Genomic DNA, 115,343 nt, shown 5'->3' with positions numbered 1-115,343 from the left:
CAGTCGCCAGGGCCACACCGTGCCGGGCAGGACGCGCCGCGCCGGCCTTGACAGCGGGCAGTTCGGTGATGAAGCTGTCTACTAGTCCTACTGTCGTAGGACAACAGGAAGGATCATCACGAGTGATCGAGTTCGTGTTGGACAGCCGGTCGAAGGTGAACACCTACATGCAGCTCGTGCAGCAGGTGAAGCAGGCGCTGCGGGTCGGTCTGCTGACGCCGGGCGACCAGTTGCCGAAGGTCCGGGACGTCGCGCAGTCACTGGCGATCAACCCGAACACGGTGCTGAAGGCGTACCGGGAGTTGGAGATCGAGGGTCTGGTCGGGGGCCGACCCGGGGTGGGCACGTTCGTCCAGCGCACCCTGGCCGGCGCGTCCCTGCCCAACCAGGCCGAGCTACGCGAGGACCTGGTCGCCTGGTTGCACCGCGCGCAGACCGCGGGCCTCTCGGCCGAGGACGTCATCGCCCTGGTGGAGACCACGCTGCGCGCCACGCTGGCCGACGACGCCCCGCAGAAGGAGCCCGCCTGAGCATGCGCAGCGAGCGAACCAGCAGGCACCGAAGCAAGGGCTGCGCCGCCACGAAGCCGTGGGCGCAGCCGGATCGAGAGGACAGAGAATGGACATGGTCTTAGCGACCGACCGGCTGGGCAAGCGGTACGGCAGCACCTGGGCGTTGCGGGACTGCTCGCTGCAGTTGCCGGCCGGCCGGATCGCCGCGTTGGTCGGGCCGAACGGCGCGGGCAAGAGCACGCTGCTGCACCTGGCCGTCGGCCTGCTCAAGCCGGACGAGGGCTCGGTGGGCGTTTTCGGCAGATCCCCGTACGGCGACACCGAGGGCCTGGCCGACATCGGCTTCGTCGCCCAGGACACCCCGCTGTACCGGGACTTCACCGCCGCCGAGCTGGTGGTCGCCGGCGGCAAGCTGAACAAGCGGTGGGACGCGGCGTTGGCCCGCCAACGGCTGGCGCAGCTCGGCATCCCCCCGGACAAGCCGGTCGGCAAGCTCTCCGGCGGCCAACGGGCCCAGGTGGCACTCGCCCTCGCGCTGGCCAAGCAGCCCCGGCTGCTGCTGCTCGACGAGCCGGTGGCCAGCCTCGACCCGCTGGCCCGGCGGGAGTTCCTCCAGTCGCTGATGGGCAGCGTCGCGGAATCCGGCACCACGGTCCTGCTCTCCTCACACCTGCTTGCCGACCTGGAACGGGTCTGCGACTACCTGATCGTGCTCAACTCCGCCCGGGTGCAGCTCACCGGCGCCGTCGACGATCTGGTCAGCGAGCATCGCCAACTGGTCGGCCCCCGCCACGACGGCGGCGTCATCGGGGGCGTCGCCGCCGTGGTCCGGGCCAGCCACACCGACCGGCAGTCCACGCTGCTGGTCCGCACCGACGGCCCGGTCACCGACCCGGCCTGGACGGTCCGCGACGTGAGCCTGGAGGACGTCGTGCTCGCCTACCTGGCCGACGGCACCACGCAGACCAGTCACAGCGAGTGGGGAGTGGCGGCATGATCTGGTTGACCTGGCGGCAACACCGCAAGCAGGCGTTCTACACCCTGCTCGGGCTCGCGGCGCTCGCCGCTCTACTGGTGCCGATCGGCATCACGATGCGGCACACCTTCGCCGACCTCGGGTTGGTCGACTGCGCCAAGCAGCTCGCCCGCGCCGACGTGGCAGAGGCGACCCGGGAGACCTGCGACGCGGGCTTCCAGCGCTTCGGCGACAGGTACGACAGCCTCAACCTGGTGGCCGTACTGCTGATCGCCCTGCCGGTGCTCGTCGGCGTCTTCTGGGGCGCGCCACTGGTCTCCCGCGAGGTGGAACAGGGCACCCACCGGTTCGTCTGGACCCAGGGTGTCGGGCGCAACCGCTGGGCGCTGGTGAAGTTCGGGCTCATCGGAGCGGGCGTCCTGGCCCTCGCGGCGGTCTACGGGCTGGGCGTCTCCTGGTGGGTCGACCCGCTCAACGCGGCCGCGCACGAGGGCCGGTTCGGCATGATCGTCTTCGACCTGCAGGGCATCGCCCCGATCGGTTACACGCTGTTCGCGGTGGCGCTGGGCATCTTCGCCGGCACCGTCTGGAAGCGGATGCTGCCCGCCATGGGCATCACCCTCGCCGGCTACATCGGCGTCCGGACGGCGGTGGAGCTGCTGGCCCGACCGCACTACCAGCCGGCGCGCACCCAGACCTTCTCGATCGAGGGGGACGGGCCACCTGTGGTCAGCCGGGGTGACTGGATCCTCGCCCAGGGCATCCGTAACCCCGACGGCACGATGATGGCTGAGGGAGCCCGGATCCAGTGTCCGGTGGGCGGCAAGGGACCGGGCGGTCGGGCCTGCGGGGCCGAGCTGGGGCTCGAGCCGGGCGCGTACAACTGGCAGCTCTACCAGCCGGGGGACCGGTTCTGGCTGTTCCAGGGGATCGAGACGGGCATCTTCGTCGCCCTGGCCCTGCTCCTGCTCTACCTCGCCGTGCGTCGGGTCCGTCGGATCGCGTAGTCGGGACGACGGGTGCTCGTCGGGGCGCGGGGGCCTCGGCGAGCACCCGACCCGCTCCCCCGGCCGGCCGAGTCGGATTCCGGCCCGTCGCCAACGCGACTCAACGTGCCTCTTCAGTCACCCCCAGTGCTCCGATGTGGGCTCCGGGCCCGGGTTGGCCGGGCCACAGGGATGGGAGCGCGCGTGAAGTCCAGAATCCTCCGTCGGATCGCCGCGTCGGCCGTGGCGCTCGGCTGCGCCGTGCTGGGCGCTGTGGCGTTGCCGGCCGCCCCGGCGACGGCCAGCCCGATCCGCAACGCGACAGCCTGGTCGGTGCTGCTGTGCAAGTTCAGCGACAAGCCGGCGGAGCCACAACCGCCGTCGCACTTCGCCAACTTCCTCACCGCGGCCGGGGTCGGCACCGGTGGCGTGGCGGACTATCTCGCCGACCAGTCCGGCGGTCGGGTCTCGCTTGCCGGCTCGGTGGTCCGGGGCTGGTACCCGATGCCGTACACCCTGGCGCAGTTCCAGTCGATCGACAGGTGGACCCGGACCCAGCGCTGCGTGGACACGGCGGCGGCGGCCGGCTACGCGGTGCCCGCCGGCAACCGGATCGCGGTCATGCTCAACGACTGGGTGGATTCCGGCGCGGCCGGCGGCCGGGTGCTGCTCGACCCGGGTGCGTGGAACGTCGGCTTCGCCGCGCACGAGATGCTGCACGGCTACAACCTGGGCCACTCGTTCTCCAACGACACCACCTACCAGAACGCGTCGTGGTCCCAACCGGGCGAGTACGACGACCCGTGGGACGAGATGAGCGCCATGCACATCTACGCGTTCAACACCGCCAACTACGGCACCAGTGCCGTCGGGCTCAACGGGCCGCACCGCGACGAGCTGGGCTGGCTGCCGAAGAACCGGATCTTCACCATGGCCGCCGACGGCGTCGGCTCGCGCGCCCTCACCCTGGCCCCGCTTGAGGTGCCCGCCGCGAGCGGCCCGCAACTGATCCGCATCCCGTTCGACCCGGCAGACCTGTTCCACTACTACACAGTCGAGTTCCGCCGGAAGACCGGCTGGAGCGCCGCCATCCCCGCCGACACGGTGCTGCTGCACGAGGTCCGCAACGGCACTCCCACCCTGCTGCGCACCGGACCCGGCGGTGGGCCGGCCCAGTCACTCAACGCCAACGGCGTGCAGATCGGCGTGAACTGGCTCTCCGGCAACGCCGCGTCGGTGACAGTGACAACCGACGTGGTCAACCGCTGCCTCCAGGGGTACGTCTGGCGCGAGGCCCGAGCCGGCGACCTCGTCTGTGTCACGGGCGCGACCCGCAGCCAGGTGTGGGCGGACAACGCCGCCGCGGCGAGCCGCTGGGTGAACGGCCCGTACGGCCCGCACACCTGCGTCGCCGGCTACGTGTGGCGCGAGGCGTACGCCGGGGACGACGTCTGCGTCACCGGGACGCAGCGCAGCCAGGCCGCCGCCGACAACGCCGCCGCCGCGTCCCGGCGCAACCCGGCCCGACTGGTGTCCGGCCCGAACACCTGCGTCAGCGGGTACGTCTGGCGCGACGCCGACCAGTCCGACTACGTCTGCGTCAGCGGCACGACCCGCTCCCAGGTGCTTGCGGACAACGCGGTCGCCGCGAGCCGCTGGGTCAGCGGACCGTACGGGCCGCACACCTGCGTCGCCGGCTACGTGTGGCGCGAGGCGTTCATCGGCGACGACGTCTGCGTCACCGGGACGCAGCGCAGCCAGGCCGCCGCCGACAACGCCGCCGGCCCCGGCCGGGTGCTCCGGCCGGCCGGCTGACGGACCCGCGCCCCCGGTGGCTCGACCACCGGGGGCGCGGTCGTCGAGCGGGTCAGCGGGCCAGCCGCCGGTAGTGGACGACCGAGAGTGGCAGGAAGACCGCGACCAGGACGACCGGCCAGAGCACCGCCAGCCACGGGTAGTGCTGCGCCGCCCAGGAGTCACCACCCCAACCGGGGTTGCCGAACAGTTCGCGGGCCGTGCCGACGGTCGCCGACAGCGGGTTCCAGGCGGCCACCGCACCGAGCCACGCGGGCATTGTGGACGGTGCGACGAACGCGTTGGAGAGGAATCCGAGCGGAAACTCCAGGGTCTGCACGGCCACCACGGCCGTCTGCCCGCGGGTGACCAGCCCGAGGAAGATGCCGACCCAGACCAGGGCGAAGCGCAGCAGCAGGATCAGTCCCACCGCCGCGAGCGTGGCACCGACCCCACCATGCGCCCGCCAGCCGATCGCGAGACCGGTCAACAACAGGACCGCGAGGGTGACCACTGCGAACAGCATGTCGGCGACGGCCCGGGCCACCAGCGGGGCCAGCGGTGAGACGGGCATCGACCGGAGCCGGTCGGTCACCCCGCGCTCCAGGTCCTCGGCGACGGCGATCGTGGTGAGGCTGATGCCGAACACCATGGTCATCACGTACATGCCGGGCATCAGGAACTCCCGGTAGCTGCCGCCGCCGGGCACCTGCAACGCGCCACCGAACAGGTAGGCGAACATCAGCACGATCAGGATGTTGAAGCCGAGCGAGGCGATCAGCGGGCCAGGATCACGTTGCCACCGGACCAGGCCGCGCCAGATCAGGGTGCCGCTGTCGGTCAGGAGGGTGGGCCGGCCGGGCGTCAGGTCCACCGCCGGGGCCGGCATGCTCGTCGCGCTCATGCCGCCACCTCCTCGGCCGTCCGGGTCCGGTGCCCGGTGAGGTGCAGGAACACGTCGTCCAGGGTGGGACGGCGCAGCGCGACGTCCGCCACCGGGACGTTCCCGGCGTCGAGCGCCCGCAACACGTCAACGAGCGCACCGGCCTGGTGACCGACCCGGACGCTCACCATCCGCCGGTCCACGTCGACCGTCGGCTCGCGGTCGGTCACCCGGCGCACCTGGGCGACAGCGGTGGCGAGATCGGCCTGGTCCGCGACGACCACCTCGATCCGATCGCCGCCGAGCTGGGTCTTGAGGTCCTCCGGAGTCCCCTCGGCGATCACCCGGCCGGCCTCGACCACCGAGATCCGGTCGGCGAGCTGGTCGGCCTCGTCCAGCTGCTGCGTGGTGAGCAGCACTGTGGTGCCGGCGCGCACCAACTCCCGGACCGACTCCCACACCTCGTTGCGGCCACGCGGGTCCAGCCCGGTGGTGGGTTCGTCGAGGAAGAGGACCGCGGGAGCCAGGATCATGCCGGCGGCCAGGTCGAGCCGACGGCGCATGCCCCCCGAGTACGTGCTGACCGGCCGGTCCGCTGCGTCGGCGAGACCGAAGCGTTCCAGCAGCTCGCCCGCCCGCTGCCGGGCCCGGCGGCGACCGAGGTGGAACAGCCGGCCGAAGAGCACGAGGTTCTGCCGGCCGCTCAGTGCCTCGTCGAGCGCGGGATTCTGCCCCACCAGCCCGATGCGGTACCGAACCTGGTCGGGGTGGCGGGTCACGTCGTACCCGGCGACCTCGGCGCGGCCCTCGTCCAGTCGTAGCAGGGTGGACAGGATCCGTACCGAGGTGGTCTTGCCGGCCCCGTTCGGGCCGAGCAGGCCGCACACCGTGCCCTGCCGCACCCGCAGGTCGAAGCCGTCCAGCGCATAGCGATCCCGATATCGCTTCCGCAGCCCTTCGACCACTATCGCGTCGTCTCTCGTCGTCACAGTGCTTCCCTCCCGCAGGCACCAAACCGCCGCTACCGTACAACATACGGTAGGCGATACGGGAACGCTGTCTCGTCTAGGTTCGGCAGATGACGATCTCCTTGGACGGTCGGCGTTTCCGGTCCGTGACGGACGTGGTGGCCGGCGAGGTGGGCACGCTGACCGTGTTCGCGTACCACGAACGGGCCGGCGAGGTGTGGGCCGAGTACGCCGGCGGGTCCATCCGACGCGGCCACCTGGTCGGCACCCGTACGGGCGACCGACTGGACTTCCGGTACGTCCAGCTCAACACCGACGGTCAGACGTCGTCGGGGCACTGCGTCTCGGAGGTTTCGGTGCTGCCCGACGGCCGGGTCCGGCTGCACGAGACCTGGTCGTGGGAGTCCCGGGCGGGCAGTGGGAGCAGCGTGGTGGAGGAGGTGTTGGCTCCCTGACGTGGCGTCGCGGCTACGCGGGCTCGGTGCTCGCGGCCTGGCCGACGACGCCGACGTTGAGCGGGTCGACAAGGAGTTTGTCGAACGCCAGCTCGGCGGCACCGATCAGGACGGCGTCGCCGCCGAGGGCCGCCGCGCGCAGCCGTAGGTGCTCACGGGAGGCCGGCAGCGGCATGGTGGCCAGCCGCTCGCGGACCACGTCGGCCCCGGCGGTGAAGATGTCGCGAAGCGACCCCCCGAACACCACGGCGTCCGGGTTGACCACGTTCACCAGGTTGGCCACGCCGAAGCCGAGCCACCCGGCGACCTGCTCGACGGCGGCACGGGCGGTGCGGTCGCCGTCCGCCGCCGCGCGCAGCACCTCGGCCACCGCCGCGCGGTCGCTCGGATCGCGGCCCGCGTGCCGCAACAACGCCGCTTCGGAGATCTCGGTCTCCCAACAGCCGCGGGAGCCGCAGCCGCAGGGCAGGCCGTTCGGGTTGACGACCATGTGGCCGACCTTGCCGCTGTGCCCGCGGTGGCCGATCATCATTCGGCCGCCGACGATGATGCCGGCGCTGATGCCGAGGTCGCCGTGCAAATAGATGACGTCGTCGGTGCCCACCGCCACGCCGCGGACGTGCTCGGCCAGGCCGGCGATGTCGGCCAGGTCACCGGCCACGAACCCGGGGCCGCCGCGGAACTCCGCCTCGAGTGCGACCCCGAGCGTCTCGTCGAGGCTGGCGATCCGGATCCGGCCGTCCGGGTCACGGGTGGTGTCGGTGACCGCGGCGGCGCCGCCGACAAGCAGCGCGTCGGTGGTCACCGACCGTTCCATGTCCCGGACCAGGTCGGCGAGGGGTCCGACGGCGTCGACCGCCGACAGGCCGCGGGGTCGCGGGATCTCCCGCCGGTCGAGGATCTGCCCGCCGAGGCCGACCCGAGCGGCGCGTAGCCGGTCCGCGTCGATGCTCAACGCGTGCGCGTACACCCGGTCGAAGCGGGGACTGACCACCAGGGAGGGTCGGCCGGCGCGGCGGACGGTGGTCGGTGCCTCCTCGGTGACCAGGCCGCTGGCGACCAGGTCGGCCGCGAGGGCGCCGATGGTGCTCCGGTTGAGGCCGAGCCGGCTGGTCAGTTCGGCCCGGGACGTCGGCCCGTGCACATGGACGTAGCGCAGTACCGCGCCGAGGTTCTGCCGCCGGATCTCCTCCTGGCTGGCACCGGGGACCGACGGCAGCGGGGGTTCGGTGTGGCGGCCGACGCCGGCAGGCCTGGACCGGACGGGTGTTGCCACGGTCAGACCTCCTTCCGGATCGGCGCCGGGTGGTACGGAACTGTCAGGACGACGATGGGTCCCGGAAGAGGAGACCCGGGACCCATCGGCGTTGCTACCTACCTGCGGTGATTACTTGGTGAGCGGCGCGAGCTTCGGGTCGGAGGCGTACGCCTCGACCACGTTCGCCTTGGTGACGGCGACCGGCGGGAGCAGGAACGTGTCGACGACCTTGCTGCCGTTGTTGTACGACTCGGTGTCGTTCACCTGCGGCTTGTCACCGGCCTGGAGAGCCTTGACCATGTTGATGGTCTCCTTCACCAGGTTGCGGGTGTCCTTGTTGATCGTCATGTACTGCTCACCCTTGACGATCGACTTGACCGACTCGACCTCGGAGTCCTGACCGGTGACGACCGGGATCGGCTTGCCGGCACCCTTGACCGAGGTCAGGATGGCGCGGGCCAGCGTGTCGTTCGGGGAGAGGACGCCGTCCAGCTCCTTGTTGCCGTAGGTCGAGGTCAGCAGCTGGTCCATGCGGGCCTGCGCACCCTCGGCCTTCCAGCCCTGGATGGCGGTCTGCTTGACGTCCTTCTGACCCGAGGCGACGACGACGTTGCCCTTGTCGATCTCCGGCTTGAGCACGTCCATCGCGCCGTTGAAGAAGACGCCCGCGTTGTTGTCGTCCGGCGAGCCGGAGAACAGCTCGATGTTGTACGGGCCGTTCGGCTTCTTGGCCTTCATGCCGTCCAGCAGGGCCTGGCCCTGGAGCTGGCCGACCTTGAAGTTGTCGAACGCGACGTAGTAGTCGAGGTCCGGCGTGTTGGTGATCAGCCGGTCGTACGCGATCACCTTGGCGCCGGCGGCGTGCGCCGCGGCGACCTGGGTCGCCAGCTGCGCGGCGTCGGTCGCGCCGATGACGATGACCTTGGCGCCCTTGGTGGTCATGGCGGTGATCTGCGCCTGCTGGTCGGCGACGGTGGTCGACGCGCCGGCGTACTGCACGTCAGCCTGGAAACCGGCCTCCTTGAGGCCGTTGGTGAACAGGTCACCGGCGAGGACCCAGTTCTCCGAGGTCTTGGCCGGGAGGGCCACACCGATCAGGGAGTTGGCCGCGAAGCCCTTGGCGGCGTCGCCGCTGGAGCCGGAGTCGCCGTCACGGCCGGAACCGCAGCCGGCGAGGGCCAGCATGGCGGCGGCGCTGATGGCGACCACCGACGTGCCGAAGAATTTACGCATGGTGAGGACTTGCCTTTCTGGATGTGTAGCGGGGTGGTGGGGTCGGTGACCGTCAGCCGGACACCGCTGCCTTGGCGGGCTTGCGCTCCGCGTCCGGCGGTGAGGCGGGCGTGGCGGAGTCGTCGCGGCGGAATGGCCGCATCAGGCTCCCGATAATGGAGAACCGCCCCTGGCTCTTGTTGTAGACATCGATCGCGACGGCCAGCAGCAGGACCAGACCCTTGATGATCTGGACCTTGTCGGTGCCCACGCCTTGCAGCTGGAGGCCGTTGTTGAGCACGGCCATGACGAGACCGCCGACGATCGAGCCGCTGATGGTGCCGATGCCGCCGGCGACCGCCGCGCCGCCGATGAAGACCGCGGCGATGGCGTCCAGTTCCCAGCCGTTGCCGTCCTGCGGGCCGGACGCCTGCGAGCGGGCCACGAAGATCATGCCGGCCAGCGCGGCCAGGACGGACATGTTCATCATGACGAAGAAGTTGACCCGCTTGAGCTTCACGCCGGACAACTCGGCCGCCCGGGAGTTGCCGCCCACCGCGTAGATGTGCCGGCCGCCGGCCGTGTTGCGGGTGTAGAAGGAGTACGCGATGACCAGCGCCACCAGGATGATGCCGGAGATCGGGAAGCTGGTGCCGACGCGACCGCTGGCGAAGCGCAGCGCCGCGAAGGCGATCACGCCGACCATGACGGCCATCCGCAGGATCGAGATCCACATGGGCGCCGGGTCGGCGTCCATGGCCCGCCGGGTGTTGCGGGCCTGGATCTCGCGCCACACCACGGCCACCGCCGCGGCCAGGCCGAGCAGCAGCGTGGCGTTGTTGTAGCCGGTGTTCGGGCCGAACTCGGGCAGGAAGCCCGAGCCGATCTCGCGGAAGCCCTCCGGCACCGGAATGCTCTGCGCGTTGCCGATGAACTGGTTGCCACCGCGGAACAGCAGCATGCCGGCCAGGGTCACGATGAACGCCGGTACCCCGATGTACGCCACCCAGAAGCCCTGCCAGGCGCCGATCACCGCGCCGATGGCGAGACCGAACACGATGGCGGCGGGCCAGGGCAGATCCCACTCGGTCATCGACTTGGCGACCAGGATGCCGGTGAATGCCGCGACCGAGCCGACCGAGAGGTCGATGTGCCCGGCGACGATCACCATGAGCATGCCGATGGCCAGGATCAGGATGTAGGAGTTCTGCTGGAACAGCGCGATCAGGTTGTCCGACCGCAGCGTCAGCCCGTTGGTCCAGACCTGGAAGATCAGGACGATCGCCACCAGGGTGAAGATCATCCCGAACTGGCGGGCGTTGGAGGTCGTACCTCCAAACAGGTTCTTCTGAAGATCCTTGATACGACTCATCGGGTGGCCAACTTCTTCGTCGAGGTCATCTGCTTCATGAGGTTTTCCGGAGTGGCGTCCGCCCGAGCGATCTCGCCCGTGATGGCGCCCTCGAACACGGTGTAGATGCGGTCGCAGAGCCCGATCAGCTCAGGCAGCTCCGAGGAGATGACGACGACGCCCTTCCCCTGGTCGGCGAGCCGCTGGATGATGCCGTAGATCTCGTACTTGGCGCCCACGTCGATGCCGCGTGTCGGCTCGTCGAGGATCAGCAGGTCCGGGTCGGTGAACATCCACTTGGCCAGGACGACCTTCTGCTGGTTGCCGCCGGAGAGCTTGGAGACACCCTCGTCGACCGTCGGGGCCTTGGTCCGCAACTCCTTGCGGTACGCCTCGGCCGCCTGGTACTCCTCGACCTCGTTCAGCACGCCGTGGTGCGTGATCTTGGACAGCTTGGCGGCCACCGTCGACGTCTTGATGTCGTCGAGCAGGTTGAGGCCGAGCGCCTTGCGGTCCTCGCTGACGTACGCGAGCCCGTTGTCGATCGCGTCCGCGACCGACTTCAGGACGATCTCCTTGCCGTCCTTGATGATGGTGCCCGACTCGTACACCCCGTAGGAGCGGCCGAAGACACTCATCGCGAGTTCGGTGCGGCCCGCGCCCATCAGGCCGGCGAAGCCGACGATCTCGCCGCGGCGCACCACGAAGCTCTCGTTCTTGCAGACCTGACGGTCGGCGGAGATCGGGTGCCGGACGTTCCAGTCGCGGACCTCGAAGAAGACCTCACCGATCTTCGGGGTGTGGTCCGGGAAGCGACTGCTCAGCTCACGGCCGACCATGCCCCGCACGATCCGGTCCTCGTCGACCCCGTCCGCCTTGACGTCGAGGGTCTCCACGGTCCGGCCGTCGCGCAGGATGGTGATCTGGTCGGCGATCGCCTCGATCTCGTTCAGCTTGTGCGAGATCATGATCGAGGTGATGCCGCGGGAGCGGAAGCCGCGCAGCAGGTCCAGCAGGTGCCGGGAGTCCGCCTCGTTCAGCGCGGCCGTCGGCTCGTCCAGGATGAGCAGCTTCACGTCCTTGGCGAACGCCTTGGCGATCTCCACGAGCTGCTGCTTGCCGACACCGATGTCCTTGATCAGGGTGTCCGGGTCTTCCTCCAGGCCGACCCGGGCCATCAGGTCCAGCGCCATCCGGTTCGCGGCCTTCCAGTCGATCGCGCCCCGCTTACGCGGTTCGTTGCCGAGGAAGATGTTCTCCGCGATCGACATGCCGGGGATGAGCGCGAGCTCCTGGTGGATGATCACGATTCCGGCGTTCTCGCTGGCCCGGATGTCGGAGAACTTGCTCTCCGAACCCTGGTAGACGATCTGGCCGTCGTAGCTGCCGTACGGGTAGACCCCGCTGAGGACCTTCATCAGCGTGGACTTGCCCGCACCGTTCTCGCCGCAGATGGCATGGATCTCACCGGCGCGCACCACCAGGTTGACGTCGGAGAGGGCCTTGACTCCGGGGAACTCCTTGGTGATAGAGCGCATCTCAAGGAGGGTCGGCACGTTGCTCATCGCTCGTACCACCTCGCCAACGTCATCGGTTGCCTCCGGAAGGTTGAACCTTCACTTGGTTTTGTTGTTGACGGCAACGTATTGCGGCCAGAGGGCCATCCGCAAGGCGGGAGGCTGTTGAAAAAGTAACAATCCGGCAATATAGACGAAACACAGTATTCGCCCGTCACGGCCGCCTCCGCAGCCACTCAGGGCACCTTCGCCTGTCGGTGGCAACGTTGTCAAATGGAAGACAACACCGCGATCGGCGGCAATCATCCCCGCCGGGCCCGCCACCAGGAGGTGGACCCGGGGCTCAACGACCCTTGAGGGAGGATCGGGGCCGGCGGTGCGTCCGGTCACGCCGGGCGCAGCACCACCTTGATCACCCCGTCGTCCCGGCGGTCGAAGCGACGGTAGAACTCCGGGGCGTCGGCCAGGGTGCCGTGGTGGGTCACCACGACGCTGGGCCGCGCACGACCGGCGACGACCAGGTCGCGCAGCAGCACCGTGTAGCGGCGGTCGTGGGTGCGGCCAAACCGGACGGCGACGCCCTTGGCGAACAGCGTCCCCCAGGGCACGACGAGATCCTCGTGGGCGTCCGCGCCCGGTCCGGGACGCGGGTCCCGCTCCGGATAGACGCCCGCGACCGCCATCGCACCGGTGGGATTGACAAGCCGGGCGGCGTCGGCGATGACCTGGTCGGGGCGTTCCCGCTCCGGGTGTTCCCGGTCGCGGGCCTGGAACCCCACCGCGTCGATCACCTTGTCGACGCCACCCAACTTCTCCTCGCCGAGCGGCAGCCCCACCCGGGCCCGGTCCGCGCGGATCTGCTCGACCGGGTCCCCCCGGCGGAAATCGACAGGTACGGCGCCGATCTCCCCGGCCTTGTCGAGCCGAGCCTCGACGCCGTCGACGCAGTAGACGACCCGGGCACCCCGCAGCAGCGCCGAGTAGGCGCCGAGCAGGCCGATGGTGCCGGCGCCGAAGACGGCCACCGTGTCCCCGGGCCCGACTTCGGCGAGGGTGGCGGCGGCGTGCCACCCCGTGACGAACGCGTCGGCAAGCAGTACGAAGTCGTCCTCGTACCCGTCCCCCGGCTCACCCGGCAGGGGCACGCAGTTGGCGTCGGCCCACGGCACGCGCAGCAGGTCGGCCTGGGCACCCCGATAGGGGCCCATCCCGGCGTAGCCGTACGCGGCGCCCGGCCCTTCCGCCCGCGCCCGCAGACAGGCCGCCGAGAGCCCTCGGGCGCACATCACACACGTCCCGCAGAAGAGGTGCGTGGGGATCACCACCCGGCTGCCCGGCCGCACGGTCTGCACCGCCCGGCCCACCTCCTGCACCACGCCCAGTGGTTCGTGGCCGAGCACGAGCCCGGGGTTGGCGCCGGTCCGCCCGTCGTACATGTGCAGGTCGGTGCCGCACAGCGCGGTGGAGGTGATCCGTACGAGGGCGTCGGTCTCCGCCTCCAGCGTCGCGTCGGGCACCTCCCGCACGGCGACGGTCCGGACGTCGGCGTAAACGACGGCTCGCATCCCGGGCCTCCTGTTCGGCGGGGAAAGGGCCGGCCTTCCCCAGATCGGGCCGTTCACGCCCGGTGCTGCGGACCAGCCGGATCGGAGTGCTATCTTAGGGATCCTAAGTTTCTTCCTAGTGGAACAAAGGTGTGGTGTGCCACGACAGGGACTGACCAGCACGCGCGTTTCGGCCGCCGCTGCCGAGTTGGCGGACTCGGTCGGCCTGTCCCGGTTGACCGTCGCTGCCGTCGCCCGGCACTTCGGTGTCTCGGACGCCGCGCTGTACGTGCACGTCCGCAGTCGCGACGCGTTGATCGAGCACGTCGCGGTCCGGGCGGCGACCGCGTTCGCCGACCGCCTCGCCATCGCCGTGGCCGGGCGAGCGGGCCAGCAGGCTCTCGTCGGGTTCGCCGACGCCTGGCGCGCGTTCGCCGCGGCACACCCGGGGCAGTACGCGGCGACACAGCTCCAACTCCCGCCGGAGGTCGGCACGCGGTCGGCCGGGCACCTGCGCCTGATCGAGCTGAGCTACGCGATGCTGCGCGGCTACGGGCTCGACGAGCCGGCGCTCACCGACGCGATGCGGTTCGTCCGCAGCACCCTGCACGGCTTCGCGAGCCTCGAAGCCGTCGACGGTTTCGGGCATCCCCGCGCCGTCGACGCGTCGTGGCACTCGATCCTCGACGCGGTCCACACGACGCTCGGCAACTGGCCGGCCGGAAAACAGGAGCAGCAGTGAACAGCCACGATCAGTACGTCGAGTCCCCCGACGGGACGCGCCTGGTGCTCCGCCGCCTGGGCGCCGGCGACCCCGTCGTCCTCGTGCACGGCTCGGGTGGTGGGCTGCACTCCTGGGCCGCAGTCGCCGACCAGCTCGCCCGCGACTATGAGGTGTGGCTGCCGGCCCGCCGCGGATACGGCCCCAGCGACGTCCCGCCCGGTGTCAAATCCTTCACCGTCGAGGCCGCCGACCTGCTCGCCATTATCGAGGCGGCCCGCCGGCCCACCGGTCGGACTGTCCACCTGGTCGGCGCCTCCTACGGAGCGACCCTGGCGTTGCACGCCGCCTCGACCGATCCGCGCGGCATCCGTTCGCTCGCCGTCTTCGAGCCGCCGCTCTTCGCCGCCGGAGCGGAGATCGCACCCCTGCTGCTGCGCTACCGTTCCGCGGTCGAGCGCGACGACGCCGCGGCGATGGCAGCGGCGTTGAACGAGGTGACCCGGGTCCCGGCGGAGACCGTCGCCGCTCTCGCGGCGGCGGCGGGCGGCCGGACGCCCGACCCGGTCGAGGCGCGGCGGGCGGCGCTCGGCTGGCTGCACGATCTCGAAGCCCTCGCCGGGGACAGCACGGACATCACCAGGTGGTCCTCGATCACCGTGCCGACCCTGCTGCTCGCCGGCGCGGACACCTGGGAGCCGATGCCCACCACGATGAACGCCCTCGCGCGAACGATCCCGGCGGCCCGATACGTCGTCTGGGCCGGTCAGTCCCACTTCGTGACGATGACCGCGCCCACCCTGGTCGCCGACGCGCTGCGGCGGTTCTTCGTCGAGACGTCGACGGCTCAGCAGAGTTCCGACGGCCCGGCGAGGCGGTGAGCGCCGTCAGGCCATGCGACGCACGCGGTCCGGCTCGCTGGTGCGAATGACCCGGACCTGGTCACGGCCGCCAATCGGCAGGATCCGCACCACCGGTGCGGATCCTGTCCGGCCGATCGGCGGGCAACCGCTGCCTACTCGGGGGCCTGCTGTTTGCGGAACTGGTCGACCGGGAGGCCGCCGCGCCCCCAGTTCTCGGTCTCGACCTCGTCGATCACCACGAAAGTCGAGGTCAACGGCTTGTTCAGGATGTCGCGCAGCAGCTCGCTCACGCCCTTGATGAGGGCGGCCTTCTCCTCGGCGGTCGCCGCGGACGCGCCAGCGGTGCTGCCCTCGCGGGTGATCTGGATGGTCACGATCGGCATGGTCTGCTCCCTTCTCGGTGTCGGGTGGCGTCAGTGACCGGCGTTCTGGCCACCGTCGACGTGCAGGATCTCGCCGGTGACGAACGGGGCGGACTCGAGGTAGAGGACGGCGTCGACCACATCGCTGGTGTCGCCCATCCGGCCGACCGGGTGCAGGCCCGCGAGCGTCTGGTGCGTCTCGACCGGGTGCATCGGGGTCTTGATGACGCCGGGCGCGACGGCGTTTACCCGTACGCCGCGAGTCGCGTACTCGATGGCCAGCGACTTGGTGGCGGAGCTGAGGCCACCCTTGGTCAGGGACGCGAGCACCGACGGAACGTTCGAGTTGGGCTGGTCGACGAAGCTTGTCGTGATGCTGACGATGTGGCCGTTGCCGCTGGTCAGTAGGTGGGGCATGACGCGCTGGGTGAGGTGGAAGAACCCGGCGAGGTTGATCCCGGTGACCTGGTTGAAGTCCTCGTCGGTGTAGTCGGTGAACGGCTTGGCCACGAAGACGCCAGCGTTGTTCACGAGGGTGTCGATCCGCCCGAACCGGTCCAGGGCGGCACGTACCACCCGCTCTGCGGTGTCGGCCTCGGCGATGTCACCCCGGACCGTGACGACCTCCGGGTCGGGCGACGCGTCGATCGAGCGTGACGTCGCCACCACGCCGTAGCCGAGCTTGCGGTAGGCGGCCACGAGGTCGGCGCCGATGCCCTGGGAGGCGCCGGTGATCACCACGACCCGCTGTGCCGAACTGTTGTTCATGAGGAAATCCTTTACTAGACGACTGGTCTACTAAAAGCTAGCCGACCGGTCGTGTATCGTCAAAGCATGGGACGGACCAGTGACGCGAGGAACAAGATCCTCGGCGCGGCCGCCGCGCTCATCGAGCAGCGGGGCTACACGGCGCTCGGGGTGGCCGAGATCTGCGCTGCGGCGGGCGTGCCGAAGGGCAGCTTCTACTACTTCTTCGAGTCCAAGCAGGCGCTCGCCCGCACCGTCATCGACGAGCACTGGGTCACCCAGCGCCGCCAGTGGGAGCAGTTGCTCGGCAGCGAGCGCGACCCGCTACAGCGGCTCCGGGACCTGTTCGAGGCCACCGAGGAGGTCCAGCGCGTCGGCCAGCAGAAAGCCGGCGTGGTCGCCGGCTGCCTGTTCGGCAACCTCGCCCTCGAACTCAGCAACCAGGCCGAGGAGATCCGCGACCGGCTCCAGGAGATCTTCGAGGAGCAGATCAGCCTGATCGAACAGGTAGTGGTCGAGGCCAAGGAACGCGGCCTGGCGGGCTCCGGGGTGGACAGCCGGGAGGCCGCCCGATCGATCGTCGCTCAGATCGAGGGGCGGGTCCTGCTCGCGAAGCTGCTCAACGATCCGAGCCAGCTGGAGACGCTGTGGCGCAACTGCCTTGATCTCCTCCAGGTGCCGGCGCAGGCGCGCACCACCAACGGCTGAACGGACGACTGTCGTTCACCGTCCACTCCGTAGCTTGCCGCGCTGCGCGCGGACCGTGGGGTCGGCACCGAGGCACCGTCGCCACCGCGGTCAGCGCTGTCGCCCTGGGTGGCGGAGCCGACTCAGCCGACCTGGGCCACCGGCGCCGGGCGGTGCTTGATCTCCTCCATGAACGGGAACCGGGCGGTCAGCTCGGTGACGGTCAGCCCGCCCTGCCAGGCCGCCGCCACCGTGGCGACCTGCAAGAGGTCCATCACGTCGCCGCGCGCCAGCACCTCGCCGGCCACCCGCAGGTCGATCATGAAGTAGCGGGCCTGCGATCCCAGCTTCACGCAGACCTCGCCCTGCCCGGACTGCAGCTCGGCACAGGTGAATCGGCTCCGCCCCTGCTCGGGAGCGGTGACCCGGCCGAGATCGAGCCCGTGTCGGGCGGCGGTTTCGATAAGCGCGGGGGCCAGACCACCTTGCTCGACCAGGTCCGGGTAGAGGCGCACACCCAGCGCCGTCGACGCGTCGCTCATGACTGACTCCCACTTCCTTGTGACAGAGACCAGCAGCGTGCAGGTTACGAGGAGGTTTCCCGCACGCCTCGTCATCCTGTCCCGGGTGGACGCCCCACGGCAATAGGAAAGGTCGATTCGACAGCTATCGAGTAACCCGCGCCGGCACGACGGGGCGGGCCGGACAGGCCGGTGCCGGAGGTCGTCGGGTCCAGCTCGGAGTCCGCTGCCGAACGCCGAGCCGCGCCCTTCGTCGACGGCGCGAAGGGCGTTGCGGGGGTATTGGAAAGACTCTTGACAGAAAGACACCATATCGACATACTTCTCTACAGAGAGCGCTCTCTGCCTCCGCCGCGCACCCTCCACCACTCCCCCGCCGAGGAGCCTCCCGTGTTCACAGCCCGCACCCGGTCTCGCCCCCTCGCACTCCTGGCGGTCGCCCTCGTCGCGACCACCGCGGCGCTCGTCCCGGCGCATCCCGACCGAGCCGAGGCCGCCATCGGCGCCATCAGCTGGCAGGACGAGTTCAACTCCCCGGCCGGCACCCCGGTCGACCAGAACAAGTGGCGTTTCGACATCGGCGGCGGCGGTTGGGGCAACAACGAGCGGCAGTACTACACGAGCAGCACCAGCAACGCCGTGCACGACGGCCAGGGCAACCTGGTCATCACGGCCCGCCGGGACAATCCCGGCAACTACCAGTGCCACTACGGGCGGTGCGAATACACGTCGGCACGCCTGCTGTCGGCGGCCACCTTCACCCAGACGTACGGCCGATTCGAGGCCCGGATCAAGATCCCCCGCGGCCAGGGCATCTGGCCGGCGTTCTGGATGCTCGGCACGGGCGGCGGATGGCCCGACGCCGGCGAGATCGACATCATGGAGAACATCGGCCGGGAGCCCAACACCGTGTACGGCACCGTGCACGGACCCGGCTACTCCGGCAGCGGAGGCATCACCGGCAGTCGCACCATCGGGGCGCCGCTCGCCGACGGATTCCACACCTACCGGGTGGACTGGGAGCCGAACGTGATCACCTGGTACCTGGACGGGGTCCAGTACCACCGGGTGGATCCCGCCCGGCTCGGCGGCAGCCGCTGGGTGTTCGACCACCCCTTCTTCATGATTCTCAACGTGGCGGTGGGCGGAAACTGGCCCGGCTACCCGGACGGCTCCACGCAGTTCCCGCAGCAGATGCTCGTCGACTACGTCCGGGTGTCCAGCTACACCTCCGGCGGAGGCGACCCCGGCACCGGCACCAGCCGGATCCGGGGCGCGCAGAGCGGGCGGTGCATCGACATCCCCAGCGCCAACCCGGTCGAGGGCGCCAAGTTGCAGATCTGGGACTGCAACACCACAGCGGCCCAGGCCTGGACCTTCGCCTCCGACGGGACGGTCCGCGCGATGGGCAAGTGCATGGACCCGGCCTGGGCCGGCACGGCCAACGGCACCGAGGTCAACCTGGTGAGCTGCAACGGCAACACGGCCCAACGCTTCACCCTCAACGCCGCCGGCGACCTGGTCAACCTCAACGCCAACAGGTGCGTGGACGTGCGGGACGCCAACCCGAACAACGGCGGCAAGCTGCACCTCTGGGACTGCCTTGGCGCCGCCAACCAGAAGTGGTCCCGCAACTGACAACTTGGACGCCACACACTGGGCCGGCCGAGCACACCTCGGCCGGCCCAGTGCCGTGGATGCCTCAGCCAGCCCGATTGGCTCGATGCGCACGGCGACCGACTCACGACCACTATGTTCGGATTAGTCCAAAATCCGGCAGTTCCGGGAGTGAGCTCATGTCGCACCACCTCGATACCCCCCTCGCCGCCCAGGGCGGCCAGCTCTACATCGATGACCTCTACGTCTTCGACGGCGACCGCGCCACGGTCTTCGTCATGGACGTCAACAGTTCGGTGACCAAGGCGGACATCAAGCGCGGCTTCCACGCCGAGGCACGCTACGAGATCAAGATCCATATCAACGGCGCCGAGGTGGAGGACCTGGCCTACCGGTTCGCCTTCGGCGAGCTGGACGGCGAGGCCCGGCAGGCCTTCCAGGTGTACGAACTCACCGGCGCGGACGCCCGCGACGACGCCGCGATGGGCACCCCGATCGCCCAGGGGCGAACCGGCGAGGTGACGGCCGGCAACAATGTCCGGATCTGGGCCGGGCGGATCACCGACCCCTTCTTCATCGACCTCGACGAACTCGCCACCATCAACGGCGCGGTAAAGAACGCTGCCCGGGTGGACCACTCGGCATGGCGGGCCGACCAGGCCAAGAACAGCTTCGCCGGCACCACCGTCGAGTCGATAGTCCTCGCGGTCTCCCACGACGAGCCACTGCTGCGCGACGGCACCGAGATCGGCGTGTGGTGTCGCACCATGCTGGCCACCGACGCCGGCGGATGGCGACAGATCAACCGCGCCGGCCACCCGATGATGTGGCCGATCTTCTGGCCCCACGACACCGACTTCTCCCACCCCGCCAACTTCCGGCACCCCGGCAGCGACCTCGCCGAAGGCGGCGAGGAGATCGCGAACGCGGTCGCCGGGGTCGTCAAGGCGAACGGCACCGCACCGGACCCGCAGGCGTACGGCTGGAGCGTCGCCCGGCAGCTCTACCCGGACCTGCTGTCGTACCAGGTCGGTACGGCCGCGAACTTCGGTTTCGCGGTCCGCAACGGCCGCGCCCTGGCCGACAACGCACCCGAGGTGATGTTCTCCCTGGTCCTCAACACCGGCACCACGTCCGGCCTCACCGCGGAGGTCACCCGGGCCGCCCGGTCCGCCACCTTCCCGTACGTAGTTCCAGCCTGAATCCGATCGCGGGGCTCGGCGGCCAGCACGGCGCCGAGCCCTTGTCGTGCGCGCCCTCCGACGGCCGCGAACCCGGTCCCCGGACCAGCCGGGTGCGCGATCCCGGGCAGCGCCCCCGCGGTGCCGACGATCACGGACACACGCGCAGGAGCACTGGCCGCCCCCGGGTGACGTTCGTGCCGTTCAGCTCCATATAGGCGTTTTGCGTAGTTAACCTCTGACTGCTTCCTATGGGTTCTTTCGGACAGAAGGAGAGTCGATGCGTAGAAAGATTCTCGCGGGCGTGGCCGGCGTTGCCGCCGTCTTCGCGCTCGCCGGGCCGGCCGCCGCGGACACCACTGGCGACACGATCGTGACCCTCACCGTCGACGCCGCTGGTGGCCTCTCGATCACCGTACCGGCGACGGCGAACATCGGGCACGGCGTGGAGGGCTCCACCGTCACCGGTCAGCTCGGCCCGGTGACCGTGCTGGACCAGCGCGGTTCGCTCACCCCCAACTGGACCGCCACCGTCATCTCCACCGACTTCACCACCGGCGGTGGCACCTCCGGCGAGACGATCCCGAACATCAACGTCCTGTACTGGTCCGGCCCCGCGACGGCGACCGCCGGTGGCGGCACCTTCACGCCGGGCCAGCCCACCTCGGCCCAGCAGGTGATCATCAATGTGCCCCGGACCGCGATGACCCACACCGGCGGCACCGGCAACAACTTCGCCACCTGGAACCCCACGCTGGTGGTGAATGTGCCCGTCGGCACCGTCCAGGGTGTCTACACGGGGACGGTGACACATTCGGTGGTCTGACCCGCTCGGCCGGCTGGCGCTGCTGGCCCCTGTCGCCCTCGTGGCGCTCGGGGTGCCTGCGGCGCCAGCCGCTGCCGTGCGGGAGCAGCAACGCGAGCCGGCCGACGACGCCGCGATCAGTATCCGGATGTTGGACATCCCGGCCAGTCGGGTGCGGGATCCCCGGGCCCAGGTCTACATCGTGGACCACCTCAACCCCGGGACGACGATCCACCGCCGGGTCGAGGTGCAGAACTCCTCCGGCGAGACGCAGAAGATCGAGTTCTACTCCGGTGCGGCGGCGGTCGAGCACAACACCTTCGCCGTCCCGGAGGGACGGACGGGCAACGAACTGAGCGGTTGGATCGGGCTGGAAGCCGCCGAGATGGAGCTGGACCCGGGCGAGCGGCGGCCGGTCGAGGTCGAGATCGCCGTACCGAAGAAGGCATCGAAGGGCGAGCGGTACGCGGCGATCTGGGCCCAGGTCACCAGCACGAACAGGCAAGCCGGAAACGTCACCCAGATTCACCGGGTGGGCATCCGCGTCTACCTCGACATCGGCCCGGGCGGTGAGCCGCCTACCGACTTCCGCATCGACGCGCTGGCGGCAGAACCGGGCCCCCGCGAGTTTCCGGTGGTCACCGCGAAGGTCACCAACACCGGTCAACGCGCTGTGGACATGACCGGCACGCTGTCGCTGAAGAAGGCGGCGGTCCAGGCCGGCCCGTTCACAGTGACAAACGGCGTGACGATTCTGCCCGGCCAGAGCGGCCAGGTGCGGGTCGAGGTCGACCAGGCGCTCCCGGCGGGGGTCTGGGACGTGCACGCGAAGCTCGCCAGCGGCGTCGTGGAACGCACCGCGACCGGAAAGATCGTCCTGCCGGTCGTGGCGCCGATGACGGCCTCGGCCTCCGGCGGGCCGACGTGGCTCGTCTACCCGGTCGCCGGGGTCGCCCTGCTGGTGCTGATCATCCTCGCCGGCTGGCACCTCGTCCGCCGGCGGCGCACTCGGCTGGCCTGACCGACTCAGGCGGCACAGACTGCCCGGCCGTCCCCTGAAGGGGTACGGCCGGGCAGCGACGTGTCAGCAGTCCGGACGGAACAGCCGGGCCGCCGGGCGGCGGCCGGCAGCGCCGAGGCTCCCGCTAGATGACCGAGTGCGTCACGACGGCCACGTAGTCGCCGACCACCACGGAGGGCGGGAGCGTCAACCAAACTGTGGGGTTCCAGGTCGCGGAGTTCGGGACACCGGCCCGACCGGACCATCCGGCGGCCCGCTGCGGCATGTCCAGCACCACGCCTGCCTGCGGAAGGAAGGCGCCGGCGCCGGTGGTGGCAAGCGCCGGCCCGGAGGCGTACGTGATGTTGCTGTTGGGGATGGTCTCGGCACCCGAGCCGGAACCCGTTGTGAAGTTGGTCGCCGAGACGACGCTCACCCAGTTTCCGGAGAACGGTCCCCGGTCGTCGGTCACGGTCACCGGGCCGAGCTGGCCTGCGACGCCGGTGGTGGCAGTGGTGACGGTGCCCAGTGCGGAAAGCGCCGGAACGCTGATGGACAGCCCGCCGAGCGGGGCGATGACCAGCTCGACCGGTCGGGTCGCGGCCTGGTTGAACGAGTCGGTAACCCGGACGGTGAACGGGAATGTCCCGGAGACGGTGGGTGTGCCGGAGAGCAGGCCGGTCGCCGGGTCGAGGGTCAACCCGGCCGGCAGGGTCCCGGCGCTGATCGACCAGGCGAAGGGACCCGTACCACCGGCGACCGTCAGCTGGTACCGGTACGGGTCGTACGCCCTGCCGGGCGGGGGCGGCGCGAATGTCAGCGTCGGGGACGGATTGACCGTCACCGACGCGGAGGGCACCGACTGTGGGCCGGTCCCCGCGGCGTTGGTCGCGGCCACCTGGAAGGTGTAGGTGGCGCCGCCGGTCAGCCCGGTGACGACCTGGGTGGTGCCGGTCCCGGTGAAGCTCTGCGGGGTCTGGGCCACCCCGTTGAGGTACGGCGTCACGGTGTAGCCGGTGATCGCCGAGCCGCCGTTGGCCGGGGCCGTCCAGGTCAGCGTGGCGGCGTTCGTCCCCGCGATGGCGGCGGTGATCGTCGGCGCTCCCGGCAGTGTGTACGGCACCACCGCGGCCGAGGCCGGGCTGGCCACGCCGGTGCCGAACGCGTTCACCGCCGCCACCCGGAAGGCGTAGGACGCGCCGGCGGTGAGCCCGGTCAACGTGCGGCTGGTGGTGGAGGCGTCGAACGTGAGGGTGGGCTGGGTGACGCCGTCCCGGATCGGGGTGATCAGGTAGCTGGTGATCGGGCTGCCGTTGCTCGCGGGTGCGGTCCAACTCACTGTGGCGCTGGTGATGCCCGCGACCGCCGTGGGCGTGGCCGGCGGGCCCGGCGCGGACGCGTAGACGTAGGTCGCCGAGCCGGAGGCGCCCCGGGTGACGACGCTGACGGTGACCGTCGCCGGGCTGGACCGGGCGGGCATCGAGGAGATGCCGAGTGTGCCGTCGGGATTCACCGTGAAGCAGCCGGCGCCCGGGCCGGACGTGCACGGTAGCAGCAGCACCGAGGTACCGGCCTGCTGCTCGGCGGCCGTCCCGATGGTGATCGCTGTCGCGCCGGTGAGGTTGCTGCCGCCGACGGTGACCGCGATGCCTCCGGAGATCGAGCTCAGTGCCGGGGTGACCGTGACACCGCTCGGCGCGGTGGCGGGTGCCACGGGTGTGGTGGCGGTGGAGTAACCGGGGTTCGCGTCGATTGAGGACGAGGTCGCCACGGTGGCCGTCTGGATCAGTGCCGGCGTCACTCCGGTCCCGGTCACGCTCGCGACGACGGTGATCGGTGGCAGCGAGCTTCCGCCGGCGAACGGGCCGTTGCTGTTGGTGCAGGTGATGCTCTGGCCGGACGGTGCGGCGCAGACCCAGCCGGACCCGAAGGCGGCCCGCGGCACGACTCCGGCCGGCGTGGTCTGGGTGACCGAGATCGGCGCTGTCTCGGCCGCACCGGGATCGACCCCGGCGGTGATCGAGTACGTGACCGGGTCGCCGGGCTGTGGGGTGGCTCCCACCGCGCTGGTCTGCGCCACGTTCAGGTCCGGCACCGGGTTGAAGCTGACCGCCCGGGCGTTGTCGACCTCGTGGAAGTCGGTGACCGAGCCGGTCGAGCCGACCCAGCCGAAGGCGAGTTGCCGAGGGTATCCGTTGGCGTTCAGCCAGGTCGGCGACGGATACAGGCTCGGCGACACGACCGGGAGACTGCCGGACAGGGTCCGCGCCGGTCCACCGACCGGGGTGAACCTGACCCGGTACTCGCCGGCCGGAACGGTGATGCCGGTGTCGGTGGTGAACGGCGACGCGGTGGTGTTGGCGACCACCTCGACCGGCACCACCGAGGCCGCCCGGGTGCTGGCGCGCAGCGCCAGGGCCGCCGACGAGGTGCTGGTGGCGGTGCTGTTGATCGCGCAGTAGCCGACCCCGTTGCGGCCCGGCCCGCGGATCACGACCTGGCCGGGGACCCGCCCGCCGGTGGTCGAGATGTACGGCGGGTTCGTGCAGCCGGTCCCCTGGTACGTGCTGCTGCTGAAGTTGCCGAAGACGTCAAGCCCCACGCCCAGGTAGCCGTTGGAGAGGCCAACCGACACACCGTTGAACGCTGCCGAGTAGCCCAGCGAGCCACCCGGCTGGCCGAGGGTGGACGGGGACCGCGGGTTGGCCGGGTCGACGGCGGCCAGCACGAAGGCGAGGCCGTCCGCCCCCGGGTTCGTACCGCCGTACTGGTAGGTGTTGAAGCTGACGTGCAGGCCCTGCGAGGTGGGCACGCTCACCGCGCCGAACACCCCACCCTCCCGGGTGACGGCGGCGGGGGTGAGGCGCAGTTTGCCCGCGCCGTCGGGGTCGGTGGACGTGGTGCAACTGAGCAACGGACCGGTGGTCGAGTTGCCCGCCGCGCTCAGGCAGGCCGCGTTGCTGGCTCCCGCGGCCGGTACGCCCGGCACCGCCAAAGCGCCCACGCCGTTCGCTGTGTTGTTGCGGAACGGCTGGTCGAACAGGACCGACCCGACCGCCGACGCCGAGGAGGGCGCGACCACCACGGCAGCTGCGGTCAGTGCGACCAGCAGCGCGAGCGCGGCCGGCCCGCGTCGGCCCCGTACCACCATGCCCACCCCAATCCAGCACCCACTCCAGCCCCAATTCGGACTTTATCGGACAATAGGTGTGGGTGATCCGGTATCGCGGTGAAGCGTGGGCCGACGTTCCCCTCCCGGGGTGACAGCTGACGCGGGCCCGCACCGGCCTCGTCGAGTCGACTCGATGAGGCCGGTGCGGGCCGGCGGCTGGCGGTGGTCAGCCCTCGATGTCGCGGGGGTCGCGGCTGCGGGGGTAGGTGTTCTTCTCCCCGATCGTGCCGTCCTGCTTCTTGACCACGTGTTCGACGCCGCGGTCGGCCGCCATCTCGCGGCCCTGGGCCTGCGCGTCGGTCTTCACGTCATGCGTGCTGCTGGCCCGCTCGTTGCCCTCCGCCTTGTTCTTCCACTGACCGTCCTCGTGGTACGTGTCGACGTCACCCTTGACCATGGCCGGCTCCTCCCTGCGTCCGAACTGTCTGCCCAATCAGTGCCCCGAGTCGGGCCGGACAAACCGCGCTCCTCAGGAGACGGCCGGGCAGTTGTTGCTCACCCGCCGCAGGATCTGTTCGCGCTCGTCGGTGGTGATGCCCGACGGCGTACCGTCGAAGTGGGTCTCCACCTTGGTCCGGCCGCGCCGCTGCTCGTAGTGCAGGTGCGGGGCGCCGGAGTTGCCGGTGCTGCCGAGCCGTCCGATCTGGTCGCCCTGAGCGACCCGCTGCCCCTTCTTGACAAGCGGCGGTTCGAGCAGGTGCAGGTACTGCGTCTCCCAGGTGCCGCCGTGGTCGATCTTCACCCAGTAACCGCCGCCACGACCGCGGGAGCCCTCCGGGTTGTCCGGGGTTCGGCCGCCGAGCGTCCCGTTGATGCCCGCCACGGTGACCGTGCCGGCGTACGACGCGAGCACCGGCCGCCCCCACGCCTCGCCTTCGGTGGGGAACAGGTCGACGTCGTAGTCGTCGTGACCGGGGTAGGTGCTCAGTTGCCACGTCTCGCCGCAGGCGACCGGCAACTGGAAGAGCGGGCGCGGCCCAGCCGGTCGCAGCATCGGCACGACGATCAGTGCGATGCCGATCAGGGCCACCACCGCGACGAGCGCGATGAGGATGCGGATGGTGCGGCTGCGGGCGCGGCGGTGGGAGCGGGGCGTGGTCGGGTGGCCGGTCGTCACCGCCCCGAGGATGGCAGACGTCGACAACGCCACGGCGCCGGGTCACGCCCCACCGCAAAGTTACATTGCAGTTGCATCGTAAAAACGCTACGGTGGATTCAATGCGATCGCATTGCGATGAGAGAAGGCTCTCCGACGCGGGTCATCGCGTTGGCCGAGGCGACCGCCGACATCCACGCCCCAGCGAGAAGGACGACGATGACCGACACGACGGCACCGAACCGGGCGCGGGTCGGCCGACTGCTGCGCCGGGCCGCAGCGGCCGAGGCCGCGACGTGGCGCAGCCTGTACGTCTGGGCCCGGCGCCGCCCCCTGCCGCTGCGGCCCGGCGACGAACCATTCGGCTACCTCGGCGTGGTCAAGCCGATCCTGGGCATCTTCATCGGCCTGTCGGTAGTGGAGATCCCCATCTTCGATGTCGTCGTCACCCACGTGGTGCCCTGGCGACCGGCGCGCTGGATCGTGCTCGGCCTGGGCATCTGGGGGCTGCTCTGGATGATCGGGCTGTTCGCCAGCATGACCATCCACCCCCACGTCGTCGGTGACCACGGCCTGCGGGTGCGGCTCAGCTCGGGCATCGACATCTGGATCCCGTGGACCGACATCGAGGCCCTGCGCAAGCGTTACCGCTCGCTGCCGTCGAGCAGGTCGGTGCAGGTCGAGCAGGAGGGTGCGCGCCGGGTGGTGTCGATCTCGGTCGGCAGCCAGACCAGCATCGACGTCCTGCTGCGCCGGCCGTTGACCTTCGAGCTGGCGAAGACCGGGTCGCTGCCGATGAACGAGCTGCGACTGTACGCCGACGACCCCGACGGCCTCCTGCGCAGCGCGCGGGGCAGCCCCACGAGCAGCACCGTCAGCCGGTAGCCGTTGCCGCTGGCGGGCGGTCCGGGTCACCCCTGTGAAACGATCGAGGCCATGCCCAAGAAGGTCGATCACCAGGAGCGACGCACCCTCATCGCGGACGCGCTGATGCGGGTCGCCGCGGATCAGGGCCTGGAGGCCGTCAGCCTCCGCCACGTGGCCGCCGCGGCCGGCGTCTCCGCCGGCATGGTCCAGCACTACTTCCGCACCAAGGACGAGATGATGACGTTCGCGCTGAGCGTGGTACGCGAACGCAGCCAGCTGCGGGTCACCGAGGCGCTGGCGCGACTGGGTGAGGATCCACCGCCTCGGCTGCTGCTGCGGACGATGATCGCCGCACTGCTGCCCCTGGACGAGGGGACCCGCGACGACGGGCGGGTGGCGCTCGCGTTCCTCGCCTACACGGCGGTGCGTCCGGCCGCCGCGACCGGACTGCGCGAGGGCACCCGGCAGCTCACCGGATTCGTCGCCGGTGTGCTGCCCGAGGGCCGGGGTGAGGCCGCCGCGGCCGGCCTGCTGGCCCTCATGGAAGGGCTCGGCGTCTACCTGCTGGGTGGGCAGTACACCGCCGCGCAGGCGCTCGACGCGCTGGACGCCCAGCTCGACCTGCTCTTCGGCCCGCACCCGGCCACGTGAGCGTCAGTGGCCGGGTGCCGCACCGCGCCGTCAGCAGCGCGGCACGTTCGGGATGTACCCGTCGTAGCCGGTGAGCACGTACGCGTCGGAGACGTAACGGTTGGTGCCGATCCGGTTCCAGACGGTCGTCGTGCCGTACGGGCCGGTGACTGTGCTGCCGACGGCCTGGCAGTAGACGGCGACTGTTGCGCCGTCGGCGACCGATCCGACGATCGGGTAACCGGCGCCGGGACCGGAGCGGACGTTCAGGGTGCTCGCGCTGGTGCTGACAGTGCCGGAGCCGACACCTGTGACACCGTTGACCAACTGCAGGTAGTAGGTCCAGTTCCAGTTCGGGCCCGGGTCGGTGTGCGTCGCGCCGGGTACCTCGTTGTGCCCGATGATGTGCGCCCGGTCTTTCGGGATGCCGTACTTCGTGGCGAGGCTGCGGGTGAGTGCGGCCGAGGCGCGGTACATGGCGTCGGTGAACCAGGTCGGGTTGTCGACGTACCCTTCGTGCTCGATGCCGATCGACTGGGTGTTGTACGTCCAGTTGCCGGCGTGCCAGGCGATGTCCTTCTCCCGCACCGACTGGGTGACGGCCCCGTCAGAGGAGCGGAAGGTGTAGTGCGCGCTGGCCTGGGCGGCCGGGTTCTGGAACCAGCTGACAGCGCCGGAGTACGCGCCCTGCGTCAGGTGGATGACGATGCGGTCGATCGGGTGGCTGCCCGGTCGACTGGCCACTGTGTAGTTGCTCGTGCTGGCCGGCGCCCACGCGGCCGGCCCGTAGTCGGTGCTGAGGGTGCCGATCCCGCCGAGCACGGCGGCCTGCTCCAGGCCACCCCGCCGAGGGGTGACCGGCCGCCCGGTTACCGCCTCGCCGCGCCCGGTGAACCCGGCACGCAGCAGGTCGTAGACGGTGTCCGCGTAGAGCCGCGCGACCGACGGTTCGCTGGCGCCGCCGTACCGGGCGACCGGTCCGTACCAACCGTTCACGTCGTCGCGTGCCGCGTCGGTGAGGCCCGCCTGATCGGCGTACGAGCGCAGCACCGCCGCCGCCCCGAGGACGTTCGCCGTGGGGTCGGTCCGCAGCGCGGTCGGACTGAGCCGGGTGAGCGCGGCAGCCTCGTCCAGGGTGCGCACCCCGGGATTGCTCGCCAGATGCATCAGCCCGTGGCCGCCCGCAGCGCTCGGTGTGCTGGCGTGCATGTCCAGCCGCGACTCGGCGTACCCGAGTGCCACCAGCAGGTCACGCGGAACGTCGTACCGCTGGGCGGCGGTGTCGAACGCGACGGCCAGCGGGGCGGCCGGCGCCGGTGTCCCGCCGGGGCCGGCGACGGCCGGTGACGCGACCGCGACGACTCCGGTCAGGGCGGTGGTCAGGGCGAGCAGGGTTCGGATGGACATGAGCACTCCTTGCGGTGACTGAGGTTGGCGGCCGGTCGGCCGCCAACCTCGGCGGAAGAACTCGTCAGCACCAGCCGTTGATCGGACCGTTCACACCTGTCGACAGGTAGGCATCGGACACCCAACTGCCGTCGCTCAACCGGTTCCAGAGCGCCGTGGTGCCGTACCGCCCGGTGTGCGAGGTGCCGTTGGCGGAGCAGGAGATGGTGACGGTGGCGCCGTCGGCCACCGAGCCGAGTGAGCCGTAGCCGGTCCCGGGCCCGGCACGTCGGGTGAGCACCCCACCGCCGTTCGCATCGACAACTCCCTGGTTGAAGCCGAGCGCGCCGTAGTTGTACAGACCGCCGCCGACACCGGCCCAGGCCGACCCGTGCCGCGCCCCGCCCTGGTAGGCGGCGGCACCGTTGGCCAGCACCCACTTGCCGATGTCGTGGCCGGCGATCGGCACGTACGCGCTGTTCTGCCGGAGCCCGAAGTGGACGTGCCGGCCGTAGGCGGCGCCGCCGCAGGTCACGTCGGTGCCGGTGTTACCCAGGACGGCACCCTGGCCGACACTGGCGCCGTTGACGGAGATGCTGTTCCACAGGTGGTAGTAGTCGGTCGAATAGCCCCGGTCGTGGATGACCCGGATCCAGCCCTGACACATCGTGTACGCCGCTCCGGCCCGGGCCGCGCGGACCACCTGGTCACCACCGGCCAGGTCGACGGAGCTGTACGGCGACTCGGTTCCGCCCCAGCCGTGTGGGCCACTGGTGAGGGTCCACGTCTGGCCCACACCGAAGGGCAGGGCCATTCCGGTCCGGTAGTCGCCGCCCGCGTACATCGGGGCCGGCGTGGTGGTGAGCACGCTCTTCTCCCGACCCGTCATCAGGGGCGACCCGGCGGCCAGGTCGCCGAAGGCGGCCTCACCGTCGAAGGCGATCCGCCACCCGGCGGGCTCGGACCGGGCGATGAAGATCGACCCGGTCGGGTGGGCATCCTCCTGGCGGGGCGCGAGCGCGACGGCGGTGCCGAACGCCCACCGGCCGCTGACGCGGCTGACGGTGACCCGCGTTTCCGGCTGCGCGGCCCTGGACACCTCGGCGGTGCCGAGCAGCTTGGCGGTTACCGCCTCGGTGAGCCCGGGGGAGACGGCCGCGGAGGCGGCGCCTGGCGCTGGGGTGACGGCTGCGGAGGCGGCGCTGGGCGCGGCTCCGATCAGGCCCGTGACCATCAGCAGGGCCGCGGCTGTGCCGCCGGCCATTCGTCGACCATGCCTCATCGTGCCCTCACTTTCGCTGGGGTTTCAGGCCGCGGCGATGGAGCACCCGCGCGCACTGAGGGGTTGGGGGGTTGGCGAGGGTGAACAGGGATTACCGGCAGACCACAGAGATGGACTTGAATGTTTGCGCTGATTGTTGTGTAACAAACCGTCTAAGTCAACGCGCTCATCGAAGGTTTTCTACGGGTCGGTCCCGCGCCTCAGCCGAGCGGTGCCGGGGACTCCGCGCCCGGGATCGTCAACGTCGGCGCACCGGACCCGTCGGCCGGGACACTCCAGACGTCGGGCTGACCGTCGCTCTGGCGCAGCGTGTAGGCGAGGGTCCGGCCGTCCAGCCAGGCGGCCTGGTCGTCGACGCTGCTGGTCTCGGCCGTCGCGGTGACCCGCATGGTCGACAGGTCGAGGACCGACAGTCGCCAACCCTTCGCCGGGTCGGCATCGACCGCCTGCTTGAAGGCGATCCGGGTGCCGTCGGGCGACAGTGACGGGCACTCGACGTTCTCCGCCACCGTCTCGACCGTCCGGGCGGCGACATCACCCCGGACCAGGTAACGCCTGCCGCCGGTGGCCATTGTCGCGTAGAAGCGGTTGTCGTCGGCGGTGAAGGTGACCCCCCAGTAGTTGACGTCCGGGCTGCGGTAGCTCCGCCCGTCCCGCCTGATCGCGAACTCTTCGAGTGAGGTCACCGTGGCGCCGGTGGTGGTGTCGAGGATTCCGGTGCGGGTCGAGAAGCCGCTGGCGGTGTAGGAGTCGCCGCCGACGAACGTCGTCCAGGAGACCATCCGGCCGGAGGCCGAGACCCGGGCCCGGTTCGGCAGGCCCGGCACGTCGACCACCCGCGTCTGGCGCAGCGCCGCGTCGAGCACTACCACCTGGTACGACCAGGCGGTCTCCGGTCGCAGGCAGACACCGGTGCCGGCCGCCGCGTACACCCGTAGGCACTCCAGGCCGGAGACGGTGCGCGGCCCGGTGGGGTCGGCCGTGCCGACTGTGGACAGGTGTCGGTCGGTGAGGACCAGCAGTCGCGGGCCGGGCGCCAGGGTGACCGCCTGGTCGTCGGTGCCGGTGGGCGGGGTCCGGGCTGGTTCGGCGGCCACCGCCACGTAGCCGACGGCCACGCCGCCCAGCAGCACGGCCGAGGCGAGCACCACGCCGAGTCTCGCTCGGGTCGACAGCACGGTCATCGGGACACCCTCCGGGTGACGAGACGGGACGGGGCGTTCAGCAGGAGCAGCGTGCCGACCAGAACGCAGGCGACGGCCACGGCCGCCGCGCGGATCGCCACCTCCGGCCCCCACGCCTGCCAGCAGAGACCGAACAGGACGGAGGAGACGAGGTACGCGAGGGCCTGCCCGGTCTGCACGAGCGCGATTCCGGTGGTCCGCAGCCGGGCCGGCAGCACCGGGCCGGCGAACGCGACAAGCACCCCGTCGGTGGCGGCGTAGAACGCGCCGTACAGCACCAGGGTCAGCGCGATGAGCGGCAAACCGTCGACCGGACCGGCCAGCAGCAGGTACGTGGCACCGAGCGCGGTGTAGCCGCCGAGCACCACCGGCAGCCGGCCGATCCGGTCGGCGAGTACGCCGAGCGGGGCGGCGAGCAGCAGGTAGGCCAGGCTGGTGCCCACCGCGAGCAGCGGGAACCAGCGCAGTCCGAGATCCTCGCGGCGTTGCAGCAGCAGGTAGACGAAGCCGTCGCCGATGGTGGCCAACCCGAGCATCGCCGCGGCCAGTACGAGTCGGCCGGCCGGTCCTTTGCGCAGCAGGCCGAACGCCTCCCGGACCGAGACCGTCGGGTCGTCCGGGTTCTCCGTCGCCGGGTCGGCGGGGCGTTCCCGAACGAAGAGCACGAGCACCACGACGGCGAGCGCGGCGATGCAGAAGCTGGTGACGAACACCGCGTCGTACGACTGCCCGACGACAAGCAGGACCGCGAACGCGACGAGCGGGCCGAGGAACGCGCCCACGCTGTCCATCGCCCGGTGCACCCCGAACGCGCGGCCCAGCGCCTCCGGTGGGGTGGAGAGCGTGATCAGCGCGTCGCGTGGGGCGCTGCGCACGCCCTTGCCGAGGCGGTCGACGGCGATGACCGCGCCGATCGCCGGTATCGACCGGCCGGCGAGCAGCAGGCCGAGTTTCGCGACCGCCGAGAGGGTGTAGCCGATGCCGGCGATCAGCTTGCGCCGCCGGAACCGGTCTGCGGCGAACCCGCCCACGACCCGCAGCAGCGCTGTGGCACCGGTGTGGACGCCGTCGAGCACACCGAAGGCCACCGGGCTGAGCTGTAGGCCCAGCACCAGATAGAGCGGTAGCACGGCGGCCACCATCTCGGCGGAGATGTCGGTGATCAGGCTGACCGTGCCGAGTGCGAGGACGTTGCCGCCGACCACTGCCAGCCGGCGACGTCGTGGGCCGGACTCGGGTGGATCGGCGACCGGCCGGGAAACGGTCGAGAGGTACACGAGCATCTCCTCGGGATCGACAACTGCCGGTCAGCCATCGTCCGTACCCGTCGCGGAGGGCACAACGGACCGCGCGTGGCAGCCCGGCGAGGTGCCGGTGAACGTGCCGCGAACATCGAGGTGTTCGCCTGCCGGGACGCGGTGTTCATCCGCCTGTTGCCCGCCGGCTCATCGACCTTCCTACATTCCTCTCGCTTCCCACCCGTAGCGAAGGAGTCCTGGATGGACATTCGATTCCCCCGTCCGACGATCACGACGGGAGCGGTGCTGGTGCTCGTCGCCGCGACCGCCGCCGTCGTGGTGACCGCCGCCGACGCGGCGTCGGCGGCGAGCGTGACGTTCACACCGGTCGCGGACACCTACGTCCAGAGCGACGCGACGTCCACCAACTACGGGACGTCCACGCAGATCGTGGCCGACAACTCTCCCGTACGCCGCTCGTTCCTGCGCTTCACAGTGAGCGGGGTCAGCGGGACGGTGACCGGCGCCAAGCTCCGACTGCGCACCATCAGCGGCAACAGCGGCAGCGATGCCGGTGGCACGTTCCGCCGGATGTCCAACACGACGTGGTCGGAGACCGGCACCACCTGGAACAACCAGCCGGCCATCGACGGGGCCACGCTCGGCACCCTCGGCGCGGTGAGTGGCAACACCTGGTACGAGGTCGACGTCACGGCCGCCGTCACCGGCAACGGGACGTACAGCTTCGGTGCCACCTCCGCCAGCGGCGACGGCGCCTACTACGACTCGCGCGAGAGCGGCGCGGACGCCCCGCAACTGGTGGTCACCACCGGAACCAGCACGCCGCCCACGTCCGGTGACCCGGTGTTCGTGGGGGCGGGCGACATCGCCGACTCCGGCTCCGGTGACAGCGCCACCGCGACGCTGCTCGACAGCATCCCCGGGACGGTCTTCACCACCGGCGACAACGTCTACGACAGCGGCACCGCGTCGCAGTTCAGCAGCTACTACGAGCCCACCTGGGGTCGGCACAAGTCGCGTACCCGCCCGTCGCCGGGCAACCACGACTACAACACGTCGGGCGCGACCGGTTACTACAACTACTTCGGTACGTCCGCCGGCCCGAGCGGACGTGGCTACTACTCGTTCGACCTCGGCAACTGGCACGTCGTGTCGCTGAACTCGAACATCAGCATGTCGGCCGGCTCCACCCAGGAGCAGTGGCTGCGGGCGGACCTGGCCGCCAGCGGCAAGCCGTGCACCATCGCCTACTGGCACCACCCGCTGTTCACGTCCAGCTCCAACCACGCGCCGTCGACATCCACGCGTCCGCTGTACCAGGCGCTCTACGACTACAACGCCGACGTCGTGGTGTGGGGACACAACCACGTGTACGAGCGCTTCGCGCCGATGAACCCGTCCGGTGGCGCCGACACCAGCCGGGGCATGCGCAGCTTCGTCGCCGGCATGGGCGGCGCGGGTCACTACAGCTTCGGCACCATCCAGCCCAACAGCGAGGCGCGCAACAGCTCCGCCTGGGGAGTCCTGAAGTTCACCCTGCACTCCGGCAGCTACGACTGGCAGTTCGTGCCGGTGGCCGGGCAGACCTACACCGACAGCGGCACCGGTACCTGCCACTGACGGACGCGTGCCCCCTGTCCGCGCGGCGGGCAGGGGGCACGTGCGTACCGTCGGACGTCAGCGGGCAGTGCCCGCCCGGCGCTTGTTGTAGACGTCGAAGGCGACAGCGACGAGCAGGACGAGGCCCTTCACCACCGACTGGGTCGACTGGTCGATGCCCATCAGCTGCATGCCGTTGCTCATCACCGCCATGATCAGACCACCGACCATCGCGCCCACCACGGTGCCCACCCCGCCGGTGACCGCCGCGCCGCCGATGAAGGCCGCGGCGATCGCGTCCAACTCGAACATGTTGCCGGCGGCAGGCTGAGCGCCGTTCGACCGCGAGGAGTAGATGACACCCGCCACCGCCGCCAGGAAGCCCATGTTCACGAACATCCAGAAGTTGACGGTGCGGACCTTCACCCCGGACAGCGCCGCCGCCGACAGGTTGCCGCCGATCGCGTACACCTGGCGACCGAAGACGGTACGCCGGGTGAGCAGGCCGTAGACCAGGACGAGAACCGCCAGGATGATCAGCACGATCGGCAGGCCGCGGGCGTGCGCCAACTGCCACGCGAAGTACATGATGACCGCGCCGACCAGCACGACCCGGGCGACGAACAGCGGGAACGACTCGACGGGCTGCTGGTAGCGGATGCGCGCCACACGGGTGCGGAAGCCACTCACCGCGTACCCGGCCACCGCGACGGCGCCGATCAGCAACGTGAAGGCGTCATAGCCCTGCCCGCCGAGCAGCCCGTTGAGGAAGCCCGCCGCGACCTTCTGGTACTCCGCCGGGAACGGCGACAGCGAGATGTTGTCGAGCACCCGGAGGGTGAGACCCCGGAACAGCAACATGCCGGCGAGCGTCACGATGAAGGCCGGAATGCCCGCGTACGCCACCCAGAAGCCGTGCCACGCGCCGACCGCGATGCCGACGGCGAGCGCGGCCAGGACGCCGATCCACCAGGGGTGACCCTGCTGGATCACCAGGACGGCGGAGACCGCTCCGGTAAGCGCGACGACCGATCCGACGGACAGGTCGATGTGCCCGCCGATGATCAGGATGACCATCCCGATCGCGAGCACCAGGATGTACGAGTACTGAAGGACGATGTTCGTGATGTTGCCGGGGCTCAGCAACACCCCGTCGGTCAGGATCGCGAAGAGCCCGACGATGACGACCAGCGCGACGTAGATCCCGCTCTGCCGCAGGTTGTTCAACACCAGCGCCCGCAGGTCGTTCGTGCCGCTGTGCAGAGCGGCGGCGGGTGTGTTGTCCGACGGTGTCGGGCTCTCCGTCGGAGGGGTCTTGATGCTGGTCACGCCACGAGCTCCTTGTCCTTGGTCATCAGCTCCATGAGGCTCTCCTGAGTTGCCTCGGCCACCGGCATCTCACCGGTGATCCGGCCGGCGGCGAGGGTGTAGATGCGGTCGCACATCCCGAGCAACTCCGGCAGCTCCGAGGAGATGACGATCACCGCCTTACCGGCGGCCACCAGCCGGTTGATGATCGTGTAGATCTCGTACTTGGCGCCGACGTCGATGCCCCGGGTGGGTTCGTCAAGGATCAGCACGTCCGGGTCGGTGAACAGCCACTTCGACAGCACGACCTTCTGCTGGTTGCCGCCGGAGAGCTTGCCGACGACCGCCATGACGCTCGTCGTCCGGATGTTCATCTCCCGCCGGCTCTCCTCGGCGACCTTGATCTCCTCATTGCCGTTCACCCAGCCGAGGCGGGACAGCCGGTCCAACGCGGCGGCGGAGACGTTGCGGCGGACGTCGTCGATGAGGTTGAGCCCGTACCGCTTGCGGTCCTCGGTGACGTAGGCGATGCCGTTGTCGATCGCCTCGGCGACGGTGCGCGCCTGCACCTCCTTGCCGCGTACGAAGATCCGGCCCCGGATGTCGCGCCCGTACGAGCGACCGAACACGCTCATCGCCAGCTCGGTGCGCCCCGCTCCCATCAGGCCCGCGATGCCGACGACCTCGCCGGCACGGACGGACAGGGCGACGTCCTCGACGACCATCCGGTCCTGCACCGGGTGCCGCACCGTCCAGTCCTCGATCCGCAGGACCTCCTCGCCGGGCGACGACTCGCGGTCGGGGTAGAAGCTGTCCAGGTCGCGCCCGACCATGCCCCGGATGATCCGCTGCTGGGTCACCTCGTCGGACTTCATGTCGAGGGTCTCCACCGCGCGCCCGTCCCGGATGACTGTGGTCGTGTCGGCGATCGCGGTGATCTCGTTGAGCTTGTGCGAGATCATGATGCAGGTGATGCCCTGGTCGCGCAGGGCCCGCAACAGGTCAAGCAGGTGCGCCGAGTCGATGTCGTTGAGCGCGGCCGTCGGCTCGTCCAGGATCAGCAGGCGCACCTTCTTCGACAGCGCCTTGGCGATCTCCACCAACTGCTGCTTGCCGACGCCGAGCTGGATGACCGGGGTGACGGGGTTCTCGTGCAGCCCGACGGACGCCAGCAGCTTGGCCGCTTCGGCGTTGGCCAGGTTCCAGTCGATCAGCCCGAGACGGCTGCGTCGCTCGCTGCCGAGGAAGATGTTCTCCGCGATCGACAGGTACGGCACCAGGGCGAGCTCCTGGTGGATGATGACGATGCCGTTGGCCTCGCTGTCCCGGATGCCCCGGAACTGCATCGGCTTGCCGTCGAAGAAGATCTCGCCATCGTAGGAACCGGAGGGGTAGACGCCGGACAGCACCTTCATCAGGGTGGACTTGCCGGCGCCGTTCTCACCACAGATGGCGTGGATCTCCCCGCGGCGCACTGCGAGGGTGACATCCTCCAGCGCGATCACGCCGGGGAAGGTCTTGGTGATGCGACGCATCTCGAGGATGGTGTCGTCCATTGTCACTGTCCTCCGTCAGGTCTGGACACGGTACGCCCAGACGTCGGGCCCGGCGGCGACCGCCGGGCCCGACGATTGGTTTACTTCTTGGCCTGACCGGCGGCGACCTCTTCCGCCGTCCAGTAGCCGGAGTCGATCAGCGCGGTCTTGATGTCGTCCTTGTAGACCGTCACGATCGGGAGCAGGTACGCCGGGACGACCTTGACACCGTTGTCGTACGTCTTGGTGTCGTTGGCCTGCGGCTCCTTCTTCTGCAGGAACGCCTCGGCCGCGTTCACGGCCTGGTCGGCCAGCAGGCGGGTGTCCTTGAAGACCGTGGAGCTCTGCACACCGTCGTTGATCAGCTTGATCGAGGCGATCTCGGCGTCCTGACCGGTCACCGGCGGGAGCTTCTTGGCGGCGGTGCCGTAGCCGGCGTTCTGCAGGGCGGTGATGATGCCCCGGGAGATGCCGTCGTACGGCGACAGCACGCCGTCGACCTTCGAGCCGTCGTTGTAGCTGGAGGTGAGCAGGTTCTCCATCCGCTTCTGCGCGGTCTCCTGCTGCCACCGCAGGGTGGCGACCTGCTCGGGGGTCGTCTGCTTCGACTTGACGACGAGCGTGCCGTTGTCGATGAACGGCTTCAGCGTGTCCATCGCGCCGTTGAAGAAGTACTGGGTGTTGTTGTCGTCGAGCGAGCCGGCGAAGAGTTCGATGTTGAACGGACCCTTGGCCGTGCCCTTCGAGCCGTCCTTGTTCAGCAGGCCGAGACCGACGAGCAGCCCGGTGCCCTGGGCGACGCCGACCTTGTAGTTGTCGAAGCTGACGTAGAAGTCGACGTTCTTGCTGCCGCGGATCAGCCGGTCGTAGGAGATGACCGGGATCTTCGCGTCGGCGGCGGCCTGCAGCTGGCTGCTGAGCGCGGTGCCGTCGATCGCGGCGATGACCAGGACGTCGGCGCCCTGAGTGATCATCTGGTCGACCTGCTGCGACTGGGTCGGGATGTCGTCGCCGGCGTACTGGAGGTCGACCTTGTAGCCCTTGGCCTCAAGCTTGGACTTCACGGCGTTGCCGTCGGCGATCCACCGCTCCGAGGTCTGGGTCGGCATCGACACACCGATGGTCAGGTCGCCAGGCTTGTCGGCGCTCTTGTCGTCGCCGCTGCCCGCGCCCCCGCCACTGCACGCTGCCATACTCAGCGTCAGCACCGCGCCGCCGAGAGCAACCAGGAATCTCCTGCGCACCGGCTTCTCCTCTCTGGATTCCCCCGTCGAGTGCCGGGGCCAAAACTGTCACCTTTCGGGGTAGTGTTAGCGCTCACATACGGCACGTCAACACCTGATCCGAAATACCGGTGTCACGGTCTCGTAACGGAGGCCTCCCGATGCATGGGGTCGTCGGCCGCAGTGGCTCCGACCTGGGATCACGGCATCGATCGGTGCCGGTGCGGAAGCCGCCGGGGAGACCGTCGCAGCCCACCACCGTCGGCCCGAGAGGCCACCACCGGGCCGCAGCCACCGTCGGCCCGAGAGGCCACCACCGGGCCGCAGCCACCGCCGGGCCGGGAGGCCACCACCGGGCCGCAGCCACCGCCGGGCCGGGAGGCCACCACCGGGCCGCAGCCACCGCCGGGCCGGGAGGCCAAGCCATCGGGCGGGCCCACCGGCCGCGCCACCAGGGCGTCACGCCACCGGGCCGAGCCACCACCGGCCGGGCAGCAGGGTCGGCTGACGCAGAGGTGCCCGCGGACGACGGGTGTCGTCCGCGGGCACCTGGCGGGCGGTCGGATCAGGCGGGCGGCCGCGACCTGGTCGGTCGACGGACCTGGTCGGTTATCGCCGCGTCCACCGTTGGTTCGCCGCCCCGGTGCAGGTCCAGAGGAGCACCGTGGTGCCGTTGGCCGTGCCGTTGTTGTTGACGTCGAGGCAGAGGCCGGACTGGTTGTTGCTGATCGTGCCGTTGGTGTTGATGGTCCACTGCTGGTTGGTTCCGCCGTTGCAGTCCCAGATCTGCGCCTTGGTGCCGGCCGTGGCGTTCAGCGGCGCGTCCAGGCACTTACCGAGCGACTGCAGGGTCTGACCGTTCGCGGTCCAGCGCTGGTTGGCGGCGCCGTTGCAGTCCCAGATCACCGGCTGGGTGCCGTTCGTGGTGTTGCTCGCCGGCACGTCGAGGCAGCGGCCTGAGGCGACACTGGCGAACGCGCCCGACGTGGTCGGCGGCGGGGTGGTCGGCGGCGGGGTCGTCGGCGGAGTCGTGCCGCCACCGCTGACCCGGTAGACCACAGTGCCGTGCGCCGGAACGCTGGCGCTGATCGTGCCGCTGCTGGAGGTGGTGGCACCGGACCACGCCTCGACCAGCGTGAACGAGCTGCCGGACTTGCCGACGGCGGCGGCCGTGGTGGAGATCGTCGTCGTCGAGCCACCCTGGTTGAACAGGGCGACTGCGACATCACCGTTTGCCAGTCGCTTGGCGAGCACCCGACGGGTGCCGTCGAAGGAGACCTGCGTCCCCTGCAGGCCGAGCGAGTCCTGGTTGATCGCGATCAGGTTGGCGTTCTTCAGGATGGTCTGCGTCGCGGAGTTCATGTTCCGGACGTCGTTGCCGGCGATCAGTGGAGACGCCATGATCGCCCACATCGCGAAGTGGCTGCGCATCTCCGTGTCGTTCATGCCGCCGCGGCCGATCTCCATCATGTCGGGATCGTTGAAGCCGCCGGGCCGCGCGTACGAGGCCAGCGGAACCGTCACGTTGATGATGTTCTGGATGCCCATCGGGTAACCGTTGGTCTGGCCGGTGTCCCACGCGTTGGTGATGTCCTCGGTGGTACGCCACATGTTCGCCACGTCGCCCCAGTTGCGCTGCGGGCCGGTCTTGGCGTGGATGCTGTTCGAGTTGATGCTGTAGACGATCGGGCGGCCGGTGGCGGCCAGCGCGTCACGCATCCGGGCGAAGGTGGTCACCTGGTCGTTGATGCTGCCCTCCGGCGAGCACCAGTCGTACTTGAGGAAGTCCACACCCCAGGCGGCGAACTGGCGGGCGTCCTGCGCCTCGTGCCCGCGGCTGCCGGTGGCACCGGGGTAAGAGTTGAAGTACTGCGCGCAGGTCTTGTCGACAGGCACCTGGTAGAGACCGAACTTCAGGCCCCGGGAGTGCAGGTAGTCGCCGAGCGCCTTCATCCCACTCGGGAACCGGCTCGGGTCGCCCTGGAGGTTGCCGGAGCTGTCCCGGTTCGGGTTGAACCAACAGTCGTCGACGACGACGTACTCGTAACCGAGGTCCCGCATCCCGCTGTTGACGATCGCATCCGCTGACTGCCGGATCAGGCCTTCGTTGATGTTGCAACCGAACGAGTTCCACGAATTCCAGCCCATGGGCGGAGTGCGTGCGACCCCGTTGTCAAGTGCCTGCGCCGCAGGGGCGCGGAGGCCGACCAGAGCGCCGGCGACCAGCACTCCGGCCGCTAGTACGCTCCCCCAGCGTCGACCTCGGGTGATGCGGTTCATCGAGCCTCCTTGTCGGTGGCGCCCGCCCGTGACTACGATCCGAGTGCTGGGCCGGAAGTGGGACGCCGATTCTTGTTAGCGTTAACAGAGACGCCCATCATGTTACGGTGAGATTTCACGAGGTTCAATAGCTCCCCGACAGTTGCATCGCTACTTGTCGATGAGGAAACGCCCAGTTCGATTGACCTACGTCTAACCGATCGTGACGGCGCGTATCGCGGCGAGGTGAGCACGGCACCGGGCACCCCCACCGGGCAGCGCCGGTCACGCTGGTGAACGCCGCGTCCGGCGGCCGTCGGCCCGACTGTCAGCGCTGCGGTGGCGCGACGCTCCCCCGGGCAACCAGGGCCGGGGCGATCGTCTGCCGCAAGGCCCCACCGGTGCCCGATTCGATCTGGGTCAGCAGCATCTGTAGGCTCGCCCGCGCCACCGCGTCGAAGTCGGGACGGACGGTGGTCAGCGGCGGGATGAAGTATGCCGCCTCCGGCACATCGTCGAAGCCGACCACGCTGATGTCGTGCGGCACCCGCCGGCCGAACTCGTGCAACGCCCGCAGCACGCCCAGCGCGAGATGGTCGTTGGCGGTGAAGACCGCGGTGACCTCCGGCATCCTCGCCAACATCTGCCCGCACCGGTAACCCGACGCGGCGGACCAGTCCCCCGGCATCAGCGGCGGCGGGTCCACCCCGGCCGTCAGCAGCGCCTCCCGCCAGCCGTCGATCCGGCCGACGCTGTCGAACCAGTCGAACGGCCCCGAGACGTGCCAGACGGTGCGGTGCCCCGCGTCGAGCAGGTGCTGGGTCGCCGCGCGGGCGCCCGCCACCTGGTCGACGGTCACCAACGGCACCGGCCGGCTCGGGTCGCCGTCGACAGTGACAAGCGGGACATCCTGCGGCAGTCGTTCCAGCGCCTCACCCGCCGACTCGACAGGTGCGATGACCACGATGCCGGCGACCCGGTGCGACAGGTGTCGCTCGACGGCGGCCGAGATGGAACGGTGGTCCAGGTTTCGCACGCTGCCGACGCTCACCGCGAAACCCTCTTCGGCGGCGGTCTGTTCCAACGCGGCCAGCATCGACGCCGGGCCGTAGAGCGTGGTGTTCTGTGCGACCACCCCAATGACCTGGGACCGGCCGGTCACCAGGGCACGAGCCGCGCCGTTGGGACGGTAGCCGAGTTCGGCGATCGCCGCCCGCACCCGAAGCCGGGTCTGCTCACGAACGTTGGGGTGCCCGTTGAGCACCCGCGACACCGTCTGATGGGAGACGCCGGCCAGACGAGCGACATCTGTCATCGCGGGACCGTGGACGGCCATTTCACTCTCCCCGCTACGTCTCCGGCCCGCGGCCCGTCGACGTCGACTGGAGCGGCCCGGCCCGATCCCCCTGGCTCAGCCACCACGCCGGTGCTGAATCCCAGGTGACCAGCGCTGAATCGCCGTCAGTCTACGCCAGCAACCGCTTCGAATACGCCACCGCGGTGGCCGGACTGTGGAACGTGCCGAAGCCGCACAACGCTTTTCCCACGCCCGGTATGCGGCCGACCGGCGTGCGGCCGCCGACTGCGCTGGCACGCAAACCTGCTCCACGCTCCTGGACAGAGCGTGGAGCAGGCCAACCGGGAGCCTGACGTGGTGGCGCCGACTGCGCGTGCCGGGCGGGCAGACGCTCGTCGACGCCACCTGTCAAACCGACAGCCGTGTGACGGGCGTCACGGCGTGGTCAGGTCGAATCGGCGGACCGTGACCGCGCCGCCGAGCGCCTGCGTTGCGTGGTTGAAGATGGCGAACCGGTAACCCATGAAGAACTGCCAGTTGTTCGCCAGGGTCAGGGCATTGCCGAACGAGGTGAAGTTGACCCCGTCCGTGCTGTACGAGAAGCGAGCCTGTCGGCCGGATCCCGGTCTGATGTCGGCGTTGGCGCGCAACCAGATCCGGCCACCGGAGACGGCGGTGCTGGCCACCTCGCTGCCGGTGCTCGTGGTGTTCCAACTGCCGTCCATCGTGAGCCCGTTCTGCATGACCAGACGGGTGGACCCGTTGTCCCGCCGGATCCCGATCCACGCTGACGAGTTGCGCAACACCGCCAGGCCGGTGCGGTCACCGTCGCGCATCGTGGAGTAGTCCAACTCGATGGTGGCCGTCGAGGTGGGGCCCTGGATCCGGTGGGTGAGCGTGTTGCGCGCCTTGTACAGGTCGCCGGTGACGGTGGCGGTCTGCAGGTTCAGCCCGTTGTTCACCGACCACTTGCTGTTGTCGGGGTTGTGGTTCCACTCCCACTGCGGTCCTAGGGTGGTGCCGGCGAACGTGTCGGTGCCGGTGAGCGGCTTGACCGCTCGCGGCGGCGCGGGCAGGTTCGGCTTCGGGTACGTGGTGCCCCACGTGCCGTTGACCGTCTGCAGCACGGGCCAGCCGTCGCCGGTCCAGGTGATCGGGGCCATCGCCGGCATCCGACCGCCGGGGTACGCGTCGACGAAGGACATGTAGTACCAGTCGCCGTTCTGGGTCTGCACCAGCCCACCCTGGTGCGGCACGCCGCCACCGGAGATCGGGCCGGGCAGGTTGAGCAGCACCTGCCGCTGCTCGTACGGGCCGAACGGGCCGTTCGTCGACTTCAGCACGTACTGGCCGTTGGCCGGGCGGGTGAGCCAGATGTAGTAGGCGCCGTTGCGCTTGTAGAAGCGCGCACCCTCAAGCGTCCCGATGCTGGACGGCGTCTGGTACACCTGCTGGGCGCGGACCTGGGACTTCCCGTCGGCGGACAGCTGCGCGACGCTGATCGTGCCGTTGCCGTACGCCACGTACATGGTGTCGTTGTCGTCGATCAGCATCCCGGCGTCGTAGTAGCAGTTGGGGATGGTGGTGTGCTTGCTCCAGGTGCCGTCGACGGCGGACGCGGTGTAGATGTGGGTCTGCGCGAAGTCGATGCAGCCGGCCCAGTAGTACGTCCTGTTGCTCGGGCGGTAGTTCAACGTCGACGCCCAGATCCCGTCGACGTACGCGTTGCCGCCGCTCATGTCGTACTTCGAACCGAAGTCGAGCCGGGGCACGGAGTGCCCGGCGTACTCCCAGTTCACCAGGTCGTACGAGCGCAGTACCGGCGCACCCGGTGAGTAGTGCATGGTGGAGGCCGACATGTAGTAGGCGTTGTCCACCCGGATGATGTCGACGTCGGCGAAGTCCTGCCAGACCACCGGGTTCGTGTACGTGCCGTTCGACGGCGGTGGCGTGGTGGTGGGGGGCGGCGTGGTGGGGTTGCTGCCACCATCGACGCGGACCAGTTGCCACTGCTGGTTGGTGCCGTTCCAGTCGTCGTACTGGACGATGTTGCCGCCGTCGGCGGTCGAGGCGCTCTGCACCTCCATCACCTTGTTGCTGTTGCGGTTGGTCAGCCGGACGTAGCCGCTGTCCGAGTCGGTCAACCGGAACTGCTGGTTGGTGCTGTTGTTGTCGGTCCACTGCACGATCGCCCCGCCGTTGGCGGTGGAGAAGCCGGAGACGTCGAGCACCTTGCCCGACAACCTCGACTTGAGCCGGTAGTAGCCGCCGCCGGAGTCGACGAACTGCCACTGCTGCTGGTTGCCGTTGTTGCGCGTCCACTGGGTGATCCGGGCGCCGTCATTCGTGGCCAGGTTGTAGACGTCCACCGCCTTGCCACTGTTGCGGTTCACCAACACGTACCAGGCGCTGGTGTCGACAGTTGCCGCTGACGCGGGCGCCGCGGCCACCGCCGCGGCCGCGCCACCGACCACAAGCACCATAGCGGCGACGGCGAGTCTCGACAGCCACCCGCGCCGTCGTGGCGCACCCCGGGGAACCCGACCGATGGAAAGCATGATCCTCCTCTGCTGACGCGAACCGTGCGGTCTGGGCCGGCGTCCGCGGCACCGGGCGGGGCACCGAGCTGGCCAGGCCCGGCCATGTGATCGCTAACACCGATCGCCCGACCGTCGCGGTGACGAGGTGCCGAAACCGCCGGGTAGGACGCGCACGCGGCCGGACCAGCCAACGACATCGACCATCTTGGCTATAGACTGTGAGCGATAACATGCTGTTAGTCAAGGCGTAACACAACCGCCTCGTGGCCCTGCTGGCGTAGACGCGAACGGGTGGCCCACCCCCGCCCGCAGGCAGGGATGGACCACCCGATGTGTCCGATCGCGGCGAGGGCGTCGCTCAGAAGCCGCGAGCCAGCCGGTAGTAGGCCTGGTTCCAGCGGAGCTCGTCGGCGAAGCGGCGGGGCTCCGTGTCGGCGTCGATGACGACCAGCTCGGTGCGACTCATCTCCGCCAGGTCGTGCAGCTCCTCCACCCCCACCGCCTGCGACAGCACTGTGTGGTGCGGGGCGCCTGCGGTGATCCACGCCTCGGCCGAGACCGGCAGGTCGGGGCGCGGACGCCAGACGGCACGGGCCACCGGCAACCGGCGCAACGGCTGCGGCGGGGCCACCACGTCGATCTCGTTGGCCACCAGCCGGAAACGCTCCCCCATGTCGGAGAGCCCGAGCACCACCGCCGGACCGGGTGCGGCGTCGAACACCAGCCGGACCGGGTCCTCCCGGCCACCGATGCTCAACGGGTGGATCTCCACGTTGGGCACGTCGGCGGCGATCGTCGGGCAGACCTCCAGCATGTGGGCGCCCAGCACCAACTCGTTGCCCGGCGTGAGGTCGTAGGTGTAGTCCTCCATGAACGACGTGCCGCCGTCCACGCCCACCGACATCGCCTTGAGCGTGTGCACCAGGACCGAGGTCTTCCAGTCGCCCTCGCCACCGAAGCCGTAGCCGTCGGCCATCAGCCGCTGCACCGCGATGCCCGGCAGCTGACGCAGGCCGCCGAGGTCCTCGAAGTTGGTGGTGAAGGCCCGGAACCCGCCCGCGTCCAGGAACGCGCGCATGCCCAACTCCAGGCGGGCCGCGTACCGCAGGGAGTCGTGCCGCTCGCCCCCGGACAGCAGGTCACCGACGATCCGGTAGGTGGCCTCGTACTCCTTGACCAGCTCGTTCACCTGCGCGTCGGTGACCTGGCCGACCACCTCGACCAGGTCGTTGACGCCGTAGGTGTTCACCGACACCCCGAACCGCAGCTCCGCCTCGACCTTGTCGCCCTCGGTCACCGCCACGTCGCGCATGTTGTCGCCGAAGCGGGCCAGCCGCAGCGACCGCATCGCCGACCAGCCGATCGCGGCGCGGGCCCACGCCCCGACCCGGGCCGACACCCGCGGGTCGCTGACGTGCCCGGCCACCGTCTTGCGGGCCACGCCGAGGCGGGTCTGGATGTACCCGAACTCACGGTCGCCGTGGGCGGCCTGGTTCAGGTTCATGAAGTCCATGTCGATGTCGTTCCACGGCAGCACGACGTTCGCCTGCGTGTGCAGGTGCAGCAGCGGCGTCTGCAACGCGTCCAGACCGGAAATCCACATCTTCGCCGGCGAGAAGGTGTGCATCCAGGCGATGACCCCGACGGCACCCTGGGCGGCGGCCTCCCGACAGACCTGCAGGATCTCACCGCTGTTGGTCAGGACGGGCTTCCAGACCACCCGGGCGGGAATCTGCGGCGAGTCGTCGAGCGCGGCCGCGATCTGGCGAGACTGCTCGGCGACCTGCCGGAGCGTCTCCTCGCCGTACATGCCTTGGCTGCCGGTGAGGAACCAGATCTCGGGTTCGGTGTGTGGTGCCATGGGGTTGCCTTCCGCGAGAGGAACTGTCACTTGTAACGGATTCCGATGAGGCGCTGGAGGAGGATGAACGCGAAGAGCAGGCCGCCGATCACGATCTTGGTCCACCAGGAGTTGAGGCTCCCATCGAAGGTGATGAGGGTCTGGATCACGCCCAGGACCAGCACGCCCAGCACCGTTCCGAAGACGTAACCCGCGCCCCCGGTGAGCACGGTGCCACCGATGACGACGGCGGCGATGACGTCGAGCTCCATGCCGACGGCGATCAGTGGCGCACCGGAGAGGGTGTAGAAGGACAGCAGGATCCCACCGATCGCGGAGCACAGGCCGCTGATCGTGTAGACGGCGATCCGGGTCCGCCCCACCGGCAGGCCCATCAGCAGGGCCGACTGGGGGTTGCCGCCGATGGCGTACACGTTGCGGCCCAGCCGGGTGTAGGCCAGCACGTACGCGGCGATGGCGAGCACGACGAACGCGATGAGCACGCTTATCGAGACGAAGTTGCCCCGGGGATCGCCGATGCGCTCCTGCGACATCCTGGTCCAGAACCCGTCGGTGATCGGAATGGACGAGCCGGAGATCAACGTGCACATGCCCCGGGCGAAGAACATCCCGGCGAGCGTGACGATGAACGGCTGGATCTCGAAGAAGTGGATGGCGCAGCCCATCAGCAGGCCGAGGGTCGGGCCGATGAGCAGGGCGATCACGAGCACCAGCGCCGCGGGCAGGCCCTCCTGCAGGAGCCAGGCCGACACCATCGCCGTCATCGCCACGACGGAACCGACCGACAGGTCGATGCCGCCGGTGAGGATCACGAAGGTCATCCCGATCGCGACCACGAGCAGGAAGCCGTTGTCGATGAAGACGTTGAAGATGACCTGCACGTTGGAGAACGCCGTGTACTGCGACACCCCGATGCCGTACATCACCAGCAGCAGGGCGAGCGTCGCCAGGACCGGGATCTGCTTCCTCGGCAGCCGGAACCGGTTACGACCGGCGGTAAGCGTTCCAGTGGTCATGCCGGCACCTGCTCCTTCGGCTTGTCGGCGATGGCGGCGGCCGGTGACGCGCTGCGCCTGCGGCGGGTGAACCGGGCCCGGAAGGCCGGTGCCTGGATGAGGCAGACGGCGATCACGACGACCGCCTTGAACAGCAGCGCGGTCTGCGGCGAGATGTCCATGGCGTACACCGTGGTGGTCAGGGTCTGGATGATCAGCGCACCGATGATGGTGCCGCTGAGGAAGAACCGACCGCCCGCGAGGGACGTGCCACCGATGACCACCGCGAGAATGGCGTCCAACTCCACCCAGAGGCCGGCGGCGTTACCGTCGGCACTGGAGACGTTCGCCGTCATCATGAACCCGGCGATCGCGGCGCACGCGGCGCTGATCACGTACACGAGGAAGATGACCCGGCCGGACCGGATGCCGGCGAGGCGACTCGCCACCGCGTTACCGCCCACCGACTCGACGATCATGCCGAGCGCGGTGCGGCGGGTGAACGCGGCCACGAGCAGGGCCGCGGCGAGGGCGATGAAGATGGCAAGCGGCAGGGTCAGCGCGTGACCCAGCCCGATCGCCCGGTACGGCTCGGAGTTGATGGTGATGATCTGGCCCTCGGTGATCAGCTGGGCGAGGCCCCGGCCGGCCACCATCAGGATCAGGGTGGCGATGATCGGCTGGATGCCGATCACGGCCACCAGCACGCCGTTCCAGGCGCCGAGCACGAGCGAGACGCCGAGCGCCAACGCGAGGGCGGTCAGCACCACGCCGAGGCTGTTCTGGTCGGGCTGCTTGCTGATGTACATGCAGGCGATCGCGCCGCTGATCGCGCAGAGTGAGCCGACCGACAGGTCGATGCCGCCGGTGGAGATGACAAGGGTCATCCCCAGCGCGACAAGGATCAACGGTGCGCTCAGCCGCAGGATGTCGATCGGCGTGCCGTACAGGTGCCCGTCCTTCAGCTCGATGGACAGGAACCCGGGCCGGTAGATCGTGTTCGCGGCGAGCATCACGATCAGCACGGCGGCGGGCCAGAACAGCCGGTGACCGGTGACCGTCCGGTAGCGGCTCATTGTGTCGTTCATCGGTCTGCCTCCTCGCGGTGGGATCCACTCGCGATGGTCTGCATGATGCGGTCGGCGTCGAGGCTGTCGTCGTTCGCGAGCTGCGCGACCATCTGCCGGTCCCGCATCACCGCCACCTTGTGACTGAGCCGCAGCACCTCCTCCAACTCGGCGGAGATGAACAGCACCGCCATGCCACCGTCGGAGAGCTGCGTCACGAGTTTCTGGATCTCGGTCTTCGCGCCGATGTCGATGCCCCGGGTCGGCTCGTCGAGGATCAACAGTCGAGGCTCGGTAATCAACCACCGGGCCAGGAGAACCTTCTGCTGGTTGCCACCGGAGAGGTTGCGGACCGGCACCTCCGGGTCCGCGGGCCGGATGTTGAGCGCCTTGACGTACTTGTCGACAAGCTCGTCCTGACGACGACGCGGAATGGGTCGCAGCCAGCCGCGGGCCGCCTGCATGGCGAGGATCATGTTCTCGCGGACCGACAGGTCGGCGACGATGCCTTCCGCCCGGCGGTTCTCCGAGCAGAAGCCGACGCCGTGGTCGATGGCCTGCGCGGGGGTCCGCAGGCTGCTGGACGTGCCGTCGATGGCCACCTGACCGCCGTCGGTTTTGTCGGCGCCGAACAACAACCGCGCGACTTCGGTACGCCCCGAGCCCAGCAGGCCGGCCAGGCCCACCACCTCGCCGGCGTGGATGGTGAGGCTGAACGGCTCGACCGCGCCCGAGCGACCGAAGTTCGACACCGCCACCAGGGGGGTGCCCTCCTCCAGCGCGGCCAGGTCCCGCCGGGAGTGCTCCTCGATGCCCTCGAGCACGTCGAGTTCCTTGCCGATCATCTTCTCGACGAGGGAGAGCTGGGGCAGCTCGGCGGTCAGGTACTCGCCGACGAGCCCACCGTTGCGCAGCACGGTGATGCGGTCCGCGATCTCGTAGACCTGGTCGAGGAAGTGCGTCACGAACAGGATCGCGATGCCCTCGTCGCGCAGTTGCCGCATGATGCGGAACAACTGCGCCACCTCGCCGGCGTCGAGGCTGGACGTCGGCTCGTCCAGGATCAGCACCCGGGCCTTGATGTCGATCGCGCGGGCGATGGCGACCATCTGCTGGATCGCCAGCGAGTACGAGCCGAGCGGCGCGCTGACGTCGAGGTCGAGGTCGAGGCGGGCCAACAGGGCCCGGGCGCGCCGGCGCACCTCACCCCAGCGGACGGCGCCCAGCAGCCGGGGCTCCCGGCCGATGAAGATGTTCTCCGCCACCGAGAGGTTGGTGCAGAGGTTGACCTCCTGGAACACGGTGCTCACGCCGGCCGCGGTCGCCTGCATCGGCCCGCTGAAGGACACCGGCTCGCCGTCCAGCGTGACGGCGCCGTCGTCGGTGTCGTAGACGCCGGTCAGCACCTTGATGAGTGTCGACTTGCCGGCGCCGTTCTCGCCCATCAGGGCGTGCACCTCGCCGGGAAAAAGCCGGAAGTTGACGTCGTGGAGTGCGCGCACCCCGGGAAAGGACTTGCTGATCCCGGTCATCGTCAGGACCGGACGGCTATCCGTCATCCCATCAGACCTCTTCTGGGGGTTGTCGACGCGGAAGGGCCGCTGCGCTCCCACCGCGCCCGCCCGGCCGCCCCTGCGGGCGGCTCGGGCGGGCGTGGCGCGGGTCATCGCGGGTCATGCCCGGTCCGTTCGGGTTTATGGGGCGACGAGGCGGGGCCGCCACGCGAGCGCGGCGGCCCCCCGACGTCGATCAGTACTTGCGGTTGGGCAGAGCCTCCTTGGCCTGCTCCTGGGTGAAGGTGGTCTCCTGGGTCTCGATCCGAGCCGGCACCGTCTCACCCGCGTGGACCTTCTTGGCCAGGTCCATCAGCTGCGGGCCGAGCAGCGGGCTGCACTCCGCGATGAAGTTGAACTTCCCGTCGGCGAGGGCCTGCATCCCATCCTTGACGGCGTCGACAGTGATGATGGTGATGTCCTTGCCCGGCGTCTTGCCGGCGGCGGTGATCGCCTCGAGCGCGCCCAGACCCATGTCGTCGTTGTGCGCGAACAGCACGTCGATCTTCGGGTTGGCCTTGAGGAACTGCTCCATCACCTGCTTGCCACCGGCGCGGGTGAAGTCACCCGGCTGGGAGGCGATGATCTTCAGGTTCGGGTTGGCGGCGATCGCCTCGCCGAAGCCCTTCTTGCGGTCGTTCGCCGGCGCCGCACCGGTGTTGCCCTGCAGCTCGACGATGTTCACCGGACCGGTGGCGGACTTCTTCTGCTCGACCAGCCACTCACCGGCGAGCCGGCCCTCCTTGACGAAGTCCGAGCCGAGGAACGTCTTGTACAGGCTCTTGTCCGCCGAGTCGACCGAGCGGTCGGTCAGGATGACCGGGATGCCGGCGTCCTTGGCCTCCTTGAGGACGGTGTCCCAACCGGATTCCACCACCGGCGAGAAGGCGATGACGTCCACCTTCTGCTGGATGTAGTTGCGGATCGCCTTGATCTGGTTTTCCTGCTTCTGCTGCGCGTCGTCGAACTTCAGCTCGATGCCGGCCTCGGCGGCCGACTCCTTGATCGAGGTGGTGTTCGCGGTACGCCAACCGCTCTCCGCGCCGACCTGCGAGAAGCCCATCGTGATCTTGCCGTCGTCCTTGGCGTCGCCGCCGCCGGTGTCGCTGTTGCCGCAGGCCGCCATGCTGCCGACGAGCAGCACACTGGCGAGAACCGTGGCAGCGCGCCACGGAGCGGAGTGCATTCGCATCTTTCGCATCGAATCTCCTTGGCTCGGTGTGGTGGGGAACCGCGCCAACCGCCGATGTGCAAGGAGCGGCGTACGCGGGTGTTGCGTGCTGCTACTTCGGGGTGGTGCAGACCGGCGGGTCGGAGGTGGCCGCAGAGGGTCAGGAACCCGCCGGTGGGACTGGTTGTTGACCGTAGACGTTCTGGTAGCGGTCATGAAGGGCGTCGATGTCGGCCGGCGCGATCGGCACCGGCTGCCCGAGTGCGCGGGCCAGGTGCGCGGTACGAGCCACGTCCTCACACATCACCGCGGCCTTGACCGCCGCGCGGGCGTCACGGCCGATGGTGAAGACACCGTGATTGCGCATCAGCACCGCTGGTGAGCGGTGGCCGGCGAGCGTGCTGACGATGCCCTTGCCGATGTCGTCGCCGCCGATCAGGGCGAACGGACCCACCGGGATCTCCCCACCGAACTCGTCGGCCTGGGCGGTGAGATAGCAGGGGATCGACTCCCCCCGCGCCGCCCAGGCGGTGGCGTACGAGCTGTGGGTGTGCACGACCCCACCGACCTCGGGCATGGACCGGTAGACGTACGCGTGGGCGGCGGTGTCGCTGGACGGGGCGAACTCGCCCTCCACGAGGACACCGTCGAGGTCACACACCACCATCGTGTCCGCCGTCAGCTCGTCGTAGCCCACGCCGCTCGGCTTGATCACCATGAGGTTCCGGCCGGGCACCCGGGCGGAGACGTTGCCGGCCGTCCAGGCGACCAGGTGGTACCGGGTGAGTTCGGCGTGCAGGCGGGCAACCGTCTCGCGCAGCTCGCTGAGTGCGGTCACGCGACCACCTCCAGCGCGGCCTCCTGCGTGGCCGCGGCGGTCTCGACAGCCGCGTTACGGATCGCCCGCAGGCGGAGCATGACGTCGTTGCCGCCGCGTCCGAAGTGGTCGTGCAGCGTCCGGTACTCCGCGTAGAGGGCGTCGTAGGCGCGCGCCCGGTCCGGGTCCGGACGGTAGACCGCCTCGTGCACCCGGCCCATCGCCTGCGACGCTTCGTGGATCGACGGGAACTCACCGGCGGCGACGGCGGCATGGATCGCCGACCCGAGCGCCGGCCCCTGCGCGGACGCGATGATGTTCAGCGGTCGCCGGGTCACGTCGGCGTAGATCTGCATCAGCAGCGCGTTGTTGGTGAGGCCACCGGCGATCACCAGGTCGTTCACTGCCACACCGGCGTCGACGAACGCCTCGATGATCATGCGCGTGCCGAAGGCGGTCGACTCCAGCAGCGCCCGGTAGATGTCCTGCGGCCGGGTGGCCAGGGTCATTCCGACGATCATCCCGCTGAGGTCGTGGTTGACGAGCAGCGAGCGGTTGCCGTTCCACCAGTCGAGCGCGATCAGCCCGTGCCCGCCGACCGGCTGGCTCGCGGCCAGCTCGGTGAGCTGTTCGTGCGAGTCGATGCCGGCCGGGGCGGCGTGCTTGACGAACCAGCCGAAGATGTCGCCGACACCGCTCTGCCCGGCCTCGTAACCCCACGCGCCGGGGCTGATGCCGCCGTCCACGACACCGCACATCCCGGCCACCTCGGCGACCTGCGCGCCGTTGACGACGTGGCAGGTCGAGGTGCCCATGATCGCGACGAGCCGACCGGGCTCCACCGCCTGCGCGGACGCCGCGGTGACGTGCGCGTCGACGTTGCCGACGGCCACCGCGATCCCCTCCGGCAGGCCGGTCCAGGCGGCGGCCTGGGCGGTGAGCGCGCCGGCCCGCGCGCCGAGCGGCAGCAACGGACCGTCGAGCTTGGTCACGAAGTCGCCGAAGTCGGGGTTGAGCGCGGTCAGGAAGCTCTCGGACGGGTACTTGCCGTCCTGGAGGATGCCCTTGTATCCGGCGGTGCAGACGTTACGGGTCTCGGTGCCGCAGAGCTGCCAGACGATCCAGTCGGCCGCCTCGACGAAGCGCTCGGCCCGGTCGTAGACCTCGGGATCCTCCTCGAGGATCTGCAGGCCCTTGGCGTACTGCCACTCGGCGGAGATCTTGCCGCCGTAGCGGCCGATCCACGGCTCGGCCCGCTCGTGGGCCAGCGCGTTGATCCGGTCGGCGTGCGGCTGCGCGGCGTGGTGCTTCCACAGCTTGACCCAGGCGTGCGGCCGGTCGCGCAACTCGGGCGTCTCACACAGTGGGGTGCCGTCGGCAAGCGTGGGCAGCACCGTGCAGGCGGTGAAGTCGATGCCGATGCCGACCACCGCGGCGGGATCCACCCCCGCGGCGGACACCGCCGCCGGGACAGCGCGACGCAGCACCTCGCGGTAGTCGTCCGGGTTCTGCAGAGCCCAGTCCGGGGGCAGCGCTCGGCCTCCCGGAAGTGCCGTGCTGATCACACCGTCGCCGTACTCGTGCACCGCGGTCCCCAGCTCGGCACCATCGCCGACACGGACCACCAGAGCTCGCCCGGACAGGGTGCCGAAGTCGACACCGACGACGTAGCGGTCGTCAGCTCCGTCCACACGGTTCATGTTCACCTCCACCGTTAACGGGGATAGTGTTAACGCTCACATCCAGCCTCGTCAAGACATCCAGGCGCAACAGCTCCGTAACGGAACGGGGAAGCCCGACCGACTCGGGCGCGTCGTCGGCGGACCCCCACAAAGCACGCGAATCCGATGTCTTCCGCCGAACGGGCACTCGGGACGGGGGGCGCCGAACGAACCCGACGCCGACCGGACGCCGCTCGGTCGGCGGGGCGACAGGTATCGCACCTCCCCCACCACGAGCCACCCGCCAGCCGGCAACGCGGGACCGAGCCGGAATGATGTTGGCGATAACATCACCGGGGCGTCGCGCCCCGTTGATCAGACCCGCAGCCCGGCCACCGGCCGGCGCGATGGCGCACCGGCGAGCGCCCCGGCGGACGACGGGCTCACCTCGCGGCCCCACACCGGGCCGGTGTTATCGATAACATTCGACAGTTGGTCGATGCCTGGGCAGCCCGCGCGACGCCGTCGGCCGCGCGACAGGGACAGCCGGCGGCTCGGCCTGGTGGGCCGAGCCGCCGGCTGTCCGTCGCGATGGCGGACGTCGAGCCGGTGCCGGGGTCAGGTGACCCGACCGCGGTTGTACCGGGCCCTGGCCCAGCAGAAGCAACCCACGCTGATGACGACGCACCAGATGACCGCGATGACTCCGTTGGCGCCGATCCCGGTGCCGAAGAGCAGGCCGCGCAGGGTCTCCATGACGGGCGTGAAGGGCTGGTAGTCGGCGAACACCCGCACCGGCGCCGGCATGGAGTCGGTGGGGACGAACCCGCTGCCGAGGAACGGCAGCAGAATCAGCGGCATGGGGAGGTTGCTGGCCGTCTCGACACTGTCACTGACCAGGCCGAGCGCAACCGACAGCCAGGTGAGCGCAAAGGTGATCATGGCGAGGACGCCGATCACCGCGAGCCACTCGACCGGGTTGGCGGTGGGACGGAATCCGACGAGCAGCGCCACACCGGTGACGGCCGCGAGGCTGATCATGGTCTGGACCAGGCTGCCCAGTACGTGACCCGTCAGCACCGACGGTCGGAAGATCGCCATTGTCCGGAACCGGGCGATGATGCCCTCGGTCATGTCCATCGCCACCGAGATGGCGGTGCCCTGGGCCGCGCTGACCACAGTGATGAGCAGGATGCCGGGGGTGACGTAGTTGGCGTACTGGGCGCGGTCGCCGGTCGGCCCGAGGCCGGCGCCGAGCGTGCCGCCGAAGACGTAGACGAAGAGCAGCAGGATGATGATCGGAATGCCGATGAGCAGGAAGGTCATCGACGGGTACCGCCGCATGTGCAGCAGGTTGCGCCGCAACATGGTGCTCGAATCGCGGACGGCGAGAGAGAGGGTGCTCATCGCGCGGTGGCCCTTTCCTGGTCGGGTCGGCCGGTCCGGGAGTCCGGTTGACCGGTGAGGGTGAGGAAGACGTCATCGAGGTCGGGGGTGTGTACGGAGAGCCCGGCCACGCTTATCGAGGCGCTGTCGAGGTGGTCGAGAAGCGAGCGCAGCGACCCGACCTCACCGTCGCTCGGCACCTGGAGGGTGAGCGCCGCGTCATCCCGCCTGCCGGAGGCGAACGTACGGGCCGCCGAGTCGAGACCGTCCTGGTCGGCGAACTGCAACAGCACATGGCCACCCGGAATGAGCCGCTTGAGTTCGCGCGGGGTGCCCTCGGCGATCAGCCGACCATGGTCGAGGAACGCGACGCGGTCGGCGAGATGATCGGCCTCCTCCAGGTACTGGGTGGTGAGCAGGATGGTGACGCCCTCGGCGGCGAGCGCGCGGATGATGTGCCACATGGCCCGACGACTGCGCGGGTCGAGGCCGGTGGTCGGCTCGTCGAGGAAGATCACGCGGGGCGCACCGACAAGGGTCATCGCGAGGTCGAGCCGCCGCCGCATGCCCCCCGAGTACGTCGACACCGGCTTGCCGGCCGCCTCGGTCAGGTCGAACTGGTCGAGCAGTTCGGTGATCCGTCGCCGACCGGCAGCCCTGTCCAGGTGGCACAGGTCGGCCATCAGGTTGAGGTTCTCCCTACCGGTGAGCAGGTTGTCGACGGCGGAGAACTGGCCGGTGACGCCGATCAGTCCGCGTACCGCGTCGGGCGCTCGGGTCAGGTCGTGGCCGAAGACGCGGGCGGCACCGCCGTCGGCGTTGATCAGTGTGGAGAGAATCTGCACTGTGGTGGTCTTGCCGGCGCCGTTGGGGCCGAGCAGGGCGAAGATCGTCCCCTCGGTGATCAGCAGGTCGATGCCGTCCAGCACTACCTTGTCACCGTAGGACTTCCGCAGGCCGGTGGCGACGATTGCGGGCTTCGTGGAGCTGGTCATGGTCTCCTCTTTTGCGGGTCGCGGTGCGAACAGGTCAGGCGCGGCGGATCATGATGTCGCCGTAGGAGGTGTTCGCCCGGACCTCGACCGTCTCGTCGGTCTCCGCGGGACCGTCGGTCGTCTCCAGGGCGTTGTGCACGCGGCCGTGTTTGGAACTGACGTCAAGCCAGGCGGCGGTCCCGCGCCGGATGCCGACCTCGATGGCGCCGTACGAGGTGTTCAGCTCGATCGCCCCCCGGACGACCTCTCCCAGCCGGACGTTGCCGTAGGCGGTGCGGGCCGTCACCGAGGCCAGCGGCGCGTCGAGGGTGATGTCGCCGTACGCGGTGTTGACCCGGACGTCGCCGCCGCTGCGGCCGATCCAGCAGTCACCGGAGGAGTTCTTGATCTCGGCGGAGCCGTCGACGGCACCGAGGCGTACCTTGCCGGACGAGGCCTTCACCCGGGCCGAGCCGACGACCCGCTCCACCGCCACCTCGCCGTGACTGCTGTCGATGTCCAGCGGCCCGGTCTCGTCGAGCCGGATCCCGCTCCCGGTCTTGATCCGGCACTCGCCCAGCCGGCCCTCGCAGCGGAACGCCGCCCAGGACGACTCGGCGTGCACCCGCGACCCGGCCGGCAGCTCGATCAGCACGTCCACCGACGGCCCCGGACCGAAGCCGTAGCGGCGCCACGTCTTCGCCACCCTGATCAGTAGTTGTCCCCCCGCGTACTGGACGGTGGTCTGGTCCGCGGTGCTCACGTCGGCCTTGCTCGACGGGTCGCGGGGCCGCACCGTCACCACCGTGTCGGTGCGGTCGGTCGCTTTGATCCAGACATCTCCCACGGGCAGCTCGACCCGCGCGGCGATGGGTTCTGGCGTTTCGAAAACAGGCATGGTGGTCTCCCGGAAGGTGGTCGGTGACTGTCGCCGCTGGTCAGCGGCGCGAGAACTGCGGGGTACGGAGAGTCAGCGGGCCCAGCCGGTGATGTGCTGGCCGGAGCGCGACTCCACCCGCCGGGGCGGCCGATGCTGCGTCTCGCCGGCGCTCACCGCACCGGCGACGGCGCGCACCAACCAGGCGTTCACCGAGAGCCCGGCGCGCCCGGCGGCCTCCTCGACGCTGGCCTTGAGGTGGTCGGGGAGTCGGAGGTTGATCCGTGAGGTGCCGCCCTCCTCCCCCTCCGGTGCGGGGGCCGGCGCGGCGAGCGTCGGCGGGCCGCTGACCTCGCGCACCTCGTCGACGGGCGGGCTGGCCGGCGTCACCACGAAGTCCGGCTCGCGCCCGCGCAACCGGACGTGCACCGAACCCGGCGCGAGATCGCGGGTGATCTCGTCGGCGGCGTCGGACAGGGCTTCGAGCAGGGTGAGACGGGTCGCCGCCTCCAACTGTGTGAAGAGTCGCTCGGCCAACAGCCGGGCCTCGGGGTCGACCCCCTCCGCGGCCACGGCGAACTCGTCTCGCAGGTTCTCTACGTACGACCTCAGCTCCATGGCACCATCATGGCACCACTTTGGCTCAGCATGCAACAGTCTTGGCTCAGGATGGTGCCGAGAATCAGTCCCGCTGCGGCAGTTCGGCCGCTTCCAGGTCGCCGAACATGCCCCGGACCAGGTGATTCGCCTCCTCCTGGGTGAGTCCGGTGGCCACCAGCAGGTCGCTGACGGTTGTTCGGATCTGCGCCACCACGACCGCCCCGGAGAAGCCAACCCCCTCCCGGTAGGCGTGACCGGCAGCCCGGACCGCCCGCAGCGCCTGCTCGCGGGCCCGGTTCGGCTCGACCGCGGCGGCGAACTGCCGCTTGAGCAGTCGGACGGCCTCGGCGAGATCGGCCACCGCCCCCGGCAGTGCGTCCGGGACCGGTTCGCCGTCCTCGATGAGCGTCACCGCCCGGCGGATCAACGTTCCGCTGTTACGCATCGCCCGGTCGATCGGCTCCGCCGCCTGGGCGTACTGGCTCACCGGACCGCGCCGTTCGTGCCAATGCAGCGGCGACAGGGCACTGGTCTCCCGGGCGCCCTGGGTCGCCTCGACGAACGCCTGCAACTGGCCCTTGTTCTGGCGCAGTTCGCCGCGGGCGGTGCGGGCCCGATCAGCGTCCCGCTCGGCCAGCGCGCCGGCGGTCGCGTCGAGTTGGGTGACGAGCAGATCCAACGCCGGCCGCGCGGCCCGGTTGAGCACCCGCAGCGGGTTCAGCGGCAGCAGCACCGTGGTGACCAGCAGCGCCATGCCGCCCCCGATCAGCGCGTCCACGAACCGAGGGATCTCCAGATCACGCACGGACGGACTGAGCGTGGCGATCAGCACGGCCGTCGCCCCGGCCTGGACGACCACCGCCGCACTGCCCACGAGGAACAACGCGACAACGATCGCGAGCACGACGATCAGGGCGAGCTGCCACCACCCGGTGCCGATCACCAGCAGCAGCAGGTCACCGATCAGCACCCCGACGGTGACCCCGATGATCAGCTCGACGGTCCGGCGGAGCCGCTGGCCGACGGACGCGGCGAGAGTCGAGACCGCGGAGATCGGAGCGAAGACCGGCTGCGACACGTGGAGCAGTTCGTGCGCCACAAACCATGCGAGCGCCGCGGCCAGGCCGGCCTGCAGGGCGAGACCGCCGATGGCCCGGACCCGACGTAACCGGTCGCGCAGCGTGCGCACCGCACGCGCCGAAAGCCGGGCCACCATCGGAGCGCGGCCGTCCGCTCCGTGCCGACCGGCTGCGACCATGGCGGCACCTACCCCGCCAGCGCCCGCCCAATCCCCCACTCCGGTGCGTCGACACCCCAGCGGAGCGTGCGGTAAGCGGCGACGCGATTGAGGCCGCCCGGTTCGGGTAGACCGCGCTCTGCCGCCGTCCGGGTGCCGACCCCGGCGCGGTGCTGGCAGGGCTGGCCCCGGGTCGAACGTGTGCCATGGGGCTGCCGAGACGCCTCGGGGGACATTCGGATGGATCAGCGCGGTTGAGCGGGCCACACAGCACCTGCGGCATCGTGGAGCTGCGGGTGCACGGAGTCTCCGGCGCGAACGCCGAAGAGGTGCTGGGCCTGCGGCAGACCGCACAGGTGGCGGGTGACCGCAGCGGAGGCTTCTACCGGCCGCGCCCCCGGTGTACGGACGCCACCGGCGCGCACGGGGTGACGCTTGAGGCGTACCGCTGGGGTGACCTGCCCTCCGGGACCGTGGCCCGCGCCCTGGGGCTGGTCTTCCTGCTGCCCTTCATGCTCGTCAACGTGGCGATCTGGATGCGTCCCGCGAACTCCGGTTCGGAGGCGACGGTCAGGTCGCTGTGCCGGGTGCTGGCGCTCACGCTCACCGTGCTCTACGTGCTCGCCATCGCCGGCGTCGCCCTGGACCTCGTCGGCTGGAAGTGTCTGAACTCGGCGAACTGCCTCGCCGGACGCAGCTGGCTGTCCTGGTTGAGCGGGCGGCCGGTCGGGCTGCGACTGGCGGTGCTCGCGCTGGTCCCGGCCGCCGCGATCGGCCTGATCTGGCGAATCAGCAGCCGCCCGGGTCGGACGTTCGAGGCGTTTCGCGCACCCGAGCGGGTAGCCGGGCACCGGCTCGGCGCTGTCGGTCAGTGGGACGCCGAGCCGCTCGTCGGGCGGCTGCGCTCGATCCACGTCGCCGCCGCGTTCGCGACGCTCGACCTCACCCTGCTGCTGGCCCGGGTCGCCACCGGTGCCACCGCCATCGGCGTCGCGTTGACGGTGGCCACCGTGCTGGTCCTGGCCGCCTGCGTGGGATCGCTCTGCACTCCCCCGCTGATCGACCAGGCCGCCACCGATCGGCGACTCGACGGCATCACCCACGCGCTGCGGTCCACCGCCATCGTCCTGACCGTGCTCGTGGTGGCCCACGTGCTGGCCAGCCCGCAGCCGTGGGACGGACGCCGCGAGCTGCCCGGCTACGACACGACCCTGGCCGGCCTGTTCGTCACGCAGACGACAGTGCTGGCCATCCTGGGTGTGGTGCTGCTGCGGCTGCGGGACCGGCGGGGTGCGACGCCACTGTTCGGGCTGGGCGGGCTCGCGATCGCGGCCGCCGGGATCAGCGTGGCGGTGGCGTACTCCGCCGAGGCGGTCTACCGGGCCGCGGACTTCCTCGACCGGGATTTGCCGACCGGTGCGGGCATCGCCGCCGGCCCACCCCGCGCGTACACCTGGGTGATCTTCGGTTTCCTCCGCGCGATCCTGATCACGGTGGTCGTCGCCGGCCTGGTCGCGGTGATCTCCCGCCGCAAGCGGCGTCGCGACGCCGCGACGATCGTCGCCAACGACTACCCGAACGCCCCGGCGGAGGCCAGGAACCGACTGCGGCAGGTCCGCGACGCGATTGCCCGCGCTCGGTTCACCGAGAAACTGGTGCCGCTCGCGGTGCTCTTCGGCTGCCTCGCCGGACTGGCCACGGCCACCACCACCATCGGCCTGCTGGGACAGTTCCCGGGCGACGTCGTGGAGCGAAACGCCGGGTTGCCGGCGGACGCGGTCACCTTCGCCATCGCGTTCGGCAGTTGGCTGATCGCCGCGATCATCCTCGGCCTGATCATCGGCAGCATCTTCGCCTACCGGACCATCCCGTTCCGCCGGCACGTCGGCGTGCTCTGGGACCTCGGCACGTTCTGGCCCCGAGCCGCCCACCCCTTCGCACCACCCTGCTACGCCGAACGCGCCGTACCCGAGCTGACCCGCCGGATCACGTACCTCGTCGAGAGCGGCAACGCCGTGCTGCTCACCGGGCACAGCCACGGTTCGGTGCTGCTCGCCGCAGCGGTGCTCCAACTGCCTCCGGAGGTCGGCAGCCGGGTCGCCCTACTCACCCACGGTTCACCGCTGCGTCGCCTCTACGCGCGGCTCTTCCCCGCCTACATCGACGACGCGGTACTGCGGGACATCGGCCACCGGGTCGGTTGGCGCTGGGTGAACCTGTGGCGCGACACCGACCCGATCGGCGGCTGGGTCTTCTCCGCCCACCGGTCACCCCGGACGGCGCCGAGCAGCGACCCGGCAGCGGCGGTGGACCGTCGACAACGCGATCCCCGCGACGTGGTGACCCCGCCCAGCGACAGCGTCCCCCCTCCCATCCACGGACACTGGCCGGACGAGGCGGACGAGGCGTTCACCGAGGTGGTGCGGGAGTTGGTGCGGCGCCTCGAGGGGCAGGCGGAACCACCCGAATAGCGGGCCGGGTCACCCGGGGCGGGTCGCCCGGGCACGCCAGTCGTCGAGGCGCGTGCCGGCGATGCGGGCGCCGTCGCCGGGGACCAACGAGCGTTCGCCGAGCGTGGCACCGAAATAGCGGGCGCCCGGGTCGGCCACCACCGAGCGGGGATCCTGCTGGGACGCGAGGATGGATCGGCCCAGTTCGTCGAGGCGGAACTGCTCCGGGCCAGCGATCTCGACCACCGCGTTCGTGGGAGCACCGACCACTACCTCGGCCACCCCGGCCGCGACGTCGTCCGCTGCCATCGGCTGGATGAGGACCGGCGCGAGGTGCACGGTGTCGCCATCCGTGGCGGCGTCGATGATCCCCTGGAGAAATTCGAAGAACTGCGTGGCGTGCACGACGGAGTACGGGATCCCGGCCGCGACGACCAGTTTCTCCTGGGCGACCTTCGCCCGCATGTACCCGCTGTCCGGGATCCGGTCGCAACCCACGATCGAGAGCACCACGTAGTGGCCGACCCCGGCCGCCGCCGCGGCGGCGAGGAGATTGCGGGTGGACGTCTCGAAGAACTCCAGCACGGCGTCGTCCTCGAACGACGGCGAATTCGACACGTCGACCACGACATCCGCACCGGCGAGCACCTCGGCCACCCCCTCGCCGGTAAGGGTGTTGACGCCGGTCTTCGGCGACGCCGGCACCGCCTCGTGCCCCTGGGCACCGAGACTGTCCACGAGCTTGGTGCCGATGAGGCCACTGCCGCCGATGACGACGATCTTCATGGTCGAACACGTCCTGTCTGCGCTGGGTTGCACCGTGCTGACAACCAGTAAGACGGAAAGCGTGCGCCGATGTAGGACAATCGCCGGAGATACGGTCCGACGAGATCTGGAGGTCGACATGACTGCGGTGTCCCATCCGGTCTTCGCCCGGGTGTACGAGAAGCTCAGCGTCGCCATGGACCGTGCCGGCACCGCGGAGTTCCGCCGGGACCTGGTCGCCGGGCTGTCCGGCCGGGTGATCGAGATCGGGGCGGGCAACGGCCTGCTGTTCGCCCACTATCCACCCGGGGTGACCGAGGTCCTCGCGGTCGAGCCGGAACGTCGACTGCGCGCCGCCGCCGAGCGGGCGGCACCGGACGCGCCGGTACCGGTCACCGTCGTCGACGGTCTGGCCGACGCCCTGCCCGCGGGCGACGGCGAGTTCGACGCTGCTGTCGTCGCGCTGGTGCTGTGCACAGTGCCGGATCAGGCGAGCGCGCTCGCGGAGGTGAGCCGGGTGCTGCGCCCCGGCGGCCAACTGCGCTTCTTCGAACACGTCGCCGCCGAGCAGCACAGCCGCCTGCACCGAGCCCAACGTCTGCTCGACGCGACACTGTGGCCCAAGCTGTTCGGCGGCTGCCACACCAACCGCGACACCGTCGCCGCCATCAGCGCCGAAGGGTTCGTGATCGAGGAGCTGCGTCGGTTCCGTTTCCCGGCCACCAGCAACAGCCCGTCCGCACCCTGCGTACACGGCCGGGCGATCCGGCCCGCTGCGGCACACCAGCCCTGAGAACTGAAGCCGGGCTGCCGTCCATAACGGCGCTCGATCGATAGCAGCTCGCCTTTCGCGAATGTCGACCGCGCTTCGCGATGTCGGCCGCCTTTCGCGATGTCGGCCGCAGGGTCCGGCCAGCCGGTTACGGGCTGCGGACAACATGAACGCGAATGGTTATTGGCTCGTCCGGCGTACCTTAATATCCCGTTTTGTAGGCATACGCGACCGTTACGTGATGTGGTGATGAGCGCACTTTGTCAGTGCCATCCAGGCCTTTCACGCAGCGTGTGGCTCACCAAGCTCTCCTGCGAGGTAATACCCACGGAGGGTGTTCTGTGACAGCAAAACCCAATCATCATCGCCTTCGCCGACGGCTGCTACCCGCGCTCGCGGCATCCGCAGCAGCCGCCGTCGTCGCGAGCTTCCTGCTGCTCGGCTCCACGCCGGCCAGCGCCGCGGATGCACCTGTGAACCTGGGGACAGCCGGCAACTTCTCCGTCCTTGCCGGAGCCGAGCCGACCAACACCGGCCCGAGCTTCCTGGGTCAAAGCCTTGGGCGATTCCCTGGAAACACCGCGGCGGGCTTCGGCACGGCAACCATCGGCGGTGAGGTCCACCTCGGCGACGCGGTCGCTCTCCAGGCCCAGAGTGACCTGACGATCGCCTTCAACGACGCCGCCGGACGGACACCGTTCACCAACCTGCCCGCGGAACTCGGCGGCAACACCCTCAATGCTGGTGTCTACCGGATCGGGGCCGCGCAGCTGACCGGGGCGTTGACGCTCAACGGCCAGGGCGATCCCGCGGCCGTGTTCATCTTCCAGGTCGACTCCGCGCTGACGACGGCGTCGAACAGCAGTGTCGTCCTGATCAACGGCGCTTCGGCCTGCAACGTGTTCTGGAAGATCGGCAGCTCAGCGACAATCGGTACGGGTACCACCTTCGTGGGCACCGTCATGGCCCAAGCGGCGATCACGATGGCTACGGGCGCGACCCTCCAGGGCCGTGCACTGGCACGTACCGCCGCCGTCACCCTCGACACCAACGTCATCACAGCGCCGCTCTGCGCCGGCCCCACCGGTCCGCCCGGGCCGTCCGGCCCGCCCGGGCCGTCCGGCCCGCCCGGGCCCACCGGTCCGCCCGGACCGTCCGGCCCGCCCGGCAGCCCTGGCGCACCCGGTGCACCCGGCAGCCCCGGCGCACCCGGCAGCCCCGGCGCACCCGGCAGCCCCGGCGCACCTGGCAGCCCTGGCGCACCCGGTGCACCTGGCAGCCCCGGCGCACCCGGCGCACCCGGCAGCCCCGGCGCACCCGGCGCACCCGGCAGCCCCGGCGCACCCGGCAGCCCCGGCGCACCCGGCGCACCCGGCGCACCCGGCGCACCCGGCGCACCCGGTAGCCCCGGCGCACCCGGCAGCCCGGGCGGCGGCGGAAGGTTCCCCGTCCTGCCGGTGACCGGCAGTGGCGCGGTCCCGGCCATGACGGGCATCGGAAGTGCACTGGTCGTGCTTGGCGCGTTCGCGTTCTTCCTCGCCAGGCGTCGCACCGGGGAGTCCTGATCGGAGGCCCGGCCGGTGACCTGCCCGCCGGGCACCCTCGGCACTGACCACGCGCGACACCGTCGGCCCACTTCCCCGCGGGGAGTGGGCCGACGGTGTGCCGGGCCAACGGGCCCGGTACCGCACGCACCGGGTCAGTCGGTCAGGCCCAGCTTCCGCATGGCTCGTCCTCTCGTTCGTGCGAGAGGTAGAGCAGAACCTGTAGCCGGCCGCACGACATAGGTCTGCGCAAACCGCGCGCTGCCCAGCTCGCCGGCGGCCGGCGCGAAGTCAAACGTCTGTTCACCGACCTCGACGGCCCGCGCGCAGCAGTGCAGGAGAGCGGTGATCGGCTTCCGTGCCGGTACATCGGCAGACTTCCTGTGCAGTCCTTTCGGGTGCCCAATGCCGTGCGCTCCGCGGCGCGCCCGAGTGGATCCGCACCCCGACCGGCGTCACCGGGTCGGCAGGCCCGCCACCCAGTCATCCAGGCCCGCCGGGCTCCTGAACAGCAGCACCGGCGGCCCGGCCGGGTCGGCCTGCCAGGTCCGCATTCGCCGCCGTTCCCGGCCGAACGCGGCGATGTGCCAGACGAGGATCGAGTCCCCGGACAGCACACTGCCAAGTGATTCGCGGTTTCCGTTGCAGATCACCTCGCCGGAGCCCAGGCGGCGCAGGGTACGACGCAGCAAACGCCAGAACGAGCGCCACCGCGGGTAGTCCAGGGCCACCACCAGGTCGGCCCGGGCCAGCGGCACGTCCCGCCATCCGTGGTACGCGCCGTCGAGGATCCAGGTGTCCCGACGGCAGATCTCCTCGATCCGGCCGCGCTGCTGGGCGACCGGCACCTCGACCCACCCCGGCAGCCACAGCAGGTCGTCCACCGGATACCACGGCAATCCGAGGCGCTCGGCCAAGCGCTCGGCGAGAGTGGACTTGCCCGAGCCGTGCACCCCGTAGACCAGGATGCGGCGCGGTGCGGTCATCGCGGCAGCGTACGCGCGACGGAAAATGGTTTGCCGTACGGGACGGGCCGCAGGAGAGTGTCGTCCATGACGTACTGACGGAACCACCCACGCCTCCGCCCCCGGTGACACCTCCCGGTGGGCGTGCCGTCGCCCGTTCCCGCGTCAGTGAGAAGTGAGTCTCCCTTGCTCCAGCACCACTCCCCTCGGGAGTCCCTGCCCCCGTCCACCCCGGCCACCGTCTCGGTGTTCGCCTCACCCGCGAGCTGGATCGAGTCCGCCGCGCTCGACCAGTGCCAGCAGGTTGCCGCCCTCGACGGCATGATCCACGTCGCGGCGATGCCGGACCTGCACCCCGGCAAGGGCGCACCCATCGGTGCGGCCATGGCGTCGACAGTGCTGTACCCGTTCCTGGTGGGCTCCGACATCGGTTGCGGCATCGCTGTGTTCCCGATCAGGCTCAAGCGGGCCGTGCCGGAGCGCCTCGCCGCCCGGTTCCCCGACCTCGACCGCGCGTTGGATCCGGAACAGGACGCCGACGACCCGGTCTGGGCGGTCCTCCAGGGTGACGTCCCGGCCGGTCACCTGGACGGTCTCGGGACGGTCGGCCGCGGCAACCACTTCGTCGAACTGGCGCGCGTCGACACCGTCCTCGACACCGGCCACGCGAGTCGTCTCGGGCTCGACGCCGGCGATCTCGTGCTCATCGTGCACAGCGGTTCCCGTGGTCTGGGCGAACGGATCCTGCGGGCACACACCGAGCTGCACGGCGCCGGTGCCGCTCCCGATCCCGGCGCCTACCTGAGCATGCACGACGCCGCCGTGCGCTGGGGTTCGCTCAACCGCCGGCTGCTGGCGGCCCGGGTCGCGGACGCGTTGGGGGCGGAGCCCACCGCACCGATCGTCGATCAGTGCCACAACCTGGTCGAGCTTCGCGACGGGGTCTACCTGCACCGCAAGGGCGCGGCGCCGGGCGATGGCCGCGACGTCCTCGTCGCCGGCACCCGGGGCACTGCCTCCTTCCTGGTGGCCGCCCACGCCGGCGCGGAGGCCAACCATTCGGTGGCGCACGGCGCCGGCCGCAAGATGTCGCGCGCCGACGCCCTGCGGCGGGGCCGGGCCAAGCACACCGTCGAGGAGCTACGGCGCACGCCGGTGGGCTCGCTTGTGGTGTGCGGCGACCGCCAACTGCTGTTCGAGGAGGCGCCCACGGCGTACAAGCGCATCGAGCAGGTGATCGCCGACCTGGTCGAGCACCGGCTGGCCACCCCGGTGGTCAGGACGACTCCGCTGGTCACCTACAAGACGCCCGATCCCGGCTCCGCGTCCCGGACGCAACGGCGGGGCCAGCACGGCGGACGGGGCCGGTGATGGGCGTGCTCCTGCTGCTGTCCGCCGGCCGTGGTCCGCGGGAGTGCGCCTGGGCACTCGCCCAGCTACTGCGTCGGCTGACCGAAGCTGGCACCCGCCGAGCTCTGACGATCGAACAGGTTCAGCTGGTGCCCGGTGATCGACCCGGCACCTACCGTTCGGCGCTCATCCGGATCACCGGCGCGGACGCCGACGCGTTCGCCGCCTCCTGGACCGGAACGCTGTGCTGGCAGGCCCCGAGTCCGTACCGGACGAGCACGGGCCGGAAGAACTGGTACGTCACCGCGCAACCGCCGCAGCCCGACGCCACGCCGACGCCGTTCGCCGAGGCCGACGTCGACATCGTCGGCTGCCGTACCGGCGGTCCGGGTGGTCAGCACCGGAACAAGGCAAGCACGGCGGTCCGCGCGACGCACCGTCCGTCCGGCCTCGTCGTCGTGGTGGACGAGGAGCGGCGGTTCAGCCTCAACCGCGCTGTCGCCCTGCAGTTGCTGCGGCAACGCGTCGAGCAGGGCGACGAGGCGGCGCGGCGTGCGGTCAGCACGGCCCGGTGGCGGGTGCACGACGACCTGGTCCGTGGCGATCCGGTGCGGGTAGAACGTCCGGAGCCCCAGCGACCGAATCGGCGCGGGCGGTGATCCGGTTCAGACGTCCATCACCGCGTCCGCGAACGCCTGCGGGGCCTCCTGCGGCAGGTTGTGCCCGACCCCGCCGCCGACGGTCCGGTGTTCGTACTGCCCGGTGAACTGCTTGCCATAGACGCCAGGCTCCAGGTGCGGTGCGCCGTTGGCGTCCCCCTCCAGGGAGATGCTGGGCACGGTGATCTCCGGTTTCGCGGCCAGCCGCTGCTCCACCTCGTCATACTGTGACTCGCCAGCGGCGAGGGCCAGCCGCCACCGGTAGTTGTGGATCACGATGTCCACGTGGTCCGGGTTGTCGAACGCGGAGGCGCTGCGGTCGAAGGTGGCATCGTCGAACGACCACTTCGGCGACGCGGTCCGCCAGATCAGTCTGGCGAAGTCGCGCCGGTTCCTGTCGTAGCCCTCCCGGCCGCGTTCGGTGGCGAAGTAGTACTGGTACCACCAGGCCAGCTCCGCCTTCGGTGGCAGCGGCACCCTGCCCGAGGCCTGGCCGTCGATCAGGTAACCGCTCACCGACACCAGCCCTCGGCAGCGCTCGGGCCACAGCGCGGCCACCACGTCGGCCGTCCGCGCACCCCAGTCGAACCCGGCCAGCTTCGCTGAGTCGATCTTCAGGGCGTCCATCAGGGCGATGAGGTCGAGCCCCATGGCTGCCGGTTCGCCGTTGCGCATGGTGTCGTCGGAGCGGAACCGGGTCGTGCCGTAGCCCCGCAGGTACGGCACGACGACCCGATGCCCGGCGTCGGTGAGCAGCGGCACGACGTCGACGAAGCTGTGGATGTCGTACGGCCAGCCGTGCAGGAGGATCACGGCGGGACCGTCGGGCGGCCCGGCGTCCACGTAGCCCACGTTCAGCACCCCGGCGTCGACCTGTCTCACCTCGCCGAACGTCCCCGCACCGGCCACCGCGATCGACCTCTCCCCCGCGTCCTGAGCTGCTCTGACCTGCCGTCCTGATCAACGTAGGGGCCGGTCACCGGCCCGACGACGCTATGCGCAAGGACCGCAGCCGAGATGCCGATCTGGGTAGGATGCCCGCCGTACACAAGCCGTTGACCTGGCATTTCGCCGGGTTCGCCGCCACCGGGCCGGGGTGCGCACCCGGACCGGACCGGGTGCTCGGGTGACCGGGACTGCCTCGTTGCCGGTGGAGGTCGTGGGACCGTCGGGGGGTGACCGTAGGGTGGTGGCATGGCTGAGCGACCCCTGACCCTGATGGCGGTGCACGCCCACCCCGACGACGAGGCGACGAGCACCGGTGGCGTGCTGGCCCGCTACGCCGCGGAGGGCGTCACGACGGTCCTGGTGACCTGCACCGACGGGCGGTGCGGCGACGGCCCTGGCGGGGTGAAACCGGGCGACCCGGGGCACGATCCGGCAGCTGTCGTGGCGATGCGCCAGGCCGAGCTGGAGGCCAGCTGCGCGGTGCTGAAGGTCAGCCACCTGGAGACCCTCGGTTACGCCGACTCGGGGATGATGGGCTGGCCGACAAACGACCAGCCCGGCGCGTTCTGGACGACGCCGGTGGCGGAGGCGGCGGGCCGCCTCGCCGAGCTGATCCGGCAGTACCAGCCAGACGTGATCGTCACGTACGACGAGAACGGCTTCTACGGCCACCCGGACCACATCCAGGCACACCGGATCACCATGGCCGCCGTCGAGATGACCGACAGCCCGGCCAAGGTCTACTGGACCACCGTGCCGCGCGCCGCGTTCGAGCAGTTCGGCCAGATCATGCGGGAGCTCGGCGTCGAGTGGGACGCGCCGGACCCGGCGGCGGAGCCGATGCCGCAGCTCGGCCTGCCCGACGACGAGATCAGCACCTGGGTGGACACGAGCAGCTACGGCGCGCAGAAGTTCGACGCGCTGGCCACCCACGCCAGTCAGACCGAGAACATCTTCTTCCTGCAACTGGGCCGGGAGCGGTTCACCGAGCTGATGGGGGTGGAGACCTTCGTGCGGGTCCGGGACCGGACCGGCGCGGCGACCCCCGAGGACGACCTCTTCGCCGGTCTGCGCTGACCAATGTGGATGAGACCCTCGCGTCGTTCCTCGCGGAGCTCATGATGGGGAATCACGCGGCCAGCTGGGTCGTCCGCGAGGCACCACACCGGGTCACCCGTCCCTACGACAGGTAGCCCGGTGGCTGGCGAGGTGGTCACGGCCGGTTGATGCGGCCGGTGATCGCCCCACCGCTCCGCGGTCAGCAGCAGCCGCCCTGCCCCCGCCGTGCGGTGACCGCTTCACGTTCACCCGTCTCGGGCCCCTCCGCACCCACGCACCGCACCGCCGTCATCCGAAACTTTCGACAGCGAGCCGGTTGAGGCTCCGCAGCTCATGTGACCAATTTCCGGAAGTATTGACGGTTGACGTCCCGACATCGACCACCTTAACGTTTCGAGCGAGTTTCCAGTTTCCGGTCGGCACGGCACCACCGCTCACCATCAGCCCCAGCTCGGGCGCGCGGCACCGGCCCCCTGCTCAACCCGTCCGCACCGCACCCTGCGCTTCAAGATCGATAAATGTCTATGAAAACGGAAGGGAACGCAGATGAAGCTGAGACAGTGGACCACCGTCGGCGTGGTCGCCGTCCTCACCGTCGCGGCGCTGAACACGGTGCCCGCCACCGCGAGTCGGCCGTACGACCCCACCGCGCAGAGCCTCGGCGCCCTCGGCCTGCGCCACGGCCTCCACGTCGGCACCGCGGTCAACATGGATGCGCTCAACGACGCCGGTGACCCGCAGTACCGCGCGCTGGCCGCCACGGAGTTCACCTCGGTGACCGCCGAGAACGTGATGAAGTGGGAGGTGCTGGAGCCCACCCGCGGCACCTACAACTGGGCCGGGGCCGACCAGCTCATCGAGTTCGCCAAGCGCAACCGGCAGAGCGTACGCGGCCACGTGCTGGTCTGGCACAACCAACTGCCCGGCTGGCTGACCAGCGGTGTCGCCGACGGCTCCATCAGCAAGGCGGAGCTGCGCGAGCTGCTGCGCAAGCACATCACCACCGTCGTCAACAGGTACAAGGGCAAGATCTGGCAGTGGGACGTGGTCAACGAGGCGGTGAGCGACCCCTGGGACACCCCGTCGACCCTGCACTACAAGGGCTTCTGGGCGGAGAACCTCGGGCCGGGCTACATCGCCGACGCGTTCCGCTGGGCGCGGGCCGCCGACCCCAAGGCCCTGCTGTTCTACAACGACTACAACATCGAGGCGTTCGGTTCCGGCAACGCGGCGGACGACAAGACCCAGTTCGTCTACGAGATGACCAAGGGCCTGCGCGCGCAGGGTGTGCCGATCGACGGCGTCGGCTCCCAGGGGCACCTGGGCACCCAGTACGGCAACTTCGACACCCTCCAGGTGACCGCCGCGTTGAAGAAGTTCGGCGGGCTCGGCGTCGCCACCGCCTTCACCGAGGTCGACGTCCGCAGCCAGATGACGGCAGGCGTCCAGGCCGGCAACGCGGAGGAGATCAACCCTCGGCTCCAGGCGTCGGCGGCCAACTTCAGCGTGCTGATGAAGGCGTGCCTGGCCGTGCGGAGCTGCCTGTCGTACACGGTCTGGGGGTTCAGCGACAAGTACTCCTGGGTGCCCGGCTGGTTCGACGACCCGCCGGAGGGCCTGGCCACCATCTACGACGAGAACTACCAGCCCAAGCGGGCGTACCAGGAGCTGAAGTCGGACCTGATCTTCGCTGGACCGCCGTACGTCCTGCCGCGCGTCGCACCCAAACCCCGCCGCTGACCCTCGGTCGCGGCTGACCCGACGGCGTGTCCGTCGACGTACGGCCGTGTGGGGCGCGGCGGAGCCCCACACGGCCGGTACGTCCCCACGGTCGTCGGCGTTCGACTCACGTTCAGCCGTCGCGGGTGGCCGTACGGACGCCATTGGAGTATTGATGCCGGTTCTACCTGCTTATTGATGGTGTTGGTGTAACCATAGTGGGCGTGGGAACTGCGAAAACTGCCATGCCTGCGATCTCGCCGCTCACCGGCGATCCAATCAAGCGGGCCGATGCCGAACGGCTCGCGGGGGTGCTGAAGGCCTTCGCCGATCCAGCACGACTGCGTCTGCTCAGTCTGATCCAGTCCGCGCCGGAAGGTGAGGCGTCCGTCAGCGACCTCACCGGGGCGCTCAACCTGTCCCAGCCGACAGTGAGTCATCACCTGCGGATCCTCACCGAGGCCGGCCTCCTCGAACGCGACAAGCGGGGGGTGTGGGCCTACTACCGCCTGGTGCCCACCGCCATCGCCCAGATCGCCGACCTGTTGACGCCGCCCCGGAAGCGGGCGACGAAGAAGGTCCGCTGACCCGGCACATCCGCTCCGGGGTTCGGATGCCGAGCAGGTGCAGCCCCTGCCGCAGCGTCCGGGCCGCCGCCCGGTAGAAGCCGTCCAGGGAACCTATGCACAACTCGTGCGCCGCACCGGCCTCACCGAGGTCGGCCAGGTGCTCGATCAGCATGCCGAACGGTGTCCCCCAGTCACCCAGGTGGTTGCCCCGCGCCACCGGTGCCCCAGCCAGTCCAGCAGCCGCACCGCCGCGTCGCCGACGACAGTGGAGCGAAGATGCCCGACGTGCATCTCCTTCGCCACGTCCGGGGCCGAATAGTCGCGGGAGACAGCTCAGCGCAGGCGCGACGGATCGCTGGCGTCGCCGCGCACCGACCTGGACGTCACACCACGCTCCGGTGCACCTGGCGATCACGCTGGTCACGCGGGCAACCTGGCGGGTCGGCGGGTGTGTCGACATCCCGATTACCACCGCTCGGGCGAGCGTCCGACGCCGCGAATCGTCGTTTGGGACGGTACGCCACCGGGAACTGCCCCGACATCGACGAAGGATGATCATGAGCCGACACACACCGCCACCGTCCACCCGTACGCGACGCGTGCTCGCGCTGATCCCGCTGGTGGGCACCATGACACTTGCCACCGCCTGCACCACCACCGCCGCGGACCCGCCCGGCTCGACCCCGTCGGGTGCGGCACCGACATCCACAGCGGCGGCAGCGGACCCGACCGGCCAGCCGTCGCCGAGCACCAGCGCGAGCGGCCCGGTGACCATCCCGACGTCGGCGTTCGTCGAGCTGCCGCCCGAGCTGCGGAAGTCTCCGCGTCGAACGGTGCCGGTCGAGCAGGCCCTGCCGAAGCTCTGCGCCAACGAGTTCGGCACCGGGGGCCGCCAGGTCACCGCCGCCGCGGCGATGACAGTCACCTACAAGGGGGCCGACGACGGTCCCTCGTACACGCCCCAGGGGATGGTCCACCAGACCATCTTCACCTTCGCCGGCACCGGGGCCACGGACTACCTGGCCCGGCTGCGCACCGACCTGAAGGCGTGTCCCTCCTACCAGCAATTCGGAAACCGGGCGACCGTCAAGACCGAGGCTCTGCCCGGCATCGGTGACGAGGCGCTGCTGCTGACCCGGACGTGGCCCAACACGAACCTGAACGGAGAACACACGGGCGGCAACGGGTCCAGCCAGATCGCGGTGGCCCGCGTCGACACGGTGGTGACGGTCTTCAACGACCAGGGGTGGGAGGGCTCCAGCGGCAATCCCGCAGTCGTGGACCGGGTCGTGCGGGACGGCGTGCGAGCCATCGACGCCTGGCACGGGTAGTGCCACCACTGCCGCCAGCGCGGCGCTCGATCCCCTGCCACCAGACCGACGGGCGGCTTCGCCGGTTGCGATGATGCGGCCGTGACTTCCTCGCCCTCCGATCCGCTCGACCTGCGCGGTGTGCGACGCGCCTACGACACCGTCGCCGCGGACTACGCCACCTGCCTGCCGGACACCCGCGCCGAAGCCGCACTCGACCTCGCCATGGTCGACGCGTTCGCTGAGGCGGTGACGGCCAGCGGCGACAGCGCGGTCCTCGACGCCGGATGCGGCACCGGCCGGATGAGCAGGTACCTCACCGATCGTGGGTGTCTGGTACACGGCGTGGACCTGTCGCCGGGCATGATCGTCCGAGCACGACGCGACCACCCCGACCTGATGTTCGCCGTCGGCTCGTTGACCGCCCTGCCCTTCCCGGACGCCCAGTTCGCCGGTGTCCTGCTGTGGTACTCCACCATCCACACACCCCCCGCCGGGCAGGCGCGCGTCTTCGCCGAGGCGGCCCGGGTGCTCCGGCCCACGGGCCATCTGCTCGTCGGCTTCCAGGCCGGCGAAGGTGCACGAGACATGTCCGGCCCCTACCGCCGCCGCTTTGGCCTAGAGGTCCACCTGACGCGGCACCGATACACGGCAGACCAGGTCGCCGCCGAGATCGAGGCCGCCGGCCTGCGGGAGGAGTGCCGCCTGGTGCGGCGGGCCGGGAGCACCGAGCGGGACGACCAGGCGTTCCTCCTGGCCACGGCCGGGCACGTCAGCGGTTGACGGCCATCTGCCGGCCGAGTCGTCCAGCGGGCCGGCCCTGGGGTGCCAGGTCTACGTCGGATGCCCGGAGAGACGACTGGGACGGTACGCCGCCCCGGTCGCGTACCTCCCCGGTTGTGGGTTGGTCGGCAACTCCGGCATGACGACTCGGCTGCGGCGCGCTACCTACGCTGCCACCGGTAGCTGTCACACCGTCGAAGGGAACCGTGATGTCCGTCCGTCACCTGCTTGTCGCCGCCGTAGCCGCCCCGCCCGCCGGGATCGAGCTGGTCGCCCGCGCCTCGGTCCAGCCGGCCGCCGCCACCGTTCTCACAATGAGCTCCGGGCGGATCGGTGCGAGCGTGGGCGCCCTGCTGGGGCTCGTGGGCGCGGTCGTCGGTGGACTGGCCCTGGCCCGTCCCACCAGTCGGGTCGGCACCAGCTCCGGGAGCGGTGGGGCCGCCTTCGCCCTGGCGGCGGGGCTGGTCGGGATGGCGCTCGGTGGGCTGGTGGTGGCCACCGCCGACGGCGGCGTCGGTACGGGTAACGGGCTCGGCGGGGCCTACGTGGCCCTGGTGGTCGGCTTGGCCGCGGTGGTCCTCGGTGGACTGGCTCTGGTCCGGGCCCGCCGCAGTGCCCGGCTGGCCGCCTGAGGTCGTGCTCAGGAGCGGGTGAGCCAACCGGGCACGGTCAGACCACACTCGTAGGCGAGGATCACCAGCTGTGCCCGGTCCCGGACCTGCGTCTTGGTCATGATCCGGCTGACATGCGTCTTGGCGGTGGCCGGGCTCAGCACCAACCGCGCGGCGATCTCGTCGTTCGACAGGCCCGCGGCGACAAGTGCGAGCACCTCGCGCTCCCGGGTGGTGAGCCCGCTCAGCCGCGGCCCGGGGTCGGGATGGGTGGCCCGAGCGCTGAACTCGGCGATCAGCCGCCGGGTGATCGACGGCGCGATCAGCGCGTCTCCACGGGCGACCACCCGCACCCCGTGGATCAGCTCCGCCGGCTCGGTGTCCTTGACCAGAAACCCACTCGCGCCGGCCCGGAGCGCCCCGTAGACATAGTCGTCCAGGTCGAAGGTGGTCAGGATGATCACCCGGGCCGTGCCGGTGGTGACGATCTGCCGGGTGGCGGCGAGGCCGTCGAGGACGGGCATCCGGATGTCCATGAGGACGACCTCCGGACTCAACTGCCCGGCCAGCCGCACCGCCTCGGCGCCGTCGGCGGCCTCGCCGACCACCTCGATGCCGTCCTCGCCGTCCAGGATGGATCGGAAGCCGGCGCGGACCAGGGTCTGGTCGTCGGCGAGCAGCAGTCGGATCACGTCGGCTCCCCCGCCGTTGTCGAAGCGGGCCGCAGCGGCAGGCGGGCGCGGACCCGGAAGCCGCCGCCCGGCTGCGCTCCGGTGGTCAGTGAACCGCCGAGCGCGCTGGCCCGCTCGCGCATCCCGATGATCCCGCTGCCCGGAGCGCCGGGCGTGCCGGTGCCGTCGTCCTCCACCTCCACCAGCACGTCGTCGCGGTCGGGTCGTACCCGGACCACGGCGGCGGAGGCACCCGCGTGCCGAGCCACGTTGGTGAGCGCTTCCTGGACGATGCGGTAGACGGCCAGGTCCACCTCCGGGGGCAGCGACCTGGTTTCGGCGAGTTCGGTGCTGATCGTCAACTCGGGTCGTCCGGCCGTCCGGATCAGGTCGCCGAGGCGATCAAGGCCGGGGCCGGGCGCGGTCGGCGCCTCCCCCTCCCGCCGCAGCACGCCGAGCGTCACCCGCAGCTCGCGCAACGTCTCCTTGCTTGTCTGTTTGATAGCGGTGAGCGCCTGCTCGGCGCGGGCCGGGTCCGGCCGGTGCAACGCGGCACTGGCCTGCACGTTGATCAGCGAGAGATGGTGGCCGAGGACGTCGTGCAACTCGCGGGCGATGCGCAGCCGCTCCTCGGTGGACCGCCGCCGGGCCTCCTCCTCCATCCGCTGTTCGGCGACTGCCGCACGGGCCTGCGCCTCGGCGAGGTAGGCCCGGCGGTTACGGGTCACGCCGACGATGACCGCGACGAGCCAACCGGCGTGCAGCAGCGTCGCCCCGTTCATGGTGTCCGGGGACCGGTCGACGCTGTCCGCGGCGGCGAAGGCGATCACCGAGGCGACACCGAGCGCGATGGCGATCCGGAGATGGCCCTCGTCGACAACTGTGTAGAGCGCCACGACGAAGACCAGCATGATCGGGCCGGGCTTGTGCAGCAGAGCCCCGTACGCGCCGACGGCGGCCAGCGCCACCACACCCACCGGCACCGGATGACGGCGGCGCACGTACAGCGCGGCGGAGGAGGTGAGCACCACAGGCAGTGCCGTCCACTCGGCGGTGCTGTCGATGCCGCGGGACTGCACCACCAGGCCGACGAGGGCGACCAGCCCGACGGCGAGCACCAGGGCGACGTCCGCCGTCCGGCCACGCCATCGCGCCCCTGACATAGGCCGAAGCCTAGCCTCCGTCGGCCAGGCGGGCGAACGCCCCGACCGGCGGGCGTACCCCTCGTCGTGGCGGTGCTTCTCAGCGCGCGGAGGTGGTGTCCTGGTGCGGAAGTGGCGGGCGCTCGGTCCGGGTGGCGTCGTAGCCGGCGGCCTGGAGCGCGAACAGTTCGGCGTACCGGCCGCCGGTGGCGACGAGATCGTCGTGGGTGCCCTCCTCGACCAGCCGGCCGTGGTGCAGGACGAAGATCCGGTCGGCGTGCCGGACGTTCGCCAGCCGGTGCGTGATGAGGATCGTGGTGGCGCGGCCACGACGGTCGCGGATGGCCTGGAACAGGGCGTCCTCGGCGCGGGGGTCGAGGGCCGAGGACGGCTCATCCATGATCAGCAGCTCGCTGTCGCGCAGGAACCCGCGGGCCGCGGTGATGCGCTGCCACTGTCCACCGGAGAGGTCCTGGCCCCTGGCGAAGGTCCGGTCGAGCAGCGTCTCGTACCCGTGTGGAAGGTCGTTGATCATGTCGTGGGCGACCGCGCGGGCGGCGGCGGCCTCGATGAGGTCCTGCCGGGGCTCGGTGTCGACGTCGCCGATGGCGATGTTCGTAGCCGCGGTGAACGGCCACTTGTGGTATTCCTGCGTCACCACCGCGATCCGGGCCCGCAGCCCGGCGACGTCCCAGTCCGCCAGCTGTCGACCGTTCCATTCGATGCTGCCCTCGGAGGGGACCCGGAGGCCGGCGATCATCGCGGCGAGGGTGGTCTTGCCCGAGCCGTTCTCACCGACGAAGGCGACGGTCTGGCCAGCGGTGATCCGCAACGTCACGTTGTCGACGGCGGGGGTGTCCCGGTCGGGATAGCGCAGGCTCACCTTGTCGACTGTCAGCTCCCGTAGCCGTTGCGGACCGGCGGCGGGTCGCGTGGCGTCCGGCAGGTAGGCGTCGGCACGGGTCATGAAGCCGGTGTAGTCGCCGAAGTGCTGACCCTCGGTGTAGACGTGGTCGACCTGGAAGGTGGCGATGGCCAGGGACCGCTGCGCGGACTGGACCGCGATGACACAGGTCGCCGCGGCGGCGAGCGGAATCTGCCCGTCCAGCAGCAGCAGGCCGAGCAGGACGTAGACGGTGCCGGTGGCGAGGCCGCCGATGATCGCCCCGACAGTGGTGGTGGTGGTGACCCGACGGGCCAGGGCGAGTTGGATGTCGGTCTCCACCCGCATCACCCGGTCGTACTGATCAAGGAGGAAGCCGCGCAGCCCGTACGAGCGCAACTCCGGGGCCGAGGCGCGTTCGGCCATCAGCTTGTGCAGCAGCCACAGTCGACGGCGGCGCACCGATCCGGCGGTGTACGTCTGGTACCGCAGGTGCCCGGCCCGCAGCGACGCCCAGGCGTTGGGCACCGTGGCCACCAGCAGGGCCAGCAGCAGCAGCGGGTGGATGATGACGACGGCCGCCGCCACGGCGAGCAGCCCGGCCAGCCCGGCGAGCAGGTTCATCGACGCCTGCACCAGCCCGATCGTCGACTCGGTCCCCCGCGAGGCGCGTTCCATGTCGTCGGCGAACGCGTCGGCGTCGAACGCCTCCAGACGCACCGCCGTGGACACCTCGAACAGACCCCGCTCCACCTCCCGGCTCACCCGCGGTGTCAATCCGTTCTGCGCGTACCCGGTGGCGATGCCCATCCCCGCGCGCAGCGCGACCGCCGCCGCCAGCACGGCCAGGGCGGGTATCGCCGCCCGCACCTTGTCGGCGGTCGGCCCGCCGGCGAACAACTCCACAAGCACCCGCTGGGTGGCGAGCAACCCGAAGGCCGCCATCACCCCCGCGCCGACCGTCGCCGCGGCCACCACGCCGGTACGGAGTCGGTCCGCGCGCCAACTGATGCCCAGGGCGGTCCGCACGAGCCTGGGCAGCTCGGCGAAGACGGCGAAGACACCGGCCTCGGCTCGCGCCCGCACCCCCGTCTCCCACCACATCTCGCGCAGCTCCGGCAACACCGACTCGGTGCTGACCGGGCCGGGACGGTCCGCCCGGGTGCGGTGGGCCGCGGCGGCGGCGGTCTCGGTCATGGGCGTACCTCCCGGGGCGCGCAGCCGTAGCCAGCTCCACCTCGACAGCGGATCGGCGGGTTCCTGGAGGATTGGACCACCCGACTGTCGCTTTCGGCAATCGTCTGAGCACTCTCGGTCATGGCATTCCTGCACCTGCCGTTCGACGACAACCCCAGGGTGCTCCGGCAGCTCGCCAGATGACGTGATCAGCCCTTGTCCGGCGCGTCGAGGCGCGCTCGCAGCGCCGCCGCGATCTCGCCGGCCGCGACGATCTGCTCCGGTGTGAGGGCGTCGACGAAGAGTTCACGGATGGCACGCAGGTGGGGAAATGTCGCGTTGCCGAACGCCTCGGCGCCGGCCGCGGTGAGCAGCACCTCGGCCCCGCGGGGGACGGTCGGGCACTCCTGGCGGCGGATCAGGCCGCGGCGCTCCATCCGCCCCAGGTGGTGGGAGAGCCGACTACGCTCCCAGCCGATGTGCGCCGCGAGCGCGGACGATCGCATCGCCCGCTCCGGCGCCTCGCTGAGCGCGAGCAGTACGGCGTAGTCCCCGGTCGAGAGGGCGGAGTCACTCTGCAGTCGGGACTCCAGGCGGGAGCTCAGCGCCGCCGTCGCCTCGATGAAGTCGCGCCAGATCCGCAACTCCTCCGCCGCGGGTAGCTGGCGCCCTCCCCGCCGCGACGGTGTGGTCTCCGTCATCTCATTCTCCCGGGAATTGACGCGTCAATTGCCAAGTTAGCATCATTGACACGTCAATCGGTAGGCCGCTCCCGCCGGTCACCGACGGGAAGCCGAGGAGGACACCATGACAGCCACAGGTTTCGAACTGGGGCTCAACTCGTTCGGGGAGGTGGCCACCGACGGCGACCGGGTGCTGAGCGACGCCGAGACCGTACGGCTGCTCATGGCCGAGGCTGAACTCGCCGAGTCGGTCGGACTCGACGTGTTCAGCCTGGGCGAGCACTACCGGGAGGGTCACAACGACTCGGCGACACCGGTGTTGCTCGCGGCAGCCGCGACGGCCACCGAGCGGATTCGCCTCGGCACCTCGGTCACGGTGCTCAGCACGAACGATCCGGTACGCCTCTACCACGAGTTCGCCACCCTCGACGCCGTGTCCAACGGCCGCGCCCAACTGGTCCTCGGCCGCGCGTCGGCGACCGAGTCGTTCCCACTGTTCGGCTACGACCTGGCCGACTACGAGCGGCTGTTCGAGGAGAAGCTCGACCTCTTCCTGCGGCTACAGCGCGACGAAACGGTCACCTGGTCCGGAACGGTGCGAAGCCCACTCACCGGGCAGCGCCTGCACCCCCGGATGCGGCCCGGCGGCATCCCGACCTGGATCGGCGTCGGGGGCAGCCCGAACTCGGTGGTCCGCGCCGCCCGACACGGTCTCCCGCTGATGCTGGCGATCATCGGTGGGCGACCCCAACGGTTCGCCGGCCACGTCGACCTCTACACCAAGGCGCTCGACCAGTTCGGGCATACCCCGCAGCCAATCGGGCAGCACTCTCTCGGCCTGGTCGCCGACACCGACGAGGAGGCGGTGCAGACGTGGTGGCGGTACTGGCAGCCGGTCGCGGCGGCGCTCGCCGCGGAACGCGGCTTCTACAAACCGGACCGCGCACGCTACGAGGCCGAAATCGCGCACGGGGCGCTCTTCGTCGGGTCACCCGAGACGGTGGCGCAGAAGATCGCCACGGTCGCCCGCGACCTGCGGCTGAACCGCTTCGATCTGAAGTACGACATCATGCACCTGCCCCGCGAGGCACGCGCGCGCACCATCCAACTGCTGGGCAGTGAGGTTGCGCCGCGGGTCCGGGAGCTGCTGGCGAAGGAGCCCACCCATGTCTGATCTCTTGTTCGGCCTCGACACGTTCGGCGACGTACCGCAGGACGACGCCGGCAAGCTCGTCTCGCACGCCGCGGCGATCCGCCAGGTCGTCGACGAAGCGGTGCTCGCCGACCAGCTCGGCGTCGACGTCATCGCGTTGGGCGAGCACCACCGCCCGGAGTACTCGGTGTCCACGCCGGAGACGGTACTGGCGGGCATCGCCACCCGTACCTCGCGGATCCGGCTGGCCTCCGGGGTGACAGTGCTGAGTTCGGACGACCCGGTCCGGGTGTTCCAGCGCTTCGCCACAGTCGACGCGCTGTCCAACGGCCGGGCCGAGGTCATCCTCGGTCGCGGCTCGTTCACCGAGTCGTTCCCCCTCTTCGGCTACGACCTGCGCGACTACGACACGCTGTTCGAGGAGAAGATCGAGCTGTTCGTGAAGCTGCTCGACGAGAAGCCGGTGACCTGGAGCGGCACCCTGCGGGCCCCGCTGGAGAACGCCGACGTCTTTCCCAAGACCGAGTCGGGTCACCTGGACACCTGGGTCGGCGTCGGTGGCTCGCCGCAGTCGGTCGTCCGCACCGCCCAGTACGGCCTCCCACTGATGCTCGCCATCATCGGTGGCGCCCCCGAGCGCTTCGCGCCCTACATCGACCTGTACCGCCGGGCGGCCGACCAGCTCGGCACCACCGCGCATCCGGTCGGGATGCACTCCCCCGGCTTCGTCGCCGACACCGACGAGGAGGCCAAGGAGATCTACTGGCCGCACTACCGGATCATGCGGGACCGGATCGGCAAGCTGCGGGGCTGGCCGCCGATCCGCCGCCAGGAGTTCGACTCCGAGGTGGAGAACGGCTCCCTCTACATCGGCTCGCCGGAGACGGTGGCCCGCCGGATGGCCCGCGCGATCCGCAGCCTCGGCGTCGGCCGGTTCGACCTCATCTACTCGGCCGGAGCGCAACCGGTGAGCGCCCGGATGCGGGCCGTGGAACTGTACGGCGCCAAGGTGATCCCCATGGTCCGCGAGCTGCTGGCCTGATCAGAACTCCCCAGCGAGAGGACGACATGAACGACAACGACCGGAGCCGGCCACAGACCCTCGGTGTCCTCGGGGCCGGCAAGGTGGGCACGGTGCTGGCCCGGCTCGCCGTCGCCGCCGGCTACCGGGTGCTGGTCGCCGGCTCCGGCGATCCGGCGAAGATCGCCCTCACCGTCGAGGTGCTCGCTCCGGGGGCGGAGGCCACCACGGCCGTCGACGCGGCGGCCCGCGCCGACATCGTCATCCTCGCCCTGCCGCTCGGCAAGTACCGCAGCGTCCCCGTGGAGGCACTGCGCGGCAAGCTCGTCGTCGACGCGATGAACTACTGGTGGGAGATCGACGGTATCCGTGACGACCTCACCGACCCGCGAACCTCGTCGAGCGAGATCGTCCAGGCATTCCTGTCCGACGCACGCGTCGTCAAGGCGTTCAACCACATGGGCTACCACGACCTCGAGGACGGGGCGCGGCCAGCGGGCACCACCGACCGCAAGGCCATCGTCATCGCCGGCGACGACGCCACCGATGTCAGCGCCGTCGCGTACCTCGTGGACGCGCTCGGCTTCGATCCGGTCGTCGCCGGTCCGTTGGGCGAGGGGGTACGGCTCGAACCGGGAAGCGAGTTGTTCGGCGCGAACGTGAGCGCCGACGACGCCCGCGCCATGCTCGACCGCTTCCCCGAGTCCGAGCGGGGCCGGATCATCGCCGCCGCCCGCGAGGCGTCGTAGGGGCGCCGGCGGCGGGGCTCCGTACTGATCAGGAATCGAGAAGCCCCGAGGCCGGCGTCCGGCCTAGCCTTTTCCCAGAACGGCCGGCGGCACGCCGAGCCGGACGACGAGAGGGAGCCCGAGCATGTCCGCGAAGACCACCGCCACCAAGTCCGACGGCTTCACCGCCGAGGAGCGCGCCGCGATGAAGGAGCGCGCCGCCGAGCTGCGCGCCGAGGGCAAGAAGGGCGCCAAGAAGGCCGACGGGCTGCAAGCGGTCCTCGACCGGATCGCGCAGATGGAGCCGGACGACCGGGCGCTCGCCGAGCGCGTCCACGTGACGGTGACCGCCGCCGCACCGGACCTGTCGCCCAAGACCTGGTACGGGATGCCCGCCTACGCGAACGCGGACGGCAAGATCGTGGTCTTCTTCCAGGACTCCGGGAAGTTCAACTACCGGTACTCGACACTGGGCTTCCAGGACACCGCCAATCTCGACGACGGAGACATGTGGCCGGCGTCGTACGCGCTGCAGAAGTGGAGCCCCGCGGTCGAGAAGAAGATCACCGAGCTGGTGCGGGCAGCGGTTTCCTGATCTTCCCGGAAACTGCGTGGATCGGGGCGACAGCAGTGGCCCGTCCGGCCCGAGGTGAGCGATGATCGTGATCGGCAACCGAGGGAGTTGGACAGTGCGGACGATGTGGCGCAGGCGAGCGGTGAGACGAGCAGCCCGGTGACGGCCAGGGCGGGTCAGGCGTTCGACACCGGTCGGGCGGTGTCCGACGTCGCGTCGCTGCTCGCCGCCGATTTGCCCACGGCCGGCGAGACGGTCAGCGAGGGTGACCCGGCCACCGGGGAGTGGACCGGCACCCGGGGGGCGGGCTTCCAGATCATTCCGCTGTGGGAGAGCGACGACCTCGTCGGTGTGTACGGCACCGAGTGGAACGAGGCCGAGGAGACCGCCACGGCGCACCTGGCCCTTGTCGTCGGTGAGCTGGACCGCCGTTGGGGCCCGCACCGCAGGGTGTCGATGCACGTACCGCTGTTCCGCAAGCAGGCCGGCACACCGATGCCGGCGCTGTTCCAGTCGCTGAGCGACATGGACTGCTACGGCGACCTGACGGTGTGGGGGCCGACGGGGGCCGAGGGTCGGTGGGTAGCGGTCTCGGTCAACCAGTGCGACGGCGACGCTCCAATGATCATGATCGCGGTGGCCAGTCGGTTCGCGATCACCGAACTGCAGGAGTGACGCGTGTCGATCACAGACCATGCCGTTGCCATCGCGGCGGCGGAGGCCGGAGCGGCTGTCGTTCGCGCACGATACGGGTCGCAGCTGACCCGCATCACGAAGGTCGGACACGACTTCGCCACCAGCGCCGACATCGAGGCGGAGAAGGCCATCCTCGACGTCCTGCGCGCAGCGCGTCCGCACGACGTCGTGGTGGGCGAGGAGAGCGGACGCACGGGCACCGGCGAGAACGGACGCACCTGGCTCGTCGACCCGCTCTGCGGCACTCTGAACTACGCCGCCCGCACCACGCTTGTCGCGGTCAACGTCGCGCTGCACACCGGAACGGGCGGCGCCGTGGCCGCGTCGGCGGACCCGTTCAGCGGTGAGGTGTTCTGGACCGACGGCGGCGCCGCGTACGTCCGCAGCGCCGGCACTGACGAACGTCTTGTCCCGTCTGCCGAGTCGAAGCTTGTCGACGTCAACCTCGACCCGCCGTTTCCCAGCCGGGACGTCTTCCTGGCCGCCCGGATGCTCGCCGACGAGGACTTCATCGACAGGTTCCAGCCACGGGTGGTCTCCACCACCCTGGCGGTGGCGTGGGTCGCCGCCGGTCGCCGCGCCGCCTACGTGACGGACCGCCACGACCTGAGCCGCAGCGTCCACTTCGCGGCCGGAATCGCCCTCTGCCACGCAGCCGGTTGCGTGGTCACCGGGCTCGACGGCGAACCGCTCGACACCGGCGGGAACGGTCTCGTGGTCGCCGCCGACCAGCCGACACACGCCGCGCTGCTGACCCTCGTTCGGAGGCAACGCCATGCGACGGCGTGACCTTGACATGAAGTGCGGTTGAGGTCTTAACCTCCCGTGCGTCACCTCAGCCTGTCGTCGGAGGGAATCTCATGCACCTGCCCCGCCTTCTCCGCCCGCGTACCGTCGCGAGCGCCCACTGCGACCTGCCCTGCGGCGTGTACGACCCGGCCCAGGCCCGGATCGAGGCAGAGTCGATCAAGGCGATCTCCGAGAAGTACCAGGCCAGCGACGATCCGGAGTTCCGGACCCGGGCGTTGATCATCAAGGAGCAGCGCGCCGAGCTGGTCAAGCACCACCTCTGGGTCCTGTGGACCGACTACTTCAAGGCGCCGCACTTCGAGAAGTACCCCCAGCTGCACGATCTCTTCAACGAGGCCACCAAGCTGGCCGGTGCCGGTGGCGCGAAGGGCGCCGCCGACCCGGCGGTCGCCGAACGGCTGCTCGGCAAAATCGAGGAGATCTCGAAGATCTTCTGGGAGACCAAGCAGAGCTGAATCGACCCCGAACCGGGTGGCACCTGCCTCCTGATCGACCGACGCTCGCGGGCGGGAGCGGCAGCACCGGCCACTCCCGCCCGCTCGGCGGTCAACTGGCGTACGTCTCGAACTCGCCGACGCGCGGCGTACCACCGGAGCTGTTGATCTTGAAGTTGATCTTGCTCAACGTGGTCGCGGAGAAGGTGATCGAGCCCGCCCCGCTACCGGAGGCCAGCACGACCCCGTTGTCGTTGTTGATCAGCTGCCAGGACCCGATCGAGCCCTGCGTGCCGGACGGCTCCCGGATGATCACGCGGGACACCCGGGTGGCCGAGCCCCATTTGATCGAGATGGTGCCTGTCGATCCGGCCGGCGACCAGTAGGTGGCGAGGTTGCCGTCGCGCACGTTGCCGTAGCTCGTCCCACTGGCCTTGCTGGAACCGTCGGCACCGGCACCGAGGCTGAGGTTGGTCCCACCGGACGGCGGCGGGGTGGTCGGCGGTGGCGTCGTGGGCGGCGGGGTGGTCGGCGCAGGAGTGGTCGGCGGCGGGGTCTGCGGCGAGCAACTGCCGTTCGACACCCGCAGGCCCGTGTTGGCGCCCACCGTCTGCCGGACGATCTCCGGAACGCAGGTCGCTCCGTCGAGGGTGTACGGGTACGGGATGCTGACGGTGGTGGTCGACGTCAGGTTGGGGCCGGCGGGGTAGGTCTCGCTGCCGGCGCCGGACCAGGTCACGTTGTCGAGGATGTTGCCGCTGACCTGCCAGTAGCCGCGCTCGCTGGTGTAAAAGGTGCCGAGCACGTCCTTGGAGTCGCGGAAGTAGTTGTTCTCCACCTTGGCCTTGGCGCCGGCCCGCGAGTTGATCCCGGACTCGTGCAGGCTCACGTAGTGGTTGTTGTAGATGTGGGCCGTGCCACCGCGCAGCAGCGGTGTGCGGGAGTCGATGTTCTCGTACAGGTTGTGGTGGAAGGTGATGAAGCCGTTCGACAGGTCGCTCTCACTGGACCCGATGAGGCCGCCCCGCCCGGAGTTGCGCAGTATGCTGTAGGACAGCGTCACGTACTGGGTGTTGTCCTTCATGTCGAAGAGTCCGTCGTACCCCTCCGACTCCCCGCCCGAGGCCTCCAGGGTCACGTGGTCGACCCAGACGTTGCGGACCGTGCTCTCCATGCCGATGGCATCCCCGCCGTTCGAGGTGGGCGAGCCCGACTTCTTGACGTTCCGGACTGTCACGTTCTGGATGATGATGTTGCTGGAGTCACGGATGTGGATGCCGAGCTGGTCGAAGACGGCCCCGCTGCCGACCCCGATGATGGTGACGTTGCTGATCTGCTTGAACTCGATCACGCCGGCCGCGGTGTTGCAGCTCGACCCGGACACCTTTGTGGTGTTGCCGTGGTTGATGGTGCCGGTGACCTCGATGACGATCGGGGTGCTGCTGCTGGCCCGACCACACAGCGCGGCATGGATCGCCGTGCCCGTGGTGGCCCGTACCGTCGGCCCGCCCGCGCCGCCGGTGGTCCCGCCGTTCTGGGTGGCGTAACCGGTGGCGCTGCCGACCGCCGCCGACGCCTGGGGGGTGGGCAGCGCCACCCCGATCGCGATCCCCACGGCCGCCGTGGCCAACGCCGCCTGATATCGCAACGCAACTGGTCGTCTCATCTCGCCTCACTCCACATTCGTCTGGCTCTCGCGACGCACAGCGACGACCGTCGCGACCGGCCGCACCAAGCGCGTCCATGGAATTGACGGCATTGAATTGCTCTGCCGCCTTCGACATCCACGAGACCCTGGTGGACGCGATGGAGCGTCACACATCCGTCACCCTCTGGCAGCGGACGCACAATGCGATCATCCGGTCTCATGAATGAAACATCGATGTGACGCAATGGTAGGAAAGCGGTTTCCCTCGGGGCAAGGTTTGGCGCTTGCAGGTTTGTTGCAGTGCCCGGCGTGCGGTGGCCTATCGGGAGGCGTCGCCCGCGTCGGGTTCGGGACCGGCGGGCGAACCGCCGACGAGGACCGCGTCCCGGCCCTCCTGCCGGGCGCGGGCGAGCAGCCCGGCCAGCCGACGCCGCCGGTGCCGGAGCACCGCCCGCACGCCCAGGAGCAGAGCGGCGACAAGACACAGCAGCACGAGCTGTGCCCACGGTACGACCCAGGTGGTGACGGAGGCGGACGCCTGCCGCACCTCGGCGCCGGCCTGAGCGTCACCGAGCACTGTCGGTGACGTGCTGACTGTCGTCCGGACGCGGCCCAGCGCCCAGATACCGTCGGCGCGGGTATCGATCTGCCGCGTACCGCCCGGCAGCAGCTCCTCGACCTGACCGGTGGCGTCGTGATCGGTCCGGCCGAGCAGGTCGGACACCGCGACGCGGCTCGTCCCGCTGACCCAGACATTGCCGTCGTTCTGCACCGTGTAGCGGACCCGGACGGTGCCACCGGCGAAGGGATTCCACGACGAGGTGTACGTCGCGTTGAGGTCCCGGACGGACAGCGCGGCCTGGGCGGTTCCGTTGACCCGCACCATCACCCGGAAGCCGACCCTGCTCTCGACGTTTACCGTGCCACCGGTGCTGGTGACGGTCGCGGCGATGCCGGCCGGGTGGTCCCCGGGCGTGGCAGCCCTGGGGACCGTGATCGTGAACGGCACCACCCGCGTCTCGCCGGGGCCGACGGTGACCTTCTCCCGTACGTCGATCCAGGTGCCTCCGTCGACCGAGGGACGGTCGGACGACAACATGTTGAAGCGACCCTTGTCGGTGAGGTAGCCGTCGGCGGCCTTCAGGGAGAAGGCGACAGCGTTCCGGCTGAAGTTGCGGACCGCCAGGTGCTCGGTCACCACCTGCCCCGGGTCGAGGCTGGCGTTGATCCACCGGCGTTGGTCGGGACCGCTCGGGGTGGCCGGCTGGACCGTCCAGGTCAACGCCTTCGGGTCTGGTTCCGCCGCCGCCACGGTCGGCGCGGCCGTCACCGCGAGGGTCACGACGGCGAGGACGGTGAGCGCCCGGCGCAGCGGGGAGACGGTCATGACGATGGGCCCTTCGGCAGGCGAGGTGTGGCGGGGGCCCACTCCGGGCCCCCGCCACAGCACTACTCGAACAGGGAGAGCGTGAGCGTCGAGCTGTACTCGCCGGCGGCGACCTCCGCCGGAGTGCGCAGGTACAGGTCGGCGTTCACGGAGTACGAGTCGCTGGCCACCGCCTCCGAGTCGAAGGCCGAGACAAGCAGCTCCTGGTCGACGAGGCCGACGTTGTTGCCCGGCAGGGTCGCCTCGTCCAACGCGGTCACCACCTCCTCGCCCTCGGTGACCAGACCGGTCTCCCCGCCGTCGAGCAGGCGGGGCTTCCAGCCGAAGTGGTCGGCGGTGATCGGCGCCTGGCCGGAGCTGCCCGCGAAGTCGGTAGCGCTGCCGAGCACCGCCCAGGCAGCCCCGTCGGGCACCTCGTCGGCGACGCGGGTGTCGGTGACCGTCACCGTCGGCAGCGTACCGACGAACTGGCGGACCAGCAGGGTCGAGCCGTCCTCGGACAGCGCGACCGCGTCACCGGCGATGGAGAGGGCCAGGACGCCCGGTTCCCGGATCTCGTCGATGTCGACGGTGACCCGGACGCTGGCGTCGTCGTCGGGGTCGGCCAGGGCGGGCGACGGCAGCACCGCCGCCCCGGCCAGCACCGCTCCGACGGCGCCGGCCGCGAGCATCCGCCGCCGTTTGTCTGTGTTCATCTGGTCTCCGTTCTCAGCCATCAAGGGTCATCCGCCGCAGGTGCCGGCGGGATGTTGCACGGTGCGGACGGTCGTCACGTCCTGTCCGCCGATCGCCCCGGTCACCCGGACCGTCGCCGAACCCGCCGGCACCGAGACGGCCCGCGTGTTGAACGACTGGTACGCGTTCGCACCCGGCGCGACTGCCGCGAACGAGCGCTCGCCGTACGGGCTCTGCACGGTGATCCCCACCGGCGCGTCGCTGTCGTTGCGCGCCTGCACGGCGACGTAGACCTTGCCGCCGACGCACCGCGCCGACGCGGTGACAGTGACAGGCAGTTCGAGGGTGGCCGCCCGGAAGGACCAGGTGTCGAGCTCGAAGAGGTCGACGCCCGCCGGGCCGGTGTAGGTGAAGTAGACGTCGTGGACGCCGCTGACGCCCTCGAGTTCGGCGGTCACCTCGGCCCACTGGCCGACAGGTGTGTCGACCGGGACCGTGCCGACCACGGGACCGGTGGCGGTGTCCAGCCGGACCTGGATCTGCCCGCCGGCGGCGAGCGCCCGCACCTTCGCGGTCACGCGCTGCGCGCCGTTGGCGCCGAAGTTCACCGACGACAGCGCGGTCCAGTCGCCGTTGTCGATGTCGCGGACCACCAGGTTCGGTGCCGCGCCGCCGAACTGGGCGGAGCTGCCGTCGACCTTCGTGGTCGCGACGCCCTTGCTCCAGCCGAAGGTCTCGGCCTCGAAGACCCGGTACGGGTCGAAGTCGCGGACCTGGTTCACCCCGGCGTAGGTGCCGACCACCTGCTGGATCGTGCCGTCCGGGTTGAAGGCCAACTCCTGGATGTGCGGGCTGCGGTACCCCTGAGTCGTGTTGCCGTTGATGCGCTTGTTCAACGTCGGGGCGTGGTAGGTGAAGTAGTACTTGCCCTCGAACTCGAAGACCGACTGGTGGTTGTTGCCACCGGTGCCGGCTCCGAAGAACTGTGACTGGTTCGGGAAGAGCACGCCCGCGTAGGTCTCCTTCGGCCACGACATCGGGTTGTCGGAGATCAGGTAGCCGATCTGGCCACCCCCGGGGTAGCCGGGCAGCGGCTGCTGACTGCCACCGAAGTCGTTGCCGCCGAAGTGCGACGAGTACGAGAAGTAGTACCTGCCCTCGCGCTTGAAGACGTGACCCGCCTCGAACGCGACAGGAGCGTCGACAACCGCTGCCGTGCCCTGGGTCGCGACCATGCTGTCGTCGAGTTCGATCGCCCGGATGTTCTTCGGGTTGTTGAAGCGCTCGGCCGGCGGCATGCTCGTCGACGCGGGGCCGCCACCGAAGTAGAGGTACGGCTGGCCGTCGTCATCCACGAACGGGGCCGGGTCGAACTTCCACGCCACGTCCTCCGCACCGGGGGTGCTGCCGTTGATCAGCGTGCTGGTGCGTTCGCTGGTCCACGGGCCGAGCGGCGACGCACCCGTGATCACGTTGCTGGAACCGCCACCGTTGGCGTAGTAGAGGAAGAACTTCTCCTGACCGTTCACCACCTTCTTGGTGATGCCCGGCGCCCACGAGTTGGTGGTGAACGGCGCGACCCCGTTCGGGCCGGCGACCTGGATCTCACCGTGGTCGGTCCAGTTCACCAGGTCCTGCGAGGAGATCACCGTGATCTGGTTGATGTCGCCGTAGTTGATGCCCGGCGAGACGCCGGTGGCCGGATTCGGGGCGTAGCCCTGGGTGTCGTTCGTCAGGTACATGTACACCCGGCCGTCGTGCACGAAGCCGAAGCCGTCGGCGCCGAACTTGTGCCCGATCAACGGGTTGTGCTCCCCGGGCAGCTTTCCGACGACCTCGATCGTCTTCGACGCCGGCGCGGGCGGCGCGGCGCCGACCACCGACACGTCGTCGAGCGTGAAGTCCATCAGGTGCAGGTCCGGATCGGTGGCCGGCGTGGCCGTCCACGGGGTCTCGAAGAACAGTCGTGCCGTCGACACGACCTGCCCCGACGGGATCGTGAACGTCCCGTTGAACTGCGCCCACTGGCCCTTCGTGGCGGTGACGCTCACCAGGTTGGTGTAGGTGCCGCCGCCGTAGTGCATGGTGGCGAAGAACTGCTTGGTGGCCGGGCCGTTCGGGTTCTCGTACTTGATGCGGGCCGTCAGGGTGTAGGCCTGGCCGGCCTGCACCTTGCCGCTGAGGTCCTGCATCGGCCCGGACCCGGTGGTCGTCCGGCTGGTCACGAGCGCGGCGGTCGCGCCCGAGAAGGCATCCGAGGTGGCCGACAACTGGGCGCCGTCGGCGGCATTGCCATTGTTGACGAACCAACTGGCCAGGCCGTCCTCGAACCCGCCGTTGACGATGAGATCCGCGTCGGCGGCCTGGACCGGCGCCGCCCCGGTGACGAACCCTGCGGCCAGCATCAGGCCGACCGTCGCGAGCGCGGCGACCCGTCCTCGGGTCGCCCGTCGCATTCGTTGTGCCACGGAACATCCTCCTTCATCTCTGACGTGCGGTCATCGGCGTACGGGGGATCGGTGGTGATGGGTGGTCCGGACATCAGGGGTCGACTGTCGCCACCGGCTCGACCGCGGCCGGCGGCGCGGGACAGGTTCGCTGTTCCGCGCCGCCCGGCCGGTCGCCGGTGGTGGTCGGTGAGCCGAAGGCTCGTGGTGGGTTATCCGTCGCAGGAGGTGGCGGGGTGCTGCGCCGTGCGTACGGTGGTCACGTCCCGACCACCGATCGCCCCGGTGACCCGGACCGTCGCCGAACCGGCCGGCAACGCTGCGGCCCTGGTGTGGAAGGACTGGTAGACGTTGGCACCCGGGGCCACTGTCGGGAAGGACCGGTTCCCGTACGGCGTCTCCACGGTGATCCCGACCGGTGCGTCCGAGTCGTTGCGGGCCTGCACCGCCACGTACGCCTTGCCGGCCAGACACCGCGCCTGGGCGGTGACCGTGACCGGTAGTGCCGCCAGCACGCCGAGCCGGGCCAGCTGGTAGCTGAGCGCCCGCTCCGGGGCGTCGATCTGGTTCTGGGTGCCGAACCCCTCGGCGCGCGCCGACGTCGCCGCCGCGAGTGCGGACCGCGTCGCGGCCCAGGCGTCGGCCGGGTAGTGGCGGGCGTCGAGGGTCTGCGCGTGGGCGATGGCCGCGTCCAGGGCTGTGGTGTCCAGCGGCCGGGACTGCTCGGTAAGCGTGTCGCTGAGCAGGTAGTGATCGAAGTCGACGCTGCCGCCGGTCTCCTGGGTCGCGTAGTTGAACAGACCGACCCGGTGGCCCATGAAGTGCGCGAGGCTGCCGTCCAACGCCTGCGGGCCGACGCGGCTGCCCAGCCGGGTCCACGTCAACCCGTCGAGGCTGTAGTAGAACGTGGTCCACAGTTGGCCGACCGGCGAGGTGAAGTCGAGGTCCGCCTTCACGTGCACCTCTGTCGCATCCCCCAGCGCCACTGTCGTGCCCGCCACGAAGTTCTCAAGCGTCGACTGGTCCAGGTCGACAGCGAACGGCTGCGACCGGTTGACCACGCCGAGCGTGTTGACCCCACCGACGCGCTTGACCGCCACGTACGAGAAGCCGCGGTTGTAGGCGGCCAGGCCGGCGACGTCCCCGTTCTTCATCGCGGAGATGTCCATCCGGGTCTCCACCGACTGCCGTGGCCCGAACGTCCGCTGCGAGAGGGTGTTACGGGCTTCCTCGAACCAGGCCAACTCGGCCCGGTTGGACAGTTTCGTGTAGACGTACTGGCCGGTGACCACCTTGCCGGCGGTCAACCGCAGCCAACCGTCGCGGTCGGTGAGTGACCAGTACCTGTTGTCCGGTGCGTGGTTCCACTCCCACGCCAGGTCCAGCCGTGAGCCGTTGGGCGCGATCTCCGCCGGGTCGAGCGGCGCCGGGACCGTCCACTGCTCGTCCTGGTACGCCTTGTGCGGCGCGTCGTTGGCGAAGTCGTCCGAGGCGACGACGCTCTTCTGCCGTTCGAACGCCTCCTGCGCCGGGCTGAGCCGGATCGGCTTGTCGAACACACCGTTCACCGGCACGACCCCGTTGGTGCCGAAGGTCGGCCAGCCGTCCTGCCAGGTGGCGGGGATGAGCGCCGGGATCCGCCCGACCGGGAACGTGTCGCGGAAGAACATGCCGTGCCAGTCGGTCCGGCCGTCGGCCCGGCTGATCGGCACCAGGCTGCCCTGCGCGAAGCCGTTGGAGTTGAGCACGCCGCGCGCCTCGTAGGTGTTGACCCCGCCGGCCGAGGTGTAACGCCCGAGCAGGTCCTTCGACCGGAACATCACCACCTGGCGGCCCTGCCCGGACGGCCAGGTGATGATGACGGCGTAGTACCAGCCGTCGATGTGGTAGACCTGCGCGCCCTCGAACAGCCCGCCGATGAACGGCTGACCGGCGTAGTTGTTCGCGGTGAAGATGTTCGGGTAGTCCTGCGCGACGGCGGTCAGGTCGGCGTTGAGGCGTACCGCGCTGGTGCCGCCGGAGCCGTAGAAGATGTACGGCGTGCCGTCGACGTCGAAGAAGAGCGACGGGTCGTGCAGGCCTCGGCCGAGGGCGGTGCGCCGCCACGCGCCGTTCTCGATGTCGTCGGTGCGGTAGAGGTACGCGCCGTTGAGGTTGTTGGTGTTGAAGACGGCGTAGAACATGCCGTCGTGGTAGCGCAGTGACGACGCCCACTGGCCCTGGCCGTACGAGTTCTGGCCGTTGCGCAGCGAGAACGAGTCGCCGATGCTCGCCCGGTCGAAGACGTAGTTGACGATCTCCCAGTTGACCAGGTCGTACGATTTCATGATCGGCGCACCCGGACTCAGGTGCATCGTCGTGCTGATCATGTAGTAGACGTCGCGGCCTTCGTCGTTCTCGGCGGCCGGCACCCGCTCGACGCTGATGTCCGGCACGTCGGCGTTGAGCAGCGGCACCGAGTAGGTGCCGGCGCCGGTGTCGGTCGAGGTGTACGACGAGCGCGGCGACCATGCTTCGGCGGCGTGCGCGGCGGCCGGGGCGACGACCAGTGCGGCGCCGCCGATGAGGGCCGCCGATGCGAACGCGCACAGTGGACGGAGCCGACCGACGGGCGCAGTGGGAAGTCGTGGGGCGAGTGCCTTCCAGACGTGACGAGCGGCGGCGTTCAGGCTGTTCACAGCGGATGCACGGGCGGTGTTCAGGAGACGCGAGCGGACCGACACGACCAAGGCGAACTCCAAACGCGAGAGCGGCGTGAAGGCCATCGTGTTATCGCTAACAACGACTGTCAAGACCGTCAATGAAACACGCCCGAACTATCCCCGTAACCCCACACCCGCCACAACGGACACTCCCCCGGCCTTAACCCGTCCTCGACGACAGCGAGGTGCTCGCCGCCGTCCACGACCACCGTCGGTCTCTGCCGTCGGGGCGGAGACAGGAGTGAGCGGTACACCTCAGAGGGATATCCCTCTGAGGTGTACCGCTCCTCGGCCAACTGCGGCCGGCCGAGCGCCCGCGGATCTGTCAGCTACGCAGCTGCCACCGCTGGTTGGCGCCGCCGGAGCAGGCCCACAGGATCAACTTCGTGCCGTTCGCCGTCGCGGCGCCGTTGGCGTCCAGGCAGAGACCCGACTGCACCCCGGTGATCGTGCCGTTGGCGTTGACGTTCCACTGCTGGTTCGCCTGGCCGTTGCAGTCCCAGATCACCACAGTGGTCCCGTTGCTGGTGCCCTGGCCGGAGGCGTCCAGGCACTTGGTGCCGTACACCATGAGCTGACGGCTCGCGGTGTGGGTCCACCGCTGGTTGGCGGCCCCACTTATGCAGTCCCAGATCTGAGCCTGCGTGCCGTTGGTGGTGCTGGAGTTGCCGATCTCGACACAGCGGCCGGACTGGGCGCCCACGATCTGCACGTTCGTCGGGTTGGTGCTGCCACCGCTCTGCACACCGGCCGTGTTGAGCACCGTCTGCGCACCGGACGGCCAACTGCCGTTGGACACCGTGACGTTGCCGTTGACGACGTTGCCGCGGTCTCCGTTCGTCACGTTCGTGCTGCCGTTCGTCGACCAGTTGTTGGTGACAGTGAAGTTGCCCATGTTCTCGGCGTAGTAGTAGTTGGCCGTGGCCCAGGTGCCGGTGGAGGAGAACACGTTGTTGCGGGCGGTGTAGTAGCGCGAGCCCTCGTCGAAGTAGAGCCCGAACCAGCCGTTGGTCCGCAGGCAGTAGTTCTCGGCGATCAACCCGCCCGGGTTCGCCGAGAGCGTGTAGATGCAGCCGCCGTCGGTCATCTGTTGCATCACGTCGTGCACGTAGTTGCCGATCACCTGGTTGTTGGCCGCGGTGGTCGCCGTCGAGTACCGCGGCTGGTAGTTGTACAGGCCACGGTTGGCGTAGTGCTGGCTGCCGCCGGCATCGTTGGCGCCCCAGCCGTAACCGACGGACAGACCGGTGTACGGCATGTTGTAGACCTCGTTGTGCGACACCAGCGAGGTGTTCACGTAGGTGGTCAGGATCGACACCACACCCCGGTACTCAAGGCCGAGGTCGTGCACCCGGTTGTTGCTGATGGTGATGTTGCGGTTGACCATCCGCTGGTCGCTCGGGTGGTGGGCGTCGGCGCGCACGCCGCCCACCACGATGCCACCGGCGGAGTTGCGGGCGATCTCGGAGCGGGTGACGGTGATGTTGCTGGCGCCCAGGCCGACGCCGCTGGCGTGGGCGTTGGCGTCGTTGCCGATGCCGATGGCCGTCTGTCCCAGGTTGACGAACTGGGAGTCGCTGAAGCTGATGGTGTTGGCGGCCGAAACCTGCACCGCGGCGGGCATCTGGGCCCAGCTCGGGCGGGTCGCCTCGAACAGCGGGCAGCCCTCCTGGCAGGAGGTCAGCGCGTCGGACGGGCGGGCCCAGGAGCCGACGATGTGCGCGCCGGTCTGCTGGTCGGCGAAGCCGTTGCTGCTGCTCGGGCCGAGCCAACTGGTGCCGGTGAAGGTGATCCCGCTGAACGAGATGTGGTGGGCGGGCGCGTCAAGGGTGCCGCCGACGTTCACCAGGGACTGCAACTGCGGCAGCTCCACGCTGACGGTGCTCATGTTCTGCCCGGCGAGCGGGATGTAGTTGAGCTGGCCGCTGCCGGGGTTGAGATACCACTCCCCCGCCGAGTCCAGGAACTCGTACGCGTTGGCCAGGTAGAACGGGCCGGCGCGGTGCGGGCGGGACAGGGTGTCGAAGCCGAAGGTGTTGTTGTTCCAGGCGGGCTGCTGCATCGTCAGGAAGTTGCCGCTGATGCTCTGCACCGGCGAGTACCTGTCGGTGAACGAGCCGACACTCTCCACCTCGACCCGGTTCTGGTTACCGAGGTTGTTGAGGTAGTTCAGTGCGCTGTTGCTGAACCGCATGCCGGAGGTGGTGAAGGTGAAGTCGGCGCGGTTGACGGCGGTACGCGCCCGGGTGGCGACGGCCCCGTTGACGTACAGCTGACGGGAGTCCAGCCCGGCGGGAACGGTGGCCCGCCAGATGTTCTTCCCGGAGTCGACGAGCGACCAACCGGTGACCGCGCGAGCGCCGGTGATCGTCGGACGCGCCGAGGCGGCGGCCCGCCAGATCACCTGGTAGCCGTTGTTGCCGGAGTCGGCGGCGGTCAGCCGCATCGGCGCCGAGAGTCGGTACACCCCGTCGGCCAACTCCACAACGATGTCACCGGACATCGTGCTGTTGGCCGCCCGGACCGCGGTCTGCGCGGCGGACAGCGAACACGGTTGGCTTGCCGAGCAGGTGGTGCCGGCGCCGGCGGGCGAGGCGTAGAGGGTGGTGGTGGCCGCGAGCGCGGGGGACGCCGAGGCGGTCACCGCGACCAGCGCGGTCAGTGCGGACGCGGCAACGCCGGCCAGCATCCGCCGCAGCGGTGGGATGGGGGAGACGGACACGGGACGGTGCTCCTGACTCTAGAGGGGGCGGGAGTTCCCCGGGACCGGGCGGCGGTTACCCGAGGATCTCCCGGAGATAGCGCAGGCCGTCCGTGGCGAGACGGTCCTGTGAAGGTGCCAACGGACGCCAGATCGCCGCGGCGGTCGCGATCGCCTCGTTCTCCCCCGTGAACGACTCGATGCAGATCGCGCCCTGGTAACCGGTGTCCCGCAGGACTGTGAAGAACCGGGGCCAGTCGAAGTGGTCCGCCCCGGGTGCGCCCCGATTGGTGCCGCTGACCTGCACGTGCTTGATGTGCGGGCCGGCGACCGCGAGGGCGGCGTAGGGATCCGCCTCCTCGATGTTCATGTGATAGGTATCGATCATGATGCCGACGCTCGACGGCAGACCGTCGATCAGCTCGACCGTCTGCTCGATCGTGTTGACGACGCTTGTCTCGTAGCGGTTGAGCGCCTCGACACCGATGCTCACGCCGTGCTCGCCCGCCAGGTCGGCCACCGGCGCCAGGGCCCGCCGGAAGTCCGCGTAGCAGGCGGCGCGAGCCGCCTGTGACATCCGCCAGGTGCGACCGACCGAGGCGTACACGGGGCCGCCGACGCATCCAGCGCCGACGGCCGCCGCGTCTGCCACACACTTCCTCAGGTACGCCACCGTCGACTCGACGACCGCTGGCGCGGCGTCCACCAACTCCCGACCGGGTGGGGTGACCGCGCAGACCCCGGCGGCGGCGAGGCCGTGCTCCGCCAGCAGGTCCCGGGTGCGGGCCGGATCCCAGTCGCCGGGCTGTTCGATCGGCAACTCGACAGCGTCGAAGCCGAACGCCGCGATCCGCGGGATCAGCTCGGCCAGGGCCTTGTCATCGACCGGCGAGGCCCACACCCACGGGTTGACGCCGATGGCGTACATCTGTTCCTACTTCCAGCGCTGCGGGTAGCCGGGCAGGTCGGTGCAGCCACACATCGCGTAGTGCAGCGGCGGCATGCTCGTGTCGAGGTACTTGTCCAGGTTGTCCTGGGTGACTGTCGGCTGCGGCAGCTTCCACGGGTTGGACACCTGCTCGCCGTCCAGGATCCGCAGCGCCGCGATGATCGGCGTACGCCACTGGTAGGTCGGGTACGTCGGCGCGATCGCTGTGAGGTTCTTGTCCTTCCAGATCTTCAGGAAGTCGAGCTGGTCCTCGCCGTTCATCGGCGGCACCGGCTTACCCGCGTCCTGGAACGCCTCGACCGCCGCGACGGCCGTCGCCCCGGCGTCCATCCAGACACCGTCGATGGTGCCGTACCGCTGGATGTAGTCGTCGACGATCTTCTTGGTCTTGGCCGGGTCGCCGTCGGTGAACTCGACGCCCACGACGTCGACCTTCGCCTTGTCGAACGCCACCTTCGCGGCCGACCAGCGGGTCTCCAGGACGTCGACGCCGGGCAGGATCCGCAGGGCGAGGACCTTGCCGCCGGGCTTCATCTTCTGGCTGACGAAGTCGGCGCCGACGTGGCCGAACCCGTAGCCGCCGATGGGGTTGATGAACGTCACCGGGCACTTCGTGTTGACGCCCCGGTCGAAGACGATCACCGGCAGGCCCGCCTGGCAGGCCGCCTCGACGGCCGGGGTGAGCGTGGCGGTGGTGTTCGGTGAGACGATGAGCGCGTCGCAGCCCTTGCCGAGCAGATCGTTGATGTCCGCGATCTGCTTCTGGTCCTTGCCCTCGGCGTCGACGTGCACGAACTCCTTGATCCGGCTCTTCTGCGCCTCGACCTCGGCCTGCATGGTCTTGAACCCGACCTGCCGCCACGGGTTGTTGAGCGCCGCGTTCGAGAAGCAGATCTTGTGCGGGCCGCTCTTCTTGAACTTGGCGGTGTCCACCATCTTCGGGTTGAGCACCTGCTCCCACGGCTTGTCGGCGGGACCCGTCGGGGTCGCGTCGAGCAGCGCGAGCTCGGCGTCGTAGTCGGCCTGCACGAAGAACTTCGACTGCTCCCCGGTGCCCGACCCGGCGGCGGGCGGGCTGCCCGACGGGCTCGCGCCCGGCTCATCCGTGGCACAGGCGGCGAGGGACAGCAAGGTGACAGCGGCCAACGCCGCCATGGAACGTCGCACTATGGTTCCCCTTTATCTCGACGAAGAACGCGTTGCCGAGACCGCCACGGCGAGCAGGATGATCCCGCCCTGGACGGTCGACTTGAGGGCGCCGGAGACGCCGTAGAAATTCATGAGGGCGAAGAGAAGTTCGAGGGTCAGCGCACCGAGCATCGCGCCGACGACCGAACCGCGACCGCCGCCCAGCGCTACCCCACCGAGGACGACCGCGGTGATCGCACCGAACTCCAGGCCGACGCCGGCCTGGAACGACACACCGCTGTAGCCGCCCAGGAGGATCGCCGCGACCGCCGCCACGAGCCCGCTGAGGATGAAGGCGATCGTCCGGGTACGCCAGACGCGTACCCCGCTCAACTCGGCGGTGCGCGGATTGTCGCCGACGGCGACGAGCGTCCGGCCGAAGTCGGACCGCATCAGCAGCACTGCCAGCACCGCCATGGCCACGAGGATCAGCAGCGCGTAGGGCACGCGACCGAGCAGCGGCACGTCCTCGAAGGCCCGCCGACCGTAGCGGCGGAACTCCTCCGAGAGCCCACCCTTGGGCGCGCCGTCGGACCACAGGTAGACGGCGCCGACCAGGATCAGGAACATGCCGAGCGTCGTGATGAACGACGGCACCCGCAGCCGTGTGGTGATCAGGCCGTTCACCAACCCGACGAGCGCGCCGAAGGCGAGCAGGAGCAGCACCACGGGCCAGGTACGCGCCGGGTCACTGTCGATGAGCCGGGCGGCGACCACCACCTGCGCGGTGACCAGGGAGCCGACCGAGAGATCGAACTCGCCGGAGACGATCACGAAGTACTGGCCGGCGGCGAGCAGGATGATCGGCGCCGAACGCCCGAGGAACGACATCAGCGACGCGGGGGCGAGGAAGTCGGGCTGGCGGACGCCGACGAGCACCACGAGCACGGCGAGGATCGCGAGGATCGGCAGCAGGCCACCGGGGCGGAGCCGCGGGAGACGCAGTGGCAGCGTACGACGCTGAACTGTCTGCATGGCTAGGCAGCCGCCTTTCGCATGGTCCGACGGGCGTAGACGGCCACCGCGGCGATGATGATCGCGCCCCGGATCACCTGCTTGAAGAAGGCGTCGACCTCCAACTGGTTGAAGATCGCGTCGATGCTGGCGAGCAGCAGCACTCCCCCGACCGTGCCGATGACACCACCGCGCCCACCGGCGAGGGCGGTTCCGCCGATCACCACCGCAGCTATCGACTCCAGGTCGTAGAGGCCCTCGGTGCCCACCCGGGGCGCGCCCGAGCCGAGCCGACTGGCGAGGTAGACACCGGCGAGCCCGGCACACATCGAACAGAGCACGTGGGCCGTGACCAGGACCCGGTCGTTGCGGACGCCGGAGAGCCGGGCCACCTCCGGGTCTCCGCCGACGGCGACCAGGTGGTGACCGAAGCGGGTCTTCGAGAGCGCGAACCAGGCCGCCGCGGTCACCGCGACAAGCAGCAGGAACGACACCGGCACCGGGCCGATGCGCTGGTAGCCGAGCGACTGCACGAGTGCGGGCGCGGTGGTGCCGGCCGGCCCGTCGTAGCCGTTGTCGAGGTATCCCTTGAGCAGCAGCCCGACGCCGAGGGTCGCGATGAACGCGTTGATGCGCAGTTTGGTGACGAGCAGCCCGTTGAGCAGCCCGACGCCGGCGCTGACCACGAGCGCCAGGCCGATCGCCGGTAGCAACGCGCCGTCGCTGCCGTTCATCGTCTCGGCCGCGACCAGGGTGCTGAGGCTGATCACGTACGCCACCGACAGGTCGAGCGAGCCGCCGAGGATGACAAGGGTCTGGCCGACGGCGACGAGCCCGAGGCCGGCCGCCACGTGCAGCAGGCTCACCGTCGTGGACTGGTTGAAGAGCTGACCGCCGTCGACGAGGACGACAAGCCAGCCGATCACGAGGGTGAGGGCCAGGGCCACGAACACGCCGGGTACGGGGCGGCGGGCCGGCAGGAGCGTCAGGGCGCTCATGCGGCAGCCTCCCGCGCGGCCCCGATCGCCAGGGTGACCACGTCTTCCTCGCTCGCGCCGGCTGGTAGTTCACCCACGATCCGACCGTCGCGCAGGACGACGATCCGGTCGCTCATGCCCAACAGCTCGGGCAGGTCGGACGAGATCATCAGCACCGCCGCACCGTCGCGGGCGAGACGTCGGACGAGGTCGTGGATTGCCGACTTCGCGCCCACGTCGATGCCGCGGGTCGGCTCGTCGAAGAGCAGGATCTGCGGGTTGAGCGCGAGCCACCGGGCCAGGACGACCTTCTGCTGGTTCCCGCCGGACAGGAATCGGATCTCCTGGTCGTCGCCCGCGGCGCGGACCTCCACGGCGGCGAGCAGATCGCGTACCCGACCGGTGCGGGCCGCGCGGCCAGAGCGGGCGGCGAAGACGGCCCGGCTGGCGAGCAGCGCGTTGTCGAGCACCGACTGCCGGGGGACGATCCCCTCGCCCTTACGGTCCTCGGTGACGTAGGCGATGCCGGCCCGCATCGCGGTGCGTGGCGAGCGCAGCCGCAGCTGCCGACCGTCAACAGTGACCTCGCCGGTGGTGAACGGGGCCACCCCGAAGAGCGCACGCGCCAGCGCGGATCGGCCGGAGCCCTGGAGGCCGCCGATGCCGAGCACCTCGCCGGCCCGCAACTCAATGTCGATGTCGCGGAGTTTCCGGTTGCCCCCGGCACGGACGGTGAGCCGCACCGGACCGGGGTCGTCGGGATCGGCCCGATCGGGGTAGTAACTCGACAGCTCCCGGCCGACCATGTGTCGGACCAACTCGTCCGCGCTGGTGTCCGCGGTCTCCACTGTGGTCACCCGGCGGCCGTCCTTCAGGACCGTGATCCGGCTGGACAGGTCGAAGACCTCGGCGAGCCGGTGCGAGACGTACAGCAGGCCGATGCCGCGCTCCTGGAGTCGGCGCACCAGGCCGTAGAGCAGCTCGACCTCGTGGTCGGCGAGCGCGGCGGTCGGCTCGTCCATGATGAGCAGCCGCGCGTCCAGGGCGAGCGCCTTGGCGATCTCGACCACCTGTTGTTGGGCGACACCGAGCTGCCCCACCCGGGCGTCGGCGGGCAACGTGGTCTCCCCGATCGAGGCGAGCAGACGCGTGGTGCGGTCGAGCATCTCCCGACGGTCGACAAGCCCGCGCCGGACCGGCTCGTGGCCCAGGTAGACGTTCTCCGCGACGGTGCGCTCCGGCAGCAGGTTGAACTCCTGGTGGATGATGCCGACCCCGGCGCGCTGGGCGTCCCGGGGGCCACGGAAGACGCGGGGCTCACCGGCGAACTCGACGCTGCCCTCGTCCGGGGCGTACCCGCCGGACACGATCTTCATGAGGGTCGACTTGCCGGCGCCGTTCTCACCGACAACGGCGTGCACCTCGCCCGGCGCGACATCGAGGTCGACACCGTCGAGCACGCGTACCCCGAGGAAGGATTTGCCGATGCCCCGGAGGGTGAGCAGCGGCGCCGGCGGTGGGTCTGACATCCCGAAAGCCCTCACAGACAGTAGTCATAGACAGGGTGCCCGGGTCGGCGTCCGGCCCGTGCGTGGCCGCGCCGCGAACTTTCGCAGCCGGCCGCGGAGACTTACGTTTTTATGTTGCGAACATTCCCTTGACATCGACGAAACATCACACGTATGAAGAAGATAGATGTTTGGATGCAGGTCCGCAATCCTCGACCGGGGCCGATTGCCAGGGCCATCACTCGAACGGCAGCGAAGCCGTGCCCGAGAGATTCGGACATGGCCGTCGTCATCAGGGCAAGACGTCGGACGTCACCCCATTCATTGACACCCATCTATTTCTAGCTCATCCTGACCTCGTGGACCACGGGACAAGCTTCACAGCCGCCATCACCCTCTGTGAGGTCCCGCGGGTCTGACTGCCGTTTCGGCGAACGGCACGAGGACAGCCCAGCGCACTCGTGCCCACCCCTGCGTCCAGGCACAACCTGACGCAGCGTGGACCCGTGGGCGCACTCGGAGTCGCCCGTCCAACCTAGGAGACGCCATGCGTCGCAATACGATGATCATCTCGGTGATCGCGGGCCTGTTGCTGGCCCTCGGACTCGCCCCACCCGCTTCGGCGGCCCCCGCCTTCCGCGCCCTGGTGTTCAGCAAGACCACCGGCTACCGGCACGACTCGATCCCCGCCGGGATCAGCATGCTCCAGCAGCAGGCCACCGCGAACAACTTCGAAATCGTGGCGACCGAGGACTCGAGCGTCTTCACCGCCGCCAACCTGGCGACCTTCGACGTGATCGTCATGCTCCAGACCTCCGGCATGGTCTGGACCTCGGCGGCGCAGCGCCAGGCGGTGGAGGGTTACCTCGCCAGCGGCAAGGGCATCGTGGCCATCCACAACGCCACCGACATGGGCATCGAGTCCGAGTACCCGTGGTGGGACCAGACCATCAACGGCGGCGCCCACATGCCCGAGCACTCCCCCGGCGTGCTGCCCGGCACCGCGATCGTCGCCGACAAGCAGCACCCGTCGACGGCCGGGCTGCCGGATCGGTGGAACCGCAGCGAGGAGTGGTACAACTTCGACTCCAACCCACGCGGCAAGGTGCACGTGCTGGTCACCGCCGACGAGCGCACCTACAACCCGGGCTCCCGGGCGATGGGCCCGGACCACCCGATCTCCTGGTGTCGCGACACCAACGGCGGGCGTGTGTGGGCCACCGCGATGGGTCACGCGATCGACTCCTACAGCGAGACGAACTTCCGCAACCACGTCCTCGGTGGGATCAAGTGGGCCGCCGGCAACGCCCCCGGCGACTGCGGCGGCACCGTCTGGGGCAACTTCGAGAAGCGCACCCTCGACGACAACACGGTCGACCCGATGGCGATGGCGGTGGCCCCGGACGGGCGGGTGTTCTACGCCCAGCGCGGCGGGCAGCTGAAGGTCTTCAAGCCGTCCACGAACAGCACAGTCACCGCCGGCACGCTGAGCGTCTACACCGGCGGCGAGGACGGTCTCACCGGCATGGCGCTGGACCCCAACTTCGCCACGAACGGGTACGTCTACCTCTACCACTCGCCGGCGAGCAGCTCGACAGACGTCAACCGGGTCTCCCGCTACACGATGAGCGGTGACACGCTGAACATGTCGAGCGGCGTGACGATCATCGACATCCCGGCGTACCGGGACCGGACGTTCCCGGAGCCCGGGCACACCGGCGGTTACATCGAGTTCGGTCCGGACGGCAACCTCTTCATCGGCACCGGTGACGACACGCCGCCGAACCTCGACCCCAACTGGCAGGGCTACGCCCCGCTGGACTGGCGCTCGGGCAAGTCCAACCTGGACGCCGCCCGCAGTGCGGGTAACACGAACGACCTGCGCGGCAAGCTGCTACGCATCCGCCCCGGAGCCACCGGCGGCTACACCATCCCGTCGGGCAACCTCTACCCGCAGGGCACCGCGCAGACCAAGCCGGAAATCTACGCGATGGGCTTCCGCAACCCGTTCCGGTTCTCGATCGACCCCGCCAACGGCTGGGTCTACCTGGCCGACTACGGGCCGGACCGCAACCCGCCCACCACCAACCGTGGCCCCGAGGGCCTGGTCGAGCTGAACGTGATCAAGACGCCCGGCAACTACGGCTGGCCGTTCTGCCACGGCAACAACCAGCCCTACGCGCCGTACAACCCGGACACCGGCGTCGTCGGCGCGAAGTTCAACTGCTCGGCACCGGTAAACAACTCGCCGAACAACACCGGGCTGGTCAACCTGAAGCCTGTTGTCATGCCCAACATCTGGTATGGCTACCCCGCCTCGACGACCTTCCCGGAGCTCGGCTCCGGCGGCTCCGCGCCGATGGGTGGCCCGGTCTACCGGTACGACGCGTCGAACCCGTCCGCGACGAAGTTCCCGCCCTACTACGACGGTGTGCACTTCTTCTACGAGTGGGCGCGTAACTACATCAAGGAGGTCCACTTCGACTCCTCCTCGGCGGTCACCCGCACCAACCCGTTCCTGCCCGGGACCGGGTTCAACAAGCCGATGGACATGGAGTTCGGCAAGGACGGCTCGCTCTACCTGCTGGAGTGGGGCACCAACTTCGGCGGCGGCAACAGCGACTCCGGGCTCTACCGGATCGACTACATCCAGGGCGGCCGGTCCCCGATCGTCAAGGCCACCGGTACGCCCACCAGCGGCAGCGCACCGCTCACCGTCCAGTTCAGCAGCGCCGGCACGTCCGACCCGGACGGCAACACGCTCAGCTACCTGTGGACGTTCGGCGACGGCACCACCTCCACGGCGGCCAACCCGTCGAAGGTGTACACCTCCAACGGCAACTACACGGCCCAGTTGAAGGTCACCGACAGCACCGGTAAGACCGGCTTCGCCAACGTCCCGATCACCGTCGGCAACAGCGCCCCGGTGGTCACCATCACCACACCTGCCAACGGTGGCATGCTCACCTTCGGTGACAAGGTGCCGTACCAGATCACCGTCACCGATCCGGACGGCGGCACTGTCGACTGCTCGAAGGTGTTCCTCAACCCGGCGCTGGGTCACGACGACCACGCGCACGAGACCACCGAGTACCCGGGTTGCTCGGGCACCATCTCCACCGACCTACTCGGCGGGCACCCCGATGGCGCCAACCTGTTCTACGTGCTGAACGCGCGCTACACCGACAACGGCGGCTCGGGGGGCGGGTCCCCGCTCACCGGCACCGCACAGGCGATCCTGCAACCGAAGCACAAGCAGTCCGAGTACTTCAGCAGCCAGTCCGGCATCCGGGTCATCGACCAGGCCGCCGCGGAGAGCACCAAGCGCGTCGGTGACATCTCCTCGAACGACTGGATCGCCTTCAGCCCGATGAGCCTGTCGGGTATCTCGACGGTCAGCTACCGGGTCTCGTCGCCCTCCGGCGGCGGTTCGATCGAGCTGCGCGCCGGCTCACCGACCGGTACCCTGCTGGCCACCACCACGGTGCCGAGCACCGGTGGCTGGGACAACTACCAGTCCACGACACCGGTGAGCGTCGCCGCCAGCAGTGGGACCCAGACGCTCTACATGGTGTTCAAGAACTCCAACAACTCGTTCGATCTGGACTCGCACACCTTCGGCGGAAACGGCGTCGGAACACCCGGCACCGGCACCGGTACCGGGCTGGCCGGTAAGACCTACACGCTCACGGCACAGCACAGCAACAAGCTGATGGACGTCAGTGGGGTCTCCACCGCCGACGGCGCCCAGATCACCCAGTGGGCGTCCACCGGCGGCAACAACCAGAAGTGGCAGGCCGTCGACGCCGGCAACGGCGCGCTCTACCTGAAGGCGGTGCACAGCGGCAAGTGTGTCGAGGTGGTCGGCAGCTCGACCGCGGCGGGTGCCTTCCTCCAGCAGGCCACCTGCAACAACGGCAACCAGCAGAAGTTCACCGCCACCGCGACGGGCACCTCCGGCGTGTACACGGTGAAGAGTGTGCTGAGCGGGCTCTGCGTGGACGTCAACGGCGCTTCCACGGCCGACGGCGCCCGGCTGTTGCAGTGGACCTGCCACAGCGCAGCCAACCAGCAGTGGCGGTTCACCGCTCTCTGATCTGCGGCTGTCGCGGTAGAACATGACGTCCCGGTCGGGACCGGTCCGAGAATCGGAGCCGGTCCCGGCCGGGACGTCGCCGTCAGTTCGGCTGGCCCGCAGCGCCCGGACCGGGCGCCACGGCGAGCAGCCCGGCCGCTGTCAGGGCCTCCCACAGCTCGTCCGGTACGGCAACGTCGGCGCGTCGTACCGTCTCGGCCACCTGCGCCTCGGTGCGGACGCCGACCACCGTCGACACCACCGCCGGGTGCCGACGGACGAAGGCCAGTGCCGCCTGCGGCAGGGTCACCCCGTGCGTCTCGCAGACCGCGGCGATCCGCCGGGCCCGCTCGATCACCTCGGCGGGGGCCTGCTGGTAGTTGTAGACCGCATCGGCCGGCGGCTGGTCCCGCGACAGCAACCCCGAGTTGTAGACGCCCGCGATCACCACACCCACCCCTCGCTCCTCGGCGGCCGGCAACAGGTCGTCCGCCGCCCCCTGTTCGAGCAGGGTGTACCGCCCGGCGCACATCATCACGTCGACGTCGGTCTCCCGCACGAACCGCGCCAGCATCGCCGACTGGTTCATCCCGGCACCGATGGCACCCACGACACCCTGGTCACGCAGGTCGACCAGGGCCGGCACGGCCTCGTGCGCGGCCTGCTCCCAGTGGTCGTCCGGGTCGTGCAGGTAGACGATGTCGATCCGGTCCAGCCCGCTGCGCTCGAGGCTGGCCTCGATCGAGCGACGAACACCGTCGCGGCTGAAGTCCCACACCCGGCGGTGGCTGGCGGGCACGTCGAACCCCTCGGAGTCCCGCAGGTGCGCGATCTCGGGCGACGGCACCAGGAGTCGTCCGACCTTCGTCGACACGACGTACTCGTCGCGCGGCCGATGCCGCAACGCCGCACCGAGGCGGCGCTCGGACAGCCCGAGTCCGTAGTGCGGCGCGGTGTCGTAGTACCGGACACCGGCGGCCCACGCCGCGTCGACAGCCGCGTCGAACTCCTCGTCCGTCGTCGCCCGGTACAGGTTGCCCCCCTGGGCCGCGCCGAACCCCAGCCCGGTGAGACGCACCCGCGGGCGGCGCGGCAGCGCTCGCGCCGTCATGCCGCCGCCGATCCGGGTACGCGGCGATCGGGCTCACCGGGGGCCGTCATCGGCCCATCCAGCCGCCGTCGACGGGCAGTACGACCCCGTTGACGTAGTCCGACGCCGACGACGCCAGGAACACCGTGGCACCGCCCAGATCGTCGGCGCGACCCCACCGGCCGGCCGGGATCCGGGTGAGGATCGCCTGGTTGCGGTCGGCGTCGTCGCGCAGCGCCTGGGTGTTGTCGGTGGCGATGTAGCCGGGGGCGATGGCGTTGACGTTCACCCCGTGGGCCGCCCACTCGTTCGCCAGCGCCTTGGTGAGCCCGGCGATGCCCGATTTCGACGCGGCGTAACCGGGCACTGTGATGCCGCCCTGGAAGCTCAACAGCGAGGCGGTAAAGATGATCTTCCCATGGCCCCGCTCGACCATCGTCCGGCCGATCTCCCGGCTCAGGATGAACTGACTGCTCAGGTTCACCTCGATGACGTGGTCCCACATCTCGTCGGGGTGCTCGGCGGCCGGGGTGCGGGCGATCGTGCCGCCGTTGTTCACCAGGATGTCGATCGGTCCGAGCGCGGTGAGGTCCCGGGCCAGCTGGTGTACGGCCGCCCGGTCACCGAGATCGGCACGCAGCCCGGTGAACTGGCGGCCGGCGGCGCGCACCCGGCGTTCCACCTCGCTGCCATCCGATTCGAGCTGGGCGGAAACACCCACGATGTCGGCACCGGCCAGCGCCAGGGCCTCGGCCATGGCGAGGCCGATACCGCGCCGGGCACCGGTCACGACCGCGACGCGTCCGGACAGATCGAACAGGGCCGTCACTTGTTTCCCTCCCGCAGATCGAGCAGCACCTTCATCACACCGCCACCCTCAAGGGCGGTGAAGGCGGCGCTGGCCGCCTCCACCGGCTCCACCCGGGAGATGAGCTGTTGGGCCGGGATCGCACCCGAGGCGACCAACCGGATCGCCTCCTCCATGTCGTCGCGCTGGTACAACCGCGCGCCGAGGAGTTCCAGCTCACGCCAGAAGAACCGGTGCAGGTTGACCTCGCGCGGCCGGGGGTGGATCGCCACCATCACCAGCCGGCCGCGGGTGGTGAGGACGTCGACGGCGGTGGTGACGCCACCGGCGGAGCCGGACACCTCGAAGGCGATGTCGGCGCCCGCGCCGTTGGTGCGCTCGTTGACAAGTGCCACCACGTCCGTCGCTCCCGGGTCGACGGCCTCGATCCCGATCCCGGCCGCCACCTCCCGTCGGAACGGATCCGGCTCGACGAGGAGCACCCGCGCGCCGCGGCCCGCCGCGACCACGGCGATGAGCGCCCCTACCGGCCCGCCGCCGACCACGACCACCTGGTCGTCGGCTGTCACATTCCCCCGCCGGACGTCGTGCACGGCGACCGCGACCGGCTCGACGAGCGCCGCGTGGTCCAGCGGCAACTCCTCGGGCAGCGGCAGAACCAGCTCCGCCGGCACGGTCCAGTAGGACTGCATGGCGCCCGGTGAGTCGATGCCGAGGAAATTCATGGCGTGGCAGACGTGGGAGTGCCCGCGCTTGCAGGCGGCGCACTGCCCACACGGCCTGGTCGGTAGCACGGTGACCGGTTGCCCGACGCGCCAGCCGGTGGTGTCCGGGCCGACGGCCGCGATCCGACCGGACATCTCGTGCCCGATGATCGCGGAGTCACCGACCCGGGCGTCCATGTCCCCGTGGTAGATGTGCAGGTCGGTGCCGCAGATCCCGGTGTACGCCACCTCGATCCGCACCTGGCCTGGCCCCGGCGGGACCGGTTCGCGATCCTCGATTCCGAGGTCTCGCGCCCCCCGGTAGACGACTGCCTTCATCGATCCTCCGTCTCGACGGCCGGCACGTCGTTCGTGCCGACCGGACATGGCCGTGGGTGCACCGCGATGGCGGTACACCCACGCGCCTCTGTTTCTGGCGGTCAGCTCAGTGCCGCACGGTGGGCGACACCTCGTTGCGGTAGTTGAGTGGCACGACCGGCACCTGCCGGGCGGGGACTACCCCGTCGATGTCGGCCAGCAGCCGCCGGCCGGCCCGCTCCGGCCGGACGTTGGGGCTCTCGGCCTGCTGCGCCAGCGGGCGGTGGTTGGCCGTCCGGATGCGCTCCTCGTCGATGCGCACACCCAGTCCTGGTGCGTCGCCGAGGATGAAGGCACCGTCCTCGACGTGCAGGTCGACGGAGACACCGACCGGTGGATGGAGATCCTGCAACTCACTTGTCAGATGATTCGGCACCGAGGTCGCGGCGTGCAACAGACCGATCGGGCTGTTGCCGATCGGGCTGACCGGCAGGTCGTACGCGTGCGCCAGGGCGGACGCCCGCAGGAAGTGGGTGACCCCCCAGACGGCGGCCATCTGGACGACGTCGACAGCGCCGGCGGCGAGCAGCGGACGGAACTGTTCGAGCCCGGTGAGGTTCTCCCCGGTGGCGACCGACGCGCAGACTCCACGGCTGACGGCGGCGAGGCCCTCGGCGTCCCAGCGTCGGACCGGCTCCTCGATCCAGATGAGGTCGAGGGAGCGTTCGAGTTCGCAGACGTGCCGGACGGCCTGCTTACGGGTCCAGGCCTCGTTGACGTCGAGCATGAGACCCGGTCGCCGGCCGTGCCCCGCCTCGGTCAGGACGTCCTTGACCAGGCTGAGGCGGTGCCGGTCGCGCTCGATGTCGAGACCGCCCTTGAGCTTCGCGGCGCGCAGGCCGTGGCTGGCGTAGACCTCGTACTCCGCGACGAGTTCGTCGTCGGTGAGCCCGATGTCCAGCCCGGACGCGTAGGCGGTGACCCTCCTGTCCCGCCCGCCCAGCAGCCGCCACAGCGGCTCGCCGGCGATCTGCGCCTTGATGTCCCAGAGGGCGGTGTCAAGTGCGCCGATGGTGCCGAACACCGGGCCTGCGTGGCCCGCCTTGAAGGTGTGCCGCAACATGCGGTCGTACAGGGTCGTCACGGCACGGGGGTCTTCGCCCTCGATTGCTGCGAAGATCCGCTCGATCTCGACGTGCGGCCCGAGGCCGACCCCCGAGACGCCCTCGTCGGTGTCGACGATGACGATCGAGATCGGAACCACCCCGTCGGCGAACACCCCGTTGGCATCGCCGACGGGCCGCCCCCATTCCTGGACCGTGGAGAGCGTCCGATAACCCGTGATCCGCATGTCAACCCTTCGTGGAACCGGCGGCTACACCGTCGGCAATTTGGCGCTGGAGGAACAGGTAAACCAACAGGACGGGTATGGCGGCGATCAGCACACCGGAGGCGAAGGTGGGAATGTTGTCGGAGTACTGCCCTCGCAACGAGGTCACCCCGATCATGAGCGTCCGGTGATCGGCCGAGGGCATCATCACCAGCGCCATGAGGACGTCGTTCCAGCAGAACAGGGCGTTGAGGATGCCGACCGACAGCAGTGCCGGGGTGCCCAGCGGCAACATGATCCGGCGGTACACGCCGTACACGGTGTTGCCGTCGATCCGGGCGGCGTCGACGATCTCCGGCGGGATGCCCCGGTAGTAGCTCGTCATCAGGAACACGGTGAACGGCAGGAACTGGGCCACGTAGACGAGGATCAGACCGGGGTACGTGTCGATGAGCGCCGTGTCGGCCATGATCCGGGACAGCGGCACCATGATCACCTGGAACGGGATGAAGAGCCCCGCGAGGCAACCCAGGAACAACGCCGTCGAGCCCCGGAATCGCAGCTGACTCAGCGCGAACCCGGCCATCGACCCGAGCAGCAGCAGCAGGATCACCGACACCGTCACCACGAGCAGCGAGTTGACGAAGTAGCGACCCATGCCGACGCTGCTCCACGCCGTGCTGATGTTCTCCCAGCGCAGCGCGTCGGTGATGGAGAACCGGTCGAGGATGTAGTCACGGCGGGTCTTCATCGCGACGTTGGCGGTGAAGAGCAGCGGGTAGATCGTCGCCAGCGCGAGCAGTGACATGGGGATGGCGATCAACCACCACCCCAGACGGCTCCGAGACATCAATCCTCCTTTCCGGATCGTTCGAGCAGCTTGATCTGCAACAGCCCGACCACGAGCATGATGATGAAGAGGATCGTCGAGGCGGCAGATGCGAGCGCCGGCCGGTTCATCTGGCCCTGCTGAATCCAGATGTAGTACTCCGGCAGGTAGGTCGAACCCTCCGGCCCGCCGCTGGTCATCACGAAGAGCAGGCCGAACATCGAGGTCAACATCCCGATCATCGTGGTCACGAAGACGAACTGGATGGTGCGCGAGAGGCCCGGGATGATCACGTGCCAGACCACCTGGCGTAGCGACGCCCCGTCCACCCGGGCGGCGTCCAGAAGCGCGGGGTCCAGGGTGGCGAAGCCGGCGAGGAACACCACAAGTGCCATTCCGAAGGTGGCCCAGATGTGCACGCCGACCACCATGAACATCGCCAGGTCCGGATCGCCGAGCCAGTCCACCGGACTGATGCCGAACGACCCGAGGATGGCGTTGAGGGGGCCATCGAAGGCGAGTAGCAGGTTGAAGATCGCGCCGACGATGACCGGCGAGAGCACCGCGGGAAAGAAGTAGACGCTGCGGTAGAAGCGGTGGCCGGGCACCCGCAGGAAGATGAACGTGGCGAGCAGGCCGGGGATTGCCACCGCCACCGGGAGCAACAGCACCAGCAGCCCGACGTTGCTCAGCGCGGTCCGGAACAGCGGATCGTGGAACAGCTCGCGGTAGTTGCCGAATCCGACCGCCGTCCCGTTCTGCGCACCGTCGCCGGTGAAGGAGAAGTTGACGCCGAGCACCAGCGGATAGAGCCGCAGCAACACGATGATCAGGACCGCCGGTGCGACCAGGATGTAGGGCGCGAAGCGTTCGGCCCGCAGGCCGGCACTGGCGCGCCGGGGTTGTGCACCATGCCGATGGGCGGCGGGGGTGATCGCCGCCCCGTCGGTCCGTCCGGCCTGAGCCGGACGGACCGACGGTTGCGTGTTTCCGATTGACACGAGGGTCAGCCCGCCTGGTCCGAAGCGGCCAACTGCTTCACCACCTCGTCGACGGTGGTCGAACCGCTGAGCAACTGCTGGGACAGCCGACCCATCAGGTCGATCGTCTTCGAGGAGAGCGCCACGTGCAGCGCCGGCTTGCCGGTCTTCAGCTCGCTGACGATCGTGGAGACGGCCGGACCGTTCTGCGACACGTCGATAGTGGTGTCGGCGACAATCGCGCCGGCGTCGGCGTAGAAGGCCTTCAGCGCGTCCGCCGAGGTCAGCGAGCGCACCAGGTCGGCAGCCACCTTCGGGTCCTTGGTCCACTTGGCGACGCCGTAGCCGATACCACCGTCGTACGGCAGGCTCGCGGTGGTGCCGGCGGTGACGACCGGAGGCTTCATGACGCCGAGCTTCTCCGCCGTCAGGAACTCGTTGAAGTCCTTCCAGTGCCCGACGTCCGACATCAGGCCCATGACGTGGGCGGCCTTACCGGACTGGAAGAACGCGAACGAGTCGTTGAACATGGCTGTCGAGTTGGCCCCGTCGCTGTTCATCTTCTTGTCGCCGGTCTCCTTCCAGAGCTCGAAGATCCGCTTGACGTTCGGCGAGGTCCAGTCGCGCTTGCCGGTGATCCAGGCGTCGTACTCCGCCGCGGTGAGGGTGACCGACCCCATGCTGGAGAGCCAGAACTGGATGCCGACGCCCTCCTTGTTGCCGAGGGCGAAGCACTTCGAGCCGGCCTTGGTGATGGCGGCGCAGTCCGCGACGAACTTGTCCCAGGTGGCAGCCGGGGTCGCCGGGTCGAGGCCGGCCTTGCGGTAGATCTCCTTGTTGTAGTAGATCGGGTAGCCCTGCAGCGTCACCGGACCGGCGTAGACCTTGCCGTCCTTGGTGAACGCGTCCCATCCGGCCAGCCGTTGCTTGTCCTCGGCCACGTAGTCGGTGATAGGCACCAATGCGTCCACCCGGTCGCGGATCTGGCCGCCGCCATTGAACAGCATGACGTCCGGGCCCTTGCCGGACTGGATCGCCGCACCGAGCAGCGTGTAGTACTGGTCAAAGGGCTGCGCTACGAACTCAACCTCAACTTTTGGGTGCTTCTTCTTGAAATCAGCCTTAGCCTTGTCCAGATAGGACTTGGCGAACGACTCGCCGGACTTCCAGTCCCACACCACGAGCTTGCTGTCCGACCCGCTTGACGAGCTTGAATCGCTAGCACTTCCACAACCGGCCAGGGCCAGGCCCACAACGAGGACGGCCGACCATATTGCGCGCTGTCTCATCAGTTGTCACCTCAGAAAGTGGGGTGGCCGGCGGTCGCGCCGCCGTGCCAATGTTGCCCGGAACGTAACTCGTATGACGTTTGACGTCAATACTCAGTCGTACACTGAGCCAGACGTCGTGCCACGGCGAGCCTTTCGGAGGGGACATGACGCCATCGCAGGAGACGGCCCTGAGCAGCCCAGCAACACCGGCGTGGGTGCGTCGGCCGACCAACCTGGCCAAGGCGGTCACCGCCGAACTGGTCGAACGCATCGTCCGCGGCGTACACCCCTCCGGGACGCCCCTTCCTCCCGAACCGATCCTCTGCGAGACCTTCTCGGTGAGCCGGACCGTCGTCCGGGAAGCAGTCAAGATCCTTCAGGAGAAGGGGCTGGTGCAGGTCCGCCAGGGTGCCGGCACCATGGTCAACCCGGCAGCGCAGTGGGACATGCTCGACGAACTCGTCCTCGGCGCCACCATCGCCGAGGACGACAGCCTCGCCATCCTCGACGATCTCGTCGTCACCCGGCGCGTGCTGGAATCAGACATGGCAAACGTCGCCGCCCGGCTCGCCGACGCGCAGACCGTCGACCGGCTGCACACCATGGTGGACCGGATGGACGAACTCGTCGACGACCACGTCACCTACCACGAGCACGACCGGGCCTTCCACGACGCGATCATGCAGACGTCCGGGAACCGCATCGCCCGCGGCGTCGTGCGGGCGCTGGAGAGCCAGGTCATCAACACCGCCCGCTACATGGGCCGGACCGAGCGCGCCCTGTGCGTGGCGTCCAACCAGGGCCACCGGCGCATCTACGAGCGCATCGCCGCGCACGACTCCGAAGGCGCCGCCGAGGCGATGTTCACCCACATCACCGAGGCCTGGCTGGTGCGCCGCAGCGGTTCGGGCGAGGCGGTTCGCCTGCAACGCTGACCGGGGACACCGACGCGGCGCCCACCCCCCGGGGGTACGGGAGCAGGCGCCGCCAGGCCGACGACGTCGGCAACCGCCGGTCCGGAGAACTGCGCGAAGAACCTCCAGATCTCACCCTTGGTCCGGGTCGTGATCCCGCTCTCGCCACGGGTCCCGCCGGTGCCGCCCGAGGAGATCTCCCGCATCGTGCCGCCGCGCCGCCCGCGTCTGGAAATTAGCGCTAACCACGCCACACATCAGACGACAGGTGTCGTTCTAAGCTGCCGTCAGACCAAGTCCGGGTAGCTGGCTGAAGCCCACCACCCTGGCAGCCCAACGGCGACTTGACGCGGCTCATGTTATCGCTCACAGTCGATGGACGAGGGCGATGTGCCGACGACGGTTGACCGGGCGAGCCGCTTGTCGCACCTCGGGCGTGACGTCACCCAGGGCAGGCCGATGGCCGGGCGTGGACCGATGGTTCATGGCCACGGCACGGGTGCGTCCGATGCTCAGACACCGGCATCGCAGCGGTGTTCCCTGCACCCGCACCACCACCGCACCCATTGACGGGCGACGACGTGTCAAATCGGCGCGACTGCCGCGGTCGGCGACGCCCCGCACCGGGTCCGGTGCCCCGCTCGACACCATCGACAGCTTCCCGGAGGCACTCGTGAAATCCGCACCAACACCACTTGCCAGACTGCGGCGTTCGGCCGCGTGGCTGGTGAGCCTGCTCCTGGTCTCAACATTGCTCCCCGCCGGTGTCGCGAAGGCGGACAATCCTATTGTTCAGCATATTTATACGGCTGATCCGGCGCCGTTGGTTTACAACGGTCGGGTGTATGTGTACACGGGTCATGATGAGGATGGTTCGACGTATTTCACGATGAGGGATTGGCGGGTGTGGTCGTCGGCGGACATGGTGAACTGGACTGATCATGGGTCGCCGATGGGTCTGGCGACGTTCGCGTGGGCAGATGCGAACGCGTGGGCGGGGCAGGTCGTGGCGCGTAATGGGAAGTTCTACTGGTACGTGCCGGTGCGGCAGCGGTCGAACGGGCAGATGGTCATTGGTGTGGGGGTGGCGGATTCTCCGACGGGTCCGTTCCGGGACGCGTTGGGTCGACCGTTGGTGGGGAACAACGAGATCGATCCGACGGTGTTCATCGATGATGACGGGCAGGCGTATCTGTACTGGGGTAATCCGGGTCTGTGGTATGTGCGGTTGAACGCGGACATGATTTCGTATTCGGGTGCCGTGACGCGGATCGCGTTGACGACCGCGGGGTTCGGTGCGCGCAGTGGTAACGCGAGTCGGCCGACTCTGTATGAGGAGGGGCCGTGGGTGTTCAAGCGTAACGGGTTGTATTACAACGTGTTCGCGGCGGAGTGTTGTTCGGAGTTCATCGCGTACTCGACGGCGTCGGGGCCGACCGGGCCGTGGACGTACCGGGGGACGATCATGCCGCGGCAGGGGGCGAGTTTCACCAATCACGCCGGGGTGGTGGATTTCGCTGGCGGGTCGTATTTCTTCTATCACAACGGGGCGTTGCCCGGTGGTAGTGGGTACACCCGGTCGGTGGCGGTGGAGAAGTTCTCCTACAACACCAACGG

The 115,343-nt window shown here is 69.7% G+C and carries 96 protein-coding genes and 1 pseudogene; 36 read left to right on the top strand and 61 right to left on the bottom strand.

All coding sequences use genetic code 11. The features are described from left to right. Window positions 1-122: 122 nt before the first annotated feature. The 4 genes from AB0B86_RS21175 to AB0B86_RS21160 all read left to right on the top strand — a co-directional run bounded on the left by AB0B86_RS21175 (window position 123) and on the right by AB0B86_RS21160 (window position 4,289). Window positions 123-530 (top strand): GntR family transcriptional regulator, encoded by a 408-nt coding sequence (locus AB0B86_RS21175; RefSeq protein ID WP_357246013.1) that lies wholly within the window; start codon window positions 123-125, stop codon window positions 528-530. Between the two features lie 88 nt (window positions 531-618). Further along, the gene (locus AB0B86_RS21170; protein WP_357404341.1) at window positions 619-1,509 is read left to right on the top strand and encodes an ABC transporter ATP-binding protein; all 891 of its coding nucleotides are present in this window, start codon (window positions 619-621) and stop codon (window positions 1,507-1,509) included. Continuing rightward, entirely contained in the window at window positions 1,506-2,495 is a 990-nt protein-coding gene (locus tag AB0B86_RS21165) for a transporter (protein ID WP_357404343.1), read from the top strand. Before AB0B86_RS21170 ends, AB0B86_RS21165 begins: the two co-directional genes overlap by 4 nt. A gap of 183 nt (window positions 2,496-2,678) precedes the next feature. Next, window positions 2,679-4,289 (top strand): hypothetical protein, encoded by a 1,611-nt coding sequence (locus AB0B86_RS21160; protein WP_357404345.1) that lies wholly within the window; start codon window positions 2,679-2,681, stop codon window positions 4,287-4,289. Between the two features lie 52 nt (window positions 4,290-4,341). On the opposite strand, the gene AB0B86_RS21155 is transcribed toward AB0B86_RS21160, so the two are convergent. Continuing rightward, complete coding sequence (locus tag AB0B86_RS21155; RefSeq protein WP_357404347.1) at window positions 4,342-5,172, bottom strand: ABC transporter permease; 831 nt, start codon at window positions 5,170-5,172, stop codon at window positions 4,342-4,344. Continuing rightward, entirely contained in the window at window positions 5,169-6,140 is a 972-nt protein-coding gene (locus AB0B86_RS21150; RefSeq protein WP_357404349.1) for an ATP-binding cassette domain-containing protein, read from the bottom strand. Before AB0B86_RS21150 ends, AB0B86_RS21155 begins: the two co-directional genes overlap by 4 nt. An 89-nt stretch (window positions 6,141-6,229) precedes the next feature. Here AB0B86_RS21150 and AB0B86_RS21145 point away from each other — a divergent pair, with 89 nt between their 5' ends. Beyond that, window positions 6,230-6,574 carry a hypothetical protein gene (locus AB0B86_RS21145; protein ID WP_357404351.1) on the top strand — a complete coding sequence of 115 codons (345 nt, stop codon included), beginning with the start codon at window positions 6,230-6,232 and terminating at the stop codon, window positions 6,572-6,574. A gap of 13 nt (window positions 6,575-6,587) precedes the next feature. Here the strand turns inward: AB0B86_RS21145 and AB0B86_RS21140 are convergent, their stop codons facing one another. The 5 genes from AB0B86_RS21140 to AB0B86_RS21120 form a co-directional block, all read right to left on the bottom strand. Continuing rightward, on the bottom strand, window positions 6,588-7,793 hold the full coding sequence (locus tag AB0B86_RS21140; protein ID WP_357404536.1) for an ROK family transcriptional regulator: 1,206 nt from the start codon (window positions 7,791-7,793) through the stop codon (window positions 6,588-6,590). 168 nt (window positions 7,794-7,961) lie between these two features. Continuing rightward, complete coding sequence (locus AB0B86_RS21135; protein WP_357404353.1) at window positions 7,962-9,065, bottom strand: sugar-binding protein; 1,104 nt, start codon at window positions 9,063-9,065, stop codon at window positions 7,962-7,964. Between the two features lie 52 nt (window positions 9,066-9,117). Beyond that, the gene (gene mmsB, locus AB0B86_RS21130) at window positions 9,118-10,416 is read right to left on the bottom strand and encodes a multiple monosaccharide ABC transporter permease (protein WP_357404355.1); all 1,299 of its coding nucleotides are present in this window, start codon (window positions 10,414-10,416) and stop codon (window positions 9,118-9,120) included. Beyond that, window positions 10,413-11,960, bottom strand: coding sequence for a multiple monosaccharide ABC transporter ATP-binding protein (mmsA, locus tag AB0B86_RS21125; protein ID WP_357404357.1), 1,548 nt, complete (start codon window positions 11,958-11,960; stop codon window positions 10,413-10,415). Before mmsA (AB0B86_RS21125) ends, mmsB (AB0B86_RS21130) begins: the two co-directional genes overlap by 4 nt. A 338-nt stretch (window positions 11,961-12,298) precedes the next feature. Then, window positions 12,299-13,477 (bottom strand): glutathione-independent formaldehyde dehydrogenase, encoded by a 1,179-nt coding sequence (locus tag AB0B86_RS21120; protein WP_357419489.1) that lies wholly within the window; start codon window positions 13,475-13,477, stop codon window positions 12,299-12,301. A 136-nt stretch (window positions 13,478-13,613) separates the two neighbouring features. Between AB0B86_RS21120 and AB0B86_RS21115 the strand changes: the two genes are divergently transcribed. Then, window positions 13,614-14,198: a TetR/AcrR family transcriptional regulator gene (locus AB0B86_RS21115; RefSeq protein WP_357419486.1), complete on the top strand. Its 585-nt coding sequence runs from the start codon at window positions 13,614-13,616 to the stop codon at window positions 14,196-14,198. Next, window positions 14,195-15,058, top strand: a complete 864-nt coding sequence (locus AB0B86_RS21110; RefSeq protein ID WP_357404364.1) for an alpha/beta hydrolase — start codon at window positions 14,195-14,197, stop codon at window positions 15,056-15,058. Before AB0B86_RS21115 ends, AB0B86_RS21110 begins: the two co-directional genes overlap by 4 nt. 134 nt (window positions 15,059-15,192) lie before the next feature. Here the strand turns inward: AB0B86_RS21110 and AB0B86_RS21105 are convergent, their stop codons facing one another. Together AB0B86_RS21105 and AB0B86_RS21100 are read right to left on the bottom strand one after the other, a co-directional pair. After that, window positions 15,193-15,423 (bottom strand): 4-oxalocrotonate tautomerase family protein, encoded by a 231-nt coding sequence (locus tag AB0B86_RS21105; protein WP_357404366.1) that lies wholly within the window; start codon window positions 15,421-15,423, stop codon window positions 15,193-15,195. Window positions 15,424-15,453: 30 nt separating this feature from the next. Continuing rightward, complete coding sequence (locus AB0B86_RS21100; RefSeq protein ID WP_357404368.1) at window positions 15,454-16,170, bottom strand: SDR family oxidoreductase; 717 nt, start codon at window positions 16,168-16,170, stop codon at window positions 15,454-15,456. A 66-nt stretch (window positions 16,171-16,236) separates the two neighbouring features. Between AB0B86_RS21100 and AB0B86_RS21095 the strand changes: the two genes are divergently transcribed. Continuing rightward, complete coding sequence (locus tag AB0B86_RS21095) at window positions 16,237-16,857, top strand: TetR/AcrR family transcriptional regulator (protein WP_357404370.1); 621 nt, start codon at window positions 16,237-16,239, stop codon at window positions 16,855-16,857. Window positions 16,858-16,979: 122 nt separating this feature from the next. On the opposite strand, the gene AB0B86_RS21090 is transcribed toward AB0B86_RS21095, so the two are convergent. Beyond that, window positions 16,980-17,378, bottom strand: coding sequence for a hypothetical protein (locus AB0B86_RS21090; RefSeq protein WP_357419483.1), 399 nt, complete (start codon window positions 17,376-17,378; stop codon window positions 16,980-16,982). A gap of 369 nt (window positions 17,379-17,747) precedes the next feature. Between AB0B86_RS21090 and AB0B86_RS21085 the strand changes: the two genes are divergently transcribed. The 4 genes from AB0B86_RS21085 to AB0B86_RS21070 all read left to right on the top strand — a co-directional run bounded on the left by AB0B86_RS21085 (window position 17,748) and on the right by AB0B86_RS21070 (window position 21,981). Next, entirely contained in the window at window positions 17,748-18,995 is a 1,248-nt protein-coding gene (locus AB0B86_RS21085) for a family 16 glycosylhydrolase (RefSeq protein WP_357404374.1), read from the top strand. A 158-nt stretch (window positions 18,996-19,153) separates the two neighbouring features. Further along, window positions 19,154-20,176 (top strand): DUF4331 family protein, encoded by a 1,023-nt coding sequence (locus tag AB0B86_RS21080; RefSeq protein WP_357419480.1) that lies wholly within the window; start codon window positions 19,154-19,156, stop codon window positions 20,174-20,176. 259 nt (window positions 20,177-20,435) lie between these two features. After that, window positions 20,436-20,981, top strand: coding sequence for a hypothetical protein (locus AB0B86_RS21075; RefSeq protein WP_357404378.1), 546 nt, complete (start codon window positions 20,436-20,438; stop codon window positions 20,979-20,981). A 52-nt stretch (window positions 20,982-21,033) separates the two neighbouring features. After that, the gene (locus AB0B86_RS21070; protein WP_357404380.1) at window positions 21,034-21,981 is read left to right on the top strand and encodes a hypothetical protein; all 948 of its coding nucleotides are present in this window, start codon (window positions 21,034-21,036) and stop codon (window positions 21,979-21,981) included. 124 nt (window positions 21,982-22,105) lie between these two features. Here the strand turns inward: AB0B86_RS21070 and AB0B86_RS21065 are convergent, their stop codons facing one another. From AB0B86_RS21065 to AB0B86_RS21055, 3 genes are all read right to left on the bottom strand, one after another. Next, the gene (locus AB0B86_RS21065; protein WP_357404382.1) at window positions 22,106-25,111 is read right to left on the bottom strand and encodes a fibronectin type III domain-containing protein; all 3,006 of its coding nucleotides are present in this window, start codon (window positions 25,109-25,111) and stop codon (window positions 22,106-22,108) included. A 187-nt stretch (window positions 25,112-25,298) separates the two neighbouring features. Beyond that, window positions 25,299-25,529: a DUF2188 domain-containing protein gene (locus AB0B86_RS21060; RefSeq protein ID WP_357404384.1), complete on the bottom strand. Its 231-nt coding sequence runs from the start codon at window positions 25,527-25,529 to the stop codon at window positions 25,299-25,301. A 72-nt stretch (window positions 25,530-25,601) separates the two neighbouring features. Beyond that, window positions 25,602-26,249: a M23 family metallopeptidase gene (locus tag AB0B86_RS21055; RefSeq protein WP_357404386.1), complete on the bottom strand. Its 648-nt coding sequence runs from the start codon at window positions 26,247-26,249 to the stop codon at window positions 25,602-25,604. A gap of 198 nt (window positions 26,250-26,447) precedes the next feature. On the opposite strand from AB0B86_RS21055, the gene AB0B86_RS21050 reads away from it, so the two are divergent. Together AB0B86_RS21050 and AB0B86_RS21045 are read left to right on the top strand one after the other, a co-directional pair. Next, on the top strand, window positions 26,448-27,113 hold the full coding sequence (locus AB0B86_RS21050; RefSeq protein WP_357404388.1) for a hypothetical protein: 666 nt from the start codon (window positions 26,448-26,450) through the stop codon (window positions 27,111-27,113). Between the two features lie 51 nt (window positions 27,114-27,164). Beyond that, window positions 27,165-27,746, top strand: coding sequence for a TetR family transcriptional regulator C-terminal domain-containing protein (locus tag AB0B86_RS21045; RefSeq protein ID WP_357404390.1), 582 nt, complete (start codon window positions 27,165-27,167; stop codon window positions 27,744-27,746). Window positions 27,747-27,776: 30 nt separating this feature from the next. Here AB0B86_RS21045 and AB0B86_RS21040 read toward each other — a convergent pair whose 3' ends face one another. The 4 genes from AB0B86_RS21040 to AB0B86_RS21025 all read right to left on the bottom strand — a co-directional run bounded on the left by AB0B86_RS21040 (window position 27,777) and on the right by AB0B86_RS21025 (window position 32,854). After that, window positions 27,777-29,132 carry an N-acetylmuramoyl-L-alanine amidase gene (locus tag AB0B86_RS21040; RefSeq protein WP_357419473.1) on the bottom strand — a complete coding sequence of 452 codons (1,356 nt, stop codon included), beginning with the start codon at window positions 29,130-29,132 and terminating at the stop codon, window positions 27,777-27,779. A 64-nt stretch (window positions 29,133-29,196) separates the two neighbouring features. Then, on the bottom strand, window positions 29,197-30,375 hold the full coding sequence (locus tag AB0B86_RS21035; RefSeq protein WP_357419471.1) for a peptidoglycan DD-metalloendopeptidase family protein: 1,179 nt from the start codon (window positions 30,373-30,375) through the stop codon (window positions 29,197-29,199). A gap of 218 nt (window positions 30,376-30,593) precedes the next feature. Next, window positions 30,594-31,577, bottom strand: a complete 984-nt coding sequence (locus AB0B86_RS21030) for a hypothetical protein (RefSeq protein WP_357404396.1) — start codon at window positions 31,575-31,577, stop codon at window positions 30,594-30,596. Then, window positions 31,574-32,854 carry an MFS transporter gene (locus AB0B86_RS21025; protein WP_357404398.1) on the bottom strand — a complete coding sequence of 427 codons (1,281 nt, stop codon included), beginning with the start codon at window positions 32,852-32,854 and terminating at the stop codon, window positions 31,574-31,576. Before AB0B86_RS21025 ends, AB0B86_RS21030 begins: the two co-directional genes overlap by 4 nt. A 222-nt stretch (window positions 32,855-33,076) precedes the next feature. Here AB0B86_RS21025 and AB0B86_RS21020 point away from each other — a divergent pair, with 222 nt between their 5' ends. Beyond that, on the top strand, window positions 33,077-34,456 hold the full coding sequence (locus AB0B86_RS21020; RefSeq protein WP_357404400.1) for a DNRLRE domain-containing protein: 1,380 nt from the start codon (window positions 33,077-33,079) through the stop codon (window positions 34,454-34,456). Window positions 34,457-34,513: 57 nt separating this feature from the next. On the opposite strand, the gene mmsB (AB0B86_RS21015) is transcribed toward AB0B86_RS21020, so the two are convergent. The 18 genes from mmsB (AB0B86_RS21015) to AB0B86_RS20930 form a co-directional block, all read right to left on the bottom strand. Continuing rightward, window positions 34,514-35,764, bottom strand: coding sequence for a multiple monosaccharide ABC transporter permease (gene mmsB, locus AB0B86_RS21015; RefSeq protein WP_357404402.1), 1,251 nt, complete (start codon window positions 35,762-35,764; stop codon window positions 34,514-34,516). Then, window positions 35,761-37,299 carry a multiple monosaccharide ABC transporter ATP-binding protein gene (gene mmsA, locus AB0B86_RS21010; protein ID WP_357404404.1) on the bottom strand — a complete coding sequence of 513 codons (1,539 nt, stop codon included), beginning with the start codon at window positions 37,297-37,299 and terminating at the stop codon, window positions 35,761-35,763. The genes mmsB (AB0B86_RS21015) and mmsA (AB0B86_RS21010) overlap by 4 nt, the downstream gene beginning before the upstream one ends. A gap of 80 nt (window positions 37,300-37,379) precedes the next feature. Continuing rightward, window positions 37,380-38,522 carry a multiple monosaccharide ABC transporter substrate-binding protein gene (chvE, locus tag AB0B86_RS21005; protein ID WP_357404406.1) on the bottom strand — a complete coding sequence of 381 codons (1,143 nt, stop codon included), beginning with the start codon at window positions 38,520-38,522 and terminating at the stop codon, window positions 37,380-37,382. Window positions 38,523-39,110: 588 nt separating this feature from the next. Further along, window positions 39,111-40,781, bottom strand: a complete 1,671-nt coding sequence (locus tag AB0B86_RS21000) for a ricin-type beta-trefoil lectin domain protein (RefSeq protein ID WP_357404408.1) — start codon at window positions 40,779-40,781, stop codon at window positions 39,111-39,113. Between the two features lie 307 nt (window positions 40,782-41,088). Then, the gene (locus tag AB0B86_RS20995; RefSeq protein WP_357404410.1) at window positions 41,089-42,075 is read right to left on the bottom strand and encodes a LacI family DNA-binding transcriptional regulator; all 987 of its coding nucleotides are present in this window, start codon (window positions 42,073-42,075) and stop codon (window positions 41,089-41,091) included. A 416-nt stretch (window positions 42,076-42,491) separates the two neighbouring features. Continuing rightward, window positions 42,492-44,615 carry a family 43 glycosylhydrolase gene (locus tag AB0B86_RS20990; protein ID WP_357404412.1) on the bottom strand — a complete coding sequence of 708 codons (2,124 nt, stop codon included), beginning with the start codon at window positions 44,613-44,615 and terminating at the stop codon, window positions 42,492-42,494. Window positions 44,616-44,955: 340 nt separating this feature from the next. Continuing rightward, window positions 44,956-46,458, bottom strand: coding sequence for an L-arabinose isomerase (gene araA, locus AB0B86_RS20985; protein ID WP_357404414.1), 1,503 nt, complete (start codon window positions 46,456-46,458; stop codon window positions 44,956-44,958). A gap of 26 nt (window positions 46,459-46,484) precedes the next feature. Further along, complete coding sequence (yjfF, locus tag AB0B86_RS20980) at window positions 46,485-47,474, bottom strand: galactofuranose ABC transporter, permease protein YjfF (protein ID WP_357404416.1); 990 nt, start codon at window positions 47,472-47,474, stop codon at window positions 46,485-46,487. Further along, window positions 47,471-48,541, bottom strand: a complete 1,071-nt coding sequence (locus AB0B86_RS20975; RefSeq protein WP_357404418.1) for an ABC transporter permease — start codon at window positions 48,539-48,541, stop codon at window positions 47,471-47,473. The genes yjfF and AB0B86_RS20975 overlap by 4 nt, the downstream gene beginning before the upstream one ends. Beyond that, window positions 48,538-50,079: a sugar ABC transporter ATP-binding protein gene (locus AB0B86_RS20970; RefSeq protein WP_357404420.1), complete on the bottom strand. Its 1,542-nt coding sequence runs from the start codon at window positions 50,077-50,079 to the stop codon at window positions 48,538-48,540. Before AB0B86_RS20970 ends, AB0B86_RS20975 begins: the two co-directional genes overlap by 4 nt. A gap of 190 nt (window positions 50,080-50,269) precedes the next feature. Then, window positions 50,270-51,274 carry an ABC transporter substrate-binding protein gene (locus tag AB0B86_RS20965; RefSeq protein ID WP_357404423.1) on the bottom strand — a complete coding sequence of 335 codons (1,005 nt, stop codon included), beginning with the start codon at window positions 51,272-51,274 and terminating at the stop codon, window positions 50,270-50,272. A 130-nt stretch (window positions 51,275-51,404) separates the two neighbouring features. Next, window positions 51,405-52,082 carry an L-ribulose-5-phosphate 4-epimerase gene (locus tag AB0B86_RS20960; protein WP_357404425.1) on the bottom strand — a complete coding sequence of 226 codons (678 nt, stop codon included), beginning with the start codon at window positions 52,080-52,082 and terminating at the stop codon, window positions 51,405-51,407. Beyond that, window positions 52,079-53,761: a ribulokinase gene (gene araB / locus AB0B86_RS20955; protein WP_357419462.1), complete on the bottom strand. Its 1,683-nt coding sequence runs from the start codon at window positions 53,759-53,761 to the stop codon at window positions 52,079-52,081. Before araB ends, AB0B86_RS20960 begins: the two co-directional genes overlap by 4 nt. 579 nt (window positions 53,762-54,340) lie before the next feature. Beyond that, complete coding sequence (locus AB0B86_RS20950; protein ID WP_357404429.1) at window positions 54,341-55,129, bottom strand: ABC transporter permease; 789 nt, start codon at window positions 55,127-55,129, stop codon at window positions 54,341-54,343. Continuing rightward, window positions 55,126-56,103 (bottom strand): ATP-binding cassette domain-containing protein, encoded by a 978-nt coding sequence (locus AB0B86_RS20945; RefSeq protein ID WP_357404431.1) that lies wholly within the window; start codon window positions 56,101-56,103, stop codon window positions 55,126-55,128. The genes AB0B86_RS20950 and AB0B86_RS20945 overlap by 4 nt, the downstream gene beginning before the upstream one ends. Window positions 56,104-56,137: 34 nt before the next feature. Continuing rightward, window positions 56,138-56,980, bottom strand: coding sequence for a DUF4097 family beta strand repeat-containing protein (locus AB0B86_RS20940; protein WP_357419456.1), 843 nt, complete (start codon window positions 56,978-56,980; stop codon window positions 56,138-56,140). A gap of 72 nt (window positions 56,981-57,052) precedes the next feature. Next, window positions 57,053-57,577: a hypothetical protein gene (locus AB0B86_RS20935; protein ID WP_357419454.1), complete on the bottom strand. Its 525-nt coding sequence runs from the start codon at window positions 57,575-57,577 to the stop codon at window positions 57,053-57,055. Between the two features lie 64 nt (window positions 57,578-57,641). Beyond that, entirely contained in the window at window positions 57,642-58,775 is a 1,134-nt protein-coding gene (locus AB0B86_RS20930; protein ID WP_357419568.1) for an FUSC family protein, read from the bottom strand. 275 nt (window positions 58,776-59,050) lie between these two features. Between AB0B86_RS20930 and AB0B86_RS20925 the strand changes: the two genes are divergently transcribed. Next, window positions 59,051-61,267 (top strand): hypothetical protein, encoded by a 2,217-nt coding sequence (locus tag AB0B86_RS20925; RefSeq protein WP_357419451.1) that lies wholly within the window; start codon window positions 59,051-59,053, stop codon window positions 61,265-61,267. A gap of 9 nt (window positions 61,268-61,276) precedes the next feature. On the opposite strand, the gene AB0B86_RS20920 is transcribed toward AB0B86_RS20925, so the two are convergent. Next, entirely contained in the window at window positions 61,277-62,032 is a 756-nt protein-coding gene (locus AB0B86_RS20920) for an SDR family oxidoreductase (protein WP_357404439.1), read from the bottom strand. 118 nt (window positions 62,033-62,150) lie between these two features. Between AB0B86_RS20920 and AB0B86_RS20915 the strand changes: the two genes are divergently transcribed. After that, window positions 62,151-62,804 carry a class I SAM-dependent methyltransferase gene (locus tag AB0B86_RS20915; RefSeq protein ID WP_357404441.1) on the top strand — a complete coding sequence of 218 codons (654 nt, stop codon included), beginning with the start codon at window positions 62,151-62,153 and terminating at the stop codon, window positions 62,802-62,804. Between the two features lie 452 nt (window positions 62,805-63,256). Next, window positions 63,257-64,348 carry an ice-binding family protein gene (locus tag AB0B86_RS20910; protein WP_357419448.1) on the top strand — a complete coding sequence of 364 codons (1,092 nt, stop codon included), beginning with the start codon at window positions 63,257-63,259 and terminating at the stop codon, window positions 64,346-64,348. A gap of 434 nt (window positions 64,349-64,782) precedes the next feature. Here AB0B86_RS20910 and AB0B86_RS20905 read toward each other — a convergent pair whose 3' ends face one another. Continuing rightward, window positions 64,783-65,313 carry an AAA family ATPase gene (locus AB0B86_RS20905; protein WP_357404445.1) on the bottom strand — a complete coding sequence of 177 codons (531 nt, stop codon included), beginning with the start codon at window positions 65,311-65,313 and terminating at the stop codon, window positions 64,783-64,785. Window positions 65,314-65,478: 165 nt separating this feature from the next. On the opposite strand from AB0B86_RS20905, the gene AB0B86_RS20900 reads away from it, so the two are divergent. Next, on the top strand, window positions 65,479-66,663 hold the full coding sequence (locus AB0B86_RS20900) for an RNA ligase RtcB family protein (RefSeq protein ID WP_357404447.1): 1,185 nt from the start codon (window positions 65,479-65,481) through the stop codon (window positions 66,661-66,663). Next, entirely contained in the window at window positions 66,663-67,301 is a 639-nt protein-coding gene (prfH, locus tag AB0B86_RS20895) for a peptide chain release factor H (protein ID WP_357419445.1), read from the top strand. Before AB0B86_RS20900 ends, prfH begins: the two co-directional genes overlap by 1 nt. Before the next feature lie 6 nt (window positions 67,302-67,307). Here prfH and AB0B86_RS20890 read toward each other — a convergent pair whose 3' ends face one another. Further along, on the bottom strand, window positions 67,308-68,183 hold the full coding sequence (locus tag AB0B86_RS20890; protein ID WP_357404451.1) for an alpha/beta hydrolase: 876 nt from the start codon (window positions 68,181-68,183) through the stop codon (window positions 67,308-67,310). Window positions 68,184-68,495: 312 nt separating this feature from the next. On the opposite strand from AB0B86_RS20890, the gene AB0B86_RS20885 reads away from it, so the two are divergent. The 3 genes from AB0B86_RS20885 to AB0B86_RS20875 all read left to right on the top strand — a co-directional run bounded on the left by AB0B86_RS20885 (window position 68,496) and on the right by AB0B86_RS20875 (window position 71,614). Next, the gene (locus AB0B86_RS20885; RefSeq protein WP_357404453.1) at window positions 68,496-69,326 is read left to right on the top strand and encodes a PIG-L family deacetylase; all 831 of its coding nucleotides are present in this window, start codon (window positions 68,496-68,498) and stop codon (window positions 69,324-69,326) included. Window positions 69,327-69,854: 528 nt separating this feature from the next. After that, window positions 69,855-71,048, top strand: coding sequence for an endo-1,4-beta-xylanase (locus tag AB0B86_RS20880; RefSeq protein WP_357404455.1), 1,194 nt, complete (start codon window positions 69,855-69,857; stop codon window positions 71,046-71,048). A 224-nt stretch (window positions 71,049-71,272) separates the two neighbouring features. Beyond that, a complete protein-coding gene (locus AB0B86_RS20875) occupies window positions 71,273-71,614 on the top strand; it encodes a metalloregulator ArsR/SmtB family transcription factor (protein WP_357404457.1) in 342 nt (113 codons plus the stop codon). Window positions 71,615-71,678: 64 nt separating this feature from the next. Here the strand turns inward: AB0B86_RS20875 and argS are convergent. Next, a pseudogene (gene argS / locus AB0B86_RS20870) lies at window positions 71,679-71,917 on the bottom strand (arginine--tRNA ligase); the annotation flags it as partial. 236 nt (window positions 71,918-72,153) lie between these two features. Here argS and AB0B86_RS20865 point away from each other — a divergent pair. The 3 genes from AB0B86_RS20865 to AB0B86_RS20855 all read left to right on the top strand — a co-directional run bounded on the left by AB0B86_RS20865 (window position 72,154) and on the right by AB0B86_RS20855 (window position 74,321). Continuing rightward, a complete protein-coding gene (locus AB0B86_RS20865) occupies window positions 72,154-72,927 on the top strand; it encodes a hypothetical protein (protein WP_357404459.1) in 774 nt (257 codons plus the stop codon). A gap of 81 nt (window positions 72,928-73,008) precedes the next feature. After that, entirely contained in the window at window positions 73,009-73,689 is a 681-nt protein-coding gene (locus AB0B86_RS20860) for a class I SAM-dependent methyltransferase (RefSeq protein WP_357404461.1), read from the top strand. 209 nt (window positions 73,690-73,898) lie between these two features. After that, window positions 73,899-74,321 (top strand): DUF6223 family protein, encoded by a 423-nt coding sequence (locus tag AB0B86_RS20855; protein WP_357404463.1) that lies wholly within the window; start codon window positions 73,899-73,901, stop codon window positions 74,319-74,321. Between the two features lie 8 nt (window positions 74,322-74,329). Here AB0B86_RS20855 and AB0B86_RS20850 read toward each other — a convergent pair whose 3' ends face one another. The 4 genes from AB0B86_RS20850 to AB0B86_RS20835 form a co-directional block, all read right to left on the bottom strand. After that, window positions 74,330-74,992 (bottom strand): response regulator transcription factor, encoded by a 663-nt coding sequence (locus AB0B86_RS20850; protein WP_357404465.1) that lies wholly within the window; start codon window positions 74,990-74,992, stop codon window positions 74,330-74,332. Beyond that, the gene (locus AB0B86_RS20845) at window positions 74,989-76,134 is read right to left on the bottom strand and encodes a sensor histidine kinase (RefSeq protein WP_357404467.1); all 1,146 of its coding nucleotides are present in this window, start codon (window positions 76,132-76,134) and stop codon (window positions 74,989-74,991) included. The genes AB0B86_RS20850 and AB0B86_RS20845 overlap by 4 nt, the downstream gene beginning before the upstream one ends. A 79-nt stretch (window positions 76,135-76,213) precedes the next feature. Beyond that, window positions 76,214-78,100: an ATP-binding cassette domain-containing protein gene (locus tag AB0B86_RS20840; protein WP_357404540.1), complete on the bottom strand. Its 1,887-nt coding sequence runs from the start codon at window positions 78,098-78,100 to the stop codon at window positions 76,214-76,216. A gap of 281 nt (window positions 78,101-78,381) precedes the next feature. Further along, window positions 78,382-78,873: a MarR family winged helix-turn-helix transcriptional regulator gene (locus AB0B86_RS20835; RefSeq protein WP_357404469.1), complete on the bottom strand. Its 492-nt coding sequence runs from the start codon at window positions 78,871-78,873 to the stop codon at window positions 78,382-78,384. A 106-nt stretch (window positions 78,874-78,979) separates the two neighbouring features. Here AB0B86_RS20835 and AB0B86_RS20830 point away from each other — a divergent pair, with 106 nt between their 5' ends. The 7 genes from AB0B86_RS20830 to sodN all read left to right on the top strand — a co-directional run bounded on the left by AB0B86_RS20830 (window position 78,980) and on the right by sodN (window position 84,292). Beyond that, window positions 78,980-80,029 carry an LLM class flavin-dependent oxidoreductase gene (locus AB0B86_RS20830; RefSeq protein WP_357404470.1) on the top strand — a complete coding sequence of 350 codons (1,050 nt, stop codon included), beginning with the start codon at window positions 78,980-78,982 and terminating at the stop codon, window positions 80,027-80,029. Next, complete coding sequence (locus AB0B86_RS20825; RefSeq protein WP_357404472.1) at window positions 80,022-81,050, top strand: LLM class flavin-dependent oxidoreductase; 1,029 nt, start codon at window positions 80,022-80,024, stop codon at window positions 81,048-81,050. Before AB0B86_RS20830 ends, AB0B86_RS20825 begins: the two co-directional genes overlap by 8 nt. Before the next feature lie 26 nt (window positions 81,051-81,076). Continuing rightward, window positions 81,077-81,778, top strand: coding sequence for an NAD(P)-binding domain-containing protein (locus AB0B86_RS20820; RefSeq protein ID WP_357404474.1), 702 nt, complete (start codon window positions 81,077-81,079; stop codon window positions 81,776-81,778). A 124-nt stretch (window positions 81,779-81,902) separates the two neighbouring features. Further along, window positions 81,903-82,352 carry a hypothetical protein gene (locus AB0B86_RS20815; protein WP_357404476.1) on the top strand — a complete coding sequence of 150 codons (450 nt, stop codon included), beginning with the start codon at window positions 81,903-81,905 and terminating at the stop codon, window positions 82,350-82,352. A 138-nt stretch (window positions 82,353-82,490) separates the two neighbouring features. Then, complete coding sequence (locus AB0B86_RS20810) at window positions 82,491-83,006, top strand: hypothetical protein (protein WP_357419433.1); 516 nt, start codon at window positions 82,491-82,493, stop codon at window positions 83,004-83,006. A 3-nt stretch (window positions 83,007-83,009) separates the two neighbouring features. Beyond that, a complete protein-coding gene (locus tag AB0B86_RS20805) occupies window positions 83,010-83,816 on the top strand; it encodes an inositol monophosphatase family protein (protein ID WP_357419430.1) in 807 nt (268 codons plus the stop codon). A gap of 71 nt (window positions 83,817-83,887) precedes the next feature. After that, window positions 83,888-84,292, top strand: coding sequence for a superoxide dismutase, Ni (gene sodN, locus AB0B86_RS20800; RefSeq protein ID WP_357419428.1), 405 nt, complete (start codon window positions 83,888-83,890; stop codon window positions 84,290-84,292). 91 nt (window positions 84,293-84,383) lie between these two features. On the opposite strand, the gene AB0B86_RS20795 is transcribed toward sodN, so the two are convergent. From AB0B86_RS20795 to AB0B86_RS20745, 11 genes are all read right to left on the bottom strand, one after another. Continuing rightward, window positions 84,384-85,937, bottom strand: a complete 1,554-nt coding sequence (locus AB0B86_RS20795) for a polysaccharide lyase family 1 protein (protein WP_357419425.1) — start codon at window positions 85,935-85,937, stop codon at window positions 84,384-84,386. A gap of 301 nt (window positions 85,938-86,238) precedes the next feature. Further along, window positions 86,239-87,306 carry a hypothetical protein gene (locus AB0B86_RS20790; RefSeq protein WP_357419423.1) on the bottom strand — a complete coding sequence of 356 codons (1,068 nt, stop codon included), beginning with the start codon at window positions 87,304-87,306 and terminating at the stop codon, window positions 86,239-86,241. Between the two features lie 62 nt (window positions 87,307-87,368). Further along, on the bottom strand, window positions 87,369-88,001 hold the full coding sequence (locus tag AB0B86_RS20785; RefSeq protein WP_357404488.1) for a hypothetical protein: 633 nt from the start codon (window positions 87,999-88,001) through the stop codon (window positions 87,369-87,371). Between the two features lie 27 nt (window positions 88,002-88,028). Continuing rightward, entirely contained in the window at window positions 88,029-90,449 is a 2,421-nt protein-coding gene (locus AB0B86_RS20780) for a family 43 glycosylhydrolase (RefSeq protein ID WP_357419420.1), read from the bottom strand. A 191-nt stretch (window positions 90,450-90,640) separates the two neighbouring features. Further along, on the bottom strand, window positions 90,641-93,106 hold the full coding sequence (locus tag AB0B86_RS20775; RefSeq protein ID WP_357419418.1) for a family 43 glycosylhydrolase: 2,466 nt from the start codon (window positions 93,104-93,106) through the stop codon (window positions 90,641-90,643). 349 nt (window positions 93,107-93,455) lie between these two features. Then, window positions 93,456-95,852, bottom strand: coding sequence for an RICIN domain-containing protein (locus AB0B86_RS20770; RefSeq protein ID WP_357419414.1), 2,397 nt, complete (start codon window positions 95,850-95,852; stop codon window positions 93,456-93,458). Between the two features lie 55 nt (window positions 95,853-95,907). Continuing rightward, window positions 95,908-96,759 carry a sugar phosphate isomerase/epimerase family protein gene (locus AB0B86_RS20765; protein WP_357419411.1) on the bottom strand — a complete coding sequence of 284 codons (852 nt, stop codon included), beginning with the start codon at window positions 96,757-96,759 and terminating at the stop codon, window positions 95,908-95,910. A gap of 6 nt (window positions 96,760-96,765) precedes the next feature. After that, window positions 96,766-97,947: an ABC transporter substrate-binding protein gene (locus AB0B86_RS20760; RefSeq protein ID WP_357404498.1), complete on the bottom strand. Its 1,182-nt coding sequence runs from the start codon at window positions 97,945-97,947 to the stop codon at window positions 96,766-96,768. 12 nt (window positions 97,948-97,959) lie between these two features. Beyond that, the gene (locus tag AB0B86_RS20755) at window positions 97,960-98,943 is read right to left on the bottom strand and encodes an ABC transporter permease (RefSeq protein ID WP_357404500.1); all 984 of its coding nucleotides are present in this window, start codon (window positions 98,941-98,943) and stop codon (window positions 97,960-97,962) included. A 2-nt stretch (window positions 98,944-98,945) separates the two neighbouring features. Further along, window positions 98,946-99,920, bottom strand: coding sequence for an ABC transporter permease (locus AB0B86_RS20750; protein WP_357404502.1), 975 nt, complete (start codon window positions 99,918-99,920; stop codon window positions 98,946-98,948). After that, the gene (locus AB0B86_RS20745) at window positions 99,917-101,428 is read right to left on the bottom strand and encodes a sugar ABC transporter ATP-binding protein (protein ID WP_357404504.1); all 1,512 of its coding nucleotides are present in this window, start codon (window positions 101,426-101,428) and stop codon (window positions 99,917-99,919) included. The genes AB0B86_RS20750 and AB0B86_RS20745 overlap by 4 nt, the downstream gene beginning before the upstream one ends. A 526-nt stretch (window positions 101,429-101,954) precedes the next feature. Between AB0B86_RS20745 and AB0B86_RS20740 the strand changes: the two genes are divergently transcribed. After that, window positions 101,955-105,503 (top strand): ThuA domain-containing protein, encoded by a 3,549-nt coding sequence (locus tag AB0B86_RS20740; RefSeq protein WP_357404506.1) that lies wholly within the window; start codon window positions 101,955-101,957, stop codon window positions 105,501-105,503. 82 nt (window positions 105,504-105,585) lie between these two features. Here the strand turns inward: AB0B86_RS20740 and AB0B86_RS20735 are convergent, their stop codons facing one another. From AB0B86_RS20735 to AB0B86_RS20705, 7 genes are all read right to left on the bottom strand, one after another. After that, window positions 105,586-106,593, bottom strand: a complete 1,008-nt coding sequence (locus AB0B86_RS20735) for an aldo/keto reductase (RefSeq protein ID WP_357404508.1) — start codon at window positions 106,591-106,593, stop codon at window positions 105,586-105,588. A 46-nt stretch (window positions 106,594-106,639) separates the two neighbouring features. Further along, window positions 106,640-107,401, bottom strand: coding sequence for a 2-dehydro-3-deoxy-D-gluconate 5-dehydrogenase KduD (kduD, locus tag AB0B86_RS20730; RefSeq protein ID WP_357404510.1), 762 nt, complete (start codon window positions 107,399-107,401; stop codon window positions 106,640-106,642). Beyond that, complete coding sequence (locus tag AB0B86_RS20725) at window positions 107,398-108,423, bottom strand: alcohol dehydrogenase catalytic domain-containing protein (protein ID WP_357404512.1); 1,026 nt, start codon at window positions 108,421-108,423, stop codon at window positions 107,398-107,400. Before AB0B86_RS20725 ends, kduD begins: the two co-directional genes overlap by 4 nt. Before the next feature lie 106 nt (window positions 108,424-108,529). Beyond that, window positions 108,530-109,753: a mandelate racemase/muconate lactonizing enzyme family protein gene (locus AB0B86_RS20720; RefSeq protein WP_357404514.1), complete on the bottom strand. Its 1,224-nt coding sequence runs from the start codon at window positions 109,751-109,753 to the stop codon at window positions 108,530-108,532. Between the two features lies 1 nt (window position 109,754). Then, a complete protein-coding gene (locus AB0B86_RS20715) occupies window positions 109,755-110,582 on the bottom strand; it encodes a carbohydrate ABC transporter permease (RefSeq protein WP_357404516.1) in 828 nt (275 codons plus the stop codon). After that, complete coding sequence (locus AB0B86_RS20710) at window positions 110,582-111,562, bottom strand: sugar ABC transporter permease (protein WP_357404518.1); 981 nt, start codon at window positions 111,560-111,562, stop codon at window positions 110,582-110,584. The genes AB0B86_RS20715 and AB0B86_RS20710 overlap by 1 nt, the downstream gene beginning before the upstream one ends. Before the next feature lie 5 nt (window positions 111,563-111,567). After that, entirely contained in the window at window positions 111,568-112,719 is a 1,152-nt protein-coding gene (locus AB0B86_RS20705) for an extracellular solute-binding protein (protein WP_357419392.1), read from the bottom strand. A 257-nt stretch (window positions 112,720-112,976) separates the two neighbouring features. On the opposite strand from AB0B86_RS20705, the gene AB0B86_RS20700 reads away from it, so the two are divergent. Beyond that, complete coding sequence (locus AB0B86_RS20700) at window positions 112,977-113,747, top strand: FadR/GntR family transcriptional regulator (protein WP_357404522.1); 771 nt, start codon at window positions 112,977-112,979, stop codon at window positions 113,745-113,747. A 463-nt stretch (window positions 113,748-114,210) separates the two neighbouring features. Next, a partial coding sequence (locus AB0B86_RS20695) for a glycoside hydrolase family 43 protein (RefSeq protein WP_357419389.1) occupies window positions 114,211-115,343 on the top strand: 1,133 nt, incomplete at its 3' end.

The organism is Micromonospora sp. NPDC049047 (genome assembly GCF_040649135.1).
Taxonomy (GTDB): domain Bacteria; phylum Actinomycetota; class Actinomycetes; order Mycobacteriales; family Micromonosporaceae; genus Micromonospora.
This window is presented reverse-complemented; position numbering and strand designations above follow the sequence as displayed.

What these genes read in the sequence shown, in the direction of transcription:
- AB0B86_RS20945 (WP_357404431.1), bottom strand. Translation starts at nt 56,103, where the DNA reads ATGACCAGCTCCACGAAGCCCGCAATCGTCGCCACCGGCCTGCGGAAG.
- AB0B86_RS20735 (WP_357404508.1), bottom strand. Translation starts at nt 106,593, where the DNA reads ATGACGGCGCGAGCGCTGCCGCGCCGCCCGCGGGTGCGTCTCACCGGG.
- AB0B86_RS21155 (WP_357404347.1), bottom strand. Translation starts at nt 5,172, where the DNA reads ATGAGCGCGACGAGCATGCCGGCCCCGGCGGTGGACCTGACGCCCGGC.
- AB0B86_RS20785 (WP_357404488.1), bottom strand. Translation starts at nt 88,001, where the DNA reads ATGAACACAGACAAACGGCGGCGGATGCTCGCGGCCGGCGCCGTCGGA.
- AB0B86_RS20720 (WP_357404514.1), bottom strand. Translation starts at nt 109,753, where the DNA reads ATGCGGATCACGGGTTATCGGACGCTCTCCACGGTCCAGGAATGGGGG.
- AB0B86_RS21040 (WP_357419473.1), bottom strand. Translation starts at nt 29,132, where the DNA reads ATGTCCATCCGAACCCTGCTCGCCCTGACCACCGCCCTGACCGGAGTC.
- AB0B86_RS21035 (WP_357419471.1), bottom strand. Translation starts at nt 30,375, where the DNA reads ATGGCCGGCGGCACAGCCGCGGCCCTGCTGATGGTCACGGGCCTGATC.
- AB0B86_RS21000 (WP_357404408.1), bottom strand. Translation starts at nt 40,781, where the DNA reads ATGAACCGCATCACCCGAGGTCGACGCTGGGGGAGCGTACTAGCGGCC.
- AB0B86_RS20990 (WP_357404412.1), bottom strand. Translation starts at nt 44,615, where the DNA reads ATGCTTTCCATCGGTCGGGTTCCCCGGGGTGCGCCACGACGGCGCGGG.
- AB0B86_RS21060 (WP_357404384.1), bottom strand. Translation starts at nt 25,529, where the DNA reads ATGGTCAAGGGTGACGTCGACACGTACCACGAGGACGGTCAGTGGAAG.
- AB0B86_RS20965 (WP_357404423.1), bottom strand. Translation starts at nt 51,274, where the DNA reads ATGCGAAAGATGCGAATGCACTCCGCTCCGTGGCGCGCTGCCACGGTT.
- AB0B86_RS20920 (WP_357404439.1), bottom strand. Translation starts at nt 62,032, where the DNA reads ATGAAGATCGTCGTCATCGGCGGCAGTGGCCTCATCGGCACCAAGCTC.
- AB0B86_RS20750 (WP_357404502.1), bottom strand. Translation starts at nt 99,920, where the DNA reads ATGAGCGCCCTGACGCTCCTGCCGGCCCGCCGCCCCGTACCCGGCGTG.
- AB0B86_RS20825 (WP_357404472.1), top strand. Translation starts at nt 80,022, where the DNA reads ATGTCTGATCTCTTGTTCGGCCTCGACACGTTCGGCGACGTACCGCAG.
- AB0B86_RS20715 (WP_357404516.1), bottom strand. Translation starts at nt 110,582, where the DNA reads ATGTCTCGGAGCCGTCTGGGGTGGTGGTTGATCGCCATCCCCATGTCA.
- AB0B86_RS20700 (WP_357404522.1), top strand. Translation starts at nt 112,977, where the DNA reads ATGACGCCATCGCAGGAGACGGCCCTGAGCAGCCCAGCAACACCGGCG.
- mmsA (WP_357404404.1), bottom strand. Translation starts at nt 37,299, where the DNA reads ATGGACGACACCATCCTCGAGATGCGTCGCATCACCAAGACCTTCCCC.
- AB0B86_RS21135 (WP_357404353.1), bottom strand. Translation starts at nt 9,065, where the DNA reads ATGCGTAAATTCTTCGGCACGTCGGTGGTCGCCATCAGCGCCGCCGCC.
- AB0B86_RS21075 (WP_357404378.1), top strand. Translation starts at nt 20,436, where the DNA reads ATGCGTAGAAAGATTCTCGCGGGCGTGGCCGGCGTTGCCGCCGTCTTC.
- AB0B86_RS21145 (WP_357404351.1), top strand. Translation starts at nt 6,230, where the DNA reads ATGACGATCTCCTTGGACGGTCGGCGTTTCCGGTCCGTGACGGACGTG.
- AB0B86_RS20970 (WP_357404420.1), bottom strand. Translation starts at nt 50,079, where the DNA reads ATGACGGATAGCCGTCCGGTCCTGACGATGACCGGGATCAGCAAGTCC.
- AB0B86_RS20725 (WP_357404512.1), bottom strand. Translation starts at nt 108,423, where the DNA reads ATGAAGGCAGTCGTCTACCGGGGGGCGCGAGACCTCGGAATCGAGGAT.
- AB0B86_RS20740 (WP_357404506.1), top strand. Translation starts at nt 101,955, where the DNA reads ATGCGTCGCAATACGATGATCATCTCGGTGATCGCGGGCCTGTTGCTG.
- AB0B86_RS21030 (WP_357404396.1), bottom strand. Translation starts at nt 31,577, where the DNA reads ATGACCGTGCTGTCGACCCGAGCGAGACTCGGCGTGGTGCTCGCCTCG.
- AB0B86_RS20935 (WP_357419454.1), bottom strand. Translation starts at nt 57,577, where the DNA reads ATGGAGCTGAGGTCGTACGTAGAGAACCTGCGAGACGAGTTCGCCGTG.
- AB0B86_RS21045 (WP_357404390.1), top strand. Translation starts at nt 27,165, where the DNA reads ATGCCCAAGAAGGTCGATCACCAGGAGCGACGCACCCTCATCGCGGAC.
- AB0B86_RS20880 (WP_357404455.1), top strand. Translation starts at nt 69,855, where the DNA reads ATGAAGCTGAGACAGTGGACCACCGTCGGCGTGGTCGCCGTCCTCACC.
- AB0B86_RS20795 (WP_357419425.1), bottom strand. Translation starts at nt 85,937, where the DNA reads ATGAGACGACCAGTTGCGTTGCGATATCAGGCGGCGTTGGCCACGGCG.
- AB0B86_RS21050 (WP_357404388.1), top strand. Translation starts at nt 26,448, where the DNA reads ATGACCGACACGACGGCACCGAACCGGGCGCGGGTCGGCCGACTGCTG.
- AB0B86_RS20930 (WP_357419568.1), bottom strand. Translation starts at nt 58,775, where the DNA reads ATGGTGGCCCGGCTTTCGGCGCGTGCGGTGCGCACGCTGCGCGACCGG.
- AB0B86_RS20820 (WP_357404474.1), top strand. Translation starts at nt 81,077, where the DNA reads ATGAACGACAACGACCGGAGCCGGCCACAGACCCTCGGTGTCCTCGGG.
- AB0B86_RS21105 (WP_357404366.1), bottom strand. Translation starts at nt 15,423, where the DNA reads ATGCCGATCGTGACCATCCAGATCACCCGCGAGGGCAGCACCGCTGGC.
- prfH (WP_357419445.1), top strand. Translation starts at nt 66,663, where the DNA reads ATGGGCGTGCTCCTGCTGCTGTCCGCCGGCCGTGGTCCGCGGGAGTGC.
- AB0B86_RS20915 (WP_357404441.1), top strand. Translation starts at nt 62,151, where the DNA reads ATGACTGCGGTGTCCCATCCGGTCTTCGCCCGGGTGTACGAGAAGCTC.
- AB0B86_RS20830 (WP_357404470.1), top strand. Translation starts at nt 78,980, where the DNA reads ATGACAGCCACAGGTTTCGAACTGGGGCTCAACTCGTTCGGGGAGGTG.
- mmsB (WP_357404355.1), bottom strand. Translation starts at nt 10,416, where the DNA reads ATGAGTCGTATCAAGGATCTTCAGAAGAACCTGTTTGGAGGTACGACC.
- AB0B86_RS20905 (WP_357404445.1), bottom strand. Translation starts at nt 65,313, where the DNA reads ATGACCGCACCGCGCCGCATCCTGGTCTACGGGGTGCACGGCTCGGGC.
- AB0B86_RS21065 (WP_357404382.1), bottom strand. Translation starts at nt 25,111, where the DNA reads ATGGTGGTACGGGGCCGACGCGGGCCGGCCGCGCTCGCGCTGCTGGTC.
- AB0B86_RS20765 (WP_357419411.1), bottom strand. Translation starts at nt 96,759, where the DNA reads ATGTACGCCATCGGCGTCAACCCGTGGGTGTGGGCCTCGCCGGTCGAT.
- araA (WP_357404414.1), bottom strand. Translation starts at nt 46,458, where the DNA reads ATGGCACCACACACCGAACCCGAGATCTGGTTCCTCACCGGCAGCCAA.
- AB0B86_RS20745 (WP_357404504.1), bottom strand. Translation starts at nt 101,428, where the DNA reads ATGTCAGACCCACCGCCGGCGCCGCTGCTCACCCTCCGGGGCATCGGC.
- AB0B86_RS21170 (WP_357404341.1), top strand. Translation starts at nt 619, where the DNA reads ATGGACATGGTCTTAGCGACCGACCGGCTGGGCAAGCGGTACGGCAGC.
- AB0B86_RS21100 (WP_357404368.1), bottom strand. Translation starts at nt 16,170, where the DNA reads ATGAACAACAGTTCGGCACAGCGGGTCGTGGTGATCACCGGCGCCTCC.
- AB0B86_RS20885 (WP_357404453.1), top strand. Translation starts at nt 68,496, where the DNA reads ATGGCTGAGCGACCCCTGACCCTGATGGCGGTGCACGCCCACCCCGAC.
- AB0B86_RS21165 (WP_357404343.1), top strand. Translation starts at nt 1,506, where the DNA reads ATGATCTGGTTGACCTGGCGGCAACACCGCAAGCAGGCGTTCTACACC.
- AB0B86_RS21080 (WP_357419480.1), top strand. Translation starts at nt 19,154, where the DNA reads ATGTCGCACCACCTCGATACCCCCCTCGCCGCCCAGGGCGGCCAGCTC.
- AB0B86_RS20950 (WP_357404429.1), bottom strand. Translation starts at nt 55,129, where the DNA reads ATGAGCACCCTCTCTCTCGCCGTCCGCGATTCGAGCACCATGTTGCGG.
- yjfF (WP_357404416.1), bottom strand. Translation starts at nt 47,474, where the DNA reads ATGACCACTGGAACGCTTACCGCCGGTCGTAACCGGTTCCGGCTGCCG.
- mmsA (WP_357404357.1), bottom strand. Translation starts at nt 11,960, where the DNA reads ATGAGCAACGTGCCGACCCTCCTTGAGATGCGCTCTATCACCAAGGAG.
- AB0B86_RS20840 (WP_357404540.1), bottom strand. Translation starts at nt 78,100, where the DNA reads ATGTGGTGGGAGACGGGGGTGCGGGCGCGAGCCGAGGCCGGTGTCTTC.
- AB0B86_RS20875 (WP_357404457.1), top strand. Translation starts at nt 71,273, where the DNA reads ATGCCTGCGATCTCGCCGCTCACCGGCGATCCAATCAAGCGGGCCGAT.
- AB0B86_RS20865 (WP_357404459.1), top strand. Translation starts at nt 72,154, where the DNA reads ATGAGCCGACACACACCGCCACCGTCCACCCGTACGCGACGCGTGCTC.
- AB0B86_RS21120 (WP_357419489.1), bottom strand. Translation starts at nt 13,477, where the DNA reads ATGCGAGCCGTCGTTTACGCCGACGTCCGGACCGTCGCCGTGCGGGAG.
- sodN (WP_357419428.1), top strand. Translation starts at nt 83,888, where the DNA reads ATGCACCTGCCCCGCCTTCTCCGCCCGCGTACCGTCGCGAGCGCCCAC.
- AB0B86_RS20940 (WP_357419456.1), bottom strand. Translation starts at nt 56,980, where the DNA reads ATGCCTGTTTTCGAAACGCCAGAACCCATCGCCGCGCGGGTCGAGCTG.
- AB0B86_RS20790 (WP_357419423.1), bottom strand. Translation starts at nt 87,306, where the DNA reads ATGACCGTCTCCCCGCTGCGCCGGGCGCTCACCGTCCTCGCCGTCGTG.
- AB0B86_RS20975 (WP_357404418.1), bottom strand. Translation starts at nt 48,541, where the DNA reads ATGAACGACACAATGAGCCGCTACCGGACGGTCACCGGTCACCGGCTG.
- AB0B86_RS20855 (WP_357404463.1), top strand. Translation starts at nt 73,899, where the DNA reads ATGTCCGTCCGTCACCTGCTTGTCGCCGCCGTAGCCGCCCCGCCCGCC.
- AB0B86_RS21020 (WP_357404400.1), top strand. Translation starts at nt 33,077, where the DNA reads ATGGACATTCGATTCCCCCGTCCGACGATCACGACGGGAGCGGTGCTG.
- AB0B86_RS21095 (WP_357404370.1), top strand. Translation starts at nt 16,237, where the DNA reads ATGGGACGGACCAGTGACGCGAGGAACAAGATCCTCGGCGCGGCCGCC.
- araB (WP_357419462.1), bottom strand. Translation starts at nt 53,761, where the DNA reads ATGAACCGTGTGGACGGAGCTGACGACCGCTACGTCGTCGGTGTCGAC.
- AB0B86_RS20835 (WP_357404469.1), bottom strand. Translation starts at nt 78,873, where the DNA reads ATGACGGAGACCACACCGTCGCGGCGGGGAGGGCGCCAGCTACCCGCG.
- AB0B86_RS21090 (WP_357419483.1), bottom strand. Translation starts at nt 17,378, where the DNA reads ATGAGCGACGCGTCGACGGCGCTGGGTGTGCGCCTCTACCCGGACCTG.
- AB0B86_RS20755 (WP_357404500.1), bottom strand. Translation starts at nt 98,943, where the DNA reads ATGCAGACAGTTCAGCGTCGTACGCTGCCACTGCGTCTCCCGCGGCTC.
- AB0B86_RS20845 (WP_357404467.1), bottom strand. Translation starts at nt 76,134, where the DNA reads ATGTCAGGGGCGCGATGGCGTGGCCGGACGGCGGACGTCGCCCTGGTG.
- AB0B86_RS20995 (WP_357404410.1), bottom strand. Translation starts at nt 42,075, where the DNA reads ATGACAGATGTCGCTCGTCTGGCCGGCGTCTCCCATCAGACGGTGTCG.
- AB0B86_RS20815 (WP_357404476.1), top strand. Translation starts at nt 81,903, where the DNA reads ATGTCCGCGAAGACCACCGCCACCAAGTCCGACGGCTTCACCGCCGAG.